Source organism: Pseudoalteromonas sp. SCSIO_11900 (assembly GCF_000576475.1).
GTDB classification, from domain to species: Bacteria; Pseudomonadota; Gammaproteobacteria; order Enterobacterales; family Alteromonadaceae; genus Pseudoalteromonas; species Pseudoalteromonas tetraodonis.
In genome coordinates this window covers 53,275-168,617 of sequence record NZ_KK070025.1, presented here as the reverse complement: position 1 = coordinate 168,617, position 115,343 = coordinate 53,275, and the positions used below count along the sequence as shown (strand labels likewise).

The following is a 115,343-nucleotide window of genomic DNA, read 5'->3' as shown; positions in this document are numbered from 1 at the left end:
CCCTTGGTAAGCTTTTATGTGCTGTTTAAATCATTATTCTTAAAAAATTATTTCTCCATTTTTATATAAATAAAATAAGTAAGGAGAGCAATTAAACACACGCCTTAATGTTATAAAACCAACGCATTAATTGAGTGAACTTGTTATTATCGTAAAATAGGCACGCATATGACAATTAAAACTCTAAAAAGTGAAATTCAACATGTTTAAAAAAACAATCTTAGCTATTGCCTTAGCAGCCACCTCGCTGCCAAGCTTAGCCGACAGTAACAGCGATTTAAAAACCATTATTGATAACCACTGGCAAAACGCCAAAGCTGAAAAAATATTTTTTAGAACCGATCCTGATGGTTGGAAGCCCAACGGTACCCTACCCGATTGGAGCGAGCAAGCCATTGCTAAGCGCCAAGCTTATAACAACAGCGTACTAAAAAGCTTAGCCAGCATTGATCCTAAAACACTCAATAGCGAGCAGCTAATGAACTACCGCTTATTTAAATATGAGCGAGAAACCGAGCAGCAAAGCTACCTTTACCAAGATAAATACTTTCCGGTTAATTTTTTAAGTGGCTGGCATACTTACTTTGCAGAAGCACCGGCTAACATGGCCTTTTTAACTGCTGAGGATTACAATGCATTTTTAGTTAGCCTTGGTGATTACCCGCATTTTAATCAGCAAAACATTAATTTAATGAAGCAAGGCATTCAAACTGGTTTTACCCACTACTGCGAAACGTTTAAAAATTATGGCCAAAGTATTAGCGCCCATATAGTTAAACAACCTGAGAATAGCGCCTTATATGAGCCATTTACCCGTATCCCTAATACATTTAGCGCAGCGCAAAAAGAAACTTACCAAAATAAAGCTAAAGCGTTAATTGCCTCAAAAGTCGTGCCTGCTTATCAGCACTTTTACGACTTTTTTGAAAACGAATACATGCCGCACTGTAGATCGCAGCCGGGTATTGCAAGCATCAAAGGTGGCCTTGATTACTACAAGTACACGGTTAATTACTACACCACCACTAATGCTACTCCTAAACAAATTCATGAACTTGGTCTAAAAGAAGTGGCGCGCATTAAAGCACAAATGCAAGTCATTATTGATAGCGTTGGTTTTGATGGCAGCTACAGTGACTTTTTAGAATTTTTAGCAACCGATGAACAATTTTACGCAACCGATCCCCAAGACTTGCTAGAAAAGACCGCTTTTATAACCCAAAAAATGTATGGCAAACTCCCCACTTACTTTGGCCATTTACCGCGTAACACCTTTACTATAAAAGGCTCAGCGAGTCGCGGTGCGTTTTATATGCCACCTGCTGATAACCGCTCGCCCGGTACTTACTTTTTAGCCTCAACCCCAAAACTGCAACCTTTATATAATTTAGAAGCACTTAGCCTGCACGAAGCCATACCTGGGCATCATTTACAAAACGCCATTGCAATGGAGTTAGACGTTCCTGAGTTTAGACGCACTCTTAGCCACTCGGCTTTTGGCGAAGGCTGGGCACTGTATACAGAGCGTTTAGGCAAAGAAGCAGGCTTTTACCAAAGTCCATACAGTGACTTTGGTCGTTTAGGCTACGAAATGTGGCGTGCTGTGCGCTTAGTGGTTGATACCGGCATTCATGCCTTTGGCTGGAGCCGCCAAAAGGCAATTGATTATTTGGCTGATCATACCGCCTTGCCACAAAGCGCTGTGGAAGATCAAATAGACCGTTATATTTCATGGCCAGGCCAAGCGCTTTCATACAAAATGGGCGAAATTAAAATACGCGAACTGCGTGCAAAAGCCGAAAAAGAACTAGGCGCACAATTTGATATTCGCAGCTTTCACGATACCGTTATTGGTCAAGGCTCATTACCTATGGCGGTACTTGAAGATGTAATTAACGACTGGATAGCACAGCAAAAATCAGCTATTTAAAATAAAGCTAGAACAAATTGAGAGGCGGTATTGTTACCGCCTTTTTTTAAAGCCCTATTAAACACCTTAAAACTAATCTCTGCTCGCTTTTGCTTCGTAAAATAAATGATTTTAAAAACCAGAGCATAAGTATGAAAAAACGTATTCTGTATTGGCTGCAAAATGATTTGCGCATTGACGACAACCCCATACTCAATGATTTATCACAACAACAATGTGAACTTGATATCGTATTTGTGATCAATCCTGCTTGGTTTAAAAGCAATAACTATCAACAAAAACCCTATGGTGTACATAAACAACGCTTTCTAATGCAAAGCCTATACGAGCTACAGGAGTCTGTTTTAGGGCTTGGCCAAACCTTGCATATTTTAGAAGGCGATCCGGTAAGGGTATTAACACAGCGTATTAATGAGCTTGGCATTGATGAAGTAGTTTATAGCGAGCAAATAGGCGTTTATGAGCAACGCCAAATTACCGCGCTTAAATCGAAATGCGCTACTGTGGTATTTAAATCTGTGATGCAAGATACCTTATATCAACAGCAACAACTGCCCTTTGAACTTGCTGATTTACCAACCGGCTTTACCCCTTTTAGAAAAAAAATCGAAGCCACTGGGATCAGTTTATCCGCAGTGCCGTTCTCAGCAAAAAGACTTCCACCGCCTATTATTTTATGTGCTAAACAGCCTATATCAGAGCCGCCAACAGGAAACCCTTTACTCCAAGGTGGACACAAAGCCGGCCTTGCGCATTGTCTACAGTACTTTTCATCAGCTTTACCAAGCAGCTATAAAATCACCCGTAATGAGCTGGATGGCTTTGATAACTCGACTAAATTTAGTAGCTGGCTGGCTTTTGGTTGTATTAGTGCCAAGCAAATTTTTTGTGCAGTAGATGCCTATGAAGCGCAGCATGGGGAAAATGAATCAACATACTGGATCAAGTTTGAATTGCTCTGGCGTGAGTATTTTAAGTGGCATGCAATTAATGTGAAGCATCAGTTATTTACTTTTAAAGGTAAAAAACAAAGCTCGCCACTTACCACTTTTAGCCCGAACCGTTTTGCAAAATGGTGCCAAGGCAGTACCCCATTTCCGCTAGTTAACGCTATTATGAAAGAGCTTAACGCAACGGGCTTTATCACTAACCGTTCACGACAAATTGCAGCCAGCTGTTTGGTCAACGAACTACAACTAGACTGGCGCTATGGCGCTGCTTACTTTGAACAACAACTTATTGATTACGATGTAGCCGCTAATTGGGGCAACTGGCAATATATTGCTGGGGTTGGGGTCGATCCGCGCGGTGGGCGACACTTTAATTTGGCAAAACAAACCCAGCAATACGACCCATACGGTGAATATATTGCCAAATGGCAAGGGAATGAGCACTGCGATGCACAGTTAGATGACTTAGACGCCGCCGACTGGCCTGTGTAATAATAAAACCTCGAACATGATATTGGCTAGCTGACTCTCGTTATAAGCCCAAGGTTAAGTCTTGGGCAAGTGTGCCGCTAGGTTTTTCTACTACGCGGTTAACTTCAACCCCGTTATGCTTAACAATAAAAGTGGGGGTATATTGTAAGTCATGCGCTAGGGCAATACCTGCCTCATCCCGCTTGTCATAATCTACTGTAACAAAGGTTATTTTCGAAAGTTCAACCTGAGACTCATCGAGTAACTTTATTAATCGAGGTACTTCGCGAGCACTGTCATGACACCAGGTACCTAAAAGCACTAACACCTCTTTACCTGCTAATTTTTGCATCAATGTAACGTCTTGCGGTGTAGGCGAAAATGCTTGGTATTGCTTGGCAAATTTATCGTGATCGCTTAATAAACGCTCAGCAGTAACAGCGTCTGAGTGTAGCTTGAGCGTTGCATTCACTGCCAGTGGTAGGGTCAAAATAAAGAGTAAAATTAATTGTTTTAACATAAACCTATACCTAACTAGCTTTTAGCTACTATACCCATAATCGAGCTTAAGTGAATACATTTACTTACTTTTATCCATAAAATTATTCACTTGAGATAAAACAGCTAAGTACTCACGTTTGGCCTCTTTGTTTTGTTCTAATTTATCTAAATCACCGATTAACGTCACTAATTGCGTATGTGAATAACTCGATGTTGTTCTAAACTCGTTTGTCGCCCCCACACCACTGAGTCGTTTTCTTTCATCCATACGATGACTATCTTCATTTTTCTCGAGCCAAATATCGTTAATAAGACGAATATTGCTCTCACTGGTGGTTGTTGCTTTCAATTCCTTTTTTAGTTCGTATTGAGATATTTCGGGATTAAACTGATACACTTTTTTATCTACATTCACCTCATGAGCCTGATCAAGGGCAACCAATTCGTTATTTTTTACAGCGGTACCAATAGTGTAATTTTCTTGTTTATCATAATAATCAGGTGGGATGTCAGAGCGCTTGCCTGCTTCATAATTAAAACGTGTGCTCACCGCTTTATCTTGAGTAACCCCAGTTAATTCTGCTGACTTTTGGTATTCTGTATTTTGACTCAGCTTTGTGGTGCTTGTTGCTATGTAATCACCTTGATCCATTGAAAAAGAGAATTTTGCATCAAAATCAGCTAACTTAGAAATCCCGTCGCCTAGGGAGTTTTTATCACTACTTCCTAGCCCTTGATAACGTGGATCACGGGTGATCATGTTGTCCACTAAATCAGCTACTAGCTCGCGTCCGTTAGTAAACTGCTGTGTAGCAACCGACTCTATTTGACTATAGCGCTCAGCGGCTGATGACATACTGCTAAACGCACTTTTAAAAACAGCGAGCCCTTGTTTCATCACTTCATCACTTTTGTGACCAAACGCCGAACGTGTACTTTTCTCAGAGCTATTGAGCTGGCTATCTTCTAAGCTTTTATCGAGCGCTTTTATGTATTGTTGCATTTGGCTTTTGTCTTGCGCGCCAATGGTTGACATATCAAGCGAAAAATCAATATTGTTTTGTCCGTTTACCGATTCAAACTCGAGTAGTTGCAGCTCAGAATCCTCATCAAGGGTATAACTTAAATTAAGCTCATTATCTATTCCAAGGAGCGCTCCATCAGCATCGGCAGTATTTCCCTCTGACGTTGAAAAATACAAATCAAAACCCGAAAGCTGTTTATTATCAAAATTGCTTAAAAAGCTTAAATCTAAATCAGTTTGGTTTGCGGGTACATAACGACTGTAAGCGCTTTGTTTAGCTTTAAAAAATTCATCTGCCATTTCGCCTACACCAGAAAATACTTGCGTTAATGCCTGATGTTCAGCCTCTGATAGGTCGCCATCTACTTTATAACTTACACTAAATTCGTCGGTGGTTTCGCCGGTTTCTTCATCGTAACCTTGCGCAGAATGAAAAGTGATTTTAATAACATCACTTTCTTTGGTTTTTACCGACAGCTCAAATCCATAGTTATCATCATCCTCATATCGCTCGCGGTTAAAACTTTCCATAAAGGGGTCTAGCGAGCGTTCAACACGCTGCTGACTAGACGCTAAAAAGGTTTTTTGATTGAACCCAAGCTGCCCCAAGTTTGATAAAATATCGCTAGTGTTAGCATAAGCGCCCTGAATATTTTTTACCGAGCTGTTTAAACGCTCAATTAACTGATCACTACGTTCATTTTTTAATAGGCCCTCTTGCTGAGAACTGATAACCGTTCGCAGCGCAACCTCTTCACTGGAGAGTTTATAATTTGAGCCACTGGGTGCGCTGGAAATAGTGAGTAACGAGGATAATTGCTGATTAAGTATTTCATCGACTTGTTGGTCACTAAACTGACTGAGCATTTCATCGGTGATTGTTGCCGTACTTGGCGCTAAGTGAGCTCTCGATTGTAAGCCTGTGGACACATTGATGTGGTTTAAACTATTGACTGATTGGGCAAGCAACGCATTTAGGTTAGCATAATTGCCTTGTAGTTTATTAACCATGATTATCCTTAATCTTCAGTACAATACAAATACGGTATCGGCCAACGAATTAAAAGCTTTAATTCGTTTTTATTATTTAAAAATAAAGTATTTACGCAAAAAACATTCTTTAAAAGTAATTAGCAGGTTTTGGCAAGCAGCGACTTTAATATGTCTGGTACAAATTTTCGCTGCGCGGTAATGGCATAGAAGTGTTCGAAAGCATCGGGTAAACGTTGGTATTCAACTAATAGGCCTTGTTCTATTTCATCCTTTACTACAACTGATGGCAATACCGATAGTGCACCACTATCACGAGCAAGTAATCGCAGCATAGCCATATCATCAGCCTCTGCTTTTATTTTTGGCTGATATTGCCAGCGGGCACACAAAGCATTAAATGAGTCTCTAATGGCGGAGGTTTTACTGGGTAGCACCCATTGTGCACCTGTGTAACCGGTAGGAAATTGACCGCGTGTTTTTTTATCTGCTGGACCCACTATGGCTAATGGCTGACGAGATACCAACTGGCTTTGCCACAGTTGATCGTAGTGCTCAAGTCCGATGGGTTTATTGGTTAAAACTAAATCCAGTTCGTGCTCTGCCAAACCATTTAACAGCCCATCCATACGCCCTGCAGTAAGCGAAAAGCGTACTTCGTCGTTACTCATTAAAGGGTTAATAAATTCCTCGATAAAGTTACGAGAGAGCGTATTAAGCACCCCGATTGATAAATGCTGAGTTTGGGAAATCATCCCTTTATGAATAAAAGACGACAGTTCTTCGCCCTTAGTGAATATATCGTTAGCGTACATTTGCACCCGCTTTCCCATATCGGTTAATGCCAAGGTACGTCCTTTACGTTCAAATAACTCAATATTAATGGTGTGCTCTAGCTGTTTAATTTGAGTTGAGAGCGCTGACTGCGATAAATGCAGCTCTTTAGCGGCTTGGGTTAAGTTACCAATTCGGGCAACAGACCAAAAATAATACAAGTGATGATAGTTCAAACGGCTCATTATAGTTCTCTTTTATAGAACGTTTATATGCATTATATCTATTTTTATTTAGTTATATAGTTTGTCATACTCCAATAACTAAATAAGGAGCACTGAATGAGCGAGTATATTATTTCGTTGTTATTACTAATGATGCCATTAAGCACATTCTTAGCGGCGTGGCTAATTGGCCGACAACCTTGTGCCTCAAATGGCAATGTACTGTTTAAAGTGATGCTATTTAATAGTGTTGCATTTATCAGTGCCGTTGCACTTTATCGTATTTATGCCTTTGGTTTACTGAGTTTCTTATCGCTCTCAGTGACCCGCGCCATTATGCTAGGACTAATCCTGTTCATAACGCTGATATTAATTCGGTTTTGCAAACACTATATGCAAGGTGAGCCACGCGTAAACTACTTTTGGCGATGGCTACTACTTACCATCACTGCCGTATTAATTGTGGTTATGAGCAACCACTTAGCGCTATTTTGGCTAGGCTGGGTGGCGATAAGTTTAGCACTGCACAAGCTATTAATGTTTTATCCTGAGCGCCCTCGTGCGGTACTCGCCGCTCATAAAAAGTTTATTGTGGCACGTGTTGCCGAATCCTTATTACTCGTCGCATTTATTATTTTATCGGTTACTCACAATAGCCTATACATTAGCGATATCACTACTTTTTATCACACCACCACACTACCGCTATCTTTGGCTGAACAACTCGCGGCCTTTTTAATCGCTTTTGCAGCTTTAATCAAATGTGCTCAGTTGCCTATGCATGGCTGGCTAATCAAAGTGGTTGAGGTGCCTACACCCGTCAGTGCCTTATTGCATGCTGGGGTGATAAATTTAGGTGGCTTTTTATTAATTTTATTTGCGCCTTTGTTTATTCAAGCTAGCGCAGCACAATGGTTAATTTTAATTATTGCTGGTTTAACCACAGTGATCAGCGCATTAATAATGACTACCCGAATAAGCGTTAAAGTAAGGCTTGCTTGGTCTACCAGTGCGCAAATGGGATTAATGCTCATAGAATGTGCGCTGGGATTATTTGAACTGGCTCTGCTTCACCTTGTTACTCATTCAACCTATAAAGCCTTTGCATTTTTAAACTCAGGCAACGGTGTAAACGAAGATCTGATTCGCCGCCATATTCCAAAACAATCACCCACGTGCTTTGCTTGGTTAACGGGGGCATTGGTGTCGATTACCCTAGTTAGCGCTGCATGGTTCATTAGCGGCTATCAAGGCGCGGTCAGTGTGTGGCTACTTTTAGCATCAGCTTTAACTATTTTACTGGCCAACCAACATGGCGCTTCTAGCGTGCAAACTTACAGTAAAAAACTGCTAGTCGCACTATTAATTGTTATTAGTTATGTGGTTGCTAAAAATATATTTACTTTAGCACTAGAGCTTGAGCAGTGGCGCGAAGCTGCATTTAGCCTCGCCGATAGCTGGGTAATAGCCCTTATTTTAACGTTAATGATTGCCAGCTACTTTTTACGCTACCAGTCTTGGCGACCACAGGTTAAATCACTTTCCACCCTATTATTTGCAGGTTTGTATTTAGATGAGTGGTTTACGCGGTTAACCCTAAAAATATGGCCGATAAATTTACCTAATAATGGCCACACCGATTTAAAAAATCATGCAGCTGGAATCACCGTTGAGGAATCAAAATGAGCAATCAAACGCATTCAAATCACACGGGTTTATCGTTAAGTGACACTGAAAACAACATACTTAATAAAGTATGCGGTTACATAGCACCAAACTGGCCTTTAGATCAGATGATTGCCGTTAACCCATTTTGGGAAATGCGCCACCTGCCTATTGAAGATGTAAGCGCACGCATTGATACCTTATGTAATGCCAATATGCTAATGCCTAAAGACTTTTATCAGCACAAGTACGACAACGGCATTATTACTGATAACCACTTAGCCGATGCAGCCAAGTTACTTAACAGTGACTTTACGCATGAGCAACTCATACAAACCCTTCACATTGATGTTCCTTTAGTGGATTGGCACAACATTGCAGATTTACTCGACCAGCAGCGCAATAAACATAAAATGGCTTGGCATGATGAAATTACCCATCAATTGAGCCAGTTTTGTGCCGCGCATTATCAGCAGCTTGGCCCAATGCTTCATGGTGATGACACATCACCACAATCACCTTTATATCGCCATTGGTTAACCGTTATACAAGCGGATAAAGGCATTAGTATTGTAATGGATGAAAAGCATTTAAATGGCTACTTTAAACAACTGCCCACTTGCGCTGATGAACTGATTGCACTAACACTCTCAACGCTTAACATAGATAACGACTCGTTAGAGTTATACGCGCACTCATTGCTCTTAGATATTAACGGTTGGGCATCGTGGTTGGCGTATTTGCGATTCCAAGGCCAACTTTACGCTAAACCCAAAGATGACATGAAACAGCTACTGGCCATGCGAATGGCATGGGACTTGGTTATTTGGCAGTATCTGGCAGATCATGATAGTGCTTCATTTAAACAACTACAAAGTCAGTGGCAGCAAGAAAAGTCACTCGTAGTTGAGCGCCTGCATGCACACAAATTAGCACAAAAGCCATTATGGGTGTGGGCAAAAGCACTGGAGCTAAGCTATCAATACCCGCTTAATCATGCACTGCAAAGCGCCACTAAAACCCCAGTGAACAACGCTCAATTACAAGCGGTGTTTTGTATTGATGTACGCTCAGAGGTTATTCGCCGCGCGCTTGAATCGCAAAGTAAAAATATAGAAACCTTCGGCTTTGCCGGTTTTTTTGGATTGCCACTAGAATATCAAGAAAATGGTAGTGCAATTACTCGTCCTCAACTACCAGGGCTACTCAAACCAGCAATACATGCCACACAAACACACAAAGACGCGGCGCTTGAAGCATCTCGTCAAAATAGTGCTACATGGCAAAGTTGGTCAAAATCAGCCCCCTCATCGTTTTCTATGGTTGAATCGGCAGGCTGGCTGTATGCATTTAAATTAATAAAAAATACCTTTTTATCTAAAGGTAAAGCTAAAAAGTGCGCAACCACTAACTGGCAACTAACACAAAACCAGCAACAACTGACCCTAAAAGACAAAACCGACTTAGCTCAAAAAGTGCTTAACACCTTAGGAATAAAAGAGTTTGCGCCGCATGTTATGTTAGTGGGCCACGCCAGCCATACAACTAATAACTTGCACAGCGCTGGCCTAGAATGTGGGGCCTGTGGAGGGCAAAGTGGCGAAGTTAATGTACGCGTGCTAGCAAACTTACTAAACGATACCCAAGTACGCCAAGCGCTTAAAGAGCGAGGGCTAACACTGGCACAGAGCACGCAATTTATTGCCGCTATTCATAACACAACCACGGATGTCATCACCGGTTACGATACCGAGCTTAATGACAACCTAAAAAAATGGCTAACCGTTGCCACGCAAACCGCTCAGCAAGAACGTTTAGTAAATATCGACCCACAGTTAGTTAATAAAACCGCAGATGAAATTAACCATGCTTATCATCAACGTGCCCGCGATTGGTCGCAAGTACGTCCAGAATGGGGGCTTGCTAATAACGCCGCCTTTATTGTTGCACCACGAGCATGGACTCGCAGTGTTAACTTACAAGGACGCTGCTTTTTACATGATTATGAATGGGAAAACGATAACGAATTTGCGGTATTAGAACTGATCATGACCGCCCCCATGATAGTAGCCCATTGGATCAATAGTCAATATAATGCCTCGGTTACCGACAACCATAAATACGGCAGTGGTAATAAAATACTCCACAATGCAGTTGGCGGTAATATTGGATTATTTGAAGGTAATGGCGGTGACCTTCGTATTGGCTTAGCCATGCAATCACTGCACAACGGGGATAAATGGATGCACGAACCGATTCGCCTTAATGTATATATTGCTGCACCGCAATCTGCAATCGCGGCAATTTATAACAAGCATACGATGGTGAAGGAGCTGATTGATAACCATTGGCTCACTCTCATTCGCTGGGGCGATGATAATACTCTCGAGCAGTTCGAAAATGGATATTTCTCAACTATTTCAGCCTCTAATGAACAAATATAAGCTATGCCAAAGATAGTCATTGCCACGAAACATAAAAAAGCACCTTTAGTGGCCCCTGCTCTAGAGCCACTTGGTTTTAAGGTATTCACTACTGATTTATTTGATACCGATACACTTGGGATGTTTAGTCACGAAGTACAACGTCATGGCAGTGCCAACACCGCGGCACTGACAAAAGCTCAGCGCGCATGTGAACTCACAGGCGAGCAATTTGGGCTTGGCAGTGAAGGCAGTTTTGGTGGTGGGCCGTATCCGGGTTTAATGAACTGGGACGAAGAAGTTATTTGTTTTTATGATAAACACAATAACAATGCTATTTATGGATATGCTGGCGGACCATTTTCGCCCAGCAGTTTAACTATAAACAGTGAAACTAGTACTGAATCAATCACTACTGCATGTCAGCGCTATGAAAACCAGCATTGGATACTTGACGACACCCAAACGCTTCATAAAGGGCTTAGCATAGAAGCGCTTATTGCTTTGTATACAGAAAAAACGCCAAGCACAGGTACAATCACGCCTGATCTGAGGGCCATGTATAGCCCGCAACGCCAAGTAATTGTTAGCCAAGCTGCAGAAGATCTTGCAAGGCGACTATCATCAACATGCCCACAGTGCCAAAACCCTAACTTTGTTGCTAAACAAGTTACAAAAGGCTTGCCCTGTGAGCTATGTAATATGCCAACAGAACAAATGAAATCAACTACTTCAGTGTGTGATAGTTGCGGCTTTAGCCACATTGAAACGAATAAAAAACGCGTTGCTGATGCAACGTATTGCCAGTTTTGTAATCCTTAAGAGTTATTATGACATCATTACAACCTACTCAATTATTGAATACTGAAGAGCGTATTAACCAAGCCGTGGCACTATTAAAAGCGGGCGAATGCGTTGCCTTACCCACAGAAACTGTATATGGCCTTGCTGCCGATGCTTGCGCAGAAAATTCCACACGATTTTGGGAGCTCGTGAGGTAATCTTTTTTGATGTTTTTCCACTCGTAAACCAAAAGCACGCTTAATAAAATTAAGCCACCCAACAGCAAAAAACAGAAGAGTTTCCATAAATTATTTTTTATTAGTGCCATCTAATTCTCACAACCCCGCCACAACCTGTTTGGTAGTGTGTTATGTATTTGGGCTCTTAAATGCATTTTATGGCTAGCTTGGTTTTTTTCAAGCAATTTTATTGCAAAATTAAGAAAACACACACAAACAAACACCTTTAATTAATAATAAAGTAACATTAATTAACGACCGGCAAGCTCGATAAAAGCATTATTGTTATTGCTAAGCTAAGGCCTCGTTGTATCCTTGCATTTAATAAACGATATTATTAAGCGACCATTGTAGTTTATTTATTAAATATAATATTAATTTAAAACAATAGCTTTAGTTATAAACTGCAAGCCAAATTAACCCTTGCATCAAGCGCTTTAGTTTAGTCACAATTTTGCAATAATCATCAGTGATAATAGCTGCATTATTAGTCAACCAAGCTTTATAAGACCCTCATGAGCGAATCTATGGTGCAATTAACCTTTGCACTACCGTCATTTGAAGATCCTATGTCTGCGGCAATGAGCCACAGCATGGAATTTGAAACGCTATCGCAGGATGCTAACAGTCAGCATCAAATCACACTGCAATGCGTTTTACCTGAAGCGGCCCATGAAAGTGATATTATTTCACTAAGCGCAACTTTACCAAATGCACGAGCGGCTCAATACTACACAGAAAAAACACTCAATTTATCTGATTTAGAACAAAGGCGAGTCAACCTGACTTTGAGTCAAATAGCACATAGTCATGATTTTGTGATGCAAATGATTTTGCATGGTAAACACGGCACGTTAAAAAATAGTTTGCAGTTTGATATGCATATTAACCAATTTGGTAGTGGTTATACTGCACCTGCAACTTATTTAGCGCCGCCTAAGCCGCATCGGGTACGTCAGTATTTCGCTAATATGGGAACAGCTTTACTTTCGTTTTTTTAGTTATTGGCGCACAATTTTCTATTGATTTTATTACTCAATCAGCAAAGCTCACTTTACCCATAGTGATATCTAAAATACCTTGGTTGTTATTATTTAAGCTTTGACGTTGCCCTGCCAAACATTCATTTGCCAAAATAGCAAACAGCACGGCCTCTTTGGCATCAGGATTTACGCCTAAACTCTCGGTGTTTTTGAACGCCTTAATGTTTGGGCAATGTATTAGTAATTGCTCCATTAATAACGGATTATGAATACCTCCACCACTGGCATACACTACACAGTCTTGAGTATGTTGAGCACAGCCATTTAACGCCTTAGCAATCGTAGTGGCAGAAAGGGCATTTAAAGTCGCTAAAACATCTTCGTGATTTAGTCTTTGTGTCGTTGAATGCATTTGTGCCGCCCGTAAATAAGCTAAATTAAACACCTCAGGTCCGGTTGTTTTAGGCAGTGGTAATTTAAAAAACGCGTTATCGGTAAGCGCAGCAAGAAGCTTTGTATTCACTTTACCAGCTTTGGCAAGTTTAGCTCCCTCATCATAATGCAGCCCTTTAAAATAATGCTGTACATAAGCATCCATAATAGTATTGCCAGGGCCAATGTCAGAGCTAAAGACCGCTCCAGTATCGCCGTTTTTAGGTAAAAATGTTAAATTAGCAATGCCCCCCATGTTGAGTAAAATACGATTTTCATTTGGGCTGGCAAAAAACAAATAATCTCCATACACAGCTAATGGTGCGCCTTCACCACCAGCAGCAATATGCTTTTGCCTAAAGTCACCTACCGTGGTAATGCCTGTAGTAACCGCTATTTGATCACTGTCACCAACTTGTAGCGTGCCATTTTTAAAATCGTGGTGGTTATGTTGGGATTGCGGGCAGTGATAAATAGTTTGCCCGTGACTGGCTATTACATCAATGTCGGCTGGATTTACTTGCCACAGTGCTAAACACTGATTAACCATAGCACCATGGAGTTTACCTACCCACGGATGTAACAAAGTCAGCACTTCTAAATCGCATTCGCGCTTAGCAAACACCTGTTTTATTTTAGTTTTATACTCGTCGTTGTACTCAACCGTGGTGAATTTTAATACCTCTATTTGGGTATGCAAACCCGCTCCGGTTATTTTACATAGCGCCACATCTAAACCATCTAAAGAGGTACCACTCATTAGGCCAATAATTAATCGACTGGACTTTTGAGCGCTGTTATAAAGGGCGGCGATATGAGGATGCATAGTGACTCTGTGTAGGTACTTTTTACTATATTTTAAAAGAGTTTAAAGCAAAGTTATAGCTGTATACACTTTAATTTTAAAAAGATAGGTTCATTGTTTAAACGCCTAAAGCTTGCTAGGTTATTGGTTGATAATAATAAACTTATTTACCATATGATGATTTTACGTGAGTTCAAGCAACACGATACCTTTCAAATAGTAACCATTTTGAACGTTCAGCAAGTAGCACGCTATTTATCCTCTAAAATTCCATTTCCGTATAAGCAGGCAGATGCGAATTGGTGGGTAAACCAGGGAGCAAAATGTGGCATCATTAAAGCCATCGAAGTTGACGGTCTGTGCGTTGGGTGTATTGGTATTACCCTTGGTGAATTTGAGTATAGCCGCAGTGGCGAAAATAGGCTATTGGCTTAGTTAGCAATATTGGGGGCAAGGTATTATCACCCAAGCCATTCTAAAGAAGTGTTTAAAAGTACTAATTTAAACCGTATTTATGCGGCTGTATTTGCTGGTAATGCTGGCTCAATGAAGGCGTTGCTTAAAAGTGGCTTCAATACCGAGGCTATTTTAAAACAAGCAATTTATAAAAATGGTCACTATTTTGATAGCTATATATTTAGCATGCTAAAAACAGAGTAATTATTCTAATTAAATGTTGGCAAAGGTTGAATTAACTCCCTCTCGCCCAAAGCTCGTGTATCAAGGTACAAATTTTATCTGCCTATCCGCGCATTATTGTTGAGCCGTGTATTGTTTTAAAGCTTAAACATTCGGTAATAGGTGGTTTTTTCAGTTTATTTTGGAGATTTTTATGTCTACAACTAGCCGTCAATTTACTTTAGCCTCGCGCCCACATGGCGCCCCTACCAATGAAAACTTTGAATTTAAAAGCAAAGAGCTTCCATCGTTAAAAGAGGGCGAAGTACTGCTGCGTACAATTTACTTATCACTAGACCCCTACATGCGTGGCCGTATGAGCGATGCTAAATCGTATGCCGACCCCGTCGAAATTGGTGATGTAATGGTTGGTGCAACGGTGTGCCAAGTAGAAACATCTAAAAACAATAAATTTAGCGAAGGCGAATGGGTATTAGCGTACACAGGTTGGCAAACTTACGCCATCTCAAATGGCGAAGGCTTAATGTCATTAGGTAAAGAGCCAACAAACCCTTCATACGCATTGGGAATTATGGGTATGCCTGGCTTTACCGCCTACATGGGTTTACTCGATATTGGCGCCCCTAAAGCAGGAGAAACCGTGGTCGTTGCTGCTGCAACAGGGCCTGTCGGTGCAACGGTTGGCCAAATTGCTAAAATTAAAGGCTGTAAAGTCGTAGGGGTTGCCGGTGGCAGCGAAAAATGTGCTCATGCCGTTGAAAAGCTAGGCTTTGATGCCTGTATTGATCACAAAGCCGATAACTTTGCCGAGCAATTAGAAAAAGCATGTGACCAAGGCATTGATGTTTATTATGAAAATGTGGGCGGAAAAGTGTTTGACGCCGTATTACCTTTGCTTAATACCTCAGCGCGTGTGCCTATCTGTGGTTTGGTATCGCAATATAATGCGACCAGCTTGCCTGAGGGCCCAGACCGCATGGGCATGTTAATGGGGCAATTACTAACTAAGCGCATCAAAATGCAAGGCTTTATTATTTTTGATGATTATGGCCACCGCTATGACGAGTTTGCAAACGACATGCAAAAATGGCTACAAGACGGAAAAATTCAATACCGCGAACATCTAGTAGAAGGCATTGAAAACACCATCAGTGCATTTAACGACATGATCAGTGGGAAGAGCTTTGGTAAAACCGTAGTAAAGATTAACAGCCCACTATAATAACATTCAGGCTGTGTTGTAATTCAACACAGCTCAATAAGGAAGAAAATGATTAAACTACACCATTTAAATAAATCTCGCTCTAAACGTATTATTTGGTTACTAGAAGAGCTTGAGGTTGATTACGAAATTGTTGCTTACCAACGTAACACTGAGACTTTTTTAGCCCCTGATGAGCTTAAAAATGTGCATCCACTGGGCAAATCGCCAGTTATAGAAGATGATGGCTTAGTGATCGCCGAGTCTGGCGCTATCACAGATTACCTGATCACTAAATATGGCAAAGGTAAATTTGCCCCAAAAGCAGGCACCCCTGATTACGTTGACTACCAGCAATGGCTACATTTTGCAGAAAGCTCAGCAATTTTACCGCTTTTACTCAAAATGTTTGTGCAAAAAGATGGTGCTAAAACCCAGTTTTTAGAGGGCTATGCTGATGCAGAAACCGCTAAAGTGATTAGCTACTTTAACAGCCGTCTTGAAGGCAAGCGTTATTTAGTGGGCGAGACCCTAACCGGTGCCGATTTTATGATGTCGTTTATTGTTGAAATCGTTAAAAATGCAGGCCAGTTAGAGCACTTTAAAAACCTGCTTAAATACGATGAGCAATTACAATCTCATGAAAAATTTCATACCGCTAACGAGTTAGAAGCCAAGTACGACTAACTTACCTTTCGCTTTGATTGTGGTTTCACAGTCAAAGCGATACCCGCTTTTCTACTCAGGTCTATCAAGATAAATTTGTTTGAAATCATTAAAATGTGCTTCAAAAAGTGCAACTAAGTTTGGATCAAAATGATTACCTGCACCTTTAATTATTTCCGCTTTTGCGTCATCCATACTCCAAGGCTCTTTATAACAACGGCGACAACATAACGCATCAAACACATCAGCAATCGCAGTAATTCGTCCCTCTAAACTGATTTCTTGCTGTTTTTTTGCGTGCGGATAACCGGCTCCATCCCAACGCTCGTGATGATCAATCGCAATGTTTGCAGCCATATCAATAACAGGATTAGCTGTCCCTTTGAGAATTTCCCAGCCCTTAGTGGTATGCTGTTTCATAATTTCCCACTCGTCAGCATCTAATTTAGCCGGCTTGTTTAAAATGAGATCTGGTACACCTACCTTTCCTACATCATGTAATTGCGCAGCTAGGCTAATTTTATCGCAGTACGCTTGATTTTGATTATGCAGCTGCGCGAGTAATTTTGCATATAAGCCAACCCTAATTACGTGAGATCCCGTTTCCTTGGAGCGCGACTCCATGGCACCTCCCATCAGTGAAATAGCCAGCTGCTGGGTTTCTTCAATTGAATTAGCTAATAATAAACTTTCAAATGTGAGAACAACATTGCCCAAAAACAAGTCAACAAGCTGTTGCGCTTCTTTTTTAACCGGTTGCAATGATTGAAATGCGAGTATTGAATCTAGACCTTTTTGTGAATGATGAAAATAAACATAATGATCTTCTGCAATAAAATTCTGCTTGGTTTGTTTCGCCCTTAAAAAGTACTCTTGATGCTTTTTCGGAATACTATCAATACCACTTCCCGTGAACAGATGTATACCTGAGACTTCCCCTTCAATCATTTGCAACTTTTCATCTAACTGACAAATACCAAATACTTTAGGCGCATCAATATATAAATTGGCCGAGCTCATATTCAGTACAAGTTTTAACTCTTCCATGACAACAGAGGTAAACTCTACCAAGTCACCAATTTGGGTAATGGTAGAGATAGCTTTTATTAGTCTTTTTAAATTATAGCGGTGAGTTTGTAGCATACAAATATCGCGGTAGGCTCGTAAAGAGGTATAAAAAATCAATTCAAGATCTTGGCTTTGCAGTTGGCTCTTCGCTTTATAGCCATCAATATCATAATCGCGAATAACACTGCGCTCAGGCGCAACCCCAGGCTGACCTGTTCGCAAAATAATTCGACTATAACCATTTTGTAAGTCTTGGCGAATAAATCGCGCAAGATCTAATCCTGCATGTTCTGTTTCCATTACGACATCTAGTAAAATTAATGCGTAACGTTCTGAGCTTTGTAGTTTCTCTTTCGCCTCAGTTGCACTGTAAACACTGTGTAGTTCAACAGGGCGTTGCTCAAATTCAAAGCGCTTCATTGCAAGTTGAGTTACCTGATGCACCGAGTCATCGTCATCAACAATTAAGATTTTCCATGGCTTAGCATTGCTGTTGGCAACCGCTTTATCTGTCACTACATCATCTTGTAACCACTCCATAAACACACCCTGCTATAAATTAATTCGGTGGCGTTACCGGAAATTGAATGAAAAAATAAACGCCTGTAGATTCTTTTTGCTTTACTGCAATTTGCCCTTTCAGGCGGTGAACTACGAGGTTATAAACAATATTCATCCCCAAGCCACTGCCGCCACCCGCTCTATTTGTGGTGTAAAACGGGTCAAACACTTTTTTCTGAACTTCATCTGTCATGCCTTGACCACTGTCTTGATAATGAATGCAGACAGAGTCTGAGTACTCAATATGAACACTTATCTGCCCTTTTTTTCTACCATTTTGAAAACCGTGAATAATTGAATTCATTACTAAATTAGTAAAAATTTGCGCTAAGGCACCAGGATCAGAATACACTTCTGGCTCAGGCTCCGTTGCACTAATGGTAATATCAACCGGTGTTGCTTTAAGGGTATGATAGAGGCTTTTTAGCACCTCATTAAAATAACTACTTACATACAAATTACGTAATTCTTCGGTTGTTTGATCAACCGCTACACGTTTAAAACTGCTTATTAAATCAGCGGCACGTTGCATGTTTTTTAGCAAAATGTCACAGCTTAAATCAACTTCACTAATAAACTCACTAAACTCTGTTTTACTTAAGGTGCCAGAAGCCACTTTGTTTTTAGTTTCGATTAACATTTCTCGCAAATGAGATGTCGCTGTCACACAAACACCTAACGGTGTATTCACCTCATGTGCCACACCACTGACTAAACTTCCAAGTGAAGACATTTTCTCTGCTTCAACAAGTTCCTGCTGAGTGCGACGAAGCTCTATGGTTTGCTCAAGTAGAGCCTGCTCTGCCTCATGGCGTTTACTCGACATTAAATTAATAGAATCACTTAAACTATCATAACGGCTGCGCTTAGAAACTGTTTGAGAAAAATCCCCAGCTGCAATCGCAGAGCAAACCTGATCAATATCTTTACTGGCTTTAATTAAACGCTCAAAGCTTCTAAACATGGTGCCAAGCTCATCCTTTTGAGTCATATACTTTTGAACATGAATAGATAAATCTCCATTAGCTAGCTGTTCAACAGATTTAATCGCAATATTAATACGCTTGGTTGTTCGGTTAATAAAATACCAAAAGAGTAAAAACACCAGTAACACACTTGCAAAAGCCGCTGCCAATAATGGGCTAAATTGCGCTTGAATAGGCCCAATAATTTCGGTTTCAGAGCGACGCACTATCACTGTCCAATGCCCAGTGGCGACCTTGGCTTTATCAAAATAGAAAACCCCAGAATCAAGAGGATCGTTAGCAGATAATATCTTTCTTGCTTGCCCTTGTGACTTTAACTGTTTGGCTATACTTGCATAATCTGTGTCTAAAATGGCTTTCGTTTTTAGTCCTGAATAATTTAATGTCGTGGCAATCACGTTGTCGCGTTGGCTGAGTAACAAAACATCAATTTTTAGTTGCTGCTTTATGGTTTGTAAAAATTCAGTTATATCAGCAAGTGCTCTATCTACACTTGCCATACCGACAAATTCGCCATTAATAATAATTGGCGAGCTTTGTTCAACCAACATTCTTCCCTCGTAAACATAGGGCTCAGTGATCATAGTCTCGGTATTACCATCACGTAAAAACTGTTGACGTACTCCCTCATAATAAAGACTTGATTCCATATCGACCAAGGGCTCAAGTAACAAACGTTCAGAGTCATTAAAATCACGATGCCAATAAGGTAAAAAACGGCCAGTTTGGTCTACATAAACGCCCTCTTTTAACGGTGGAGCATTAATATAGGCTTGATCTTGATTATCGGCATTAGGCTCATAACCAAACGAAGCCCCTACAAATGAAGGGTTCATTTTAAGCACTGCACGAACAAAATTAATACTTGCCTCTCTATCACCAAACAACCCATTTTGCTGTGCTAAGGCCATAATTTCTGTAGTGCGTACCGCTAATTGCGTTTCTTCATTTACCTTCGCGGCAATCGTATCTGCCGTCTGGCTTAAATTTAGTTTTGCTTGTATAACAGCCTGATTAAGGCTAGTTGAATACCAATAACTCAAGATACTGGCAATAATGAGCATGACGGGCAATGCCAAATACAGCAGCATCTTTCCTTGTAAAGAGTGTATGAGTGGTAGTCGCATAATTTTAGGCTTAAACAAGCAAGCCAACATCCTGAGGATTTGAAGTATTAAGCTTAAAAATTAGACTATAAAAACTTTCTAGGCAAATCAATTGTGTAGAAATTAATGCAAAAGCGAGGTATTAAAATACCCGCTATATAACGGACAAGGTTGTTAAATAGAGTATCGCTTGGAAACAAAAGCGTTATTTATATAATTAATCAGACTCGCTGAGTTGTAGAGCAAGCCATAAAATTCTTATTGTTTAATCGACCAACCGATAACCCACAGCGGGTTCAGTTAATATGTATTTTGGACTAGCAGGGTTAGCTTCTAGTTTTTGTCTGAGCTGCGCTACATGTACCCGCACATATTCAGGCCGGTTTATGTACTGCGCTCCCCAAATATGGCTTAAAATTGCATTGTGAGTGAGTACTTTATCTTTATTTTGAAACAGCAATAATAATATTGCGTACTCTTTTTTAGTCAGTTTTATCTCATTCCCCGAGGTGGTTACTATGTGTTTTTGTGGATCTATTTTTATATTCCCACAGGTAAATGCCACACTCGGCTGACTTTGGGTGCGCAATAACACCCGAATTCTGGCGAGTAACTCATTCGCGCTAAACGGTTTGGTAATGTAGTCATTTGCTCCATTATCAAGCGCGGTTACCTTTTCAACTTCGCCATCTCGCGCTGACAGCACCAAAACAGGTAAGGCACTCCATTGTCGAAACTCAATCAGCCAGTCTTGACCATCCATATCTAACAAGCCTAAGTCTAATAACACAAGATCATAACTTTGCTCACTTAAACGTGCAAAACCATCTAAGCCTTTATCACAAATACTTAGCTCGTAACCACTGGCTTGCAACAAGGTTTTTAAAAAGCTTTGTAAAGGGGGAGAGTCTTCCAATATTAAGATTTTAGTCATTGTCTTTTTCCCAGATCAATTTTGCGTACGCCATCTGTGTCTCGTTGTTAATTGTTAATGTAAATGTACCTTGGTGAAATTTAGCCACCACATCACAAATAATACTGCCCAGCCCAACGCCTTCATCGCTACTTGTTTGCGCTTTAGTGATCACGTTATTAGTGAGAAGTAACTGATAACATACCTTTTGCTGATTGCTACTTTGAGTAAATTCAACGCTCACTTTCCCATCACCATAACGCCATGCATTTTCGAGCATATTAGCTAGCGCAATTTCTAATAAAGTCACATCCCCTGCGCATTTTGACTGAGCGTCTATATTGGTATCTATAACAAAATGAGTGAGTTGCTGCTGTCTGCGAGCTTTGGCTTCACTGAGTAATGCTTGTAAGTTTATTGTTTGCCAACATAGGTTTTCACCCATTTTATTAACTCGGCTTAACTCCATGACTTTATCAAAGTGCTGATTAAGTATTTTACTTTGCTCATAAATATTACTCGCTTGCTCTTTTATCACGCTGTCACTGAGGGTAATTTCATCATCTGCAAGCATGCTGGATGCGCCCATAATAGTTGCCAGTGGTGTGCGTAAATCATGTGATAAACTACGTAAAAGTGCATTTTTAGCGCGTTCTAATTCCGCTTGCACCGAAATAGCAGCCGACTGCTGGCGTAATAACGTTTTTTCATGTACTTGATAAAGCAGCGTAATAGCGGTATCAGCAAAGGCTTTTTGCCCTTGCGTTAACCGTTTAGTAAAATTAAATCCGCCCCAGCTCGGGTTAGCCTCACTAAGTAATATAAATTCACTGTTGCCTCGCGGTGCTGCAGGCATAAATATGCAAGATGCATTTAAATGCTTACCGATCCGCTGTACAAAGTACTTTTTTTGTTCATCCAGCGTATCTAGGCTATTTAGGTCTTTGGCCAGTTCATACAAGGTGCGGCTATTACTGGCATGTAATTGCACATCTCTGACTTTAGTATTGAGCTCCCCTGCTAGCTGGCTAATAACAAGCCCAACAATAAGCATAACCGTGAAGGTTACTAAATATTCAATGTTTTCAATATGAAAAGTAAAATAGGGTAAAACAAAAAACCAGTCAGTACAGGCAACACTCACCAAAGTGGTTAAGGCAGCGACTCGGCGATTGCTTCGCACAGCAACCCATGTAACCCATAACAACTGCAGCATTACAATGTCTGTGGTGGTAAACCAGTTTTTAAAAGGATAAATAACCATAGCCACAATAAATGGCATAGCTACCGCTAAAAAAAATGCTTTACACCTATTTGATTTAGCCTGTAATTGGCTCATTCGTCATTCCTCTACTACTGCCAGACTAGGTTACTGTCTTTTTAACGTTAACTTTATAAAATTTTTATAAAGTTTTTTACTTTATTCATTAAATCTTTATAAAGCTTCATACCCAGCGCTGGCTTTTCCATTGCATTTAGTCATATTCTAACTTACTTAATTTGTGTTGTGTGTATGTCACGTTTTCATATTTAAAAGGCGCTGTAATGATAAATTGGAGAGTGACGTTAAGGCTACTCGCCTTTCCTATAATTTGGATGGCGAGTGTGCAATTAATTTTTGCTGCGCTTTCGCTATTTGTTTTCAAAGATCGTGTAGTTACTAGTTTTATAGCCCCCGGTGCTAGCCTATTTTTTATTGCCTTACTTTTATTAATAAATTTACGTAAGGCCAACTTAGCAAAAGCTAATTTCAGAGATGCCCTTATTTATGCAACCATCACATGGGCTGTAATTGGCATATTAGGTGCAATACCGATTATTTTAGTCACTGATGTAAGCATTGTTGACGGTATTTTTGAATCCATAAGTGGGCTAACCACAACGGGCGCTACAATACTTTCAGATCTTGATGGTATGCCCCCTACCTTTTTACTTTATCGACAATTTTTACAATGGATGGGTGGACTCGGAATTGTGATTTTTGTTGTCGCCATTTTACCTATGCTGAATGTAGGCGGTATGAAACTACTAAAAGCAGAAACCCCAGGGCCCATTAAAGACGAAAAATTAACTCCTCGCGTTGCCAGTACCGCTCATTATTTATGGGGTGTTTACTTAACAATTACCCTACTCTGTACCTTAGCTTATTATGTAGGTGGCATGAGCTTTTATGATGCGATAGCGCATGCTTTTACTACGGTTTCTACAGGAGGGTTTTCAACGCATGATGCCAGTATGTGGTACTACCAAAGTCATTTATTACTATGGATCTCAAATTTATTTATGATCGCTGGGGCTGTAAACTTTGGTTTGCATTTTCGTGTTGCACATAAAAGAAGTATACGTGGTTACTATGACGATGAAGAAACCCGATACTTCATTTACATAATCATGGTATTAACAGCTCTTTTAACTTCATTGCTGTTGTTAAAAGATACCTATACAAATACATTAGAGGCATTTAGCTTTTCTATGTTTCATATAATCTCTTTTATTACCAGTACAGGATTTGGTGCCGCAGGCTACACCGACTGGCCTCCTGTAGCGGGATTTTTGCTTGTTTTTGTAGGTTATTTAGGCGGGTGCGCAGGTTCAACAGCAGGAGGAAATAAAATTATACGTAATATTATTGTTGCCAAAATAATTAATCTAAATATTAAACAAACTATACACCCGCGAGCTATTTTTACCATTAAATACCAAGGTATTTCTGTAACAGAAGATATTCGCCATGCCATTATGGCATTTATGACTTTTGCTGCAGGTTCAAGCCTACTTTTTACTTTATTATTAATGGCTACAGGTCTTGATTTTTGGAGTGCATTTACAGCGGTAGCTGCCTGTGTAAATGTGCTGGGCCCTGGATTTGGTGAAGTTGGTTCAAATTTTCAACCTGTTACAGACACAGGGACACTTATTCTCTCTATCGCTATGATCGTAGGACGATTAGAATACTTTACCGTATTTGCATTATTTACACGTACTTTTTGGCAAAAATAATAAAGGAAAATTATGGCTCACTTTACTGTTATTGGACTAGGACGATTTGGTATCGCCGCAAGTCTTGAGTTAATTCATTTAGGGCATACAGTCACAGGGGTTGATAGCAACCCTAAGCTCGCTGAGAAATATGTCGAGCATTTATCTGAAACCGTTGTTTGCGACTCCACCGATGAAGCCGCACTTAAAGAGCTAGATTTAGCCAATAGCCAAGCCGTTTTAGTTGCCATTGGTGAAGATATGCAATCGAGCATTCTGTGTACGCTTGCATTAAAAAACCTAGCGGTTGAGCAAATATGGGTAAAAGCGAGTACTAAAGCCCATCACACTATTATCTCTAAATTAGGTGTAACACGCATTATTCACCCTGAGGAAGAAATGGGGGTGCGCGTTGCACAAGCGCTTAATTACCCGATGGTGAACGATTATATAGCCTTAGGGAATGGATTGTATGTTGTTGAAGTTCATATAAAACCTAATTTACACGGTGTAACGATTGGCCAACTATTAAAAGATCTTAAAGGCGAAATAGAGCCGTTACTGGTAAAACGTGGCAAACAAACATTTGTAAAACTTGAACACCACTTTAGCCTGAATGAACGTGATAGCTTACTATTAACAGGTAATAGAGCTGAATTAAAACATATTGCGCCAAGGCTGGTATAAACTATGGTTCAGTGGCATCCCCTACAAACTCCAATTGAGCGAAAGCCTAGAGGAAATAAAAAATTAAACGCCGCACCTCCGGTTATATTAAGCACTGGTTTTATTTTTTTAATATTGCTGGGTGCAATATTACTTAAACTTCCTTTTGCTGCAAATATTCCTATTTCTTGGGAACAAAGTTTATTCACGGCAACGTCTGCTGTTACTGTAACCGGGTTGGTTGTTGTGGATACTGGCTCTGCGTTTACCGCCTTTGGGCAAGGTGTTATTGCACTATTGATTCAACTCGGTGGTTTAGGACTGATGACGTTTGCTGTGGTCACACTGATAGCACTTGGTAACAAAGTCGGATTTATGCAAAAAACTATTACTAAAGCGGCTTATAATCAAACCGATACTTCTACTTTGGTCAGCACTGCTAAGTCAGTTTTATTATTTTCACTGCTAGTAGAAAGCCTTGGTATTACCATTTTAACCTTATATTGGGGCCAAGAAATGGGCTGGCTAAAAGCATTTGCGCATGCAGTATTTTATACTATTAGTGCTTTTAATAATGCTGGCTTTGCATTGAGCCCAAACAGTTTAATGGCATATGTGGCCGACCCTGTGGTTAACCTTACTATAACTGGTTTGTTTATAATTGGTGGTTTAGGCTTTACCGTATTAATGGACTTATATAAATCGAAACGTTGGGCAAAACTATGTACTTACAGTAAATTAATGATCCTAAGTACAATTGTTATTAATGTGGTCGCACTACTGCTGATCTATGTTATTGAATACAATAACCCCAATACATTGCAGCCATTAAGTGAACTTGGTAAATGGTTAGCAGCTTGGTTTCAAGCTGTAACACCACGCACCGCAGGGTTTAATACGCTTGCCATAGAAGAATTAAGAAATGCTAGTACTGCTTTGACTATGATGCTTATGTTTATTGGTGGCGGCTCTTTGAGTACCGCAAGTGGCATAAAGGTCGTTACGTTTATTGTTTTAATATTAGCAACCTATAGCTACCTCAGACGTGATAAAGGGATCACTGTGTTACGCCGAGAAATAGACAAAGAATCTGTGTATAAAGCATTAGCTTTAACTATTATTTCTGCAGGAGTTACCTGGCTTGCTATTTTCGTTTTATTGTTAGTCGAAGATGCACCTTTTATTGATATTGCATTCGAAGCGGTATCAGCAATAGGCACTGTTGGCTTATCTCGAGGTTTAACATCCTCGCTATCACCACTGGGAGAGTTTATTATTATGTTTTTAATGTTCATGGGCAGAATAGGTCCGCTTACTATCGCCTATTTTTTAGCAAGTCCACGCACTAAAAAGCTAAGATACCCAAGCGCGCAACTCTCTATTGGTTAACAAACATTAACGCGGGTTAATTAACCCGCATTAAATACCCGCTAACTCTCGCTCAGTAATACACTCACCCGATGCCATTTCAAACTCGCGACACACTAATGGGCGGTTTTCGTAAATAGTACACATTAGCGTGTTACGGTCGAGTGCTTGGCACCAGCCATCATCACCGCGTTTCATAACTTCGCTGCCCCACTTATCGTAATCAATGTACTGAAAAGGCACGCCGGTATCGGTCACTATGCGTACTTCTAATTGGCAGCAACAAGCTTGGCAATTAGCGCAGGTTACGGGCTCTGGCGCTGAGTTTATATTTTTAACGGGAATAACGGTGTGCGGCATAGTGGCTTACTTTTTAGGATAAGCCACTAGGATACAGGAACTACGATCAATTGCACTGCAGTAATGTCGCTTTTATTTCGCTGTAGCGCTGCTGCTCGCACAGTGCAAAACCACTTAGTTGACGTACTTTATTACGCGCAAACAGTGGCACGCTCATTCCCGCTAAAAACCGGCATTGGGTTTCAATGCCCACATTGTGCACGCCTTTAGTTGCCATGTGGGCTAAAAACTCATCGATCTTTTGGCATATAAGCGCTGTATCAATCGCTGCAGGGGTGATTGAATATTCAAGCTTAACCGAATCCCCACGACACACCGAGCAATGTCCACACTGCAGTGGCGCATTCGCATCATCAAAATAACGGGCTAAGTTATAGCTTAAGCAAGATTGCAGCTCAAAAAAGCGCACCAAAGCAGCAATCCGTTTTATTTCCGCTTGCTCTTTATCGGTAAAATAATCGTGTAAATGCTGGGCAAGTACGGGATTATTAATCACCTCGCTATGCACTTTGTACACGTGAGTAATACGTTTGGTTTCAAGCGTGATAAGGTTTTTTTCAGCTAAATAATCAAGCGCGGCTACCACACGTTTACGGTCAACCTGCGCGGCTTGCGTTAGGGAGTCAAAATTAAGTGTACCCCATATTTTTTTAAAGTCGGTATGACTAAATATTTGTGTTAAAAAAGCTTGGCGCTGCTCATCAAACTGACTAAGTAACTCATTTTTATCAACCAAAAATTTATACTTAAAATCGGCATAATAGGCATACTGCGGCGTTATTGCGCCTTGCATTTCAAGCTGTACCAGCAAGGTTTTAAGGGCAAGCTGGCGAATATTACTCTCGCTTGAAAGGCTATATTCTTGCATTTCCCATTGCTGTTGAGCTTGGCGAATATCGTTAATAACATATTCAATACCGCTGAGCTCTGGAGTATCGCCGTAAATAAAGTTTTCTACTGTATTTAAGCCATCTAAATTAGCCAGGGTATAACAATTTGATGGGTTGCCGTCACGCCCTGCGCGGCCAATTTCTTGGCTGTAGTTTTCTATTGATTTAGGTAAATCGTAGTGAATTACAAAGCGTATGTCTGATTTATCAACCCCCATACCAAAGGCAATGGTAGCAACCACTACATTTATTTTGCCTGCCATAAAATCGTCTTGAATTTGCCCGCGTAGGGTGTCTTCAAGCCCTGCATGATACGCCACTGCTTGTAGGCCCTGCGCGCTGAGCATATTAGCCACTTGCTCAGCACTTTGCTGCAGCGTGACATACACAATACCGGGGCCGGTTTGCGCACGGACAATTTTAGTAAGCTCATTGTTTTTATCCGCCGTTTTAACACTTAGCACATTTAAATCTAAATTAGCGCGATAAAACCCCGTTTGCACAATACATTGTGGCTCAATAGCAAAGCGCTCGGCCATATCGCGTTTTACTTTTTTAGTGGCGGTAGCGGTTAATAGTAGCACTAACGGAATATTTAGCTCTTCACGGTAACGAGGTAGTTTTAGGTAATCGGGTCTAAAGTTATGCCCCCATTCAGATATACAATGCGCTTCGTCAACAACCAACATAGAAAGCGCCACTTGGCTTATAAACTCCCTAAAGCGTTCGTTTTTAAAGCGCTCAACCGACACCATTAACACTTTAACTTTACCACTTCGTACGTCGTTCATTACAGTGCTACTTTGCATTTGGTCTTGGCTTGAGTCGAGGCTGGCGGCATAGATGCCTTTGCTATTTAAAAAGCTAATTTGATCTTTCATCAAGGCCAATAACGGCGATACCACCAGCGTTAAATGCGGTAAATGTAACGCGGTGAGTTGATAGCACAACGACTTACCCGATCCTGTAGGAAATATTGCCAGTGATGATTGGCCATTTAGCAATTGCTCTATGGTTTGTTGTTGCCCTGCTCTAAACTGATTAAAACCAAAATGTTGCTCAAGAGACTGAACTAGCGAGGTACTCATAAAAGCGTCCTTTTTATGTCGGTGCCCATAAATGCTGTAAATGCGCAGTAGATGAAATATTTGCATATCAGTATACATTAAATGACGTGATTTATTGCTGACATATCCTTTAATTAGGCGCACACTATAGCCCCATAAAAACGTGCTTTGCCAAAATAATTTTTTGATACCCAAGTCATTTTAAAAATCAACGTACAGAAATTGCTTCGGTATATTATTTTTAAGGGCATTGTCATGGATATAACCATACCAAAAATCGTCATCATCGGCGGTGGCGCTGGTGGGCTGGAGCTAGCAACTCAATTAGGGCACAAATTAGGAAAGAAGCAACACGCAAATATATTACTCATCGATAAAAATCGCACTCATATATGGAAACCGTTATTGCACGAGGTTGCAACTGGCTCTATTGATGCCGATTTAGATGGGGTTGTTTACTCCGCGCATGCTGCCAAACATCACTATAACTTTCAACTTGGTACCTTTTGCAATCTCGATAACAACAATAAAACCATCACCTTAAGCCCATTATTCGATGAATTAGGGCATCAAATTTTACCCAAACGCACCGTTCATTTCGACTACCTAGTTATTGCCATTGGCAGTGTGAGTAACGACTTTAATACGCCAGGCATTAAAGAGCATTGTTTTTACCTCGATTCAAACCAACAAGCAGAGCGCTTTCAACACGCGCTGCTGGATAACTTTACTCGCCTTCATCAAGACGACGACCCACTGCATGCATTAAATGTCGCTATAGTCGGTGGCGGTGCTACCGGCGTAGAGCTCTCGGCTGAGCTGTATCATGTTTCTGATTTACTAAAAATATACGGTTTAACCAATATGTCGGCTAAGCGTTTACATATTCATCTGATTGAAGCGGGTCCCAGGATTCTTCCGGCGCTGTCTGAGCGAATTGCCAGTTCGGCCAAGCGTGAGTTATTAAGATTAGGCGTCACCGTACGAGAAAACACCCAAGTTAAACAAGCAACCGAACATGGCTTTATCACCAATGATGATGAGCAAATAAATGCGGATATTATGGTGTGGGCGGCGGGCGTAAAAGCACCTGACTTTATTAAAGAGCTGGGTATTTTTGAGCTGACTCGTAATAACCAAATAAAAGTAAACGAGTACTTACAAAGCAACCTTGACCCACAAATATATGTGCTCGGTGATTGCTGCGCGTTTACGCAAGATGATGGTACGCAAGTGCCGCCACGCGCACAATCGGCACATCAAATGGCACAATGCGTTGAAAAAAACTTAATCGCCACATTACGTGAGCAGCCCCTTAAAAAATTCGAGTATAACGACCATGGCTCACTGGTTAATTTATCGCGCTACAGCACAGTAGGCAGCTTAATGGGTAACCTAACCAGTAATAGCTTTTTTATTGAAGGTAAAATTGCCCGCTTTATGTATATTTCATTATATAGAATGCATCAGCGCGCTATTCATGGCAGTGCCAAAACCTTTGCTTTGTGGCTCAGCGAAAAAGTGCTGCGTGTTGTGCGTCCTAAAATGAAGCTGCACTAGCCAAAATTAAAGACAGTGGTAATTTAAATTACCACTGTCTTTAATTTTTAATATTAGCTATATAAAGTACACAAAAATTTTAAGGAAACAGCCTATGTCGGATAAAACGCTTATTTTTAATTTTGATGGTACCGGCAGTGAACCCCGAGACGCAGATCAGTTTAGTACAGAGCATTTTAAAGAAGACGCCAGTATTTCTAATATTTTAAAACTACACTTATTGCTCGGTGGTAAACTTGATGATTCTCCCACCACCCCATTTTCCAAACAGTTAAGTTTTTATTACCAAGGCATAGGCACTAAAGGTAGTCGTTTAAAACGAATTTTAAATCAAGCACTCGCCCCACGTTCAGACGATGTAGCCAGCATTTTAAATCAAGCTATTAATGATTTTAAACAGCATTATCAAAGCGGTGATACTGTGTTACTTACCGGTTTTAGCCGAGGCGCTGCATTAGCGCGGCGATTTGCAAAGTGCTTAGAGCCACTCATACATGAAAAGGTGTATTTATGTGTGTTTGATACAGTGGCCTCAATTGGCATGTCAAAAGTGAGTAAAGCCACTTGGGGTGCAGAGCATGTTATTTTTGAAAATCACACCATTGCCAGTAATGTCTCTGAGGCGCTGCACTGTGTAGCGCTTGATGAAAAACGTCGCGCCTTTGAACCGACCTTAATGAACCAGCAAGCTAACATTACCGAGCTGTGGTTTGCAGGAGCCCATTCCGATGTGGGAGGCGGCTACTATCGCGATGGACTTGCCGATATTTGCTTGCGTTATGCACTTGAGTGGCTCATTGCTCAGCCACTGTCAGTTTCATTGCTAACCAGTCATGACATCGATTACGAAAACCTTTTACCTGAGAGTAACTTGGTTGCCCAAGACGATGTGACTGTTATTCCCGATCCCCTGGCGTTAAGTCATCAGCAAAATTACTTTTGGCTAAACCCATTTTTTAAACTTGTTGATAGGCAGTGCTGTGTATTAATTGACGATGAAATCAGCCACGCCGCCCCATTAATACATCACAGTGTTGCACAGCGAATTAATAAACTAACCAGCTATCGTCCCGAATCGTTAAAAAACTTACATTATAAAATGATTTACAGCGACGACAGCACGTTAAACTTTATGGGACTCAGTGCCCATATAATGCTAGGCAACCAAAATATGAGTTTACTTAGCATAAACCAAAGCCAAGATGTGATGGTATATGCCAGTGAAGCCTACAACGCCACCGGCTTAATGCTTGCCCAAGGTGCGACCTACCGTTTTACACCTTATCCTAATCAATATTGGTATGACGATGGTATAAAGTGCTCTCCTTCTGGGTGGCATCGCGATAACGTGCAGCTCGGCGTTAAAGAAATCCCCATGGCATTACTTGAGCCATTTAGACGTTTAGCTACAGCGCAGTGGTTTAGTTTAATCGGCACGATTGGCCAAAGCGATGAACACGCCTTTGAAATTGCCGAAGGCGTTGAAATAACCATTAAAAAATCGGGGGAATTTTGCCCATTTGCTAATGATTTAAGTCGTTTTTATGGTGCGAATGCCGGTAGGATAAAACTTAAAGTAACGCGATTGGGCTGATAATCAGTGCACTTTATACTGCAAAGTGCACTGAGCTAGGGATAGCTGGTGGAGGTTATTGCTTTTTTATTTTATGGCCTTTCACGGCATAAAATAATATGAATAGATAACAAGGTAACAACACCGAGTAGCCTATTTGTAACGAGGTAAAGCCACTCAGTGGCCCCCATAATTAAAAGCGCAGAACCAGTACTAGTAAGTTTACCCAATCCTGATAACGCTAGTGGGAACACCGCAGGCCAAACAATCGCGTTTGCAAAGCCTAAAAAGGCAATCAGCAGTAAAACATCAGGCAAATTAGCGCCGCCTAAAGGCACCAATGACCGCGATATTATTAAACTATACACACCAGAACTGGTTGTCAGAGATTCAACAGCCCCTTCTATAGTTTTATAATTAATTAGCTGGCATGCGCTGCAAGTCCCCCCTTCAGCGCTTAAAGCATTAAAAGCGGCCTAATTTTTGAACGCATAGTCTGTACCACTGAGTTTATTAACAATAAAACGGCACATGTTGTAAATTTTACACTTAGGGTCTGTTGATCTTTCAAGGTTATATAACTCAGTTAACCTCTCTAATACCAATTCGCTTAATTAACTGAGCATTTTGAGGGAGGGAAATCGTGTCGATAGCAAGGCAAAAATTTCGTTATTGAGTTGTTCTAAATGAGACGTTTTTAACGTCTGTTAGCGTCTGTTCTACCCCCTCAAAATGATTAAGTATTATTGCAAATTGGTATAAATATACAGGAGTAAAATATGGCCAAGTCAGCCCAATTGTATAGAATGGCAACCGATGAACATATTTGCCCATTTGGTTTAAAATCTAAAGATTTACTTGAACGTCAAGGCGTTGAAGTAGACGATCATTTACTCACCTCAAGAGCCGATACCGATACCTTCAAACAAAAATACGGTGTAAAAACAACACCACAAACATTTATAGATGATGAGCGTATCGGTGGTTATGATGAACTCAGAGAATACTTTAATAAATCCCCTGCAGGCCAACAAGGCACAACGTATACGCCGGTCATTGCTATTTTCGCGGTTACCTTGTTGCTAAGTTTAGCCTTTTCGTTGAGCGGTGCAGGATTAAGCATGTATACGCTTGAGTTATTTGTTGCGTTAACCATGGCGGTACTTGCCATTCAAAAGCTGCAAGATTTAAACAGTTTTTCGAATTCCTTTATCACTTACGATTTACTCGCCATGAAAGTGATCCCCTATGCCTATGTTTACCCATTTTTAGAAGCTTTTGTTGGCGTGGCCATGATTGCAGCACTTCCAGTTTACTTGGTTGCACCTATCTCTTTGTTTATTGGTAGTGTCGGGGCAATATCCGTGATTAAAGCCGTGTATATAGACAAACGCGAACTTAAATGTGCCTGTGTTGGCGGCGATAGCAATGTACCGCTTGGCTTTATCTCACTAACCGAAAACCTATTTATGATAGCAGCCGGTATTTGGATGCTAGTTAAATAATAAAAAGGCGCGATAGGTTTAAAACCTACCGCGCCCTTCATGTTTTGATAGCGGGCTAAGGGGGAAGCATTCCTGTTTTTATATTTTCTCATTACTCCTCATTTTCTTCTCTGTGTTCAAATAGGGTTTAGTAAATTATTCACAAAGAGGGCAAAGAGACGCTGCGCTAAAAGAGGAGGCTAAAGGCGCTAGGTTGTGTTCGCTGCTCGTCACTCGTAGCCCGAAGCCCAAAGCCCGCCTTATTTCAGCAAACACTTAGCCAACTCGCGACAAAAGCCCTATTTGATCGGTGCTATTTAAGCCGCGATTAAATAGGACTCTTGTCCTGCATGTTTGTTACTGCGTTTAAACGAGCCTTTGCCTTTTTTGGCTTTAACCACTTGCGGTTTAAATACTTTAGAGGTTACCAGTGCTGCCAATGCGTTGTGTTTTATCACGCCGCGCCCAGTGTCTACTGCGGATTTGTTAACCGTTTTTGCTTTGCTTTTTTTCGCCATTTATTTTTTCCTATTAATAAAATGAGTATAACGAGGGATACATACCCCACCATGTTATTGATGGCGATTGTATGCTTAATTTTCAAGCATGCAATCATTTTTAATGCTGTTTTAAATAACCTGAACTTTGGTTAAGAGATTTACTAACGTATTGAATCAAAATTGATATTTATATTTATTTTCTCTAGCCAGAGATTTCCAGTGAAAACAAGGCGAAATTACGCGTCAATAGCTCGCCTATTGCAAGTAAATTCAACGTAGTTAGCGCTGTAAATAGCTGCTTGAGATAGATTTATTATCCAGAGTTCAGGTTAAATATATTTTAGCCATAAAAAAAGCGCCGTTTATAACGGCGCCTATTTAGCTTACAAAATTAAAAACTAAAGCTTACTTTTGCGTAGTAAGTGCGACCATCAAAGCCGTAGGGTACGGCACGTAACGGGTATTTAAATGCCCCATTTGAAATAGCGTTTAATACTTCATCATCGCCTAATTCATCCGGTGTTTCATCAAATACATTGTCTGCACCTACCGATAACGCAAACATATCGTTAATTTGATAACTTACATTTAAATCCACTAATACGGCTGATTCTACCGTACTGGTTGCTTTAAATGAGCCATCTGTTGCAAGTTCAATATGGTCATTACCAAAGTACTTCACATCGGTTTCGCCAAAGTAATTAAAGCGGATCATTGAGCTATACGCGTCACGCTCATAATCAAACGTTAGCGTTGCACGTTCGCCCGGCTGCCCATCAGTTAAAAAACTACTTTGAATATCATCAAGTGCTACATTTTCAGGAATACCCGGTGCTGCATTAACACTGTCAATTTTAGTTTCATTTAAATTACCAGCAAACGTAGCAGAGAAATTACCGCCATATAAATCGGTACGGTAGGACGTAATAATGTCAACACCCTGCGTTGTTGAATTCACTGAGTTTGAAAAGTAGTTCGCTTGTACTGCACCCGTTGCCTGTAGCGCGGCAACTGCATCAGGACTAAATGCCACATCATCAGCCGATAACAAGCTGCCCAGTGTAATACGGTCTTCAATTTCTACACGGTAAAAATCCACAGTTAACGATAAATCGCTCGTTACATCATAAACAAAGCCTGCACTGTAGTTCGTTGATGTTTCAAGCTTTAAGTTATCAACGCCTAATGCAGCTGGAAAGGCAGAGCCTGTTGTTGCTGTAAACGACTGGCTTAACGTGCCGTCAGAACCTAAGTTAGTGGTAAACGCAGTGTAACCGCTTTGCTGTAATGATGGCGCTCTAAAACCTGTTGATAACGCACCACGTACCGCAAAATCATCGTTAAATTCATAACGCGTGGCTACTTTACCAATTATGTCGTCACCCGCATTAGAGAAATCTTCGTAACGAAGTGCTCCGCTAACATTCCACGCATCGGTAACCATGGTTTCTGCGTCAATATAAACGGCGTAGCTATCGCGATCACTTTTATTTGATGCTTCAGGGCGAAGGCCGTTGTAGGCTTGAAAACCACATTGTGCAAATTGATTCGGATCGTTCACTGATGGGTATGAAGTATCTGTGTTAGCAGCGCCACACGCGTATGAGGCTTCTTCACCGGGTACAATTTCATAGTTTTCTTTACGGTATTCAGCACCAATTGACACGTACACAGGCTCACTGCGGCCAATATCAACAATCCCGTTCACATCCGCGTTGAATGTTGTTTGGTCAAACCTAAAGCCACCCGAATACCCCTCAGTTGGTCCTGCATTTGCAGCAATATCGGCATCACTTGCACCTGGGTTATTAAATAAATACTCAGCAGCATAAGAGGCATTTAATGTATTGCGTGATGTAAAGTCGTATTGGTTTTCACCATATACCGCCGATACATCGTAATTCCAATCAGGGTTAATATCGCCTCTAAAACCAATTGAAACAGAGATATCCTGTGCTTCATTGTCTATTTGCGGTAAAAATCCATCGCTATAGACTTGAATTACGTTTTTAGATGCTTCATTAAAGTTACGATAAAAGCCGTTACCTAGTGCAGTACGCTCGGAATAACCACCAAATGAATAAAGCTCACCCTCACTTACTGGCAATGCCATATTGTAAAATACCGAAGTAAATTCACTCTCTGCATTACCTTGTCCCCAACGAACTTCGTCAGATAAAGTACCTGGTGCGACATTAAGCGAACCTCCAGTATCTCGCTCGGCACGATTGGTTTTATCTGCATCGCGGTACTCAAGCGATAAATTAATAAAACCACCTTCGTTGCCTAGTTCAAAACCACGATTTAAACCTGCAGAAATTGTTTCCCCATCGCCTTCTGCCGTTTCACCGTATTGCACATAACCTGTGGTTAAATCTGTTGAGTTATTAAGTGATAAATTGATAACCCCCGCAATCGCATCTGAGCCGTACTGCGCCGCCGCACCATCACGTAAAACCTCAACCCCTTTTAAGGCAATAAGCGGGATCGCATTCATATCAGTCCCCGCAGAGCCACCGCCCACGGTACTAGTTAAACCAAAAATAGATTGATTATGGCGGCGCTTACCGTTGACTAAAACCAGCGTTTGATCTGGCTGTAAACCGCGTAATGTTGCTGGGCGAAATAAATCGGAACCGTCAGAAACTTGTGTACGAGAAAAGTTAAACGATGGCGCTGTCGCTTGCAAGCTTTGCCCAAGCTCGGTAAAGCCGCCTTTGTTTAAATCATCCGCGTCAATTAAATCAATAGGTGATGATGACTCTGTTGCTGTTCGGTTAGAAACTCGCGACCCTAACACAGATATTTGCTCGATATTCTTTTCAGCTTGAGCAGGCGCTTCTTGTGCATTAACCACACTTGGTGCACTGAAAGCAAAAGCAACCGCTACTGCCAAGGTGTTTAAACGATATGTTGACATAATGATGACCCTGTTTTGTGTATTCTTATAATATGTGTGGGGTATATTCCTGCATCCCATTGCTAACATCCTAGCAACATACACAAACAAAAAGAAACAGAAATTTGATAAAATTAGCATAAGAATGCAAATAGCTTTAAAAACAGGAAAATAACACCTATGAAAGCTCAAAATACAACCAAAGTAGCAATTTAATATCACACCACCCAAAGTTAATACAATGTTAACATTGAGATTTTATGCATAATTGACCTCAGTTCTGCATAAGAATTAAAGCCGAGTCGCTTTTATACTCAGCTTTTTAGTCTGAAAAGTATAGGCAATTAATCCAGCCATTAAATTAACCATAAATGAGATGCCGCTGCGGTGCCTTGTGTGGTCTATTTGAGCCATATTTTTCAGCTGGTCGAACACTGTTTCAATGATGAAACGCGTTGATAACATCGCTCTATCTCAAGATGATATTGGCTGACGTTTCATATTACGTCGTTGACCTGTCATAAAATCAATACCTTGCTCAGCAAGTTCCGCTTTTAGGTTTGCAGATACATAACCTTTATCTGCGTATAAACTACCTGTAACATTATCGACCATATCTAATATCGGCTGTCTATCATCAACATTCCCAGCTGTCACTTTTACAGCCAATAAACCCCCTTCATCATTCATGATGAGGTGAAGTTTAAAGCCATAAAACCAGCCCATTGGTGCTATGGTGTTTAGTGTTGCTCGTGACTATTGGGGAGAGTTGCGAGCAAAGTGAGCCGTTACTTACAACAAAACAACGCCATCAATTTTCACTCAATAGTATTAAATCAAACAGTGGCAGCTTATATCATCCGCGTATTGTCGATGCACTTGAAGCCAGCCACGCTAAACTCATCGCCTCTGACAGCTCTATTGGTTCAATAAAGGTGATGAGCGCACAAGAACTCAAAGAAAATATGACATTGGCAAACTCACTGCACAGCCATACAGGTATTATGCTTTTGCCTAAAGGACATATTTTCAATACGAAATCGATTGTTAAGCTACAACAACTCGAAGCCAAAAAGCCAACTCCGTTTAGAATTATGGTTAAAACGGCTAAATGATTGATCTAAAATACTCTTTTATTCGTTATACTAAGCCATAATAGTTACTTTCAAATATATTGCTTGAAGGAGCACACAGTGTCGCGATTTTCTGCCGTTACCGATAATCCCCACGACGGGCGTTTTAACCAAAAAACAGGTATTTTATTAACCAACTTAGGTAGCCCCGATGCCCCCACAGCAAGCGCGTTACGTGTTTACTTACGTGAGTTTTTGTCAGATCCGCGTATTGTAGAAATACCACGTATAGTGTGGATGATAATTCTCCATGGCATCATTTTGCGTATTCGCCCAAAACGCTCAGCTAAATTGTATAAAAGCATATGGACCGAAAATGGCTCGCCACTGACCCACATTACACGCCAACAAAGCATTAAATTAAATGCCTTATTAAAACAGCACGGCTATACCAACACCGAAGTGGTTATGGCGATGCGCTATGGTAATCCATCAATCGAAGCGGGGCTTGAAGAGCTCAGAGATAAAGGCTTAACCCGTATTATTGTGTTACCACTTTACCCACAATATTCAAGTCCAACCACAGGCTCAACATTTGATGCCGTGGCAAATGTATTAAAAAAATGGCGCTGGGTGCCAGAACTACACTTTGTAAATGGGTATCACAAAAACCTAACCTACCTAGAGTCGCTTGCTAACAGCATTAGCGAAGATTTAGAAAAACACGGCATGCCACAAAAAATGGTGTTTTCATATCATGGTATGCCTAAACAGTTTTTAGATAATGGCGACCCCTATTACTGCTTATGCCAACAAACCACGCGTTTAGTGGTAGAAAAGCTAGGCCTAGATAAAGACAAAGTGATCACTACTTTCCAAAGCCGTTTTGGTAAAGCTGAATGGTTAAAACCTTACACAGATGCAACTCTTGAGAGCTTACCTAGCAAAGGAATTAAAGATGTGGCTATTATCAGCCCTGCCTTTAGCGCCGACTGCCTAGAAACACTTGAAGAATTAGAAGGTGAAAACCGAGAGATTTTTGAAGAAGCCGGCGGCGAAAAATACCGTTATATAGCAGCGCTTAACGACCGTGACGATCACATAGACGCCATGTTTGATGTGTTAAAGCCAATGCTTTAAGACAGCAAAGAGCAGCGGTTAGGTTTTAGCTGTCAGCGATCAGCAAGAGATTAGCCAAGTACGGTGTTCGACTGTAGGTGTGAGTTTACCTCGCGCGCACAGTACCAAACCCGTTGCTCGACACCCGTTCCCCGCACCTAACACCTAAAATCTGCTCTTAGCGCTTACGTGTCACCATTAACGTGAGTGCTCCTGCTATTATCCCCCAGCATGCAGAGCCAACTGACCATAATGTTAAATCAGAAGCCGTAACTAAAAAGGTAATAATGGCCGCTTCTGTATATTCAGGACTGTGCAAAGACTGCTGCAAACTATTAGCGATGGTGCCAAACAAAGCAATACCCGCTAACGCCAATACCAGTGCTTGCGGCAAGCTTGCTACAATCGCCACTAGCATTGCAGCACACAGCGCCATAATAATGTAAAACCCCCCACCAGCAATACTCGCCCAATAGCGCTTATCGGGGTTTTTATCGGCCTCTTCGCTCATACAAATAGCAGCCGTAATGGCCGCTAAATTAATTGAATAAGTGCCTAATGGCGCGGTTACTAAATTTATCAACCCGGTCACAGTTAATGACGATGATATTGGCGCTTTATAGTTATGTGCTTTTAAAATAGCGAAACCGGGTAAGTTTTGTGAAGTCATAGTGACTATATACAAAGGAATACTAATACTTATAAATGCCTGCAAACTAAAGCTTGGTGCAATATAAGCAAAGCTGCTTGCCTGCCACTGCACGGTGCTGGTATCGATATTTCCCATATACCAGGCTAAAAATATACCCGCTAACAATACACTTAGCATTGCAAAACGAGCAAAAAAGCGCTTGCCAATAAAGTACACCACCACCATTAAACCAATTACCAATGGCATGTTGTTCATAAAATTAAATACATCAATACCAAATGTGACTAATACCCCCGCTAACATAGCACAGGCCAGTTCACTGGGAATACGGTTCATGATTTTTTCAAACCAACCGGTAATGCCAGACACCAGCACCAATAAGGCTGATAGCATAAATGCGCCTATCGCTTCATGTAAGTTGTAGCCCTGGGCACTTGAGATCAGTAATGCTGCACCGGTGGTCGACCATGCAATTAAAATGGGCACCTTATAATAAAACGACAGCACAATAGAGGTACCGCCCATTACTAGCCCCAGCATTAATATCCAGCTTGCCACAAGTTCAGGTGTACCACCTAAGGTGATCACCACTTGATAAATCAATGCAATAGAACTTGAAAAACCAATAATGACCGCAACAAGTCCTGCCATAATTCGACTAAGTAACTGATCAGTCCCTGCCATAATTCCCTCTTTTAATAGGTGTTTAACGATACAACATACTTTGCCTATTTATACTCTGCAATTAGCCCTTTGAATAATGAAAAATGAGCACGTCACTAAAAAATTTTATTGGTCAGTTTTACTTGTCAAAATCGGTGTGATTTGAAAAACATGCACGTACCCAAAAACATGCCACAGGGTGCGCCATTACTACAAAAAAACCATCCTATTAAACCAAAAAAAATACCTAAAAAAGGTAAAGCAAATACTTACAATAAGTTATAAAAAAGCAATTGCCACTTTATGGTTGCAATTTAAATTTGATCTAATTCTTTTTTAAGATAAAAATTAACAATTACTAGCATGGGTTGGTCAAGGTACGAATGGCAATTTATACAGCTCAATGAGCAACCGTATGTATTCAATAACAGCCGTTGATTGTGGAGCAACAACGTTCGTACATGAACTGGGTCATAACCAAGGTTTAGCGCATTCTCTTAAGCAAGGCGATACAAGCGGTGGCGTATATGTTGATGGCATGGGCCACGGTGTACAAAATGAATTTGCCAGTATTATGGCCTCCCCACATGTGTTTGGTAGTGCAACTCAGTACGATTATTTCTCAAACCCAAATTGAAGCGTAAACGGCATTCCATTTGGTGTGACCAACCAAGCATATGGTATTCGTACTGTAACCGATACAAAAATAAGTATTACTAACTTTAAATAAGTAACGCAAACAGTAACTAAAGTGAGCCTACAGCCTATTTTTTAATTATTTCCCCTTAGAGCGTATTTGCGCTCTTTTTTTATTTAATTTAAACATTAACAAAATTTAATGTTACGTCCACCTTTACAATATTTGGTAATAAGTACACTTACCCCATATAAATAACTAGGAGTAAGCTATGAATAATTCACTAATTAAAAGTACTGTTAAACTCATTTCTTTATCTGCAATTTCACTTGCGTTGTGTGCATGTGGCAGCAGCTCATCAAGTAATAAAACTAATGTCATTTCTAAGGTTAATAACTTTCCAAGCGTTATTATTGGCCAAGTATCTGAAGTCACAAGTAATGCAATTACCATAAACAGCCACACAGTGCCTGCAAGCTCTGCCAAGGTAGAGCTAGATGGCAACAACGCCAGCCTTTCAGACATAAAAGTAGGTATGTACATTGAAGTAGAAACCAACGGCTCGCAAGCAACTGAAATAGAATACGATCCGCTATTAAAAGGCCCAGTGTATATTGATGGCGATACCCTAAGCATTGCAGGCATTACTTTAAATAATGCTCAAAACACAAACTTTAGCCAAGGTGAATTACTTGAAGTAAGCGGATACATCGACTCAACGAATAGCATTGCAGTGACTTACCAAGCAGTAATTAGTAACAGTCAAGAAGAACTTGAATTACTAGGAAATATAAGTAATTTAAACACACAATCTGGCACTTTTAATTTAGGTAACCTACTCATTAACTACCAACAAGCCGAGGTAGAAGGTGCGTTAAATAACGGCCAGTTTGTAGAGGTAGAAGGTGTTTTAAATGAAGGGCATATTATTGCAACAGAGGTAGATGCCGAGCAAAACCTTAATTTTAATGATGACACGCAAACAGAGCTTGAAGGCGTAATCACCTTTGTAAATAACGATGAAACACTAATAACTATCAACTCAAAATGGCAAGTTGCTATTAATGATCAAACTCAATTTGAAGATGGCACAGCCACTAATTTAATCACCGGCCAATGGGTTGAAGTAGACGCTCAGTGGCAACAAAATAACAACCAATTGTTAGCCACAAATATTGAATTTGACAGTAGTAACACCGAGTCTACCGTAACAAATTATACGTTTTCAGTATCAGGGCAGGTGTCGGTTAGCGACAACATCGCTACTATAAATGGCAACAACTTTACGCTTACTAATCAAACACGTTACGAAGATGGCTTAACTGCACAAACTCTAAACGGGCAATGGTTGGAGCTTGAAGGCACTTACAACAACAGCCAAGCTCTTATTACTGAGGCCGAAATTGAAGAAAACACCAGCACGCTACACTTAAAAGGCAATGTTACATTAAATACAAATAACCAAGCTGAAATATGGGGCTACATAAGTGAAGATAGCTCTCTATCGCAATTTACAAACCAATACGTAGAACTTGAGTGCCAGTGGGTAAACACTAACCAAGTAAGAGTCTGCGTACTAGACGATTAAATACAATAAGTTATATTTGACTTTGCAAAGGGCCTGTTTGCCTTTCGCGGTAACATGCCCTACTAAAGTTAAACATGTCCTTAAGTTTATTTGATAAACTAATTTGCATTAAAATAACGTTCAAGCCACAAGAGCCTATTTATGAAATATATTTTATTAAGCGCGACCCTTTTTGTTAGCGCATTTTGCCAAGCAAGTAACCCTGCCATATTTAATAAGCTTAATACAGCTAAAGATCCTTCGGCTCAAAGCATTTTAAATAAAATAGAAACCAAGTATGCCAATCAAGGTGTAATTGTGGAATTTGAACTTGAGTTTGAAAAAGGCATTACAGTTTACGAAGTGACTTTATTTGATGAGCAAAATAAACGCTTTATTGAGTTAATCGTTAACGCACAAGGTAAAGTAATTGAACAAGAATACGAACAGCCAGAACTTGACGAAGAAGACGAAGTAGCCGCAGCCAAGTTAATGAAGCAAAAAAACTACCGCATGCATCAACTGGTAAAATCAATAAGCCCAGCCCCACCATATTACTTATTAGAGTCGCAATTAGAGCAAGATACTGGCATAACCTACCTAGTTGCTACATTTATTACAGAAAAAGGCAGACACAAAAAAGCCATTGATTTAGCCACAGGTAAAAACTTACCTCTGCTGCAATGGGGTAATTAATGAAGCTGCTTTTAGTCGAAGATGATAAACAAAATCGCGAATTTTTATATAAAGCATTTAACGAACAAGGCTACACTGTAGATACTGCAGCCGACGGCCAACAAGCATTGCTTATGGCTACCTGCGAAGAACACGACATAATAATACTTGACCGTATGTTACCAAAACTCGATGGACTACAAGTACTAGCAGCACTTAGAGCAACCGGTAAAAACACTCCCGTACTTATACTTTCAGCACTTGATAAAGTAGATGAAAGAGTTACAGGTTTAAAAGCCGGTGGAGATGATTACCTTACCAAACCTTTTGCGTTTTCTGAGCTTGCAATAAGAGTAGAAAAACTCATAAAACGTCCTTCGCAATCCACGCAAAAAACAACCACCGTAGAATTTGAAAATGTAAGCCTAGATTTTCGCCACTACAAAGCTCAAGTAAATGGGAAACCGCTAAACTTACAACCAAAAGAATTTAAGTTATTACACTTTTTGTTAGAACATCAAAGTAAATTAGTTACTCGTACCTTATTGTTTGAATCAGTGTGGGAATACCATTTTGACCCAGGCACCAACGTAATTGATGTACATATTGCCAGGCTTCGTAAAAAACTTTTACAGCATAACGCCCATGTAAACATTGAAACTATACGAGGTGTAGGCTACCGCTTACAAAAAGCGCACGCCAATGAATAACAAGCATTCATTATGGTGGCAATTTAACCCACGAGTAAGCTCGGTTTGGCGCTTAACCCTCGCCTTTGCGACCATTACCTCTGTGGTATTGGTTTTATGTATTGTGCTTATTTATCAGTTATTACTTGGAGAGCAAACACGCCAAGTAGAAAGGCAGTTAAACGCCGAGCAAGTGCGTATAGAGGGGCTAGCTAATAAATTTGATAAAGCCTCGTTTTTTAAGCAACTTAATGTTTTTAGAAACGAAGGCGATATTTTAATTTTTTGGCAAAACGACGAAACTCAAAGCCAAGGGTTGAGTTTTTTCCCAAGCGATATACCTAAACTACCAAAAACCGTTGAGTTTCCAGTACTCGATACGCAGCGCGGCCAAATACGCTTATTAACCACAGGCATAGTAAAAACAAAACACGGCAAAGTAGTTATTGCTACAGCTACTGAGCATTTAAGTCGCTTAATTACAGAGTTTAAAACCATTGCTACATGGGCGTGTTTACTTAGTTTAGTACTCACATGTGTATTTGGTTATATATTTGCTAGACGACATTTACGCCGCGTAAATTATTTTAATAACGTGGCCGAGCAAGTACAAAAAGGCGATTTATCGGCGCGAGTAGTGCATAAACAAAAAGGTGATGAATTTGTTACTTTAGCCAAGCATATCAATACCATGCTACAAAGCATTGAAGAAAACTTTGCTTTAGTACAAGGGATTACCGACAACATTGCCCACGATTTAAAAAACCCGCTAACCCGCTTGCGTTTACATTTAGAAAAGGAAGCCATTAAGCAGCCAAGCCTAGGCATAGCAATAGAGCAATTAGAAAGCGTATTACATACCTTTGATGCCATGCTAAAGCTAACACGTTTAGAACATGGGCAATTTCCACTAAAATTAGAGCCCGTTAATGGCTTTACTTTAATGAGCGACATAATAGATATTCTTGAACCCACAGCAGAGCAAAACCAGCAGCACATAATACTGCATAAAAACCACGAGCCTATTTTTGAAGGAGACAAAAACTTACTGTTTCAAGCATGTTATAACTTGCTACAAAACGCCATTAAATATGCAGGTAACCACGCTAAAATTACAATAACGCTTTCTAAAAGCAGTATAAAAATTAGCGATAACGGTAAAGGGGTAAATAAACAACAGCTAAGCCAGTTAACCAAACGCTTTTACAGAAGCGACCTTGCAAGGCAAAAAGACGGCTTTGGATTAGGCCTTGCTACTGTAAAAGCTATTTGCGATCGTCACCACTTTACACTTACCCTGCAAAGTGATGAAAACGGATTTAGCAGCACTATTAGTCATTAACAAATGGAGTAAGTTAAAAGCCTAAAAGTGCGCAGCTAATTAATGCACTGCTATTTTTTTATTTAATAGCAGGCATTAACGCTTTGCCATCGCTATCCACTTTACTCATTAGCTTTAAACCCATCACCTTAGCAAGCACAGGGTAAATATCTAAATTATTCACTCGTTCAATGCTCACCCCTTTTTTAAACGCCGGTCCGGTAGCAATAAATGTTGCTGCCATATCATCGGTATAGGCATAGCCATGCGTTCCTAAGTACGGCACTTTCGCACTATTGCTAAATACCGCAGGCGCTGTCGTTTGTACTACAATATCGCCGACACGAGTGCCTTTATTATAGTGATATCCTGCACGCTGCTCCTCTGTTAGTACCGTGTAGCGTCCTTTTGCTGCATGGTGTAAACGGGCTTTATAAGCCTCAACATCTGCATTTTTAGCATCGCTTTTAGTATAAATAAGTAATCGAGGACCGGTATTAACAATCATAAAGTTATCATCTTTAGGTAAGCTGCTCACAACAATGCTCTGCTCAGGCTCAACTTGTGCCATACCATGATCAGACACAATCACCAGATTTACCTCTTGCTCTAACTTACTCAAGCGGGTTTTTAATTGCCCCATCAGCGCATCTAGCTGTTTAACGGCATCACGCGTTTGCACCGCATCGGGGCCATATTCATGCCCCATGCTATCCACTAGCGAAAAATAACTCGCCACAAAACGTGGGCGCTGTGCTTTAGGTAAGCTTAACCATTGAATGATTTGATCAATTCGGTCTTGGTAGTCACCTTGTTTAGAGTAGTGAAAATAATAGTCAGGCGTCATACCATTAAAGCGCGCATCCGACTCAGGCCAAAAGTATACCGCCGATTTAAGCCCATGCATTTTAACTAAATTCCACAGTGGTGTGCCGCGTACCCAGGTACTGTCTTTTTGTCCTTTCCCCATGCTGTAGCACTCATTATTGCGCGCTTTGTCACAAAACTTATTATCTACAATGCCATGGTTAACAGGCAGTAAACCGGTGATCACCGAAATATGATTTGGAAACGTTTTAGTAGGATAAACAGGCTGCATTTTTTGCGCTCTTACGCCTTGCTCACCCATTGCTTTTAAATTAGGCGCACCGTGCTTTTCAATGTAATCCCAACGCAAGCCATCAATAGAGATCATAACAACCGTTTGCTCTTTAGCGGCAAACGCACTATTCACACCCAATAAAAGGCAAAAACACATTACCTTAGTGATCCACAACTTCATTTTAAATACCTAGATGTATGTTAATTTTATAAAAAATAATACTAAAGCAAGTTGTTACTTTATGATACATGTTGATAAATTAAAGCAAACTATTAAAAATAAATAATCGTGCGTTTAATAAGTGCTTAATTCACATAAAAAAGGATTGCCATGATCGACTTTAGTAGCAAAATAACTCCTGCGCGTATGCAGCGTACTACAGCCAATTTACAAATGGCACTTGAGAGCGATCGTGGCCGCATAATAAACAGTGCCGCCATTCGTCGCCTGCAACAAAAAACCCAAGTATTTCCGCTTGAACGCAATGCAGCCGTACGCTCGCGCCTGACTCACTCATTAGAAGTACAACAAGTTGGTCGATTTATTGTGCAACGTATTTTTGCTAACTTAAACTACCAACAGCAAAAAGTATATGGTTTATCGGGTTTAGAACGCCCACTAGAAACTCTAGTAGAAATGGCCTGCCTAATGCACGATATTGGTAACCCGCCGTTTGGTCACTTTGGCGAGGCTGCCATTAATAATTGGTTTAATACCCATTTAGCCAGTATTACACCTGAGCGTTGCCAAATCACAAACAGCAGCATTGGCGTTATTTTTAAACATTTAGCCCAAGATATTTGCAGCTTTGAAGGCAACGCTCAAGGCATACGCATTATTCACTCTTTGCTAAGCCTAAATTTAACCTATAGCCAAACTGCCGCTATTTTAAAGTACACCCGTCCAGCAAGTTTAGCGAAGCAAGATATTCCTCAAAATAAAAACTACATTATGAAAAAAGTGGGATATTACTACAGTGAAAAAAGCTTTATTGAAGCACTGCAAACTGAGCTGAAAATGGAGCCCTATTGCCGTCACCCTGCCAGTTATATTATGGAAGCCGCTGACGATATTTCTTATTGCCTTGCCGACATAGAAGACGCCGTAGAAAAAGACATTATCACCACACAGTTATTATGCGAGCAACTAAAAAAGCAGTATCAAAAAGCATTAATTAACCTTGCTCTTAACGACACTCAACACCAAAGCTTTGTGGACGACGCCATAAACTACGCCATAGAACGGGCGCAAGCACAGCCCTTTAATTTTAATAGTGAATTTTTTATTTATTTGCGTGTATCGTTACTGCACCCATTAGTAAATCATGCTGCTAAACGCTTTATTGAAAACATAGAGCCAATTTATCATGGTGACTTTAACCATGCATTATTAGAAGACCGCAGCTACCTGCATGCAGTAACCCAAGCCCTTAAGCAAGTGGCACTTGAGCATGTATTTTCTCATAAAGAGGTCGAAAAGCTCGAACTGCAAGGCTACCGTATTATTAATGGCCTACTCGATTGCTATAAACCTTTGCTGCTTTTGAGTAGCGATGACTTTAAACGTGCATTGCATGGCGACAACCGCTTATTAATAGAATCGAGACTCGTTAAAAAGCTCTCTAAAAAGCATTTAAGTAGCTATCAGCATGCCATAAATGCGATGCAAGAAGAGCCCGATCATTTTGCCGCCTATGAATTTTATTATCGCTGTCGGTTAATTCAAGACTACATTAGCGGTATGACCGACCAATTTGCTTACGACGAGTACCGAAGCTTAATGGTAATTGACTAGGGTCTGTTGACCTTTCAAGGTTAAATTTGCAGCAGTCTGTTTGGTATTTAGGCAAGGCAGAGCCTATGTGGTGTGGTTGTTCCCCATAAATAGGCGATAACGCAGCATCAATGCCAAACAGGCGCTGCCCTTCGGGTTCTGCCTAGGAGCGATTTACTCTTTGTTGCCTACATGGATGTAGGTAAGGGGCGTGAGCAGGACACGGAAGCTTTGCTCGGTTTTTACTTAGCCCACTAGGTTACAAACCTCGCGCCGCGATTAAACCGCCCCTAGTTTGAACAAATTGTAATCCGCAAAGGTCAACAAACCCTAATTAACGCTAGGCGCTTCTAGATAATTTTTCACTTTACGCTTAAGATTAGGGCATTGATGCTTAACCACTTTTGAGTTTTATGAAACCGTTACTGAGTTGCTTACTTTTTTGTTTTGCTTTGTTTTATAGTGCCAGCAGTGCCGCTTATAACGAAGCTATGTGTATTCTTATAAAACAAGAAATGCAGCAACACAGCAATAATAAAGCCAGCCGTAAATACCGTAATGCTGCGCGAGACTTTGAAAAAAACTGCAGTGTTCCGCAAGCGGCACGCACTTTGCCAGTAGCAAAGCCTAAACCGCAGCCGGTTATTGAACAATCGACCCCGGAGGTTGTAAAACCACAACAAACAGAACCCACTTTACAGCCAACGTTGCCAGACGCTGCAACTGAGCAAAGTGCAACTGCACCCCAAAATAATGTAATCAAACAAAGCGCCACTCAAACTATAGAGCAAGCTAAAAAAAATGCCCCAGTAGCATCAACCACAACAGCACCTGATGAGTCACAAGTCAATGTAACAGCTGCGGCTGCACAAAGCGGCGCTTCTGAAAAAAATGCACAGCCCAGCAAAATACCGGCCAGTGAATTATCAAACACTGAGGAAAATACGCAACCAAAGGTAAAAAAAGCCACCGTTGAGCCTGCACAAACCGCCGTACCTATCACTATAAATACCAGCGAGCAAACAGCCGTTATTGCCTCTTCTATTCCCAAAGGGGCTAATATAATCTCGCTAGTATTACCAAGTGTGGCACTATTGTTAATTGTGGTAATTACGGTTGTAGTATTAATGCGCCTGCGTAATATTAAGCAAAATAAACAAGTGGCTGATACTGGCATACCATTGCAAATGCCCCCAAGTCACGACAATGATCAAACTCACAGTGTTGTTACTGAGCCGATGGTGACTGGCTCTGATCTGCAAAACCCAGCCGTCGAAAGCAAGGGTAAAGAGCCTGATTCTCGTCGAGTTAATACAGTGAAAATAAAGTCGGAGCCTAACACGGCAGAGTTTGAAGCAGCTGCTAAAGCAACCTTAGAGCGGATAAAAAATGCAACAGAGTTTGCCGAGCCACAAGTAAGAGATTTTGACCCCGAAGCCAAACAAAGCAAAATACAGCGTAATCCTATAAATCAGCCAATCAAAAAGGGTCAACATGAAGCGCCTATAAAGCCTTCACACAGCGCACCTGAACCCATTGCACCCCATCAGCCACAAGCTGATTTCCATCCTGCAAAAAAGCAGCGTTCATCATTAAGCTCAACCACTGAACACGACTTTAAAGAGCCAGAAGTACGCACTTTCGATCCCGACGCGCCACTACCTACTAAAAAAACACCGGTAACGGCAGGGCAAGTAAAGGTTGCCCCTGAAGAGCCAAGTACGCGCGATAACTCACCACAAAGCAGCAATCCATTTGCTAATTTATCGCTTGATGAAAGCTGGGATCCAAATTCACCACAAAAACCAAAAATAGAAGAAAAAAAACGCGCGCCTAAATCACAAGCACTCATCGATGCAGAAGAACGCGCAAAAAAAATGCAAACAAAAGAATAACGCGGTAACATAAAAATACTTAAAATAAGTCTGTAAACCGACGGTATAGCCCTTAAGCTTAGATTCAGTTAAAGCCTTTAAAATAGTTTATTTTTTAAGCAGCATTTAAAGCCGCTTTATATCCAAAAAGGGTATATTTAATAAAAGGAGAGACTTATACACATGAATGTTATGTTATCAGCTAAAGTAAGATACCGTATCTATATCGCATCTTTCTTGCTGATGGCTTTTACCAGTCATTACACGCACGCTATTGAAGCAATACAACCCTCAAGCAAAGCGGCTAATCACCATGCTGCTTTAAATATAAGTACAGGCGAATGGCCGCCTTTTTTAAGCGAATCGCTGCCTCACAAAGGCGTGGTTGCGCATTTAATTACCGATATATTTGCACAAGCTAACATTAAAGTTAACTTTACCTTTTTACCGTGGCCGCGTGCTTACCACGACACCATTAATGATAAATACGCAGCCACTGCCGTATGGATGTTTGAACAACAACGTGCTGAGGATTATTTTTACAGTGAGCCAGTGTTAAACGAGCGTTTTGTATTTTTTTATCATAAACAACGCCCTTTTGATTGGCAAAACCTAAACGATTTAAAAGGCTTATTACTCGGTGGTGGGCTTGCTTACAGCTATGGCGAAGAGTTTGATAAAGCACTACAAGCGGGTCTATTTGATATATCGCGAGTAAGTACCACAGAGCAAAACTTTAAACGCTTAGCTATGGGCAGAATAGACGCCTTTGCCGAGGAAAAAAGCGTAGGCTATCACATATTGGCAGGTCAACTACCTACAATAAAAAATGCCATTGTGCATCACCCAAGGCCACTATTAATCAATAAAAGCTTTGTGATGTTCCCTAAAAATAACCCACTCAGTGAACAGCGGCTTGAAATATTTAACCAGCAATTACTTAAATTTAAACAAAGCGGCCGTTATCAAGCCTACTTTGATGCGTTAGATAATGGCGCTTATCAACCCACAAATAGCGCCCTGGCCGACTGACCTGCAGGCGCGGCTTTATGCAGCGCGTTTTATGTTTGGAGCGCGGGTTTCGGGCTACGAGCTACGGGGGGATGGTAAAACCTAACCCCTGTTTTTATATTTTCTTATTACCCCTCATTGTCTTCTCTTTGTGCAAACATGTTTTAAGTGATTTATTCACAAAGAGGGCAAAGAGACGCTGCGCTAACCTTTAACCTTTAACCTTTAACCTTTTTAAATTTTACTTAGGCCTAGGTTATTAAACACAAAAACGCGGGGTAAACCTGCTGCTACGTGGTGATAATTCTTGGTAGCAGCGATTTTATATCGCGTCAGGCCTAGGTCATTAAACTATACCCGCGCCTCGCACCTCACACCTCGTAACCTTTAACCTTTAACCTTTAACCTTTTTAAATTTTACTTAGGCCTAGGTTATCAAACACAAAAACGCGGGGTAAACCCGCTGCTACGTGGTGATAATTCTTGGTAGCAGCGATTTTATATCGCGTCAGTGTTAAACCTAAATATGTATTTACCACCGAGAACACAGAGTTCACAGAGAAATGCTTAAAAAATACCGCAACATCTCCTTGCAGCGCAAAGCGCCTCGAGAACCTCTGTGGTGCAAAATTTTTATAGCAGTAAACGCCCTTCGTATCAGCGGTTTTATATCGGGTCAGGCCTAGGTTATTAAACACAAAAACGCGGGGTAAACCCGCTGCTACGTGGTGATAACTCTTGGTAGCAGCGATTTTATATCGCGTCAGGCCTAGGTCATTGAACTATACCCGCGCCTCGCAGCTCGTAACCTTTAACCTTTAACCCTTAACCTTTAACCTTTAACCTTTAACCTTTAACCTTTAACCTTTAACCTTTAACCTTTAACCTTTAACCTTTAACCTTTAACCTTTTTAAATTTTACTTAGGCCAAGGTCATTAAACACAAAAACGCGGGGTAAACCCGCTGCTACCAGTTTGATGTTCCACTTTCTCATTTACCCCTCATTGTCTTCTCTTTGTGCAAACATGTTTTAAGTAAATTATTCACAAAGAAGGCAAAGAGACGCTGCGCTAAAAGAGTAGACTCTAGGTTCAGGGCTGATATCAGGCTGTTTGTAAAGCTCGTTACTCGCTGCTCGAAGCCCGCGGCCTTTATCAACGTAGGCGTTAAGCTTGCTGACGCGAAAAATACCGCTTTTAAATTAGGTTACTTTTTACGCCATTATTTGCCTCACACAATGAGGCAAATAGCATGCTTAATTGCCTCACCTTAGTGTTATCGTGTTTGAAATAGTAGGGCTTTGAATTATAGATAAAAGCTTTAAACTTTTTAAAATCATTTGGCTATTTTATAACGAGTACTGCGACCACCCGCTGCGGTTTTCTTTATATAATCCAGTGTTTGTAAATCTGATAAGTGGCGCGTCGCCGTAGCACGACTTACCTTAGCCACTTTTTGATACTGACTCGCACTGATGCCCTGCTCAAATTGGCCATCAAGTAATTTATTAAGCACTTTTACTTGCTGTTCATTTAGTCTAGTTTGATCTTTTTTAAACCAATAATTAGTTTTAGCGACAGTTTGCTCAATATTCTTCAGGGTAGATTCAACGGCTTTATTGAGCGTATTTAAAAACCAGGTAATCCACTGTGTAATGCACAAATCACCACGCTGTGTTGCCTCTAAGACCTCGTAATAGCCTTTTCTATCTTCTAAAATTGCCACCGACATCGCATAGAACCGTATCGACTCTTTATGCTCTTGAGCAAGCGCTAAATCTGTAATAAGACGCGTAATACGCCCGTTACCATCTTCAAATGGGTGTAAGGTTACAAACCACAAATGAGCGATTGCAGCACGAATAAAAGGGTCTTCGTGTCGATCATTATAACCTGCATTAAACCAATTAAAAAAAACAGCGAGTTCGTTTTCGATAACATCTCTTGGTGGAGCAGTAAAATGTAATACGGGTTTATCTAATCGCCCTGATACAATTTGCATTGGCTCGTTGCCACGTAATTGACCGCCCGCTATTTGAGTAAATAATCCTTGTTCACCTGCAAACAATAAACGATGCCAATTCAACACACGTTCTAAATCAAGCGGTGTATCGGTGTTATTAATTGCATCCAACATGATCTCTGCAAGATTATCGCTTTGCACTGTGGTTGGATAAGGCTGCTCATCAATGTGGAGTTTTTTAGCTAGTGACGAACGTACCGAAAACGCATTGAGTTTTTCACCTTCAATTGCGCTTGAATGAATAATATTAGCCAATAAAGTATCAAGTGCTTGCTGTTTTTGCTGCGTACTTTGCCCATCCATGCGACCAACCAGCACACCTTGGTTAAAACAAAGCTTTCTCAACAACGGCGCAAGCTGTTTTTCATCCCACGTAAAGTTCGGCCAATCTTGTTGTTGCCATATCCACATAAGCGTGTGCCCTTAAGTTAATTAGCTTTAGTCTATATGATTTATTCGCCTCACACAATGAGGCGAATAATGAGCTTAATTGCCTCATTGTGTTAATTGGTAAGTTGAAATCGTAGAAACCAGTTTTAGCTGTGATTATTTTAAACGCCAATTTCGGTTTCGAGCAGCAAGCGACGAGCAACGAACACAACCTAGCGCCTTTTATCACCGTAGGCGTTAAGCTTGCTGATGCGAAAAGCTACGCTTTAAATAAAAATAGGGCGAGTAAAAATCCTTAAACAGTATTTTTATTAGGTACTTCAGTGATATGCTTTAAACATATATGACAGAAAGGATGTCGCATGATTTTAAAAGATAAAGCTCTATCAACTACAACTTCCTCTAAGATCAAAGCGGGTCAAAAACAAGAGCTAGACGTAGCATTTTACTTACGTCGCGCATTTAAAGACCACCGTCAAGTATTTGTGTTTAATGATGTAAAGTTTAAACACAACGGCGAAAGCGCACAGATAGACCACCTTATTGTTTATACCTACGGGTTTATTCTTATTGAATCAAAAAGTATTACCGGTGAAGTCGCTATAAACCAACATCAAGAGTGGAGTCGCAGCTACCGAGGACAATGGCAAGGAATGCCATCACCAATCAAACAAGTTGAGCTACAACTGGCATTACTAAAAAGTTTGATAATAAACAATGCTCCACACCTACTCCCTAAGATGTTTGGCAAAATACAACAAAACTTTGGTGGTCGTGAATGGCATGGCATTTGTGCAATATCGAGTAATGCCATAATTAATCGAGATAACACACCAAAAGCGCTTGAAGAGCGACTCGTTAAATCAGAGTTTATAGCGGATAAACTTTTAGACATAATGAAGCTACCGGAATCAATACCAAACGCCCTGCACTTTTTTTCGACCAATGTTCGTCCGTGGTTTAGTAAAGAAAGCTTAGCTAGGATCTGTCAGTTTCTTTTAGAGCAAAATATTGCCCCTTCCACACAGTTAAAACCTGATGCAATAGCATCAAGTCTCCACGAAACTAGCCCGATTTATCAAGATGAATCAACAGCTATTGCGCCAATAACTCAAAAGCAACCAAATATTGCCAATGAAATAAATTTACAGTGCAAGCAGTGCAACAATAAAACGACGCTTAAAGCTCGCTCAGGTCGCTACGGCTATTTTGTTACATGTGGGGAGTGCGATACCAATACGCCAATGAAAGCGCCTTGCCCGCAATGTGCCAGCGCCAATACCAAAGTGAGTAAACGCAAAGAGTCTTATTCATTAGTGTGTGGTGATTGTGAAAATACAGCGTTTTTCAAATTTGACTAGTAAATGTCGCGTTGGCGACGGCAACCAAAGAGAAGTAACCGCCGACTTCTCTTTGGAATCTCTCGGCGCCCCGAGGAGCACACTGTTTCCTCAATTTAAATTAATGATATGTACGTAACCAGCGTAGATAGGCCATCCGTGGCCAAGCTACGCTTTTTAACAGCATCCATGCTGTAAATTACTCACCATTAATTCAATTTCGGGTGTGATCACGGGGAATTGTCTTGGCAGCGGTCTTTAATTCAATAGTGAGTTAACGCTTGTTTACATTGCATTTTTTAGTAAACTGAATGCTCGCAAACAGGGAACGATTTAATGCAACAGATTGGTATTTACGAGCAGTTAATTACACAAGTAATTAAGCAAAACTTAAATCGTGACCAATTTTATGTGGGCGAACGCCAACTAGAATCGGCTGAGGCGGCTACGTGGCTTTCGCGCTTTTTAGGTAAACTGGTTGAACATGCCATTGATGCAATCCCTAATTCAAACGAGCGTTTGCAAGAGCAAATTAATCTCGCAAATAGCCTTGTGCTGTGGCTTAAAGATCATATTCGCGATGACGAACTGATCAACGAAAACCTTATCGACAGCCAAGGCCGAATACTCACTGCCCTGTTTAATACTCAAAACCCCATTGCAGCCAATCTTAAAGACTATTCCAGAGATATATTCCCAATCACAGGGCTTACCCAAAGCGAGTTATTTAGCGGTGCTAATGCAGGTATATCGCTCGAAACCGAGCTAAAACGCGAGATTAAATCGTCCGACACTATTTACTGGCTTGTCTCATTTATAAAATGGACGGGGCTGCGCATTTTTAAAAATGAGCTTGAAGCCTTTACTAAAAGCGGTAATAAACTCAAAGTAATTACCACCTCGTACATGGGTGCAACGGATGCTAAAGCGGTTGAGTTTTTAGCAAGCTTGCCAAACACTGAGGTAAAGCTTAGTTACAACAACCAGCAAGAGCGCTTACACGCAAAGTCATACTTGTTTATGCGTAATACGGGGTTTCATACCGGTTATATTGGCTCGTCTAATTTATCGCATTCGGCGCTTACCAGCGGCCTTGAGTGGAACTTAAAAATTACCGCGCAAGAAATCCCGCACATCATAGCCAAAACCAAAAGTACCTTTGAAACCTATTGGCAGTCGCCAGATTTCGAGCTATTTACTGGCAAAACTGAATGTAAAGAAAAGCTCATAAATTCACTTAATGAGCAACGCGGTGTTGGCCAAGCAAGCAGTCAGTTTTATTTTGATATCACGCCAAAAACCCATCAACTCGCTATTTTAGAAAAACTAAGCGTTGAGCGTAGCGTTCATGATCGCTTTAAAAACTTAGTAGTTGCCGCAACCGGCACAGGTAAAACAATAATATCGGCATTTGACTTTAAAGCCGTTTACGATAAAAACCCAAACGCACACTTTTTGTTTGTAGCCCACCGTGAAGAAATACTTAAACAAGCACAAAGCGCTTATCGTGGCGTGCTTAAAAATAACGACTTTGGGGAGCTGTGGGTAGGTAACTATAAGCCACAGCGCTATAACCAATTATTTGCGTCAATCCAAACATTAAACAGCCAAGTTGAATCGCTCAACTTAACAAGTGATTACTACGACTATATTGTAATAGATGAAGTACATCACGTAAGCGCAGCTAGTTATCGCGCTATTTTAAACCACTTTACGCCCACAATATTACTTGGTTTAACTGCTACACCAGAGCGACAAGATGGCGCAAATATACTCGATGACTTTTGCGGTGTAATAGCCGCTGAAATTCGCTTGCCAGAGGCAATAAACCAGCGCCATTTATGCCCGTTTCAATACTTTGGACTAGATGACGATACCGACCTAAGTCAAATAACATGGCGAGGCGGCCGTTACGATATAACCGAATTGAGTAACCTTTATACAGGGGAGAACAGCCGCGCTAACAAAATTATATCCAGCCTTGCTGATATAGTGACTAATGTTCACGATATAAAAGCGTTGGCATTTTGCGTAAGCCAAAAGCACGCAGAGTTTATGGCCTCTAAATTCAACTTAGCAGGTATAAACGCCGATGTGCTTACTAGCAAAAATGCCAATGAGCGTAAACAGAAAAAAGATGCGTTATGCCAGGGTGAAATACAAATACTTTGCGTGGTTGATATTTTTAACGAAGGGATCGATATTCCAGAGGTTGATACCCTGTTATTTTTACGCCCAACGGAAAGCCTAACGCTGTTTTTACAGCAACTAGGCCGTGGCTTGCGCTTACCAGATAATAGCCAAAAGCAATGCTGCACCGTTCTCGACTTTGTAGGCAACGCCCGCCCAGAGTACGACTTTGCCAGTAAATTCCGCGCACTCATTGGTAAAAGTAATCAGCCAATAAAAACCGAAATTGAAAACAACTTCCCGCATTTACCACTGGGTTGCCGTATTGAGCTACACAAGCGCACGCAACAAACAATTTTAAAAAATATTCAGCAAGCCATAAACACTAAACGCCGTTTACAGCAGCTTATAAATAGCTATTCGCAACATACCAATGACGCCCTTACGCTAAGTAACTTTTTACATATAAACCCGCAAGTCACGCTTGAAGATATATACAAACCAAAAGACGGTAGGCTCGGCGGCTGGCACTGGTTAAAAGGTGATGAAATACCCGCAGATCAAGCCGATATTTACGCTGCGTATTACCGCGCTATAAACACCCAATTACTCGGCTGCGACTCGCTCAGTTACTTATGCTTTTTACGTGATTTATGTAAAAACGACTTTAGTTTTACGCCAACAGCGCAAAACCAACAGTACGCGCTTATGGCGCATTACAACTTTTGGGATAACACAGGCACAAGTTTAAGTTTTAAAACGCTTGAGCAAAGCTTACAAGCTCTTAAACACAAAGAGCTACAACAAGAGCTTAACCAAGTAATTGCGCTGTTAATAAACCGCATTCACCAGCAAGAAAGCGATTTAGCGTGCTTACCTAATCATGCAATAAAATTACACAGCCGCTACACGCGCCAACAAATACTCGCCGCGTTTGGGGCGCACTCGTTTGATAAAAAATCGACTGCCCGCGAAGGCGTTTTAGAATTTAAAAACCAAAACCTAGAGCTGTTATTTGTAACACTCAACAAGTGCGAGAAAACCTATTCGCCCACCACGCTATATCACGACTACGCAATCAGCCCCACCCTGTTTCATTGGCAAACGCAAAATAGCGCACGCCCAGAACACGGCCGTGGCCTTAGTTATATTGAGCATCAAAAAACAGGTAAAACCATTCTGTTATTTGTGCGCGAACAAGGCAAAGGCGAAAACGGCCGCACTATGGGGTTTGTAAACTACGGCGAGGTTAAATACCAAAGCCACAACGGCAGCCAGCCAATGAATATAACGTGGGAATTAACCAACCCCATGCCAAGTAAAATGTGGCATGAGGCAGGGAAGTTAGCGGTTGGGTAAAGCAAATATATTAAGCTTTCCCTATTTTCCTAGAATCCATTAAACGCTGCCCTTGAATAGAAATACCCAGTAAATGAGATAACTGTTGTTTTTCTTTATATTCTACAGGGAACATATAAATGTGTTGTATGACCATCTCTTTTAAGATTCTTAAGCAAACTTGGTTATCTTGTAATTCTTTTATACAAGCAGATATATGATCTATATTGACTGTTTTAGTGAACTGCAAATCAATTGCTTGCCTAATAAGGTTAAATGCTGGTGTCCCAACTTTGTATTCCATTTCTCGATACACTTCAAGTGCTTCTTTTGAGCCAATTGAACTAGCTATTTTCCTTGTGACCCCATTAATAATTCCATAAGTAAGATGCAAATATGCATTTTCAGCTTGCTTCTCTATTTCTTTATTTGAAATGTTTGGATGTTCTAAAAGGTGTGTTGAAATAAGCTTTATAATTTCTTTTTTAGCAGTGTCTGAAATTTTAATAAAATATTCAAGGAATCTCAAACCAGCAAAAGCACCTGTTTTAGCAAGATCCTCCATTGATTGACGAGTTAAGGTTGCGTGACGGTTGCGTATGATTTGTCCTGCGACCTCCATCCCTTTGAATGTTTGATTAATCTTTGCGAGGATATCTAATGATTCACCTTCTTCGCTTTCATTCTTTCGTTCTAATTCATCTAATTGATCATTTTGATCATCGCGTTCTTTTTGGATTTCACGCTGCTCGATTATTAATTCTGGAATAGCTTTCATAAAGTCGCTCATAAATGAGAGCTGAGTTTTACTTAATGTTGCTTCATTATGCTCTTCAAAAAGAGAGTCCAAAACAGATTTAATTTCATGTAGTACCCAAGAATCTTTTGTATGATGAGTAATAAAGATTAAAATATTTGCATAGTCTTCTCTATGTAATTTTGAAAGCAATCCTTCTATTTTTGTTTTTGTCTCATCACTATCTCTATAAGATTCAGCAATTTTTTTACCTACAAAAAAATAATAAATATATGGGTATTTAAACCCAAGGTTGATGCCATTATCGTTGAGGATTGAGTGACTAATTAATTTATTAAGTACTTTTTCCTTATCTATAGATAAAAAGCTTTTACAGTAATTCGTAAAAAACAACTCAACCTCAAAAGGGTTTAAGTTATTCTCCTTTTTAAAAATCTCCCATGCAAGCTCTGTTAAAACGTTTAAATACTTATCGAAATCTTGTTTACTTATATGTGCCTTATCAAATGATTGATATATTAACTGTTGGTAACAATGACCATAACTCGTTAGTTCTAAGTTAAGCTGAGCATTTGCCTCAAACATTTGGAGTAACATTAAAATATATATAGGCTTAGGGGGAACAATATTCTTTTTAATAATTCCATTAAGACGTAACTTTAATTCATCACATTTAGTATAAAGTTCTTTCTCATCAATATTTTCTTCAACACCTAATGAGATCCACTTTTGTACTAACTCTTCCCTTTTTTTATTACCCAGCCCTAACAATTCAATACTCTCGTAATCGTCTAAAGCAGGCAAATCACCATAAATATAATTATATGAACTGTGGCATGTAATGTAGACCTTTTGAGTAAGTAAGTTGATATCAGCTAAAAATTTATTTTTATATTTTTGATTTAAACCAATCTCATCAATATTATCTAGAAGTATTATGACTTTCCTACTCGAAGTAAAAGCTAGATAGGTAAGATCTTCATATTGTAAATTTAATTGCTTAGTAATTTCACTTTCTATTGATGCCTTTTTTATAGTTTTAGCATCAATGTAAAGAGGTAAGTACTGTTCTTTAAGGAGTTCTCTATATAGATATTTTAATAAAGACGTTTTACCTTGCTGTTCTTCACCTGAAATTATGTAACTACCCTTTTCTTCAAATAGATATTTAGATGATTTGATATCAACCAAATCATCTTTACTCTCTAACTCTATATCTGGTATTACATAAATATCTTTTAAACTAACTTGATTTACTTTTCTATGGGTTAATACTATTTCAGTATCGACTAACCAATCATTTATAAATTTTGTGCAATTTATTTCAGTAGAATTAACAATACTAGTAACAGCAGGTGTCTTTGGCTCAAAATTTTGAATATGATTTTTTAAACCACTAATCACATCTAGCCATGCTTCGTCCGCATTTTCCCAAGAAGATATTGGCCTAGCATCTTTCGGGAGCCCCTGTATTTTCGAAATTTCAGAATCACTCCAATCTACAGCTCTTATTACAATGGGTATTAGTTGTGCCTCTCTTCTCTCATGCATTTCTAAGGCTGTTTTGACTTCAACACCCATACAATAATCTGAATTCATGAAAGATGCGCTGATTAAAAATAGAATTATATTAGAGGATGTTAAGCTACTTGAAATTTCTTCCTCCCAGTTTTGTCCAGCAACTATTTTCCTATCATTCCACTCATTAATTATACCTGCTCTTCTTAAACCAGACATATGCTCTATTAGTTCTTCTTTGTAAAGCTCATCTTTATGCGCATAACTTATAAAAATTTTTTTATTCATTATTTAATCCCTAATTAAGTCTTCTTAATTATATTAATTTTTTACATCGCTATTCGTGACTACAAAAGAAAGGCCTGCTTTAGCCATAACCACCGCTCTACCAACACACTCCAATTCCCCAGTGATCACACCTGAAAGTTGTAAATTGATGACTAATCACTTGCATGGTGAAATTTTGTTCCCGACAAATTCCAAGCACCTAACAATTTAAGCTAAGCCGTGACTTCGCCATTGGTGGCGAATACACGACGCTTACGTTCACATCAATTTTTAACTTGAGGACACAGTGTGATCCTCGGGTGCGCCGTGGGTAACGAGTGACCGAAGCAAAGCTTCGCAGCACGAGGAAGTGGAAGCATGGGTGCTGACAGGAACCCTGCTTCATGGACGAATTACCTCGTAAAATGTCAAAATATTTCTCAAATGCCGCCCTTTGGTTGCCATCGCCAACGCGACATAACTTCGAATAGAAGTTATAACTCCCTTCATCTAACAAACCTATGTAAAAATCACGACTACAAGCAATACCAACAACACAACTTTTAAAGGCATATTAAGACGCAATAAAGTTAGTTTATCTTCCCTAACGTTAAACTATATTTAGGCGATTTGGCGTAATCATTAAACTCAGGAAGACACCCAAATAACTCTGTAAAGTATGCAAAGCAATCATATTCAAATTTCGCAACTTCACCCATTACGCGTAAATCTTCAGGTTTGTGCGATTTAACATTACAGGTGAAGGGTGCTACAGCCACATATAATTTATTCACTAACTCGTTATAATTTTGGTATTTTAATCGCATGCGATCAGCTCCCCATGTCCGCTTTTGCCTTTGATGGTGTTATCAAATTGCTTAAGCCTTCCAGCAATACCCTTCAAAGAGTTGGTCATACCTACATAAGCAATATCTGTAGTCCATGAAAAATTACTACCCGATATATCTTCATCTGCAACCGCGACAATATAAATGCCAGGGTAGTTAACTTCCTCAGTTACATTTCTATCACACCAACGTACCCAATTAGTAAAACGATTTTCGTACATGATTTTCCTGTCGTCTCTTAAAACTAAAAGCATGAATTAAACGTCTGCCAGTACTTATAAAAACCAATCGACCAACATACTCCAACTCCCCGTGATCACACCTGAAACTGAGTTAATGATGAGTAATTTACAGCATGGATGCTGTACAAAGCGTAGCTTGGCCATGGATGGCCTATCTACGCTGGTTACGTTCACATCATTAACGTAAGTTGAAGATACAGTGTGATCCTCGGGTGCGCCGTGGGATTCCAAAGGGCGGTCGGCGGCAGCCGCCCTTTGGTTGCCATCGCCAACGCGATAAAACCTCGAATAGAGGTTATTAGATCCCTAAAGCTCTCACGCAAAATAGCTATTCAAAAAGCTTCGCTTTTAACGCCAGCAAGCTGCGCGTCTACAAAACGCGAGCAAGCTCATCGCCTACAGGCAATAGCGCGATATAAAATCGCGACTACAAAACCACTTGTTTAAACCGCGCGAACGTTCGCATGCTTTCATCTGCAATCATTACTTCGTAATCTGGGTTTTGAGCAATTAGCTCATATTGCCCATTGGGTAATTTATTAACTTTGCGCAGTAAATACTGCCCTTCCCCGCTTATATCATCTCGCTCTATTGCGACTATTTGGCCACGTAGCGATCCGGCTCTATCGGAAGTTATAAGTTCAAGTAGCAGTAAATCACCATCAAGTATTGGGTGCTTACCGCCATTCATAGAATTACCCGACGCATGCGCTAAAAAGTGTACTTGTGGGTCGAGCTTGCCCGCGCCAAGTGGTGCGTCTAAATATTCAACATCGCTGCTATCACCAGTTTTAAAATGTCCGCAGGCAATTTTAATATTAGGGAAGTACGGCAGTTTTAATGCGTTATCATCTGATTTTAAACTAACGGCAGGTTCAGCAACTTGAGCTAACTCAGGTTGTTTTGCTTGCGGGAAAGCCACTATCTCAGCAGTTGGTTTTGCCTGTTCAAAATGATCTTTATGTCCAAGCCACAATTTTGCGCTGTTTGCTTGCGCTACTTGGTAAGCCCAATTGCTTACAGCGAGAGATTTGTCAGCATCGCAGTGAAAATACGCACTTAGCTCATTGCTAATAATTTGGCTGTTAACAACCAAATTTTGGTTTTGCCAGCGCTCGCGGTGCTGTTGCGCGGCTAAAAAGTCACGTTTATTGTTATTACATGTGCGATGCGCTGCCACAAAATTATGGCCTAAGTCGTTAGCGTAGCGGGAAAACGGTATAAAGTGATCGACTTCAACATCGTTTTTCATTGGCTTTTGGCAATAAAAACAGCTGTTTGATTGCAGATCAATTAAAACAGGTTTTGCTTTGGTGAGTGCATTGCGGTCAAAGCCAAATAAAAAGTCATGCAGTTGGCTTTGCGGGCCAATAAGTGTTTGGTTGTGCTTTATGCTTTGAATTTTTTGTAGCCAAGCATTTTTAGCTAAATACGTTACTAGATCGTAAAAACGCCTAAAACAACTAGCAATGCCTGCATTCAAAGTAATGTATTTAGAGCTTTTAGTGTGCGGATATAAAAAGCACTCTTCTTGCTTGGCAAGTATTTGTAAGCGCCAAAGTGGGCCACTTTTTAATGTGGCCATAGCAGCATTAAAAGTCGACTTGTAAAAACCACTTTGCTTTAGCTGGCGTAAGTTACGAATATTGTTTTGTTGGCATTCAAACAATACGCTAATTACTTTTGATTGCGCACCGGTATTTTGTAAAAGCAATGCACTTTCACCAGTATGCTCTGAGGGAAACGGCATTGCATGATGCCAATACAAAGTGATGAGTTTGTCAGCAAGAGTTGGAAGTTCTATGACCAATTCACTTTGCTCTGACTGAAGTGGCTGTTCAACACATACATCAGCCAGCGCATGCAGCAATGCAAATTTGTAGGTTGCACTAAAATCGCCCTCAACCAGCATGCGTTGAATATACGCAATAAAGTCGAGTTGTTGTTGCATTGCGCTCATCATAAAACAGGCACTGCTTTAATTAGGGCATTAAGCCACACTTCGCTTTCGCGCTCTGGTCGTTGGTCGACCGTTTGCCATTGTTTTAGTATTTTAAGCTCGGTATGGTGGGTAATTAGCGCAGTTAGGCCATCCTCATTTAAATCGGTAAATTCGCGGCCATTGTACACGCGTTCTTGCGTGCCATATTTAAACGACACATACAAAACTCCGTTTGGTTTTAGGGCATTTTGCAGCTTTAAAAACACCTGCGGTAACTCTACTTTTGGAACGTGCAATAAGCTGGCGCAACACCAAATGCCATCGTACTTATTGGTACAATTAAGCTGCTGAAAGGTTTTAACCTCTACGGCTTGTTGTAAGTAATTACTGGCTAACTTTGCAAGCTCGGGACTTGCGTCAAATGCGCTAACAGTAAAATCTTGCTGTTTAAAATACATGGCATCGCGGGCGCTACCGCAGCCTGCATCTAATATATGGCCGTGTTTAGGGATAAGCGGTAAAAACTCAGCGTAAAGCGCCGACATATCAACGTTCAGCGTTGAGTCACTGAAGCTTTGTGCGTTTTGATTGTAGTAATTGAGTGTTTTAGTAGGCACTAAATTCACCGCTCCTTGGTTTATTTATTAATCTGGTATTCATTTATAACTAATCTACAGTATCAACATTTAAAAATATAGAGCTACGGCAATATATACGCCCTAAGCAGTATGTTTTTATTATAAAAAAGCACAGTTTAATGTTATAAAATCATGTTATTTACACTTTTACCTAATAGCTCTATGCTATTGAAAGTATTTAGGTTATAAAAATAAGGTCCATAAAGCGCTCTTCATTGCTCAATAGAAAAAAACTACAACTTTGATTGAGTAATTGATGAATAATTATTGGTATGATTGGCTTTTGTAGCTGAGTATCTACACCATATGGGGTGTGCTGACGGATTCCCTAAATTCATAAATGAATTAGTTTATTTGCAGCTTATTCGCTTTTTGGTTGCCATCGCCAATGCGATAATCAAACTCTTACCTTAGCCCACACTAAAAAAATGGCTGTTATTTACCCTACAGTCTAACGGCTTGATAAACGCTTATTCAAGCCTATAAGCTTACCAGCGTTTAAAAGTTAGTGTCGGCTCTTAAGCCCCCGTATTTGTTTTTACTGAGCTACCAACAACCTAGTCATTTATTGCTGCACTGCGCGCTCTTAATTTATTACAAGCGGGATAAATCTGCCAGCTAGTGTATATACTTAGCTGTAGTCATTTTTTAGAGTAATAAAATGCTTAAAGTCGCTTTTGTTGTATTACTGCTTAGCAGCTGTGACGTATTTGCTTGCTTTAAAACGCTTAAAGTAGGCACAAATGAAAACAACTGGCCACCTTATTTAATTAAGCAGGGTAATACCTTTGTAGGCGCAGAGGTGGATACGGTTAACGCTGTTTTTAAAAATTCGCCTTTTTGTATTGAGTGGGTTTATTTTCCGAGCTTATCGCGGGTTCAGCAAGAGCTAAAAACTGGCCATATTGATATTACCTTTGCGGCAAGTTATACAAAAGCGCGCGCCGAGTACTCCTATTTTACTGATGTTTATCGCGATGAAATTATGCTGCTTTATAAGCATAAAAACGCTAAAAATGTGGTTGATTTGGTCACTCTTTTTGAAAATGGCGCCACGGTTGCGATTAACCGTGGCAGCTATTTTGGCGCTGAGTTTGAAAAAATAAGAAAACACTACCCCAACCAAATAGTACTTACCAGCGAAGCGTATACGCGCTTTGGCATGCTTAACAAAAAGCGCGTTGATTACGTGATTGACGACTCTGTTGTTGCAAAATATTTTGCTAAACGCTACAACACAATTTTACCGGTAAAAACAGCGCCAGCTATTAATGTTAATGGCGTACATTTTATGATGAGTAAAAAAACGATAACGCTTGACGAAGTCGCGGTAATTAATCGCCTGATTAAAAATAACAAGGCTGCAATTAAACGCATTTATAGCCTCGATTAAATTGCGGCTTACCCTTACTGTTTATTTATAACCCAACATTCAAACGTTAAGTCCTTTCGCGCGAGCAAGCTCTAAGCTTACAAGTTTCACAAAGAGAATAAGCAATAGAAAACCTCATACCCACCGCTCGTGAACTTTTACTCTTCCACCTTTAATCTAAATTAGCTTGCTAATTCGGCCATCGCTTTTTGGCTAAACAAGTGCATAGTTACATAATGTTGGTTTTTAATAATCGTCTTCACAATTTCCTGATCTATATTCAAATAATCATGCACAAGCGCATTTCGTAAACCGATTATTTTACGCCATGAAAGCAACTCATTATCAGTTAAAGCACCGAGTTGAGTTAGTTCGCTAAATGTTTGGTAGGCGTTACTGCTTGTCGTATTTTTATACTTTTTAAGCCAATGTTTAGATAAGCTAATACATACTTCTGTCATTAACTGTAGCAAACGCTCTGCGGCACGATAGTCTCTATTATTAAGTTGATCTACTTGGCTTAATTCGTCGAGCTCTTGCATATATTCATCAATATGTCGTGTTACTTCTCTTATATAAAGCGCTATTCCTGTATCAGTCATGGTTACTCGCTATCATCTCAAATTCAAACTGGCTATAAATACGCTGCTGCTCTCTCATCGCTCTAAGGCTATTTTTACCTAAAATTGCCTCCCCGTATTCCACGATATTGAATGCAAGGTAACTGGGGATTAAGTTTATATCAACGATTGAAATAAGCTGTTCGTTTAAACTAAGTTCATTACTGATTTCTAATTCGAGCTCTTTTGGCCTTAGTCGTTTATCAAAAGAGCTAAGGTCAAAATTTTTAAAAGCGATCGCCAGATCAATATCACTATGAGGTTGCGCTGTACCTTTGGCGTGAGAGCCATACAGCCACACCACTTCAATGTCGCTATTTTTCTGCAAGTAATTAACTATTTGTTGAAAAACATTATTGCTCAAAACAAAAAACCATTAGTAAAAACTAAGATAATCATAACTTATCTATTTTATACTGAACACTAAAACCGATAATGCATGCTTATTTGTGGAAGTTGATTTTAAATGATGTATTCACTAAAGAAGCGCTAGATAAAAGACGCTAGGTTGTTTACGCAGACCCGTTACCCAAAGCCCCTGCTTTTTTCATCTCGTTTACCATCATTTATTTCTCTTTGTGCAATTTGCTCTCAAGTGAACTTTCTACAAAGAGAGCGAAGAGGCGCTGCGCTGAAAGAGGAAATAAAAAAGCCAAATATTATTCTGTAGCAGCGATTTTATATCGCGTCAGATTTAGGTCATTAAACATAGAGACGCGGGGTAAACCCGCAGCTACCAGTTTATGTTTTAATTTATTTATTCACCACAGAGGAAAAAGAGGCGCTGCGCTGAATGAGGAAATAAAAAAGCCAAATATTATTCTGTAGCAGCGATTTTATATCGCGTCAGATTTAGGTCATTAAGCATAGAGACGCGGGGTAAACCCGCTGCTACCAGTTTATGTTTTACTTTATTTATTCACCACAGAGGAAGAAGAGGCGCTGCGCTGAAAGAGGAAATAAAAAAGCCAAATATTATTCTGTAGCAGCGATTTTATATCGCGTCAGATTTAGGTCATTAAACATAGAGACGCGGGGTAAACCCGCAGCTACCAGTTTATGTTTTAATTTATTTATTCACCACAGAGGAAAAAGAGGCGCTGCGCTGAATGAGAAAGCCAAAGGCGCTAGGCTGTGTTCGCTACTCGTCGCTCGAAGCCCGCCGCTCGTAACCTTTCATTTCAACCTTTCACTTTTTTCATTTACTTTTTCTCAGCCAAAACAAGCTGCATTTAGTGGGCGTTATTATGTCGGGCAGTAAGCCTAATCTTAAAAAGTAACCCTGAATGAAGTCATAGTCTGGCTGCTTTACACTTAACTTACTAAGTTTTATAACTTCACTGCGAATTTTTGTAGGCGACATAACTCACTCTTTTTTGATATTTTTACCACAATAAAGTCGCACTTAAAAACAATCACGTATGTTAGCGTTTAAATAGGCTAGCCTTTAGTATACTTGACCTGTATAATTTGCCGCCTTATTTACACCTATTGCCTGGTCTATTTTCGCACCTGCTGCGCCCATAACCCTGTCAGTATTTTTCTAGGACACCTTTTTTTGATCTCCACCGCAAATATTACGATGCAGTTTGGCGCAGAGCCGTTGTTTGAAAACATTTCAGCTAAATTTGGCAACGGTAACCGTTATGGTTTAATTGGCGCTAACGGCTGTGGTAAGTCGACCTTTATGAAAATTTTAAGTGGGGCATTGGCACCTACCTCGGGTAATGTGTCGATTACGCCGGGCCTTAAAGTGGGTAACCTAAGCCAAGACCAATTTGCATTTGAGCAATACAGCGTGGTTGATGCGGTAATTATGGGCGACGTTGAGCTTTGGAAAGTAAAGCAAGAGCGCGACCGTATTTACTCTTTGCCTGAAATGAGCGAAGAAGACGGCATGAAAGTGGCCGAGCTTGAAAGCGTTTTTGCTGAAATGGACGGTTACACAGCAGAAAGTCGCGCAGAAGAAATTCTGCTTGATGCGGGTATCGATAAAGAGTTTCATTATGGCTTAATGGCAAACGTAGCCCCAGGTTGGAAATTACGTGTGCTGTTAGCACAGGCGTTATTTGCAAACCCTGATATTTTGCTACTTGATGAGCCTACCAATAACTTAGACATTCATACTATTACGTGGCTTGCGAATGAGCTTAACCAACGTAAATGTACCATGATCATTATTTCCCATGACCGTCACTTTTTAAACTCGGTATGTACCCACATGGCCGATATTGATTACGGTGAGCTGCGTATTTACCCAGGTAACTACGAAAAATACCTTGAAGCTTCAGGCTTACAACGTGAGCAATTACTTGCCGAAAACGCTAAAAAGAGCGCTGAAATAGACGAGCTTCAAGACTTTGTTAACCGTTTTGGGGCTAACGCGTCTAAGGCAAAACAAGCCAGTTCGCGTGCTAAAAAAATGGAAAAAATAAAGCTTGATGACGTTAAAGCATCGAGTCGTATGAGCCCATCACTGAGCTTTGATGAGGGCAAAAAAATGTATCGCCAAGCGCTTGAGCTAACCAAGCTTGGCCATGGATTTGATGGCGAAACGTTATTTACCGGTGGCGATTTACTACTCGAAGCCGGTGCTAAATTGGCGGTTATCGGCGAAAACGGCGTGGGTAAAACCACCTTTTTACGCTGTTTAGTTAACGAGCTTAAAAGCAATGAGGGCGAAGTTAAGTGGTCAGAAAACGCCACGTTTGGTTATTGCCCACAAGACAGCACCAAAGATTTTGATAACGATTTAACCTTATTTGATTGGATGTCGCAATGGCGTACCGCTAAGCACAACGATTTAATGGTACGTGGTATGTTAGGCCGCTTATTGTTTACCGCAGACGATGCAAATAAAAAAGCCCGTAACTGTTCAGGTGGTGAAAAAAACCGTTTGTTATTTGGTAAATTAATGATGCAAGACGTTAACGTACTGATAATGGATGAACCAACTAACCACATGGATATGGAAGCCATTGAAGCGCTAAACAATGCGCTAAAAGACTTCAAAGGCACGCTTATTTTTGTAAGTCACGACCGTGAGTTTGTATCGTCACTGGCAACCCGTATTGTTGATATTAAAGACAAGCAGGTAATTGACTTCCAAGGCACGTTTGATGAATACCTTGCGAGCATAGAAGAGAAAAAAGTAGCTTAAGTGCTAGGTTAAAGGTTGAAGAAATAGCCTAAACCATTTAAAAGCGGGGCTTGTTTAAGCGCCGTTTTTTTGTGCCTGTATTTCGGGATTCGGGGTTCGGGGTTCGGGGTTCGGGGTTCGGGGTTCGGGGTTCGGGGTTCGGGGTTCGGGGTTCGGGGTTCGGGGTTCGGGGTTCGGGGTTCGGGGTTCGGGGTTCGGGGTTCGGGGTTCGGGGTTCGGGGTTCGGGGTTCGCCAAAATTATGCTTAGTATTAATTAAAACGCAATTAGTAATTTATTTATAAAAAAGCAAAGAAAGGCTGTGTTTTTTTGCTCATTTGCACTCATTCTTTGCTCTTTGTGCAAATAACTTTTAAGTGATTTATTTACCACTGAAGGTTATGAGGCGCTGCATTTTACCCGCGTCTCTCAGCCCGTTGCCCGTTGCCCGCAGCTCGTAACTTTCAAATAATATAAAAAAAGGAGCATTGCTGCTCCTTTTTAAATTTTACTTAGGCCTAGGTCATTAAACACAAAAACGCGGGGTAAACCCGCTGCTACGTGGTGATAATTCTTGGTAGCAGCGATTTTATATCGCGTCAGGCCTAGGTTATTAAACACAAAAACGCGGGGTAAACCCGCTGCTACGTGGTGATAATTCTTAGTAGCAGCGATTTTATATCGCGTCAGGCCAAGGTCATTGAGCTATACCCGCGCCTCGCACCTCGCAGCTCGTAACCTTTAACCTTTAACCTTTAAGTAATATAAAAAAAGGAGCATTGCTGCTCCTTTTTAAATTTTACTTAGGTTTATTTAATATCAAACCGGTCGGCGTTCATCACTTTTACCCATGCGGCGACAAAGTCGTGTACAAAACGAGTTTTGTTATCGTCTTGAGCATAAAACTCTGCCAGTGCACGGAGTATTGAGTTTGAACCAAATACTAAATCAACCCGCGTAGCCGTGTACTTAGTTTTACCACTAGCGCGGTCGACTATGTTGTACTCGCCTTTAGCTGCAGGCTCCCAGCGGTTGTTCATGTCGGTTAAATTAACAAAAAAGTCGTTACTGAGTACGCCTACGTTATCGGTAAATACGCCATGTTCACTATTGCCATAGTTAGTACCTAGTACGCGCATACCACCAAGTAATACGCTCATTTCTGGTGCGGTTAAGCCCATTAATTGGCTGCGCTCTAGTAATAGCTCCTCGGCGGATACAGCATAGTCTTTTTTCAGCCAATTTCTAAAACCGTCATGAATGGGTTCTAATGGATCGAATGACTCTGCGTCGGTCATATCATCACTAGCATCGCCACGCCCAGGGGCAAACGGTACGGTTATATCTACTCCTGCCTTTTTAGCCGCTTGCTCAACCGCAGCGGTGCCGCCAAGTACAATTAAATCGGCCATACTAACAGGCTTAGTTAAACTCGCTTGCAGTGTTTCAAGTGCGCTAAGTACTTTAGCTAAACGTGCAGGCTCGTTACCTTGCCAGTTATTTTGCGGAGCAAGGCGAATACGGGCGCCATTTGCACCACCACGGTGATCGGAGCCTCTATAAGTACGTGCGCTATCCCATGCGGTATTAATTAAGTCGGTTTCACTTAATCCACAATTAAGTAGCTTCGCTTTTAAATCGGTTATTTCAGCGTCGCTTAGGGTGTAATTAACTGCAGGAATAGGATCTTGCCAAATTAAATCTTCACTGGGTACATCGGCGCCCAAATAACGTGATTTTGGCCCTAAATCACGGTGGGTTAACTTAAACCATGCGCGGGCAAATACGTCAGTAAAGTACTCAAAATCGTCATTAAAACGCTCAATAATTTTACGGTACGCTGGGTCGAGCTTCATTGCCATGTCGGCATCGGTCATTATTGGGTTTAAACGAATCGATGGGTCTTCCACATCGACGGGTTTATCTTCTTCTTTAATATTAATCGGCTCCCACTGATGAGCACCAGCAGGACTTTTGGTTAGCTCCCACTCGTAATTAAGCAGCAGTTTACAATAACCGTTGTCCCATTTAGTTGGGTAGGTTGTCCATGCGCCTTCAATACCTGAGGTCATGGTATCGCGGCCAATGCCACGGGTTTTATGGTTATTCCAGCCAAGGCCTTGCTCGTGCACATCGGCGGCTTCTGGCTCTGGGCCTAAGTTTTCTTCTTTGCCGTTACCATGCGTTTTACCTACTGTATGGCCACCGACCGTTAGCGCTGCGGTTTCTTCATCGTTCATTGCCATACGTGCAAAGGTTTCGCGCACTTGTTCTGCGGTTTTAAGTGGGTCAGGTTTACCATTTACCCCTTCTGGGTTTACGTAAATTAAACCCATTTGCACTGCCGCTAATGGGTTTTCCATGGTATCGGGTTTATCAACTTGGGTATATCGCTCATCACTTGGCGCAAGCCATTCTTTTTCTGCGCCCCAATAAACGTCTTTTTCTGGATGCCAAATATCTTCACGGCCACCGGCAAAACCAAAGGTTTTTAATCCCATTGATTCGTACGCCATATTACCGGCTAAAATAATTAAATCGGCCCATGAAAGCTTGTTGCCATATTTCTTTTTAATTGGCCATAATAAACGGCGCGCTTTATCTAGGTTGGCATTATCTGGCCACGAATTAAGTGGTGCAAAACGTTGATTACCGGTACCACCACCGCCTCGACCATCAGCTAAACGGTACGAGCCCGCAGAGTGCCATGCCATACGGATCATCAGGCCTCCATAGTGCCCCCAATCAGCTGGCCACCAAGGTTGGCTTTGAGTCATTAAATCTTTTAAATCGGTTTTAAGTGCTTCTAGGTCGAGTGAATTAAACGCGTCGGCGTAATTAAAGTCGCTGTCGTAGGGGCTGGTTTTGCTATCGTGCTGATGAAGAATGTCTAAATTAAGTGAGTTTGGCCACCAATCTGTATTGGTGTTTTCGGTTGTAGTATTACTGCCGTGCATAACCGGGCATTTACCCGCTTTAGAATTATCCATATTGAGCTCCTTTTTAAATATAAGTAAAAACGCCCATGCTTACTGCTTTTGGCATTCACCAATTGGGAGCGCTATTATTTTAATGAATGACGTTTATGGTTTCTGCTTATTCAATATACGTGTAGCTGATTTGATACGCTAGGGAAAAGCAATGCTTTAAAACGATTAATCTCATTTATAAATATGATGATGCTGCCAATGTTTGTGCTTAGCGTAAATAAATATTAAAACTTTTTATAAAATAGATGATCGTTATTAAAAATAGCCACGTAATGTCCGCTGAAGGGTTTGAAAGTGACTTAGGTTTTCTTAAGTGCACAGTGGAATACCCCCCTTCGCCATGAAATTATAGTTATAAAAGGTGTATAAGTTACTTATGCACCTTTATTTCTTTCTAATTTTTATCTATTTGAATTTAGTTAAGTAAAAATTCAGGTAGGCAAACATACAATAGCACCTATCTCCTATTATTCCCTTGATATGTTGATGTAGTTTTTTCCAGCCCACCTTGGGCTGGATTTTTTTTGCCTGTAATAAAAGATTTTGAGTTAATTCCAGCTTCCCTATCCTCACCCTAGTACCAATGATGTGCGCATGTTAAAGTTAACAAAGCGATTAACTAATTTTTTAACTAGGCATATCAATGCGTTTTTATTTTTTACTATTTATTGTATTTAGTGGTGTTTTTTCATCTGCGGTGCAAGCTGCTGATAAAAACACCGCAGCACTCAACGAGCAACAACAGCGTGAATTAGCACAGCTAGAAGCCCCTTTGTACAAACCATTACTTGAACGTTATATTCTCGACGAATTAAAGTCGGTACGCCAAGATCAACAAAAACTGCGTGAAGACGTGACCAAACAAGTTACGCATACACAGTTAGACACCGCCGATCGGGCGCTTACCTACACCACAGATACCATTAATAATGTATTTTTTATTATTACCGCCACCGCGTCTATTTTAGTTTTAGTAGGTTGGAACTCGTTACGTGATGTAAAGAACAAAGTAGAAGATATAGTAAACACCCGAGTGAGTGTTATTACTGATGAATATGAAGATCGCTTGAAAATATTAGAAGAAAAACTGCGAGTACGCTCTGAAGAAATACTCAGTAACCAAGAACGCATATCAATCACTAATGAAGTTCATTCGTTATGGATGCGAGCCAACCTTGAAAGTGATATTGCGAATAAAATTGAAATATTCGATGAAATTTTAAAACGTAAACCAGAAGATGTAGAAGCCATTGCCTACAAAGCGGATGCTTTACTAGAATTAAATGAGACTGAGCAAGCTATTGAGCTTTGTAATCAAGCAATTGATATAGATAGCGACTATGGTTACGCATACTGGCAGCGCGCCTGTGCGTATGCTTTAACGCATGAGCATGCAGATGCTCTAGCCGATATAAAAATGTCGCTTGAATACTCACCCAACTTACGAAACGAGCTACTTCATGAAAGTGCCTTTGCCAGCCTGCATGATAACGATAGCTTTAATGCGATAGTTTCAAACGAAGCCTAAACTTCGTAGCCTACAGGGAGGGTGGTAAAAAGCGTGAGCAGAACGCAAAAGTTTTGCTCAGTTTTTACTTATTATTACAAGGATGTAAGCCAGTAGAATCACTTAGGCGCAGTTATCGACCCCACTAGGTTAGAGCCTCGAGCCGCAATTAAACTGCCTCTAGATTAAACTCATATCAATCTACAAAGGTCAATAGAGCTTAGCGTTTAAAGTACAAATCTATTGCTTTAGTAAGCAGCTCGTCGAGCTGCTCTTCAAAGTCTTCTATGTTGATTTCAAAATGATTTAAATACGCTTTAGCCTGCACTTGAGATAAGTTGCGGTTTTTAACGCTGTATTGCCGCTCATCTTTTTGCTTGTCGTATCGAGGTAAAAATAATAACTGCGCATAATAAGGCGACTTAATATGCTTGTTCGCAAAGCGACAAAAGTCTTCAATGTGGCCTGCGCCCTCAGGGCCTAAACAGCCGGGCTCTACACGATACATTACACGAATTTTTTTCTCGTCACTTAGCTGCATAATTAAGAATTACCTAAAAAATAATACCCTAACCACTTTGCCATCTTTAATTTGATAGCTTGAAATAAGCTCTGAACGTTTATCTATCACGTTCGGATCGTTCGAGCAGGTTTCTGATAGCTCATGGTCAATCACAATGTCACCATGCACAATACGCTTAATAGGTGATGAGTGAAGACACTTTAGCTTTTTAAACATAATGCCATAACGCGCAATTAATTTTTCTTTACCTTTAAATAATAGCTCATTCGGGAAAATATAAAACTCAACATCTTCATCATACATGCGAATAAATTCTTCAATGTTACGTGCGTTGTAAGCATTTACTAATTGCTCAACAACAGCCAGTGACTCGCGCGACTGTTTTGCTTTGGCTTGTTGCCTTGCTGTGAGTGCTTCTTTTGCTTGTGTAACCGCTTGCTCAGCTTGCGCAACAGCTTGTGCTTTATCTACTTTACTTTTAGGCTGCTGAACCGGCTTTGTTGATTCGCTGCCAAGTACTTGAGAGTCATCGGCTTTAACTTTCTCAACAACTGGCTTTTTTGGTGTATTAGCCTCTTGGCTTAATGTATCAAGCGCGTCTTGCTGTTGCGCTGCATTTTTTTGCTGTGTTTGTTTAGTCTCGTTCAGCGATGTTGATTGCTCTATAGCATGACTGTTAAATGTGAAAGCGGCCAATAAACAGGCACAAATAATAAATAAAGATTTCATGGATTTCCTAAGTACGAAGACTAAATACAATTAAAGCGCAACATAGCAAATTTTACCCTCATGAGATAGTTATTATAACGTTATAGCTCGCTACCAATACTGCTCAACCGTGATATGTCCCGGCTCTTTTCGACGATTACGCTTATAATTTTGAGCCAATAATAACTCTGTAGTGTCTTTAACCATTTGCGGATTACCACACAGCATAAATTGGGCGTTATTTGGTGTAGCGTATAACCCCACGTGCTCATATAAAGCGTTGTTTTCAATCACAGTGGTAATTCTGCCTGCTAAGCCTTGTAAAGGCATCTCACGGCTAACAACCGGAATATAGTTCAGTTGACTAGGGTGTGATTTTATTAGTTTGTTAATAAGCTCCTGATAGCTTAAATCGCTATTTTGCCGTACCCCATGCACTAAGTTGATATGTTTGTATTTTTGCCATACCTCACTTTGCTGCAATATAGATAAAAACGGGCCAATGGCGGTGCCGGTGCTAAGCATCCAAAGTTGTTCACTCGCTGGCACTTCGTCAAGGGTAAAAAAACCGCTAGCACGACGCTCCATTAGTACAGTGTCACCTGGGGTAAGTTGTGCTAAATGCGATGACAATTGGCCATCGACTACATTAATTAAATAAAATTCTAAATTTGGATCATCTGGTGCGTTAACATACGAGTAAGCACGAGCAATGCGTTTTTCACCGTCCATAATAGAGAGCTTTGTAAATTGCCCTGCTTTAAACGGTTCTACATCGGCGTTAACCGTTAAGCTAAATAACGATTCATTCCACCATTTAACTGACTTTACTGTGGCATCAATCCAATTAGACATAATTACTCCAGAGTGTAAAACGTGTTTTAGCTATCAGCTATCAGCTATCAGCTATCAGCTATCAGCTATCAGCTATCAGCTATCAGCTATCAGCTATCAGCTATCAGCTATCAGCTATCAGCTATCAGCTATCAGCTATCAGCTATCAGCTATCAGCTATCAGCTATCAGCTATCAGCTATCAGCTATCAGCTATCAGCTATCAGCTAAAACTTTAAAGTGGTTCATTTTAAAAGCAAGTTTTATAACTTTAACATTAGCATTAAGTTATAAATACTGACAGGGAAATAAATGAGAAGGCAGCGAGCTTCGAGTGACGAGCTTCGAGTGGCGAGCTTCGAGTGGCGAGCTGCGAGTGGCGAGCTGCGAGTGGCGAGCTTCGAGTGGCGAGCTTCGAGTGGCGAGCTTGTGTAGACATCAAACTGGTAGCAGCGGGTTTACCCCGCGTTTATTTACTCCATAATTTTTAACCTGACGCGATATAAAATTGCTGCTACAGATCAATATTTAGGTTTTTCTTCCTCTAAAAGCGCAGCGTCTCTTTGTCCTCTTTGTGAATAATGACCTTGCGCGGCATAAAGCTCCGCCTACAGTAAATTCAGAAGTTAACCATATCAGTAGGCGGGAGTTTACCTCGCGCATTTGTGTTTAATATCCTAGACCTGACGCGATATAAAATCGCTGCTACGAAAGGCACTTACTGCTAAAAACAATTTTTCACCACAGAGGGTTCCGAGGCGCTTCGCGCTACACAGAGGTGAATTGGTATTTTTTAAGCATTTCTCTGTGAACTCAGTGTTCTCGGTGGTAAATACATATCTGACACGATCTAAAATCGCTGCTACACCCTGATAGTTGCTTTTTTCCTCTAAAAGCGCAGCGTCTCTTCGCCCTCTTTGTGCAAAATTCACTAAAACTGTTTGAACAAAGAGAAGGCTACGGGTTTCGAGTATCGAGCTGCGAGCTACTGCTAAAACCTTTAACCTTTAACCTTTAACCTTTAACCTTTAACCTTTGACCTTTAACCTAGAACCTGAAGCCTAGGAACATAAAACCCGTAGCTCGAAACCCGTGGCCCGTAGCCCGAAGCTCGGTGCTGGCACCTAAATTCAGGCATAAAAAAAGCCGCATAAAATGCGGCTTTGCGGGTTTAGTCTCACTTCACTTTGGGCGTGTCTCCAAAACTTAGTGAATACGTTACCAAGGAACTGCTGTATTTAACCTGAACTCTGGATAGTAAATCTCTTAACCAAAGTTCAGGTTATTTAAATAGTTAATTAAATTGACTCTAGGGCAATTTTAACCATTTCGTTGAACGTGGTTTGACGCTCATCTGCAGGTGTTGCTTCGCCGGTGATTACATGATCACTAACGGTAAATAATGCCATTGCTTTTGCGCCGTATTCTGCTGCTACGCCGTATAAGCCAGCTGTTTCCATATCAACAGCGAGTACACCTAGTTTGTCTAGATCTTTATAAAACGTGTCGTCTGCTTGATAAAAAGTATCGGTAGTAAATACATTACCTACTTTTGCATCGATACCTAAATCTTTAGCTGCATTTACGCCGTTTAAAAGTAATTCAAAGTTAGCTATTGCAGCAAAGTCAGTACCACGAACGCGGGCACGATTTACGTTTGAATCTGTGCTTGCACCTTGTGCAAAAATCACGTCGCGAATTTTAATATCGCTTCCGATACCACCACAGGTACCTATACGAATAATATTTTTAACGCCAAAACTGACAATAAGCTCACGAGCATAAATTGACATTGAAGGAATGCCCATGCCAGAACCCATAATGCTCACTGGCTTACCTTTGTAAGTTCCAGTAAAACCGTACATGTTACGTACGCCGGTTACTTGCACTGCATCATCTAAAAAGTTTTCAGCAATATATTGTGCGCGTAGCGGATCGCCTGGCATTAATACTGTTTCGGCAAAATCACCTACGTTTGCACTGATATGCGGAGTACTCATCGATTGTTTTCCTTTTGTTTGGCTAAAAGCCCTATTACTTTAAAAATAGCGAGCGTATTTTTAAGTTACTTAACTGTGTTCAGCTTATCAATAAAGCCATCACCATATTCTAACGCTTCAAGGTTAAACCATTGTGCAAGCGTTTGGCCAATATCGGCAAAGCTATTGCGTTCGCCCAGCGGGGTATTTTTCATCCCTGGCTGATAAGCAATAACCGGCACATATTCACGGGTGTGCTCAGACCCTGGAAAGGTCGGGTCACAGCCATGATCGGCGGTGATCATTAATAAATCATCCGACTTTAATTGCGCTAAAATAGTGGGTAAGTAATCATCAAACTCTTTGAGCGCTTTCGCATAGCCAACAGGATTTCGGCGGTGACCAAACTTTTCATCAAAATCAACTAAATTGGTAAAAATCAAACTGTGATCCGGCGCAGTCGCCACCACTTCGCTGGTTTTTTCTAGCAAGTTCATCAACCCTGGCGCTTTATGCTTTTGGGTAATGCCTTGATGCGCATAAATATCTGAAATTTTACCAATACTGATAACTTCGCCACCGTCTTTTGCAAGTACATCAAGCAATGTTGGCGATGGCGGTAATACTGAATAATCACGACGATTACCTGTTCTGGCAAAATCTTGATTATTAGAACCCAAAAATGGCCGCGCAATCACTCGCCCTATATTCATTTCATCAAGCAGCGCCCGTGCGATTTCGCAAACTTGATAAAGCTTCTCTAGGCCGAATGATTCTTCATGCGCGGCTATTTGAAACACACTGTCAGCTGAGGTGTAACAGATTGGTTTACCTGTTTTTACGTGCTCTTCACCTAGCTGCTCTAAAATCGTGGTACCTGAGGCATGGCAATTGCCTAAAATACCCGGAATACCTGTGCGAGCAATAAACTCGTCTACAAATTCTTGTGGGAAACTCGGCTGTGTTTTAGGGAAGTAACCCCAATCAAATAACACTGGCACGCCTGCCATTTCCCAATGACCCGATGGCGTGTCTTTACCGCTTGAAAGCTCTTTTGCGTAACCCCATGCACCTTGTGGTTTATGCCGCTCAGCAACTAAACAGGGTTCTTTACCAGCGGCTTCACATGCATCCACTAACCCTAATTTTGAAAGGTTAGGAAGCGAAAGCTTACTGCCAGTCTCGTCATAATATGCCTTGAGTAAATGTGCGAATGTATTAGCACCAACATCACCAAATTTATCTGCATCGGGTGCTGCGCCAATTCCTAAACTATCCGCCATTAAGATAATTGCTCTTGCCATTGTGACCTCACATCTGTTCTAGGTGGTTACTTTATCTGCTCTTCGAATTTTCCGTACAGGACATAAGTCCTGTTTCATAAAACCTAAACATTATAAATTTGCACTCTTAAGCGAAGCAAAAGAGATTAATCGTGTCTTTTTTGCTATTGTGATCTACCAACAATATATCCTTCTGTGTGGGTGAGAACTTTAGTGACACGAACTATTATAGCTATTGCAGGCGCATCGGCGTCCGGCAAATCTCTATTTAGCCAAACTATTTACAATGAATTGGTAAATGAGCTTGAACCAGGCGCTATCGCCATTATTGAAGAAGATGCTTATTACAAGGATCAATCGCATTTGCCGATGGCACATCGTACGCAAACGAATTACGACCATCCTGATGCATTTGAACACGAATTAATGCTTGAGCATTTAACACAACTTCGTAATGGCCACTCTGTTGAAGTACCAACTTATGATTATGCCCAACATACACGCAGCGATAAAACGCGCCGTGTGGCTTCGGCTAAAATACTCATTGTAGAAGGTATTTTATTACTGAGCGATAAAGCGCTTAATAAAGAATTTGATATCAAGGTGTTTATAGATACGCCATTGGATATTTGTTTAATGCGCCGAATGCAACGCGACATGGAACAAAGAGGCAGAACATTACAATCTGTTGTTGAGCAATATCAAGCAACTGTTAGACCGATGTTTTATCAATTTATTGAGCCTTCAAAGCATAACGCTGACTTAGTTGTGACTCGAGGCGGTATGAATCGCGTTGCGATTGATATTATAAAAAGTAAAATAAAGTACATTTTACAAGAATAACAACGGGAAACGTTTGTATGACAACATTTATGAGCTTAGTAGGCATGCTAGTGCTACTAGGCATCGCTTTTGCGGCCTCAACTGATCGCAAAGCAATAAAACTAAGAACCGTGGGTATCGCATTTTTAATGCAAGTCATTATCGGCGGTTTTGTACTTTTTTTTGAAGCAGGCAAAAATGTATTAGCGAGTATGTCTCGCGCCGTTTCATCGGTTATTGGGTATGCCAACGATGGAATTGGCTTTTTATTTGGCCCATTAGCATCGCAAGATACACTTGGGTTTATTTTTGCCATTCAAGTATTGCCAGTGATTGTGTTTTTCTCAGCACTTGTTGCTGTGCTTTACCACCTTGGCATTATGGATTGGATAATTAAAATTTTAGGCGGTGGTTTACAAAAATTATTGAAAACCTCTCGCACCGAGTCGCTTTCAGCCACCGCAAATATTTTTGTTGGCCAAACTGAAGCGCCACTCATAGTTAAACCGTTTATTGCAACCATGACCAAATCTGAGTTATTTGCCGTAATGGTAGGTGGTTTGGCAACCGTAGCAGGCTCTGTAATGGCTGGTTACGTAATTATTGGTGTAGACCTTAAATATTTAATTGCAGCTAGCTTTATGGCAGCACCGGGTGGTTTCTTAATGGCAAAAATGATAGTGCCAGAGACAGAAACACCTAAAGATGATTTAGCCGATATAGATTTAGGCGACGACAAACCGGTTAATGTTATTGACGCAGCAGCATCAGGCGCAGCAAACGGTATGCACTTAGCATTAAACGTAGGTGCCATGCTTTTAGCATTTGTTGCACTGATTGCGTTATTAAACGGTTTATTAGGCGGTATTGGTGAGTTGTTTGATTACCCTACATTAACGCTACAAGAAATTTTAGGCTACTTGTTTGCCCCTGTTGCATGGTTACTCGGTGTACCGTGGAATGAGGCAATTTTAGCCGGCAGCTTTATTGGTCAAAAGTTAGTAGTAAATGAGTTTGTTGCTTACTTAGACTTTATAAATTATCGCGATACGTTAAGTGCGCATACACAAGCAATTGTTACCTTTGCCTTGTGTGGCTTTGCTAACTTATCATCGATAGCCATTTTACTAGGTGGATTAGGCGGTATGGCGCCTAGTCGGCGAAAGGATATCGCACGCTTAGGGCTCAGAGCAGTGTTAGCAGGATCTATGGCTAACCTTATGAGCGCAGCAATTGCTGGGTTTTTCCTCTCGCTAGCTTAGAAACTTAATGAGACGATCCAACTGTTGCAAAACAATAGGATAGCGCTTTAAGGGGTTAAAGCACTATCTGACTTGAACGATACTTCACCAAGGGCCGCAAGGCCCTTTTATCGTTTTTATAGCCTCTACTTTCTAAATCCTCAGCAATTCATACCTAAAAATTCCCTAGCAAAGCTTTCATTCACGCACTCTTTACGCCATTAAAAAGCCATCATTGCACTTATACCAATCCGCAATAATACTTAATCATTTTGCGGGGCTAAACGTGTCGCTACCTGTGTTAAAAAATTCTCATTTAGAACAACTAAATAGCGAATTTTTTGCCTAGCTATCAACTCGTTTTTCCAGCCTCAAAATAGACCACTTGATTAAGCGAATTGGTATTACTAAAAAATATGAACAACTGTGTAGCTGTAGGAGCATTTACTTATTAGCCCTTTACAAGGCACTTGAGAGTATAAAAGGTAGCGAAGTTAACAAGAATGAAGGCTGTGAAGAGGCAATATAGGCATTATTAAGCGGGAGCTTTTTGAGCTTTTCTATGCTTATGGTCTAAACGCTTAATTTTTTACATAACGTTTAATGTAAGCTTCATAGCCAGACTCAGCCTTAAGCTGCTCAAGTGCTTGATTAAAGCGTTTTACTACCACAGGTGAAGCGGCTTTATTAAAGCCAATATAGTTGCCTTTAAGTTCATCCACATTAATTTGCTTGAGCTTCACCACGTCATCCCTAGAGTACCCAAATGGCTCAGTTTGATGATCAATAGTAAAGTCAGAGCCAATAATTAAATCGATGCGTTTTTTAAAAAACAATCGCATAAATGAGTCAGCTTCACTAAACAGTAGTAAGTTTTTATCGGTAACAAACCCAAGTCGACGCACCAGCATTTCATAAATGTCGCCTCGCACTATGCCCAACGAGTAGTTTTTAGCTTGTGATATATCATTCATCACAATATGGTCGCTGGTTTTTAATTTAAAAAAGTAGGTTTGGCTCGATACCAAAGGTCCCACCCATTCAAAAAGAGGAATACGTTCTTGCGTTTTTGCTAGAGAAATGATGGCTGAGTGTGGGTTATTTTGCACTAACTGGTAAGCACGCTTCCAAGGTAACATAATAAATTCGCACTCTAGTGCGGCACGATCACAAGCGTCTTTCACTATGTCATGATTAATACCCGCTAGCTGTCCAGCTTCATTTTGAAAATTGTAAGGGGCAAAGCTTTCGGTATAAATAACCAATTTAGGCGCATTAGCCTGAATATTATGGCTAAATAGCAACCCTAACGCTAATAATGTAAATTTAAAAATAAACACCCCCTATAATTTAAGTAATAACCTTAACCTAGAAAGCATGGAAAAACTATTAATTTATAGCACTTTTATAATGTTAAAAATAGCAGGTGATTTGAGAATGACTATCGTTAATAATACCAATCCGCAATAATACTCAATCATTTTGCGGGGCTAAACGTGTCGCTATTTGTGTTAAAAAATTCTCATTTAGAATAACTAAATAGCGAATTGTTTGCCTAGCTATCAACCCGTTTTTCCTGCCTCAAAATAGACCGCTTAATTAAGCGAATTGGTATAACCAATCCGCAATAATACTCAATCATTTTGCGGGGCTAAACGTGTCGCTATCTGTGTTAAAAAATTCTCATTTAGAACAACTAAATAGCGAATTGTTTGCCTAGCTATCAACCCGTTTTACCTGCCTCAAAATAGACCGCTTAATTAAGCGAATTGGTATAAATTTACAGATGGTGGGGAGATATCTTAAATTTTAGACACAAAAAAAGCGCCTTAAGCGCTTTTTTTCATTTTACTTAAAAGTAAAATTATAGAGCTGTGATGTTATCAGCTTGAGGACCTTTTTGACCTTGTGAAAGAGTGAACTCTACACGTTGGCCTTCAGCTAAAGTTTTGAAACCTTCGCTTTTGATTGCTGAGAAATGTGCGAAAACGTCTGGACCATTTTCTTGCTCGATGAAACCAAAACCTTTAGACTCGTTGAACCACTTAACTGTACCTGATACGATGTTAGACATAGTATTATTCCTGATATAAAAATTAAATTGTGCCCTAATGGGCGGTGTAGCAAAAAATGAGATGGTACTTAAAAACTTCAGGACGGTACTACAAGTATTACTTATACAACAACGAAATGGAGATTTATAAATTATCATGCTTTCTTTCTAGCTGCGCACTACTATATAGAGTTACAGACTCAAGTCAACCCTTAATGCGATTTAATTTATAAAATAGCTTAAGCAGCCCGCTTTATAAATTAAGTACTTGTTTAAAGAGCTTAAAATTCAAATTCTAGTGCCATTCTAAAGCTATGATTTTTCTCTGACTGGCTGATTTCAGTAATAAAACCGGCTTCCCACTTTAATTGTTTTTGCCCATCAAAGCGATGTAACCCTATAAATCCGGGGCCAATACCGACAAAGTCTTCGCCAAGATAAACCTCAACCGCGGGCTGAAAAGCAGACAAATAGCGGTAGCGATATTGCGCTCTAAATTCGCTTTCCCACTCATTTTGTATATCTTGGCCCCACTCGTACACTAAAAATGCATTCATAGTGAGACTTGCACGACCAAACTCTTTTTCAATCACAAAACCGGTGGTTGCTTCGTATGCGTCGGCGTCATGCTGTTTTTCAAATTCAAATAACGCGCCCCAATCAGCCCATAGCCTGCCCTGCTCTATTAACTGCCAACGAAGTTCTAACTCATACGCTTGCAAGCCAAAGTCACCATTATCATCGCGCTCGCCCACTAAATAGCCTTCCAATGCCATGGTGTCGTTAACTGCGCCGCCTAAGCCAACGCGCTGCGCTAAAATATTACCACTGTCGGTTTGATGTGATACAAGCCGCCACTCTAGCTCGCGCTCAAACGGCAAAACATACGGATGATAAACTTTATCAACCACTATGCCATCAGCATAAGTCAGCTTAGGTATTAATAAACAAAAACCAATTAATACAGTGGCTGCAAATAGGTTTATTGCTTTCATGATTGTTCCTTAGTTATTGATTTAGGAATAAAATAACAAACTGATAAAAATAACACGCTGCTCAGCACATAACTTAAAACACTGGTTAAATTAGGCGTAGCCTCATAACCGATAAGTGCGCGCAAAACCCGTCCAAACTCTGAGTTTTCAGTTAAAATAGCACGTAAATCCCATACGGTTGCCGTTGTTGCTATCAAATCAATTTGGCTCGCCAAATCAAGTGCCACAACCAGTTTTGCCGCACTGTTTAACGCTAACAATACCAATAAAGGAATAAGCCCAAAGCGCTGTTTGATTGCACCCAATAAAAAATACAACAACACACTAAAGCTACTGCATATCCCTAAGCCTAAAAAAGTGCCAATAAATAAGCTTTGTGCTGCTTCGTTGTTTTGCCAAAAGCCAATCAGGTAAATAATGTAATGACTTAAATAAAGAGTCATTACGCTGATAATCGCAATCATAAATGCAGGCGTTGCTTGTTTAATGGCGTAGTACAGCGCACTGATAAACACTAAAACACATAAAGCAATTTGGGTATATTCTAAACCCTGATAGTCGAACAAGGGACTGATTAGCGGAGCACTTTTTACAAATAAAAATGATAGCCCCACACCTAAAACAAGCATCCCCAGTACCTTCACTAAACTTTGCCTGGCAATCACTTGGAGTAAAATAAGTAAAATGGCCACCGGCAATAACTGATTGAGGCTCATCACAAGGCTAGTTATTAGCATCAGAACCCTCCTTTTCGGTCGCTATTACAGCACCACGCGCCGTATTGGGTGAAAACTCGCCAAAAAATTCATAACGCCCAGGAGTTAACGGCCCAATATAAATAACGCTTTTGCGATTAGGGTAAAGTACTTTCTCTCGGTTGAGATCGAAACTGTCGAATTCTTCAGGCGTACTATCTTGATTTTCGATTAACAAGCGTACCTTTTTATTGGCTGGCACCACGATTTCTGCGGGATAAAACAAATGATCTTTAAGTACAATAAGATAGTCTTTACTGGCGGCGTTAAATGATAAAAATACGCAACAATATAAATAGGGGTGAATAAGTCGTTTAATCACATTTAGCTCCTGCAAAAACTACCTGTACTTTTAAGCCGCCCAAATCGCTGTCTGTTAAATTAATTTCAGCGCTATAAATAGCAATAATGTGCTGGACTATTGCCATGCCTAAGCCCGCACCTTGTTCACCCGAAGGATGTTGGTCGCCGCCAACGCGATAAAAACGGTTAAATATCCGTTGTTTTTGATCGTCAGTCATACCTGGACCGCTGTCTTCTATTTGCCAAATACGCTGCCTGTGCATCTGCTTTAGGGTAATTTTTATTTGTCCGTTTGCAGGCGCGTACTTTATAGCATTACTCAGTAGGTTTGAAATCAACGTCACTAAGGTAAACTCATCACCGTTAATAGTAAAGTCATCTCCCTCAAGGCTAATAGTGTGATTTTTAGCCTCTATTTTTTCATATAGTTGGCTAACTACTTCTTGCGTGATCGCTAATAATGACTGTTCTTTAAACTGCTTTTGCCACTGCTCTGGCTGAGTACGCCCTAGTATTAGCATTTGCTCCACAATATTGGTGAGTCGATTAATACCTTGAGTCATGGCTTGTAATTCTTGGTTATCGCCTTGTTGGGCGGCCAAATTATGCACATTGATTTTTAAACTGCTCAGGGGAGTACGTAATTCATGGGCGGCATCTGAGGCAAAAAAACGTTCTCGTAAATAGGCCGTTTCTACGCGTTTAAATAAGTCGTTTAAGCGGCTGATCACTGGTTTTATTTCTTCATCCGTCACCTGCCAATTGATCGCTGTGAAATCATTTGCTTGGCGCAGAGCTAACTGTTTTGATAAACGGGTTAACGGTGCCAGTGCATATTTAACAAAAAAGCTAATAAATAGCGCAAGCAAAGGAACCGCCCATAACATGGGTAACATGGCTGATAAAATCACCGCCTCGGCAAGCTCAAACCGCTTAGCAATCGGCTCGGCAACAATAACGGTGCGTAAAGAAGTAGCAAAAACGAATACCCGCATTCGCTGCCCTGCAATATTAAGCGTTTGAAAACCCGCTTGATACTGGCTCAAATCAAGATTTAATTCGTCAGAACCGCTAAGTAGCTCACCACTTTGCCAAATTTGATACAGTAACTGGGCGCTTTCTTGCATTTTTGGCGCCATAGCGTTTATAGATAGAGGCTGTTGCATCAAGACTCCAGCCACCACTTTTAGCTCACTATCGAGTAATTGCTCACCATGGCTCATACTTTTTTGATAGCCTTTGACTAAAGCTAAAAAGCAAGTTAACACCATCATTGACAGTAAGATAAGTGTTAAACGCTTACGAATTGACATAGCGCATGGTTACCTTTGTAAATTCAAGTTTGTGCAATCTAGGGACGTTTTAATCACGTGAGCTATCTCTTTCCCACGACATAGCCAATACCACGGAGAGTTTTAATAAAATCGCTGGGGAATTTTTTTCGTAGGTGATGAATATGCACCTCAATGGTGTTAGAGCCAACCTCTTCACCCCATTGATAGAGTTTATTTTCTAACTGCTGCTTAGATTGTACGCGACCTTGGTTTTCCAGTAACGCTTTTAGCAGCATGTACTCTTTTCGCGGTAGAGAAAGTAGCTCATCGTTAAGTGTGACACTGTGCGCTGACGTATCCATAGTAACATCACCACATTGTAATAAGCTCGACTGAGCTTGATTTACACGTCGGCTCGCTACGCGCAAACGAGCAAATAATTCGGCTGGTTCAAATGGCTTAGCTAAATAATCATCAGCCCCCATATCAAGCCCTTGCACTTTGTCATCTATGCTACTGCGAGCGGTTAGTATCACCACCGGAATGACTTTTTTTTGTGCTTTTATGTGCTTTAAAATTTGCGAACCATCACCATCAGGTAAGCCTAGGTCAAGTATAACCAACTCTATTTCGCCACTGCCTAAACATTGCAACGCATGCTTAACCGTTGCGCTGTGTTCTACACTGTAGCCTTCTTGGCGCAATGAGCGGCAAAGCCCTTGCGCCACAAGATGATCATCTTCAACTAATAATAAATGCATTGTTTTTTTTGTTATCTCTTTAGTTTTTTATCAACTTTAGCTAATAATTGGCTAATTGCTTGCTGACGATATTTGTCCGCTTTAGCGCGAGTATCACGAATACCGGCCGCTTGTGCAACTAACAAATGGGCTTTGGCTTGCTTATATTCACGTTCGTCGTATAAAAACTCACCATACAAATAATTAGTATCAATGCCCTTTTGATTAAAAGCGAGTGCTTGCTTAAAAAACTTATCAGCGGTGTCATCATCACCAAAGCCAATTGGCCACCCTGGTACTTTACTGTATAAGGTTGCAAGGCTAGCATACGCTGAGCCACCTAAAGCACTGTCGTCTATTTTAAGGGCTTGCTCTAATGATGCCTTTGCATCTTTGGCATAACCCAACGCCCCTAAGCCGCCTTTTGCACCCGCAAAACTTGCCAGCACAATGCCGTTCCATGTATAGCTATTTGCTGAATTATGATAGTTTTCAATAAATTGAGCACTTTGCTCACTCAGTTGAGTAAAGGCTTTGATTTGTGCGTCATCTTTAAGCTCATAATTAGCGACCGCCCACTGCTGTTGAATAGCGAGTAAATCGCTTTGTTCATCTGCAAATACCGGCGATGAAAATACACTAACAATGCTTAAATAAGCTGCTAAAGTAAATTTTTTCATAATAAATCCTCTATTAACCTAAAAAGCTTTTTATTTTAGGGAGTTGTTTAGCAATTGCGTTATCTACAATACGTGGGAAAACGCCATTGATACGTGCAAAAAGTTTCTCAGGAAAACCAATAAATCGTCTGGTTTTATTTGAGTTTAATAACGCAACTAACTCATCAGCCACCAACTGCGGTGAATCCATTTGATTACCAAGCGCTTTGTTCATTGCCCGCGTTTGAGCATCATTAATGTCGGTATCAGTTGCTCTAGGTGCCAAATAAGTAACTCTAACGCCAGTGTCTGAAAGCTCTCGTGATAACGCTTCGCTAAAACCACGCAAACCAAATTTACTGGCACAATAAAGTGTTTGATATGGGTAACCTATGCTGCCAAAAGACGACCCAACATTAACTATGGTGCCTCTATTCGCTTGCAGCTGCTCTAAAAACAGTTGGCATAGTTTCATCGGGACGGCTAAATTAGTGCTCAGTAGATTATCAATTTGTTCACTACTACAACTACTTAAGCTTTGCATAACATTAATGCCTGCATTGTTTATGAGTAATTTAGCACCGCCCAATTTTTTGGCTTTAATTGCCAATGCCAGCATGTTTTCTGCAACGGTTAAATCTCCCACAAAAGTCATACTACCTGGGCACTGGCTACTTAGCGCATTTAGCGCATCGCCATTACGCCCTACTAATAGTAATTGCCAACCTTGTGCGTGCAGTGTTTTGGCAATCGCTTGGCCAATTCCCCCTGTGGCTCCTGTTAAAACACATAAGCCGGTATTCATGCGTGTTGCTCTTGCGCTGATGCTTTAAAGAACGGCTCGTCATCTAAAGCGCGAAAAATATCACCGTACAAACGATAAAAACATTTTGCGCCATGTAAAATAGCTTGCTGATCGGCCTCATTAGTAATTTTGTTCATCAAGTTTTCAAAAAACTTTACGTGCTCTATATCAAGCGCACCATGAGAGGTTAAATAGCTAAATGCTTTTTTAGGTAAACCAACTGCATCAGCAATATTTGAAGCTGCGCCATCAGCCAGTGCAATTGAAGTCCCTTCGAGTACATGAACCATGCCAAAAAAGCTTAATGGATTTTTACGAGCGATACTGTCATAGGCATACGAGACCATCATTTCGGTAGCAAATTGTGGCTTACTATGGCGCACGCTTTCTTTATCAAAACCACACGCGGCAATATCGTTAAGCACCCATTCTTGGTGGCCAATTTCCTCTTCAATGTATTCGGCTACGGCTTCACGTAACCATTCTTGTTCGTCGGTCAAACGGGCACCTAACGACATCATTAATGGCACAGTGTGTTTTACATGATGGTAGGCTTGCGCTAAAAATGACGCATACTCTTCAAGTGATGCTTGGCCTTTAAAAACGCGCTGTATAATTGGCGCAGCTAATAAGTACTCACGCTCGTTTTGAGTTTGTGCTTTTAATGTATTAAAAAAATCAGTCATGAATCACTTATCCAAGTCGGTAAAATTGTTCAAAAATAAGGTCAAATTGCTGGCTAATAGCCTGGCGCTTAGGACGATTATTGGTCGTTAGTAACCCTTGCTGAACACTTAAAGGCTGAGCTAACCGATGCCACTTTTTAACTTGTGCATAATCGGGTAACTGTTGATTTACAAATTTCATATGCTCACTGAGTTGTTGCTCACTCAACTCAGGGATTGCATAAATAATCGCGGTTAAAAAAGGTTTGCCCTCACCAAAAACAACGGCTTGTATAATCGCGCTTTGGCTCAATATTAATGACTCAGGCCATTCAGCACTGACATTACGGCCCATGCTGGTAATAATCAGGTTTTTAAGTCGCCCTTTTATGAAGAGCTTATTGCCATGCTGGGTCACTAAATCGCCTGTTGCATACCAGTTATTTGGGTTATGCGGCGCTTGATTTAAATACCCTAAAAATAGCTCACCCTTTATGTACAACTGGCCTTTTTCGATTTTAATTTGTATGTGCGGTAGTACAGTACCGGCACTCTTTAAATCATCATTTTTGGGCGTATTTAAACTTACGACAGATGCCGCCTCTGATAATCCATACCCCTGATAAACAGGTAAATTAAGCTCTCTGGCGGTGGCAATTAAAGCATCACTCACGAGCGCTCCGCCAACTGCAATAAACTGTAATGACTTTGGCGGCTGCCAACCTTGCTTTGCAAACGCAATTAAACACGTTAATAACTCAGGCACTAAAATAAGGGTGTTAGGTTTTACACTGTCAATTGCGCTAATAAGTTTTTCAGGATTTTTTAACCCTGAGCCAACAAAACCCAATTCGTTTAACGGCATTAAATGTACACAACCGCCACTTAATAATGGTGCATAAATACCTGCAATATTTTCTAGTAATACAGGTAATGGCAGTAAACATAAGTGAGTTGGTTTACTTATACCTATTTGCTCACATAACGATTGTGCAACTTGCATTTGGCTAGGAGTTGATAAACACACACCTTTTGGCTCGCCTGTAGAGCCTGACGTGAAGGTGATTTTTTGCGTGCCCTCAAAGTAACTAATCGGTTCTTTAACGTTGAGCTGATAGATATACAAGGTGTAATGATCAAACAAAGTAATAGACAATGTATGCGTACCCAAAGAAAGCCTTGGCATATCACTTATAAACAACTGTGCACCACACTGTGCCAACACATATTGCGTTTGTTGTTGACTAAAAAAATGGGCAATCGGTATAGCCACTTTATTGGCAACGCTTGTCGCAGCATCAAGTACCAACCATGCAGGTGTGTTATCAAGTTGAAATGCAATTGCATCAGCATCTGAATTTGCAAAAATTTCCGCTACTTTATTTATTTCTTGAAGCAGCTCAGTGCCTGTTAACTGTTGTGTTTGATTCGCAAAATGCGCAACTACCGCCGGCTGAGTCGCTAAGTCATTTAAGCTATTTAACATACTCATACCGCCTCCAGCGCGTTGATTAATGCCGTAATGCCATGTGTATTTTGTTGTTTAATATCAAGTAGCATTAGCGTATTAAGTACTTGTAGATGTGCTTGCTCTAAATTAACAATGCATACTGTAGGCTGGTTCGCGTAGTAACTTCCCCAGCTTTTTGGTTGCTCAACAACACTGCTGTTAGCCAATGCAATTTCATTACACGTTACCCCTAATAAACGCAATAAAGCGCGTACATGTTTGGTGGCACAAAAAACCAAATTAGTAGCACCAATAGCTCTTAAAGCTTCATTAACAATAATAAAATGCGATAACGTGGCTTTTCTGTGTGTTGAATAGAGATTACCTAACTCAAACACTTTACTGCGCTGTGTGCCCATTGGTAAAAACTGCTCAATGGGCGCTGCTAAATATTGTTCAATAAATAAAGGAGAAGTGGCGTTTCTAAGCCCTAAAGTGCAATGCCCTTGCTGAGTTTTATACTGACAGAGTAATGGCATAAATGAAGTTAGGCTGGCATTGTACGCAGCTAAAAAGCCTTGTTTTACTGTATCTTCAAGGCGCTGACGGTGTTCATCACATTCTCTGGCGCTCACACACTGTGTGAACGACTGAAAAAGTGTTGATGATGACTGTTGTTGTTGAGCTAATTGCATAAAAGCATCGCCTGTATTAAATCTATAGGTAGAATTTAATAGGCGAAACTTAAATAAAACTTAAGGTAAATTAATTTTTTAAAAAATTTAATTTAGACTGGCAATAACGGTTTTATTTCGGCCCGTTTCTTTTGCATGATAGAGCGCTTTGTCAGCACATTTGTATACTTGATCAATATCATCACTATGCTGCGGCCATGTAGCAATGCCGATGGAGACATTTATACAACCAACTTTGGCCATCGGTGTATTCGCCACTTCATTACGTAACCGCTCAGCAATAACAAACGCACTATCGCTATTTTCGTTCGGTAATATAAGTAAGAATTCCTCCCCACCAGTTCGCGCGACAATATCATCTTTGCGAGATACCTGCTTGATCACACACGTTAAAGTTTTTAGTACCTCATCGCCCACATCATGGCCAAAAGTGTCATTAACCCGTTTAAAAAAGTCGATATCTATTTCTAGAACCGCAAAGGGGATCTGTTCTTGAATTAATTTATCTAACAATAAATACAAACCTCGCCGATTATGCGCACCAGTTAGCGGATCGGTGAGTGCATCTTGGCGTAATTGACCCATTTTCGACTGCAGTATATTAACTCCTTCTAACATGGCTGCTTTAAGTTGCTGACTTTCAAAATACCAAGATTTAATACTGTTAAGATTCGCTACGTTTTGTTGATCAGTCGATAAATTTGCACTGTCAGCTAGTAACCTAAGGGGCTTAGCAATAAAATGCGCTAACACACCAATCAATACAAAAGTAATTAATACAATTGGTAGCATTCGCTTAAGCACCAGCCCTTGAAAAGTATCTAACGTGGCAAGTGTTGCCACCTCACTACGCTGGGCAACTACGCCCCAATTAGCAAGTTTAACGGGCGAATATCCAGCAAGCATAGACACGCCTTGGCTATTTAAAACCCGGGTGTATCCATCTTCGCTTTGCAAAACACGCTCAATTACTGGGTTATTAATGACTTGTTCGCCAATCCGCTCAGTCTCAGGATGATAAAGTAAGGTTTTATTATCAGCCACCACATAAAAGTATGCCCCGCCATCGTAACTATGCTGTTTTAATAAGGCGTTTAAAATGCTCTGTTGTTCTAAATAAAAGCTACCGCCAATATAGCCGTAGTAGTTACCCATTTCGTCAAATAAAGGATAAGAAAGTACAACAATTAAGTTATTCGCAAGCGATACATAAGGACGACTAACCAATGGACGCTGTAGTTTAAAGGCTTGTTTAGAATGAGGTGAATTAACGGTTTTATTAATAATATTTAATGAAACAGGTGAGGCCGCTTTAACGACACCTTGCATGTTAATTGCTACCGAATTAAAGCTATGTGTTTGGTTTAAAAGGCGGTTGGTTTCAGCTTGGAGTAACTCAGTATTGGTAATGTCTTTAGCAATAATTTTGGCTGAAAACTCAAGTTGCTGCATCGCGGCGGCTAAAAAGTGATCGGTCGCCGAGGCAAGCTTACTAGCAAATACATGGTTACTTTTGAGAGTATCTTCTATTACCCGTTCTTTTTGTACTTGGTAACTAATGTATAAACCACTGAACAAAATAGCGGCTGTAGCAGTGATAGCTAACAACAGAATTAATTGCCTAAGTTTAAAAGTAAATGGTGATCGAAAACGCAACTTATTATCATCCTAAGCAAATAAAAACGACTGCTATGTACTACATATATCCTAAATATAATACAGAAATTAAACTAAGTAGCCTAATTTTTGTTATTTTTGGAATAATAAAATGACATTTATTATATATGTCGGGTTTTGCAGTTAAGCTCAATAATAGTTAAGCTGCATGCACTTTATTTTTATTTAGCCTTGAGGTGTGTGTTGCTAAATAAGTACCTGTTGTCGTCTTCTCTTTTTTTAATCGGATGTTTCATGCCAATAAAATCTTCTTTTGCCGATTCTGCGCTGTCGCTTGAACAGCAACTTGGGCAAAAACTTATGCTCGATTTACGCTATTTTTGTCACCAAGGCAGCAGTGAGCGCTGCAGAACAGCATTAACCGAGTTACCAGATACACTAGCCAAAGCGATTAGCCGTTATGATATTGGCGGGGTTATTTTATTTTCTGAAAACACCCAAAGTATTGAACAAATAATTAGCCTTAATCAGCAACTGCAACAAGCTGCGTCTCAGTCTAAATCAGGCTTACCGCTTTTTATTTCAATTGACCAAGAAGGTGGACGCGTAGCACGACTGCCACGTGATGTGGCCACTTCATTTACCGGTAATATGTCAATTGGCGCCACCTATCCAGAGCATGGCACTTATTTCGCAACTCAAACCGCGAATGTTCTTGCCACGGAGCTCTCAGCATTGGGGATTAATGTAAATTACGCGCCAACCGTTGATGTAAACATGAACCCAGATAATCCGGTAATTAATGTCCGCTCTTTTAGTGAAAACCCAAATGATGTAGCAGTATTAGGTGCCGCACAAGTTAGTGAATTTGAAAAAAATGGCATTATTAGCGCACTAAAGCATTTTCCTGGGCATGGCGACACCAATGTAGATAGTCATACCGGCTTGCCTAAAGTGATGCATTCAAAAGAGGTGATTTACGCACAAGATTTAGCGCCCTTTAAACACATTATTGAGCAGCATAGTCCGGGCATGATAATGACTGCGCATATTCAGTATCCAGAGCTCGATAGCAGTACCTTGACTAATGTTGATGGCAAACAAATGATCAAGCCCGCGACAATGTCGCGTAAAATCATGACCGATATTCTACGTAAAGAACTTAACTATCAAGGTGTGGTGGTAACCGATGCACTTGATATGGCAGGTATTAGTCACTTTTTTAGTCCAACTCAAGCAATTATAAACACCTTTGCCGCTGGGGTTGATATTGCGCTGATGCCAATAGAGATTAGAACGCCAGATGACATTAAAAAGCTCGATGCTCTCATTGAGTCATTAGTCAGTGCGGTTAAATCAGAGCAACTAAACGCACAGGAAATTGCGCATTCAGCACAGCGTATTATCTCACTTAAAAGTAAATTTAAATTAAACGCTTCGCCTGTTCCCATCAAAGCATTAGCCAATGCCAAGCACATTATTGGTAAAAAAGCACATCGCGAATTAGAAGCGTCACTGGCCTTAGCGGCGATCACCCAAATAAAAAATAACAACAACACCTTGCCACTTAAGCTTACTGCTGGCCAACACATTCATATTATTATGCCCGATACGCGTAAATGTATGGCCATACAACAAGCCATAATAGCACTGAGCTCACACGCATTAGTTTATAGCTGTAGCAGTTTACAAGGTTTTGACCCTGTTGATGCTCAGCGTAATATAAACCAAGCTGATATTATTATTGCCGGAAATGCCACGCCTAATCAAAGCGCAGTGGAAATTGGCGGGATGGATGATTTAGCCGATAACCCAGACTTTGCCCTCAATAACGCAGAGCAACCTAAAGCACTTGAATCATTACTTAAAATGGCTAACAAGCAACAAATACCCACCGTGTTTATTAGTTTGCGAGCTCCTTATGATATTGCGCAGTTTGGCGACTCTGCCGATGCAGTATTAGCTTCATATGCTTATAATATTGACGTAGACAAAAACGAGCAAGTATCTGGGCCTGCATTTACAGCACTTGCTAAAGTATTACTCGGTCAAGCCCCTGCTAAAGGCAGCTTACCGGTAACTATTAAACAATCAAAGAGCCACTAATATGAAACTCAATTGTGATTTAGGTGAAAGCTTTGGCGCGTGGAAAATGGGGCTTGATGATCAAGTAATGCCGCATATTGATATGGCAAACATTGCCTGTGGTTTTCATGCGGGCGATCCTAGTGTTATGGCCAATACTCTTAAGCTCGCTAAACAGCATAATGTTATGATTGGCGCTCACCCAAGCTACCCCGATAAACAAGGATTTGGCAGACGCTCAATGAACCTAAGTGTGGCCGAGCTCACTCAGTGTTTACACTACCAAATAGCTGCCCTTGATGGTATGGCAAAGGCACAAGGATTAACCCTTAGCTATGTTAAACCCCACGGTGCGCTTTACAACGACATGATGAAACACCAGCCATTACTTAGTGCTGTGATGGGCGCAGTTGCCAGCTACCCTGCTGACCTAAAATTAATGATACTGGCCACGGCCGATGCTAAACACCACCATACAATGGCACGTCATCTTGGACTAACGCTTGTTTTAGAAGCGTTCGCAGACAGGCTATATACAGATCAAGGGCACCTAGTAGCAAGAAATATAGCAGGCAGTGTGCATGATAAAGCAGCATTATTGGCACAAGTTAAACAGCTTTTAACTAGTAACAGTGTGACTACCCAGTCAGGAAAATCGTTAAAACTTAACGCCGATAGTATTTGTGTGCACGGTGATAACGCCCAAGGTGTTGCGCTTATTGAAGATATTAAGGCACTTTGCAGCGCAAGCGTATAACTTCCTCTAAGCTGTAAACCCCCTTTACAGCTTTTACTTTCTTTTATCACTTTCATTTATTGGTAGTTTTAAATACTGGCTTCGTCGCATCTGACTGTTAATTATCCCTCTCCTACCCTCTAAATAGAGCTGTGATTTAAAACAGGGATAAATAATGAAAACGTTTTTAGCTATGAGTCTTATACTGGGCAGCAGTCAATTAGCTGTTGCCAATACCGATACATTACAACTTCAAGATATCTTTAATCTTGAATATGCCAACCAAATAGACATAACAGAAGACGGTAAAACCGTGTATTTTGTTCGCAACCGCATGGATATTAAAACCGACCGTAAAGTAGGCAATATTTGGTCTGTTGATTACAGCACAGGGCAACTACAACCATTAACTTCTGGTGTATTCGCCAGTAGTCTCTCCTGACGGACAGCGACTTGCTTTCATATCAAACCGAGATGGTAGCAACCAAATATATTAAATGGTTAAAAACAGGGGCTATCGCTAAGGTTAGTAATTTAACTAGCAATCCAAGCTCACTAACTTGGACTCCTGATTCAAACCAGCTGGTATTTAGTATGTTTGTTCCAATGGCGACGTCTGCGCCTGTCAGCTTAACTGGAAAACCAAAAGGTGCCACGTGGGCAGAGCCTGCTAAATATATTGACGATGTTTATTATCGTGCCGATGGAGGGGGTTATACTGAAAAAGGGTTTAGTCAATTATTTACACTTGATGCCAATGGCGGTAATGCTCAACAACTCACCAACGATAATTTTAATAATGGTGGGGGAGTCAGCTTTAGTAAAGACGGTAAAACTTTGTATTTTTCTGCTAATCGCAATGAAAATAATGAATTGAAGCCCACTAACACTGAGCTCTATCAACTCGATTTAAACTCGCTAGCCATTTTCCCTCTAACTGAGCGTAATGGGCCCGATCAACAACCTAAAGTGTCACCCGATGGCAAATACCTTGCCTATACAGGGTATGACGACAAGCGTACTAATTACGAAAACACCCAACTCTATATTCGCGATTTAAAAACAGGGAATACTCACAGCCTAACCACCGATTTTGATAGAAGTGTTGGCCAAATTAAGTGGAGCGCGAACTCAAAAGGGCTTTATTATAGCTATGCCGATGAAGGGCAAACTGCGCTGGCTTATCAACCTCGAAGTGGCAAACGCAAAGTGATTACCGAACAAATAGGCAGTGTTGCGTTTGGTCGCCCTTATTCCGGTGGCGATTTCGATATTAGTGAAAATGGTCATGTTGCATTTACATTGGCCGATACCCAGCGCCCTGCTGATGTAGCCACAATAAAGCGCGGTAAAGCACAGCGCTTAACCGATTTAAATTCTGATGCACTCGCAACCAAGCAACTCGCTGAGGTTGAAGAATTATGGCTTAAATCAAGCCACGATGAGCTGCCAATACAAGGCTGGATTGCTTACCCACCGGGTTTTGATAAATCAAAAAAATACCCACTAGTGCTTGAAATTCATGGTGGCCCTGTCGCTAATTATGGCCCGCACTTTAGTGCCGAAGTACAACTTTTTGCCGCTAAAGGGAACGTGGTTTTATACATGAACCCGCGTGGTAGTGATTCATACGGTAAAGAGTTTGCGCAAACCATTCATCATAATTACCCAAGCAATGACTACGATGATTTAATGACGGGTGTTGATGCACTCGTTGCCAAAGGGTTTATTGATGAATCTAAACTATTTGTAACCGGTGGCTCTGGCGGCGGTGTATTAACTGCTTGGATTGTAGGTCATACAGATCGCTTTGCTGCAGCTGTGGTTGCCAAACCAGTAATTAATTGGATCAGCTTTGTACTCACTGCCGACTTCCTATCCTTTCTTTGCCGATTATTGGTTTCCGGGCAAACCTTGGGATCATATTGAGCATTACATGAAACGCTCACCCATCAGTTATGTTGGCAATGTTAAAACCCCAACCATGTTACTCACGGGTGAGGCAGACTACCGTACGCCTATTTCAGAAACAGAGCAGTTTTATCAAGCCTTAAAATTGCAGGGGGTTGATACCGCGATGGTGCGTATTCCAAACGCTTCACATGGTATAACTGCCCGTCCATCAAATTTAATGACTAAAGTGGCTTACATTCAGTGGTGGTTTGATAAGCATTCGAAATAAAACGTAGAGTTATGAGTAACGAGCTATACAAGCTCGTTGCTCGAAGCTCACAAGTGTAAACCCCCTTTACAGCAATAATGTGAGTAATCCCTTACATACTTTAGCTAAATATCGGACTTAGCTTCAAACTGAGTTGGTAAAAATTCGGTTTATACTAACTCAACCCCTTTGAGTTAGTAAAAATTCGGTTTGAGTCACTGTTTATAAGCCCTCAGTTAGTAAAAAAATGTTTTATAAGTAGCGACAGTTAGTAAAAAATCGGTTTATTACTTTCTAAACCCTAGTTAAAAATCTTTAAATTAAGCGTTTAGATGCTCAAATTGAGGATTAGAAAGGCAAATCTACCCTTAATGATGAAGAGAATGGCTGTTTTTATCATGGTTAGTTAAAACCTGATCTGTATTTTAACTAGCTAGTTAAATCGTGATCTGCTTTCACTATGTTAGTTAAACTCTGATCTATATACGGCAAAAACAGTTAATTTATTGTGCTTACACGTGTCAAAGCGTAATCAACATAAAGTCCTCACAGCCAAGCATAAACATCCTTTAAATTTATTTACACTCTTAACCTGCATTGCATCCCTGAATAACTAGCTAGTAAAATACTGATCTATTAAATTATGCCTTTATGCAGGCATAAAAAAAGGGCCTTGCGGCCCTTAAGTAACACTATCTAGTTGAATTAGAATTGGTTCATGGTGTTAGCTTCACCACCGGCTTTAAGTGCATTCTCGCCAGAGAAGTACTCTTTGTGTGTATCACCAATGTTTGAGCCTGCAAGGTCTTGATGCTTAACTGACGCTTGTTCACGACGGATTTCTTGACGCTGTACGTCACGTACATAAGCCAGCATACCTAAGTCACCAAAGTAACCTTCAGATAGAATATCTGTACTTAGTGCCGCTGTATGGTACGTTGGCAATGTGATTAGGTGATGGAAAATACCTGCTTCACGTGCACCATCGCGTTGGAAGTTTTGTACCAGTAAGTCTGCAGCTGCAGCAAGCTCTGTTGAATCCATTTCTGGAGCCATAAGCGCTTTGTTATCATCAATACTTGGGTAAGCGCTAAGGTCACGACCTGCTTCTTGCCACTCTTGGTATACTTGCTCACGGAACTTAAGCGTCCAGTTGAACGACGGTGAGTTGTTGTATACTAATTTAGCATCTGGAACTTGTTCTTTAACGCGATTTACCAGCTCTGCAATTTGTTTTACGTGTGGTTTTTCTGTTTCAATCCACAGTAAATCAGCGCCTGACTGTAGGCTAGTTACACAATCTAGTACTACACGGTCTTTTTCAGTGCCTTCGCGGAACTGGTATAAACCATTGTCTAGGCGTGTAGGCTTACAAAGCTGGCCATTAAGCTTCATTGCTGTTTCGCCTTCATTCAAGTCATCAACACTGTTTACTGGGGTTGTTTCTAAAAATGCATTGTATTGGCTTGCTAAGTCACCTGGTTTTTTTGAAACCGGTACTTTTTGCGTAAGGCTTGCACCTAGTGAATCGGTACGCGCAACGATAATACCGTTATCAATACCTAGCTCTAAAAACGCGTAACGTACTGCATTAATTTTAGCTAAAAAGTCTTCATGAGGAACGGTCACTTTACCTGCTTGGTGACCACATTGCTTAGCGTCTGATACTTGGTTTTCGATTTGAATAGCACATGCACCCGCTTCAATCATCTTTTTAGCAAGTAGGTAAGTCGCTTCTTCGTTACCAAAACCGGCGTCAATATCAGCAATGATTGGCACAACATGCGTTTCAAAGTTATCAATTTTATTAAGCACTGCTTGAACGTCGCCGCCGTTTGCTTTTGCATCGTCTAGCTCGTTAAATAAATGGTCAAGTTCACGTGCATCCGCTTGCTTTAAGAAGGTGTAGATTTCTTCGATAAGTGCAGGTACTGATGTTTTCTCGTGCATACTTTGATCTGGAAGTGGACCAAACTCAGAGCGAAGCGCTGCAACCATCCAACCACTTAGGTATACGTAACTGCGTTTAGTTGTTTTTTGATGACGCTTGATTGCCATCATCATTTGTTGCGCAGTAAAACCATGCCAACAACCTAAAGACTGTGTGTACTGGCTTGTATCTTTATCGTATGCAGCCATGTCTTCACGCATGATGTCTGCTGTAAATTGTGCAATATCAACACCAGAGCGAAAACGATTTTGTAAACGCATACGTGTTGCGTATTCAGGATTAATTGTTTTCCATGCACTGCCTTGTGATTGGCATAATGTTGCTAGTGTATCTGTTTCGCCTTGATATGTTGTCATAATAAAGTCCTTCGAACGGGTATTAATATTTATTGTTGAGAGAGTGACTACATCACGTTAGCTCTGTAGCGCTTAATTAAACATTAGGCTTATTTTTTAGATTTAGTAAATTTATAGTTTTTATTGCGGCTATACATATAGTGAATGACTAAAAAGCATTCAAAGCCACTTTTTTGCGATATGGTAGGTGTACGCATATAAAAAATTGCACACTGTCGGACCGTTTAAGGATATTAATTATGAGCCACACTCTCACCCATTCAGGACTCAGCGTTGATAAGCAACTTGCTGAATTTGTTAAAAAACAATTATTACCTGGTACCCATCTTGATGAACACCAGTTTTGGAAAAGCTTTGCCCACATAGTGCAAACACTTACACCATTGAACAAATCACTACTGGCTAAGCGTGAACAACTACAAAAGCAAATTGATGACTACCACCTTGCAAATAAAAATGCTGACCAAGCTCAGTATCAAGCGTTTTTAAAAGATATTGGCTACCTAGTTGATGAGCCTGAAAACTTTAGTATTGAAACTCAAAATGTAGAGCCAGAAATAGCGTTGACTGCAGGGCCACAGCTAGTGGTGCCGGTTAGTAATGCACGCTTTGCGCTTAATGCTGCTAATGCACGTTGGGGGTCGTTATACGATGCTTTATATGGAACCGATGTTTTGAGCGAAGACGACGGCGCCGAAAAAGGCAGCCAATACAACCCTGTTCGTGGCTTTAAAGTAATGGCTTACGCAAGGCAGTTTTTAGACAAAGCATTACCGCTTGAAAATGGCTCGCATATTGAAAGTACTAACTATTCTATTGTTGACGGCGCCCTTGCTATTACCCTGCGCGACAGTTCGCACACCATACTTAAAAGCCCTGAGCAACTGATTGGCTATCAAGGTGAAGCACAAAACCCGAGTGTTATTTTACTTAAAAACAATGGATTGCATATTGAGCTGCAAATAGACCATCACCATCCTATTGGTCAAGCAGATAAAGCAGGGCTAAAAGATGTGGTGCTAGAAGCCGCACTAACAACCATTATGGATTGTGAAGACTCGGTTGCCGCGGTAGATGCAGAAGATAAAGTACAAGTTTACAAAAACTGGCTTGGTTTAATGCAAGGCAACTTGGTTGAAACGTTTAGAAAAGGCGACAAAATGGTCGACCGCACGTTACAAGCTGACCGGCAATATACAGGACTTGATGGCCAAAAACTGACCCTCAAAGGGCGCAGTATGATGTTTGTGCGTAACGTGGGACATTTAATGACAAATCCAGCCATTACGGATGTAAGCGGCAATGATGTGTTTGAAGGCATTATGGATGCCATGTTCACCGCAACAGCTGCTTTGCACGATTTAAACACTAAAAACACGATTAAAAATTCAACCGCGCAAAGTATTAATATTGTAAAACCGAAAATGCATGGCCCTGATGAAGTCGCCTTTGCTAATACCTTGTTTGGTATGGTTGAAGAGGCACTGAGCTTGCCTAAAAACACCCTTAAAATGGGTATTATGGATGAAGAACGTCGTACATCAGCCAACTTAAAAGCCTGTATTCATGCAGCAAAAGAGCGTGTTGTGTTTATTAACACTGGCTTTTTAGACCGCACTGGCGATGAAATTCATACCTCAATGCAAGCGGGTGTTGTGCTGCCGAAAGCGGCTATTAAAGCACAGCCTTGGATCAGCGCTTACGAAGATCGCAACGTTGATATTGGCCTAGCCTGTGGCTTAAGCCATAAAGCGCAAATTGGTAAAGGTATGTGGGCAATGCCAGATAAAATGGCGATGATGATGGAGCAAAAAATAGCGCACCCTCAATCTGGCGCAAATACCGCTTGGGTGCCCTCCCCTACTGCCGCCACATTACACGCAATGCATTATCATGATGTTGATGTATTTAGCCTGCAGCAAAGCATTGCCACGCGTCAAATAGCAAGCCTAGAGAGCTTACTTACACCGCCGCTCATGCCAAACCCTGAAACGCTATCAAAAGAAGATATTCAAAGCGAGCTTGAAAACAACGCGCAAGGTATTTTAGGGTACGTAGTACGTTGGATTGACCAAGGAATAGGCTGCTCTAAAGTGCCTGACATTAATCATATTGGTTTAATGGAAGACAGAGCCACCTTACGTATTTCAAGCCAACATATCGCCAACTGGCTACATCATGGTGTATGTAGCAAAGAGCAAGTACAAAAAGTGATGGCAAAAATGGCTAAGGTTGTTGATGGCCAAAATGAACATGACAGCCTTTACATTCCCATGGCAACTAATGAGCAGACATTAGCTAAAAGTATTGCGTATCAAGCTGCTTTAGCACTGGTATTTGAAGGGGTTAGTCAACCGAGCGGTTACACAGAGCCGCTACTACACAGCTACCGCTTAAAATATAAAGCACAGCACTAACTTAAAACTTAACCTAAAAATAAAAAATCAATAAGCTGATTTTTTTATAACGCTAGTGAATAATCACTATTCACTAGCTACGAATTAATTTTTAATAGTCGCGTTGTGATAAACATTTTGTACGTCATCGCAATCTTCAAGCATATTGATAAATTTATCAAAGTTGGCAATGACTTCTTCATCAGTGATTTCAACATGTACTTGTGGAACGAAGGTAATTTCATCAACTTCAAAGTTAATGCCTTCAAATGCTTCTTCTAATGCCTTTTTAGCTTTAAAGTACTCAGTATGCGGTGCAAATACCGACACCTTGCCATCTTCGGCTTCTACATCGGTTACATCAACGTCAGCCATCATCAGGGCTTCTAACACGACTTCATCGTCGTCGCCTGCAAACCCCAAAACAGCAAGGTGATCAAACATATGTGCAACACACCCAGGTGTACCTATTTTTGAATCTGTTTTAGTAAACGGTAAACGCACATCTTTAATTGTGCGGTTTGGGTTATCGGTTAAACAGTCAACAATCACCATACAATTACCCGGGCCGTAGCCTTCGTAACGGGCTGAAGAGTAATCTTCCCCTGCCCCGCCGGCTGCTTTTTCAATTGCTTTTTCGATTACGTGCGCAGGGACTTGGTCTTTTTTGGCTTTTTCAATTAAGCGGCGCAATGTTTGATTTACATCGGGATCAGGTTCACCACTTTTGGCTGCAACGTAAATTTCTTTACCGTACTTTGAATTTACTTTAGTTTTCGCATTGGCTGTTTTTGCCATCGAATTTTTGCGGACTTCAAATGCTCTGCCCATCTTGTGCCTCTATTGAATACGTTCTGTTTTTGATATTTTACCAATTCAAAGCGTATTGGGCTAGTGGTTCAACATGTTATGCCGTGCAAAAGCAGCGGAGGATTAATTTAAATAATACCCAATGCCATTAAATAAATAAAAACGAAGCTCAATTTAACATAATCAGAGTCTGTTAACCTTTGCGGATTGATATTTGTTCAAACTAGGGACAATTTAATCGCGTCGCGAGATTTGTAACCTAGTGGGCTCGATAACTGCTCCTGCGTTATTCTACTGACTTACATCCATGTAAGAATAAGTCAAAACCGAGCAAAGCTTCCGCGTCCTGCTCACGCCCCTTACCTACATCCATGTAGGCAACAAAGAGTTAATTGCCCCTAGGCAGAACCCTCCGGGCAACGCCTGTTTGGCATTGATGCTGCGTTATCGCCTATTTATGGGGAGTAACCACATTATACCCAAATTGCCTTAATATACAGAATTCAGCGTTTCACAGGGACTTAATATCAAGGCGTTCCCTTTGCAATAATGGTCGTCCCTTTTAAAAAGGAACAACGAAGGGAGTAAGTTTCTGTGAAACGCCCTACGGGTTGGTTTAAAAGCTATTTATACTGCGTTATTGATTTTAACAAGGGAATAACCATTATTTTCAATCAATGCCTTGTCAAAATAGCTTTTAATTCCAACTGAAACTCGCAGATTAAGGTAATTTGGGTATAGATAGGCTCTGCCTTGCCTAAATACCAAACAGACTGCTGCAAATTCAACCTTGAAAGGTCAACAGACCCTCACTTTTTCAGCATAATTGTCAATTAATGTTACCAATTCATCAAACGCATGAATGACAAAATCGGCTTGCTCGGCATAGGCAGGGGTTAGGGTTGCATCAGGAGCATATAAACAGGCTCGCATTTTTGCATTATGAGCAGCTTGTATGTCATATAAATAATCACCAACGTAAATAACATTATCAACGGGCATGGACCACTGCCTTGCAATCATTAATAAAGCACTCGGATCGGGTTTGGCCGGAGCTTCAGTTCGAGTGAGTACCATTTCTATTGGCAATGGGTTGTGTTGCAACTTTAGTGTGGCCGCTTTATCAAAATTACGTGTAACAATGGCCATAGGTATGTTTTTAGCTTGTAGCGCTTTAACAGCCTCTAAAACGCCAGGTAGAAGCTTAGCCGATTGTGCATCTAACAACTCATGCTGATGCACTATATTCATTGCTTCTTCACGCATATAGGGGGAAGGTAGTTGTTCTATGTAATCGAGTAAGTCTTGCTCTGCAGGGCAACCTACTTGGGCTTTTATCAATGAAAAGTTTAATTCTGAAGATACTAAAGTTCCGTCTAAATCAAAAATAACACCTTTGATTGCCTCAATTTGCGTTTTCATTTCATTCCTTGCGCTAAATAATTAGCTCAGTATGCTAGGTTTGGCTTAGGTTATCTAAACCTTTAATAAAAAGTATATCAATAAACATATAAAAACAGCTCAGTCCATTGAAATTTAATTATAGTTAGTTTGATAACATAATAGTTTGGGTTTGTATAACTGGTATAGTAAAGACTTTACGATGCAATTAATTAACTCGATCAGCTATAAAGGAAAGTGCGCACCCTCTAAAGGTGCGCAATAATAGTGGTTATTTCGGCTCAAATTTCGCTTCAAGCCAGGTATCGTCTTGGCTAAAGTTTAAGGTTTTGATCTTTCCTCGCCCTTCAACGTTCACCATATTCACTTGTGCAGGCCACAAATCTCGCAGTGCACCATGACTCATTCTAATGCCCTCAATCTTATCGGGAATAGCAGCTTCTTGGTACACCCAAAAAAACTTACCATCCACTTGTGCACCTACATAATTAAGGGGGAGGGGCTCACCGCTCAAGGTTTGTAAGGCAACATGAGATTCAACATACTTGGCAAAGCGTTTTTGGTCACGCTTGTTACTCATAATATCCACTTTGCCTTTAAACAAGTTACTAACAGCATGCTCTGTATCATGTAAATAAAAACGATGCATCACTTCAATATTGTGCGTACGCTGATTAAATAACACCGTTGTAACGGATGATTTTAATTGATGCGCCATACTTGGCGCAGCAATTAAAAAACAAACAATAATAAGCAAAAAGCGCATTATTATTGATCCTCGTCGTTATTTTTTTCGTCTTTTGGCTCGTCTTTTTTCAGCTCTGTTTTGATATCTTGCATAATATCACGGCTTACTTTTGCCTTGCTCTTTTCACGTTTGTAGACTTCAATACGCGAAGGAATAATACGGCGTGGATAGTGGTTATTTTCTACATCAACATCCGCTGTTTCCCAGCCTGGATCAACCGTTACTGAGGTAAGCGGTTTGTTTTTGTCGGTAATAATCAGCTTTTGTACGTTTTTGTGATTACGACGCCAAATTTCTGCAGGAATATAACGTTCCTCTTTAGTGCCATCTTCATACGTTAGCTCTAAAAGAATTGGCATCACTAAGCCACCAAGGTTTGAAAACTCCATCACGTAGTAGTTTTTGTCTTCTTCTAGCGCGCGATCGAGGGTTTTACGCTCCCACGGTTTTAAGCCTTTTAAAAATTTATTGTATGAATTACGTTCTTTATTGGTAACCGTAAAGCGATCGTTTTCGTCATAAAAATCGGTTACATCTGGATTTTGTTCAACCCACGTTTGTTTACCTTCAGCGCGATTACGCTCAACAAATAATGAACTTGGCTTATTTGCTTCAATATCACGTAAACGTTTAAAGTCGATATCTGGATTTTTGGTGTCTAACCGTAATTGATATACTTTATCAAGCGAGATATCAACATGGTCTGTGGTGTAGAACCAACCACGCCAGAACCAATCTAAATCAACACCTGAGGCTTCTTCCATAGTACGGAAAAAATCAGCGGGAGTAGGGCGTTTATACTTCCAGCGCTGAGCGTACTCTTTAAAGGCAAAATCAAATAATTCACGCCCTAAAATCACTTCACGTAAAATATTTAATGCCGCAGCAGGTTTAGTATAGGCATTAGGGCCTAAACGTAGCACGCTGTCTGATTGCGTCATGATAGGCACTTGAGTCTCTGACTTCATGTAAGCAACAATGTCACGTGGTTCAACGCCCCATGGAATGGTTGGATCCCATTCACGCCCAGCAACACCGTCTAAAAAGCTATTTAAACCTTCATCCATCCAAGTCCATTGGCGCTCATCTGAGTTTACAATCATTGGGAAGTAAATATGCCCCACCTCGTGGATAACAACCCCAATTAAAAAGCGCTTTTCTGCTTGAGAGTAAGTGCGTGTACCATCGTCTTGTAAATCTGTACGTGGACCATTAAAGGTGATCATTGGGTATTCCATCCCCCCTACAGGGCCATTAACTGACTGCGCAGTTGGGTATGGGTAATCAAATGAATATTGTGAATACACTTCCATCGTGTGTACAACCGCTTCAGTTGAGTATTTCTTCCATAAGTCGCCACCTTCTTTAGGGAAGAACGACATCGCCATAACGAGTGGCTGTTCATCACCACCTTGCTGGTAACCTTTAGCATCCCACATAAATTTACGTGATGATGCCCAAGCAAAGTCACGAACATTTTCTGCTTTAAAATGCCATGTTTTTGTTTTGTCTGTACCGGCTTTTTCGTTTTCGAGCGCTTCTTCTTCGGTAACAACAAACACAGGGCGTTTTGCTGTTTCAGCTTCTTTTAAACGCTTGCGCTGAGTGCTGGTCAATACCGAGCTTGGGTTATCAAGCTTACCAGTTGCTGATACAATATGATCCGCAGGAACCGTAATTTCAACATCGTAGTCACCAAACTCTAAAGTGAACTCACCACTGCCTAAAAACGGTTTGTTTGTCCATGCTTCGTAATCGGTGTAAGCCGCTAAGCGAGGAAACCACTGTGCAACTAAGAAAATATCGTTACCGTCTTCTTCAAAATGCTCGTAACCTGCACGTGCGCCTACCGCGTCTTCTTCAACGAGGTTAAACGCAAAGTCCATACTAAACTCAACATCCTTACCAGGTTTAAGTGGCGTATTTAAATCAATGCGCATTAAGGTATCAACCACAGTCACGCGCAGCGCTTTACCATCTTCATCTTTAACATTGCTAATGGTGTAACCCAGTTCATTATCGTTCATAAACTGTTGACGACGTAAATCACCTAAGCTTAACTTAGCAGGCTTTGCATCAGGTTCGTTCTGTAGGGTACTTTTAAATGTTTGCGTGGTTTCTGCAATTGAGTCATTTTTAAAAATATTTTGATCAAGCTGAAGCCATAAATACTTTAATGTATGTGGAGAGTTATTTTTATATTCAATTGTTTGACTCCCCGTTAAGCGACGCTTTTGCTCATCGAGTGTTACATCAATATCGTAGTCAACGCGTTGCTGCCAATAATTTTCAGCAGGGGCACCTGCTGCACTGCGGTAAACATTAGGAGTAGGTAAAGCTTCATCTAGTTGACGAAACTTATCAACATAGCTGCCTTTAGTTTGCTCAACAGATGAGGCAAGCACAGTGCTTGCCATTGCCAAAGGCAATACAAACGCGCTCAGTGTAAGTAAATTTTTCTTCATTGTTAATCCTGATCGATTTTAGTAACGCTACTGTGACAAATTTACAGCTTAGCTTCAATAAAATAGCGATAAAATCCTGCTTTTATAGGGTGATATTCCACACCTTTTTGTAAATACAATAAATAGCGTTTTATACAACAAAAAAGAACGGAAATTTCGTCAGAAATTTAATAAAAAACAAAAGCAATTAATACGCTAAACAAAACTGTAAAGGGGGTTTACAAAACACACTGGCTATCAAGATAAAACGAAAAAACACAGCTATTTTCATTAAAAAAGCTAAATAACGCAGTTTTAGGTTGATCTTTACTATGGTTTGTAATTAGAATCGCCCACTTTTTTAATTTGAGAGCATTTTTTTGCGTTTCTCTCAAATATTTTGTTCTAACTAGTAGTGTGGTGAGTTTATGGATTTTTATATCCTAAAAAAGCAGCAAAAGCTAATTGCAATACCAGCAGACGTGCAAAATTGTAAGCAGTATATAAACTCGGGTTATCTGTATATTGATAAAGTCGCTGCTTGTAATGAAACTAATGCACTGCAAGTATTACAAGCTAAAAAAGCCAAAGCATTAAAGTGGCCTTTAACAATCGCGCTCGCTGCTTTGCCCCTTATTTTTATAGCTTGGTATACTTTAACCTAAAGCGATACTTGCATCTTTAATTGCCTTGGGTATATTGGCGACCTTATGATTTTTTAAGAGCGCAAAATGAAAGTTCTTCACACTTCAGACTGGCACCTAGGTCAGCAATTTTATGAACATGATCGCCGTCATGAACACCATGCTTTTTTCTCTTGGCTGTTAACCACCCTCGTTAACCAACAAATCGATTTATTGCTTGTTGCAGGTGATATTTATCATACTGCCACACCGAGTGCTAGCGCCGAAAACCAACTCTATCAATTTATAAAAAACGCCAAAGCCCAGTGCCCACAATTACACGTTGTTATTATTGCGGGTAATCATGACTCCGCTAATCGTATTTTGGCTGCACAGCCCTTATTAGCCCAGTTTGATACTTATGTGGTAGGGCGGTTTGATCCTGCTAAACCCAGTGACGTTGTGATAACGATTAATAACGATGATAAACGCGCTGTGGTACTCGCTATGCCTTTTTTACGCACCAGTGACATAAGCACGCTTAGCCAAACCAAAGATGGCCCTAGTTACGCACAAGGCGTTGCAAAAGCCTATGAACTTGCTCTTGAACATGCGCTAACACTTAACGCTGAAAATACGCCTTTAATTGTTATGGGTCATTTGCATGCAAAAGGCGGTAATATTTCCAATGACTCTGAACGTAATTTGGTCATTGGCGGTGAAGAAGCTATTTCAGCGTCGGTATTTGGTAAACATGCCAATTACGTCGCACTAGGCCATTTACATAAAGCACAACTAGTAGCTAGAAATGAGCAAATACGTTACTGCGGCACGCCTATTCCAATGTCGTTTTCAGAGAGAAAGTATACCCATCAAGTAAATGTGGTTGAATTTAGCGCGCAAAAAAACCAACCGTTAAACACCACTGTAAACCCCCTTTACATTCCGCGCTTAGCAGAAGTGATTGTACTTCCTGAAGGGGAGTGTGTACCTTTAGCGCAGCTGTGTGAGCAAATAAAAGCACTCGATACAGAGCAATACGACATGGCTCCCTACTTACGAGTAAAACTTAAATCAAGTGATATCGATACCACCTTTCGAGAACAAATTGAGCAAGCACTTAAAGGAAAACAAGTTAATTTTTGTGGCATAGAGCGAGTTCGTGACCAGCAAATGAGTAATTCCTCAGAAACGGTATTTGAAGATTTAAGCTTTGTTGAAATGCTCAACCCAATTAGCTTACTCGAACAAGCATTTAATAATGATAAAGATATGGCCGCAGCGACCGTGCCCAATGAATTAAAAGCACTGTTAACCGAGGTAATTGAAGAACTTGAACAGGAGCAACTGCTATGAAAATAACGGCTGTTCGTATTCATAATTTAGCCTCCATTGCCGATGCCGAAATCGACTTTTTAGCCTCACCACTCAAAGACGCAGGCCTCTTTGCCATTACAGGTGACACCGGCGCAGGAAAAAGCACCGTACTCGATGCTATCTGCTTAGCGCTTTATACAAAAACTGCGCGTTTGAAAGGCGATAAAGGTAACCTAATTGATTTTAATGGCGATAACATTAAGCTTAACGATGCCCGCAATTTATTGCGCCGTGGCAAATGGGAAGGGTACGCCGAAGTAGATTTTAGTGGCCAAGACCAACAACTTTATAGAGCACGCTATAGTATTCAACGTACACATAAAAAAGTAACCGGCAAACTTAAAGTGGCCGAACATACTTTACATAGCCTACCCGATGAAACCTTAATTGCTGACAAAAGTGGCAGCTTAAAAGCCATAGAAAATAAAATAGGTTTAACCTTTGAGCAGTTCTCGCGTGCGGTGTTACTAGCACAACATGAGTTTGCCGCCTTTTTAAAAGCCACTGGCGATGAGCGCGCGCAGCTTTTAGAGTGCCTGACTGGCACCGATAAATTTAGTCGAATAGGGCAGCGTATATTTGAGCGCAACAAAGCTATTAAAGATAAATTTGAATTACTAACGGCAAGTTTAGCCAGTTATACGTTATTGTCTGACGATGAGCTGAGTGAAAAACAACAAACGCTGGCTGATTTAAAACAACAAATTGAACACACTAAAACAACTTTAGCAACGACAGAGCAAGGCGTTAATTGGTATAAGCAAGCGCATAGCTTGGAGCTGGCATTAAAAAATGCTCAGCAAAGCGAGCAACAAGCACATGCCGCACTCAATGCTGTTAAAGCGCAAACTGAGCAAGCAAAACAAGCGCAAAGTGCGCTTGAAATTAAAGATAACCGCCAGCGCTGTGAAAGCTTAACAGCGCAAAATAGCCAGTTAAATACACAAATAAAACAATTAAACGAGTTTGATCACAACGCGCTGATCACCGAGCAAGCCAATAACGTTAAAAAACAGCAAAACGAATTAGATACAGCAAAACAACAAAAGCTAACAGCAGAGCCTCTGATTGCAAAAGCGCGAGAGCTCGACAGCCAATTAACAATATATAACCAAACTATAAAAAGTCTGACTCAACAAAGCGCCAAAGAGCAGCAACAATTAAGTGATTTACAACAGCAGCTACAACAAAACAAAAAAAGTGCAGAGCAAGCCACAACGCAAATCGCAGGGCATCAGCACTGGTTAAACGAGCAGAGTCAATTAAAGCCATTGGCAACTGATTGGAACTATTTTCATCATAGCTTTAAGCAGTTTTTTAATACTCATACACAACTAAAAACAACCCAGCAGCAAGCCCAGTCTCATGCAGAGCAACAAACAATACTCACAGCGAAACTTAGCGAGCAAAATAAACAACTCGAACAAGCAGAGCAAACGCTTACAACGCAGCAGCAAAGCCTAAATAAGCTAAACCAGCAGCACGCTCAATTTAATATTGAACAATGCGACAGTAAGCTTAAAAACATTGATTATTTAAAAGATCAGCGCACACACTATAAGCAGTTTAACCAAGAATTAAAACACACGGTGCAACAGCAACGTGATGTGGCAGAAAAGCTCAGCCACAGTGAACACACTAAAACTACGCTGCTTACGCATTTAACCAGCAAAGAGCAGGCACTTAAACACGCAGAGCAAGCACTCAATCAAGCGCGGCTTCGTGCCAGTGAGCATGTTGAGCATTTACGCGCACAACTGGTTCCAAATGAGTCGTGTGCCGTTTGTGGGGCTACAGAGCACCCGTTCGCGAGCAATCAAAGCCAACCTTTTACAAACCTAATAACCGACTTTGAAAATGCATATAATAACGAAAAGCAGCAACACCAAGATGCTCAAGCACAGCTTCATCAACACCAAACACAACACGCTGTTTTGGTGGCAGAGCATGCTCAGTACAGCCAAGCCATTAGTGATGCACAAGCCAAAATGCTGGAAATTAAAAATACCATGCAAGCGGCTAAAACCGAGCTTAATGAGTTAACAGTTGAGCAGCTTGATGAAACTTATAAGCAATTAAGTGAACAAAAAACACAGTATTTTTCGGCGCAAAAACAGCTTAGTAATTTGCAAGAAACTGTTAACCAGCTGCAAAGCACAGTTAAAAAAGAACAAGCGACACAGCAACAATTAAACACACAGCATGTTGAGCTGAGCAATCAGCAATCTCAGCTTAATAACAAATGCGATGAACTAGCAACTCAAAACGAAGCGATTATAAAAGAGCTCAATTTACATTTTGAACACAGTGATTTTTGGCACGCATTGCAAGCAGGATCGTTAACGCTTAGCGATTTAGCTCAGCAGGTAGAACAATATCAGCAAATCCAAGCACAGCTTGAACAAAGTCAAAAACAATGCGACAGCGCCAATGTACAGTTACAACAACTAACACCGCTTATAACCAAAGCAGAGCAGCGAGTTAACACGCTCAATGAAGAATTAACTCAAACACAGCAACAGCACAATAATACGCAGCAACAGCGCTTAGCCTTATTTGATAACCAAACTATTAGCGCTGATGACTACCAAGCTAAACTGTCAGCACAGCTAGAGCACTGCCAAAACCAATTAAGTGCCAGCCAACAAGCACACGACAGTGCCGTAAAACAGCGCGATGAACACGCCATCACGCTTAAAAACCTTGAGCATCGTCTGGCAGATAACCACCAAGAGTTAGTGATGCTTGAAACGCGTTACAACGACTGGTTTAAAGAATTTAACATCCTTCATGGCGATATCAGTCATGAACAAGTCACATTTTTACTAACTATCAGCAACGACGATATTAAAACTCAGTTAAAGCAAGGCGAGCAACTATCGCAAGCAGTCGTTGATGCCAGTGCCGCGTTAAAACAACAGCAACAAGCTAATGAACAACATCAACAAAATAATCAGCCAACGCAAAGCGAAGCACAGCTAATTGAGCAACAAACCCACTTAGATACCCAGCAAACACAATTGCAAAATAGCTTACTCACCATCAATACCGCGATTGAGCAGCACAACCAAAATGCAAAAGCGCTTGAGGGTAAACAAGCTGAACTGAGCCAGCTCAAGCAACAGGTTGACCAATGGCATTTACTTAATAAAGTACTAGGCGATGCCACAGGGAAAACAATGCGCAATTTAGCGCAAACACAAACACTCAAAATATTGCTGCATTATGCTAATAGCCATTTAAAAACCCTTAACAAGCGTTATGAGCTCACTGCAATTGCTGAGTCACTTGATATAGCCATTATCGACCGAGATATGGCCGATGAACAACGCTCGGTCAATACACTATCTGGCGGTGAATCGTTTTTAGTGTCGTTGGCATTAGCACTGGGACTTGCCTCACTATCTTCGAACAAAGTGCAAATTAACTCGTTATTTGTTGACGAGGGCTTTGGAACACTAGATAGTGAAACACTCAGTATTGCCATGGACGCGCTAGATTCATTACAAGCGCAAGGTAGAAAGGTCGGTGTAATTTCACATGTAAGTGAAATGAGCGAACGCGTTGCTACGCAAATTCATGTCGCTAAAAAACCGGGTGGATACTCCACCATAAACGTAATTTAAGGAGATAGCATGCCCACTTTCACAGGCGAAGAAGCACAAGAATATGATAACCGCATTACCCGTTTAGTCCCAGGCTATGAGCTACTTCATCAACTAACCAATGCACAGCTGCAAACCACGTTAAGCGACGATGCACACATTTTAGTGATTGGTGCCGGCACAGGTAAGGAAGTATTAGCATTAGCAAAAATGAATCCTAAATGGCAGTTTACTGCCCAAGACATCTCCAGTGATATGCTCGATATTGCAAAACAACGCTTTGCAGAGCAAGGTATTGATAGCCGTGTCACTATTGAATGTAGCCCAGTTGATAAAGTAAAAGCGAAAGCAGACGCCGTATTATGTTTACTGGTGATGCATTTTGTAGAAGATAACGGCGACAAAAAACAAATTCTTAAAAGCATTAAAGCTAACCTTAAAAAAGGAGCGAATCTTTATATTGCTGATTTAATGCGCCCAGAAACAACATTTGAACGTGAGTCACAATTAAACACCTGTGCTCAATTAGGCCTAACTGAAGCAGGCAAAACTCAAATGGGGCATAACCTCGAAAGAGAGTTTTACCCCCTAGATCGTATGCGCTTTAGTGAACTACTGAATGAATGTGGATTTGGTATTCCAAAGCTTTATTTTAAAGCGCTTGGCTTTAGCGGTTACGTTGTATAAATTTTTGTCAAAAAAAAAGCTAATATCATAATGATATTAGCTTTATTGCTTAACACGAGTTTAAGCGGGGTAAGTGCGCTTTAAAGCCCACTCCCTCTATATTTAGATGCAAACGATGTTTTCAGCTTGCGGGCCTTTTTGACCTTGAGTAACAGTAAACTGTACTTTTTGGCCTTCGGCTAATGTTTTGAAACCGTCGCCAGAGATAGCACTGAAATGTGCGAAAACGTCTGCGCCAGATTCTTGCTCAATAAAACCAAAACCTTTTGCTTCGTTAAACCATTTTACTGAACCAGTAGTTGTATTAGACATAATATGTATCCTAAAAATTAATTAAAGTGTGCCTGAAAAGAGGCGATTGAGCCGAAAAAATAGTTAACTTGAGGATATCGCGTAGGATTATTACTAAAACAACGGGGTACTAACAAATAAAACAAAACTTCTTTCAAACTTATAAGTATTGATGGGTTAACACTAACCCATCAATTAAAACTATTTAGATGCAAACGATGTTTTCAGCTTGCGGGCCTTTTTGACCTTGCGTTACAGTAAACTGTACTTTTTGGCCTTCGGCTAATGTTTTGAAACCGTCGCCAGAGATAGCACTGAAATGTGCGAAAACGTCTGCGCCAGATTCTTGCTCAATAAAACCAAAACCTTTTGCTTC

Annotated in this window: 84 protein-coding genes and 7 pseudogenes; 41 read left to right on the top strand and 50 right to left on the bottom strand. The window is 40.6% G+C overall.

Features of this window, described 5'->3' with window-relative positions; translation table 11 throughout:
• The first annotated feature begins 202 nt into the window (after window positions 1-202).
• Window positions 203-1,930: a DUF885 domain-containing protein gene (locus tag BG00_RS15030; RefSeq protein ID WP_036983699.1), complete on the top strand. Its 1,728-nt coding sequence runs from the start codon at window positions 203-205 to the stop codon at window positions 1,928-1,930.
• A 131-nt stretch (window positions 1,931-2,061) separates the two neighbouring features.
• Entirely contained in the window at window positions 2,062-3,372 is a 1,311-nt protein-coding gene (locus BG00_RS15025) for a DASH family cryptochrome (protein ID WP_036983698.1), read from the top strand.
• 40 nt (window positions 3,373-3,412) lie between these two features.
• On the opposite strand, the gene BG00_RS15020 is transcribed toward BG00_RS15025, so the two are convergent.
• The 3 genes from BG00_RS15020 to BG00_RS15010 form a co-directional block, all read right to left on the bottom strand.
• On the bottom strand, window positions 3,413-3,871 hold the full coding sequence (locus BG00_RS15020) for a TlpA family protein disulfide reductase (RefSeq protein ID WP_036983697.1): 459 nt from the start codon (window positions 3,869-3,871) through the stop codon (window positions 3,413-3,415).
• Window positions 3,872-3,931: 60 nt separating this feature from the next.
• Complete coding sequence (locus BG00_RS15015; protein ID WP_036983696.1) at window positions 3,932-5,887, bottom strand: hypothetical protein; 1,956 nt, start codon at window positions 5,885-5,887, stop codon at window positions 3,932-3,934.
• Window positions 5,888-6,006: 119 nt separating this feature from the next.
• Window positions 6,007-6,885: a LysR family transcriptional regulator gene (locus BG00_RS15010; RefSeq protein ID WP_036983695.1), complete on the bottom strand. Its 879-nt coding sequence runs from the start codon at window positions 6,883-6,885 to the stop codon at window positions 6,007-6,009.
• A 96-nt stretch (window positions 6,886-6,981) separates the two neighbouring features.
• Here BG00_RS15010 and BG00_RS15005 point away from each other — a divergent pair, with 96 nt between their 5' ends.
• The 5 genes from BG00_RS15005 (at window position 6,982) to BG00_RS14990 (ending at window position 12,975) form a co-directional block, all read left to right on the top strand.
• Window positions 6,982-8,550, top strand: a complete 1,569-nt coding sequence (locus BG00_RS15005; protein WP_036983694.1) for an NADH-quinone oxidoreductase subunit L — start codon at window positions 6,982-6,984, stop codon at window positions 8,548-8,550.
• Window positions 8,547-10,973 carry a DUF2309 domain-containing protein gene (locus BG00_RS15000; RefSeq protein WP_036983693.1) on the top strand — a complete coding sequence of 809 codons (2,427 nt, stop codon included), beginning with the start codon at window positions 8,547-8,549 and terminating at the stop codon, window positions 10,971-10,973. The genes BG00_RS15005 and BG00_RS15000 overlap by 4 nt, the downstream gene beginning before the upstream one ends.
• Before the next feature lie 3 nt (window positions 10,974-10,976).
• Entirely contained in the window at window positions 10,977-11,774 is a 798-nt protein-coding gene (locus BG00_RS14995; RefSeq protein WP_036983692.1) for a DUF6671 family protein, read from the top strand.
• Window positions 11,775-11,782: 8 nt separating this feature from the next.
• Entirely contained in the window at window positions 11,783-11,953 is a 171-nt protein-coding gene (locus BG00_RS17720) for a Sua5/YciO/YrdC/YwlC family protein (protein WP_249928772.1), read from the top strand.
• Between the two features lie 536 nt (window positions 11,954-12,489).
• Window positions 12,490-12,975: a hypothetical protein gene (locus BG00_RS14990; RefSeq protein WP_036983691.1), complete on the top strand. Its 486-nt coding sequence runs from the start codon at window positions 12,490-12,492 to the stop codon at window positions 12,973-12,975.
• 34 nt (window positions 12,976-13,009) lie between these two features.
• On the opposite strand, the gene BG00_RS14985 is transcribed toward BG00_RS14990, so the two are convergent.
• Window positions 13,010-14,215 carry an anhydro-N-acetylmuramic acid kinase gene (locus tag BG00_RS14985; RefSeq protein ID WP_036983689.1) on the bottom strand — a complete coding sequence of 402 codons (1,206 nt, stop codon included), beginning with the start codon at window positions 14,213-14,215 and terminating at the stop codon, window positions 13,010-13,012.
• Between the two features lie 153 nt (window positions 14,216-14,368).
• On the opposite strand from BG00_RS14985, the pseudogene BG00_RS14980 reads away from it, so the two are divergent.
• The 3 genes and pseudogenes from BG00_RS14980 (at window position 14,369) to BG00_RS14970 (ending at window position 16,721) form a co-directional block, all read left to right on the top strand.
• Window positions 14,369-14,854, top strand: a pseudogene (locus BG00_RS14980) (GNAT family N-acetyltransferase).
• A gap of 172 nt (window positions 14,855-15,026) precedes the next feature.
• Window positions 15,027-16,055, top strand: a complete 1,029-nt coding sequence (locus BG00_RS14975) for an NADP-dependent oxidoreductase (RefSeq protein ID WP_036983686.1) — start codon at window positions 15,027-15,029, stop codon at window positions 16,053-16,055.
• 48 nt (window positions 16,056-16,103) lie between these two features.
• The gene (locus BG00_RS14970; RefSeq protein WP_036983685.1) at window positions 16,104-16,721 is read left to right on the top strand and encodes a glutathione S-transferase family protein; all 618 of its coding nucleotides are present in this window, start codon (window positions 16,104-16,106) and stop codon (window positions 16,719-16,721) included.
• 51 nt (window positions 16,722-16,772) lie between these two features.
• On the opposite strand, the gene BG00_RS14965 is transcribed toward BG00_RS14970, so the two are convergent.
• The 4 genes from BG00_RS14965 to BG00_RS14950 form a co-directional block, all read right to left on the bottom strand.
• Window positions 16,773-18,308: an HD domain-containing phosphohydrolase gene (locus BG00_RS14965; RefSeq protein ID WP_028834284.1), complete on the bottom strand. Its 1,536-nt coding sequence runs from the start codon at window positions 18,306-18,308 to the stop codon at window positions 16,773-16,775.
• Between the two features lie 19 nt (window positions 18,309-18,327).
• Window positions 18,328-20,442: an ATP-binding protein gene (locus BG00_RS14960; RefSeq protein WP_253861418.1), complete on the bottom strand. Its 2,115-nt coding sequence runs from the start codon at window positions 20,440-20,442 to the stop codon at window positions 18,328-18,330.
• A 244-nt stretch (window positions 20,443-20,686) separates the two neighbouring features.
• Window positions 20,687-21,355: a response regulator gene (locus BG00_RS14955; RefSeq protein WP_036983682.1), complete on the bottom strand. Its 669-nt coding sequence runs from the start codon at window positions 21,353-21,355 to the stop codon at window positions 20,687-20,689.
• Entirely contained in the window at window positions 21,348-22,673 is a 1,326-nt protein-coding gene (locus BG00_RS14950; RefSeq protein WP_036983680.1) for a DUF4118 domain-containing protein, read from the bottom strand. Before BG00_RS14950 ends, BG00_RS14955 begins: the two co-directional genes overlap by 8 nt.
• A gap of 206 nt (window positions 22,674-22,879) precedes the next feature.
• On the opposite strand from BG00_RS14950, the gene BG00_RS14945 reads away from it, so the two are divergent.
• From BG00_RS14945 to BG00_RS14935, 3 genes are read left to right on the top strand one after another with little or no spacing between them, the layout of a single operon-like run.
• The gene (locus BG00_RS14945) at window positions 22,880-24,334 is read left to right on the top strand and encodes a TrkH family potassium uptake protein (RefSeq protein WP_036983677.1); all 1,455 of its coding nucleotides are present in this window, start codon (window positions 22,880-22,882) and stop codon (window positions 24,332-24,334) included.
• Window positions 24,335-24,346: 12 nt separating this feature from the next.
• The gene (locus tag BG00_RS14940) at window positions 24,347-25,000 is read left to right on the top strand and encodes a potassium channel family protein (RefSeq protein ID WP_036983676.1); all 654 of its coding nucleotides are present in this window, start codon (window positions 24,347-24,349) and stop codon (window positions 24,998-25,000) included.
• Between the two features lie 3 nt (window positions 25,001-25,003).
• Complete coding sequence (locus tag BG00_RS14935; protein ID WP_036983675.1) at window positions 25,004-26,368, top strand: TrkH family potassium uptake protein; 1,365 nt, start codon at window positions 25,004-25,006, stop codon at window positions 26,366-26,368.
• A 30-nt stretch (window positions 26,369-26,398) separates the two neighbouring features.
• Here BG00_RS14935 and BG00_RS14930 read toward each other — a convergent pair whose 3' ends face one another.
• Both BG00_RS14930 and BG00_RS14925 read right to left on the bottom strand, forming a co-directional pair.
• The gene (locus BG00_RS14930; protein WP_036983672.1) at window positions 26,399-26,707 is read right to left on the bottom strand and encodes a YkgJ family cysteine cluster protein; all 309 of its coding nucleotides are present in this window, start codon (window positions 26,705-26,707) and stop codon (window positions 26,399-26,401) included.
• 46 nt (window positions 26,708-26,753) lie between these two features.
• Window positions 26,754-28,685, bottom strand: coding sequence for a RecQ family ATP-dependent DNA helicase (locus BG00_RS14925; protein ID WP_036984061.1), 1,932 nt, complete (start codon window positions 28,683-28,685; stop codon window positions 26,754-26,756).
• A 234-nt stretch (window positions 28,686-28,919) separates the two neighbouring features.
• Here BG00_RS14925 and BG00_RS14920 point away from each other — a divergent pair, with 234 nt between their 5' ends.
• Window positions 28,920-30,224 carry an NAD(P)/FAD-dependent oxidoreductase gene (locus BG00_RS14920; RefSeq protein WP_036983670.1) on the top strand — a complete coding sequence of 435 codons (1,305 nt, stop codon included), beginning with the start codon at window positions 28,920-28,922 and terminating at the stop codon, window positions 30,222-30,224.
• A 94-nt stretch (window positions 30,225-30,318) separates the two neighbouring features.
• Complete coding sequence (locus tag BG00_RS14915; RefSeq protein WP_036983668.1) at window positions 30,319-31,818, top strand: phospholipase effector Tle1 domain-containing protein; 1,500 nt, start codon at window positions 30,319-30,321, stop codon at window positions 31,816-31,818.
• Between the two features lie 55 nt (window positions 31,819-31,873).
• Here BG00_RS14915 and BG00_RS17520 read toward each other — a convergent pair.
• Window positions 31,874-32,138, bottom strand: a pseudogene (locus BG00_RS17520) (glucose/galactose MFS transporter); the annotation flags it as partial.
• Between the two features lie 438 nt (window positions 32,139-32,576).
• Between BG00_RS17520 and BG00_RS14905 the strand changes: the two are divergent.
• Complete coding sequence (locus BG00_RS14905) at window positions 32,577-33,302, top strand: MauE/DoxX family redox-associated membrane protein (RefSeq protein WP_036983666.1); 726 nt, start codon at window positions 32,577-32,579, stop codon at window positions 33,300-33,302.
• Window positions 33,303-33,598: 296 nt separating this feature from the next.
• Here BG00_RS14905 and arfA read toward each other — a convergent pair whose 3' ends face one another.
• The 3 genes and pseudogenes from arfA to BG00_RS18440 form a co-directional block, all read right to left on the bottom strand.
• Window positions 33,599-33,799: an alternative ribosome rescue factor ArfA gene (gene arfA, locus BG00_RS14900; protein ID WP_036983665.1), complete on the bottom strand. Its 201-nt coding sequence runs from the start codon at window positions 33,797-33,799 to the stop codon at window positions 33,599-33,601.
• Between the two features lie 373 nt (window positions 33,800-34,172).
• Entirely contained in the window at window positions 34,173-36,701 is a 2,529-nt protein-coding gene (locus BG00_RS14895; protein ID WP_036983663.1) for a TonB-dependent receptor plug domain-containing protein, read from the bottom strand.
• Window positions 36,702-36,971: 270 nt separating this feature from the next.
• Window positions 36,972-37,406, bottom strand: a pseudogene (locus tag BG00_RS18440) (IS982 family transposase); the annotation flags it as partial.
• Here BG00_RS18440 and BG00_RS14885 point away from each other — a divergent pair.
• Both BG00_RS14885 and hemH read left to right on the top strand, forming a co-directional pair.
• Window positions 37,402-37,795: pseudogene (locus tag BG00_RS14885) on the top strand (HD domain-containing phosphohydrolase); the annotation flags it as partial. The pseudogenes BG00_RS18440 and BG00_RS14885 overlap by 5 nt on opposite strands.
• A 78-nt stretch (window positions 37,796-37,873) precedes the next feature.
• Complete coding sequence (gene hemH, locus BG00_RS14880) at window positions 37,874-38,893, top strand: ferrochelatase (RefSeq protein ID WP_036983660.1); 1,020 nt, start codon at window positions 37,874-37,876, stop codon at window positions 38,891-38,893.
• 157 nt (window positions 38,894-39,050) lie between these two features.
• On the opposite strand, the gene BG00_RS14875 is transcribed toward hemH, so the two are convergent.
• Entirely contained in the window at window positions 39,051-40,208 is a 1,158-nt protein-coding gene (locus BG00_RS14875) for a benzoate/H(+) symporter BenE family transporter (protein WP_036983659.1), read from the bottom strand.
• 337 nt (window positions 40,209-40,545) lie between these two features.
• Between BG00_RS14875 and BG00_RS14870 the strand changes: the two are divergent.
• From BG00_RS14870 to BG00_RS14850, 5 genes and pseudogenes are all read left to right on the top strand, one after another.
• A pseudogene (locus BG00_RS14870) lies at window positions 40,546-40,917 on the top strand (M12 family metallo-peptidase); the annotation flags it as partial.
• Between the two features lie 178 nt (window positions 40,918-41,095).
• On the top strand, window positions 41,096-42,412 hold the full coding sequence (locus BG00_RS14865) for a DUF5666 domain-containing protein (protein ID WP_036983658.1): 1,317 nt from the start codon (window positions 41,096-41,098) through the stop codon (window positions 42,410-42,412).
• Window positions 42,413-42,553: 141 nt separating this feature from the next.
• On the top strand, window positions 42,554-43,087 hold the full coding sequence (locus tag BG00_RS14860) for a PepSY domain-containing protein (protein ID WP_036983656.1): 534 nt from the start codon (window positions 42,554-42,556) through the stop codon (window positions 43,085-43,087).
• Window positions 43,087-43,776, top strand: coding sequence for a response regulator transcription factor (locus BG00_RS14855; RefSeq protein WP_036983655.1), 690 nt, complete (start codon window positions 43,087-43,089; stop codon window positions 43,774-43,776). Before BG00_RS14860 ends, BG00_RS14855 begins: the two co-directional genes overlap by 1 nt.
• On the top strand, window positions 43,769-45,097 hold the full coding sequence (locus tag BG00_RS14850; RefSeq protein ID WP_051498255.1) for a HAMP domain-containing sensor histidine kinase: 1,329 nt from the start codon (window positions 43,769-43,771) through the stop codon (window positions 45,095-45,097). The genes BG00_RS14855 and BG00_RS14850 overlap by 8 nt, the downstream gene beginning before the upstream one ends.
• A gap of 39 nt (window positions 45,098-45,136) precedes the next feature.
• On the opposite strand, the pseudogene BG00_RS14845 reads toward BG00_RS14850, so the two are convergent.
• Window positions 45,137-46,358, bottom strand: a pseudogene (locus BG00_RS14845) (alkaline phosphatase family protein).
• A gap of 150 nt (window positions 46,359-46,508) precedes the next feature.
• Here BG00_RS14845 and dgt point away from each other — a divergent pair.
• From dgt to BG00_RS14830, 3 genes are all read left to right on the top strand, one after another.
• Window positions 46,509-47,972: a dGTPase gene (gene dgt, locus BG00_RS14840; protein ID WP_036983653.1), complete on the top strand. Its 1,464-nt coding sequence runs from the start codon at window positions 46,509-46,511 to the stop codon at window positions 47,970-47,972.
• Between the two features lie 392 nt (window positions 47,973-48,364).
• Entirely contained in the window at window positions 48,365-49,846 is a 1,482-nt protein-coding gene (locus tag BG00_RS14835; RefSeq protein ID WP_036983651.1) for a hypothetical protein, read from the top strand.
• Window positions 49,847-50,008: 162 nt separating this feature from the next.
• Window positions 50,009-50,857, top strand: coding sequence for a substrate-binding periplasmic protein (locus tag BG00_RS14830; protein WP_036983649.1), 849 nt, complete (start codon window positions 50,009-50,011; stop codon window positions 50,855-50,857).
• Window positions 50,858-52,172: 1,315 nt separating this feature from the next.
• Here the strand turns inward: BG00_RS14830 and BG00_RS14825 are convergent.
• Complete coding sequence (locus tag BG00_RS14825; protein WP_036983647.1) at window positions 52,173-53,270, bottom strand: Fic family protein; 1,098 nt, start codon at window positions 53,268-53,270, stop codon at window positions 52,173-52,175.
• Between the two features lie 341 nt (window positions 53,271-53,611).
• On the opposite strand from BG00_RS14825, the gene BG00_RS14820 reads away from it, so the two are divergent.
• Together BG00_RS14820 and BG00_RS14815 are read left to right on the top strand one after the other, a co-directional pair.
• Window positions 53,612-54,610, top strand: a complete 999-nt coding sequence (locus tag BG00_RS14820; protein ID WP_036983644.1) for a nuclease-related domain-containing protein — start codon at window positions 53,612-53,614, stop codon at window positions 54,608-54,610.
• A 315-nt stretch (window positions 54,611-54,925) separates the two neighbouring features.
• On the top strand, window positions 54,926-58,078 hold the full coding sequence (locus BG00_RS14815) for a DUF3427 domain-containing protein (protein ID WP_036983643.1): 3,153 nt from the start codon (window positions 54,926-54,928) through the stop codon (window positions 58,076-58,078).
• A gap of 10 nt (window positions 58,079-58,088) precedes the next feature.
• On the opposite strand, the gene BG00_RS14810 is transcribed toward BG00_RS14815, so the two are convergent.
• The 5 genes from BG00_RS14810 to BG00_RS14790 form a co-directional block, all read right to left on the bottom strand.
• Entirely contained in the window at window positions 58,089-60,620 is a 2,532-nt protein-coding gene (locus BG00_RS14810; RefSeq protein ID WP_036983641.1) for a toll/interleukin-1 receptor domain-containing protein, read from the bottom strand.
• A gap of 569 nt (window positions 60,621-61,189) precedes the next feature.
• Window positions 61,190-61,426: a hypothetical protein gene (locus tag BG00_RS14805; RefSeq protein WP_036983640.1), complete on the bottom strand. Its 237-nt coding sequence runs from the start codon at window positions 61,424-61,426 to the stop codon at window positions 61,190-61,192.
• Complete coding sequence (locus BG00_RS14800; RefSeq protein WP_036983639.1) at window positions 61,417-61,668, bottom strand: hypothetical protein; 252 nt, start codon at window positions 61,666-61,668, stop codon at window positions 61,417-61,419. The genes BG00_RS14805 and BG00_RS14800 overlap by 10 nt, the downstream gene beginning before the upstream one ends.
• Before the next feature lie 448 nt (window positions 61,669-62,116).
• The gene (locus BG00_RS14795; RefSeq protein WP_036983638.1) at window positions 62,117-63,652 is read right to left on the bottom strand and encodes a S24 family peptidase; all 1,536 of its coding nucleotides are present in this window, start codon (window positions 63,650-63,652) and stop codon (window positions 62,117-62,119) included.
• The gene (locus BG00_RS14790) at window positions 63,649-64,248 is read right to left on the bottom strand and encodes a class I SAM-dependent methyltransferase (protein ID WP_036984059.1); all 600 of its coding nucleotides are present in this window, start codon (window positions 64,246-64,248) and stop codon (window positions 63,649-63,651) included. Before BG00_RS14790 ends, BG00_RS14795 begins: the two co-directional genes overlap by 4 nt.
• A gap of 682 nt (window positions 64,249-64,930) precedes the next feature.
• Here BG00_RS14790 and BG00_RS14785 point away from each other — a divergent pair.
• Window positions 64,931-65,662 carry a substrate-binding periplasmic protein gene (locus BG00_RS14785; RefSeq protein WP_036983636.1) on the top strand — a complete coding sequence of 244 codons (732 nt, stop codon included), beginning with the start codon at window positions 64,931-64,933 and terminating at the stop codon, window positions 65,660-65,662.
• A 161-nt stretch (window positions 65,663-65,823) separates the two neighbouring features.
• Here BG00_RS14785 and hepT read toward each other — a convergent pair whose 3' ends face one another.
• Together hepT and mntA are read right to left on the bottom strand one after the other, a co-directional pair.
• Window positions 65,824-66,243, bottom strand: a complete 420-nt coding sequence (gene hepT, locus BG00_RS14780; protein WP_036983632.1) for a type VII toxin-antitoxin system HepT family RNase toxin — start codon at window positions 66,241-66,243, stop codon at window positions 65,824-65,826.
• On the bottom strand, window positions 66,236-66,625 hold the full coding sequence (gene mntA, locus BG00_RS14775) for a type VII toxin-antitoxin system MntA family adenylyltransferase antitoxin (protein ID WP_036983630.1): 390 nt from the start codon (window positions 66,623-66,625) through the stop codon (window positions 66,236-66,238). Before mntA ends, hepT begins: the two co-directional genes overlap by 8 nt.
• 1,194 nt (window positions 66,626-67,819) lie before the next feature.
• Here mntA and BG00_RS14765 point away from each other — a divergent pair.
• Window positions 67,820-69,421: an ABC-F family ATPase gene (locus tag BG00_RS14765; protein WP_081762926.1), complete on the top strand. Its 1,602-nt coding sequence runs from the start codon at window positions 67,820-67,822 to the stop codon at window positions 69,419-69,421.
• Window positions 69,422-70,208: 787 nt separating this feature from the next.
• Here BG00_RS14765 and katG read toward each other — a convergent pair.
• Window positions 70,209-72,389, bottom strand: a complete 2,181-nt coding sequence (gene katG / locus BG00_RS14760; protein WP_036983627.1) for a catalase/peroxidase HPI — start codon at window positions 72,387-72,389, stop codon at window positions 70,209-70,211.
• Window positions 72,390-73,032: 643 nt separating this feature from the next.
• Here katG and BG00_RS14755 point away from each other — a divergent pair.
• Window positions 73,033-73,917: a tetratricopeptide repeat protein gene (locus BG00_RS14755; RefSeq protein ID WP_036983625.1), complete on the top strand. Its 885-nt coding sequence runs from the start codon at window positions 73,033-73,035 to the stop codon at window positions 73,915-73,917.
• 199 nt (window positions 73,918-74,116) lie between these two features.
• On the opposite strand, the gene BG00_RS14750 is transcribed toward BG00_RS14755, so the two are convergent.
• The 5 genes from BG00_RS14750 to BG00_RS14725 all read right to left on the bottom strand — a co-directional run bounded on the left by BG00_RS14750 (window position 74,117) and on the right by BG00_RS14725 (window position 79,243).
• Complete coding sequence (locus tag BG00_RS14750; protein WP_036983624.1) at window positions 74,117-74,437, bottom strand: hypothetical protein; 321 nt, start codon at window positions 74,435-74,437, stop codon at window positions 74,117-74,119.
• A gap of 9 nt (window positions 74,438-74,446) precedes the next feature.
• Window positions 74,447-75,148 carry a nuclear transport factor 2 family protein gene (locus BG00_RS14745; protein ID WP_036983623.1) on the bottom strand — a complete coding sequence of 234 codons (702 nt, stop codon included), beginning with the start codon at window positions 75,146-75,148 and terminating at the stop codon, window positions 74,447-74,449.
• Between the two features lie 90 nt (window positions 75,149-75,238).
• Entirely contained in the window at window positions 75,239-75,982 is a 744-nt protein-coding gene (locus BG00_RS14740; RefSeq protein WP_036983620.1) for a ferredoxin--NADP reductase, read from the bottom strand.
• A 1,276-nt stretch (window positions 75,983-77,258) separates the two neighbouring features.
• Complete coding sequence (gene deoD, locus BG00_RS14730) at window positions 77,259-77,960, bottom strand: purine-nucleoside phosphorylase (RefSeq protein ID WP_036955453.1); 702 nt, start codon at window positions 77,958-77,960, stop codon at window positions 77,259-77,261.
• Window positions 77,961-78,025: 65 nt separating this feature from the next.
• Entirely contained in the window at window positions 78,026-79,243 is a 1,218-nt protein-coding gene (locus tag BG00_RS14725) for a phosphopentomutase (protein ID WP_036983619.1), read from the bottom strand.
• Between the two features lie 192 nt (window positions 79,244-79,435).
• Here BG00_RS14725 and udk point away from each other — a divergent pair, with 192 nt between their 5' ends.
• Both udk and BG00_RS14715 read left to right on the top strand, forming a co-directional pair.
• Entirely contained in the window at window positions 79,436-80,065 is a 630-nt protein-coding gene (gene udk, locus BG00_RS14720) for a uridine kinase (RefSeq protein ID WP_008110733.1), read from the top strand.
• Window positions 80,066-80,082: 17 nt separating this feature from the next.
• On the top strand, window positions 80,083-81,306 hold the full coding sequence (locus BG00_RS14715) for a NupC/NupG family nucleoside CNT transporter (RefSeq protein WP_036983618.1): 1,224 nt from the start codon (window positions 80,083-80,085) through the stop codon (window positions 81,304-81,306).
• 560 nt (window positions 81,307-81,866) lie between these two features.
• Here the strand turns inward: BG00_RS14715 and BG00_RS14710 are convergent.
• The 13 genes from BG00_RS14710 to BG00_RS14650 form a co-directional block, all read right to left on the bottom strand.
• Entirely contained in the window at window positions 81,867-82,625 is a 759-nt protein-coding gene (locus BG00_RS14710) for a substrate-binding periplasmic protein (protein ID WP_036983617.1), read from the bottom strand.
• Window positions 82,626-83,149: 524 nt separating this feature from the next.
• Window positions 83,150-83,359: a cold-shock protein gene (locus tag BG00_RS14705; protein ID WP_008467029.1), complete on the bottom strand. Its 210-nt coding sequence runs from the start codon at window positions 83,357-83,359 to the stop codon at window positions 83,150-83,152.
• 260 nt (window positions 83,360-83,619) lie between these two features.
• Window positions 83,620-84,333 carry a hypothetical protein gene (locus tag BG00_RS14700; protein WP_036983616.1) on the bottom strand — a complete coding sequence of 238 codons (714 nt, stop codon included), beginning with the start codon at window positions 84,331-84,333 and terminating at the stop codon, window positions 83,620-83,622.
• Window positions 84,330-85,070 (bottom strand): FTR1 family protein, encoded by a 741-nt coding sequence (locus BG00_RS14695; protein ID WP_036983615.1) that lies wholly within the window; start codon window positions 85,068-85,070, stop codon window positions 84,330-84,332. Before BG00_RS14695 ends, BG00_RS14700 begins: the two co-directional genes overlap by 4 nt.
• The gene (locus BG00_RS14690; RefSeq protein WP_028834667.1) at window positions 85,057-85,410 is read right to left on the bottom strand and encodes a cupredoxin domain-containing protein; all 354 of its coding nucleotides are present in this window, start codon (window positions 85,408-85,410) and stop codon (window positions 85,057-85,059) included. The genes BG00_RS14695 and BG00_RS14690 overlap by 14 nt, the downstream gene beginning before the upstream one ends.
• Window positions 85,403-86,704 carry an ATP-binding protein gene (locus BG00_RS14685; RefSeq protein WP_029609982.1) on the bottom strand — a complete coding sequence of 434 codons (1,302 nt, stop codon included), beginning with the start codon at window positions 86,702-86,704 and terminating at the stop codon, window positions 85,403-85,405. The genes BG00_RS14690 and BG00_RS14685 overlap by 8 nt, the downstream gene beginning before the upstream one ends.
• Window positions 86,705-86,766: 62 nt before the next feature.
• A complete protein-coding gene (locus BG00_RS14680; RefSeq protein WP_013462838.1) occupies window positions 86,767-87,426 on the bottom strand; it encodes a response regulator in 660 nt (219 codons plus the stop codon).
• Between the two features lie 11 nt (window positions 87,427-87,437).
• Window positions 87,438-88,085, bottom strand: a complete 648-nt coding sequence (locus tag BG00_RS14675) for a hypothetical protein (RefSeq protein WP_036983614.1) — start codon at window positions 88,083-88,085, stop codon at window positions 87,438-87,440.
• Between the two features lie 13 nt (window positions 88,086-88,098).
• Window positions 88,099-88,869, bottom strand: a complete 771-nt coding sequence (locus BG00_RS14670) for an SDR family oxidoreductase (RefSeq protein ID WP_013462836.1) — start codon at window positions 88,867-88,869, stop codon at window positions 88,099-88,101.
• Window positions 88,866-89,555 (bottom strand): iron-containing redox enzyme family protein, encoded by a 690-nt coding sequence (locus BG00_RS14665; RefSeq protein WP_016900001.1) that lies wholly within the window; start codon window positions 89,553-89,555, stop codon window positions 88,866-88,868. Before BG00_RS14665 ends, BG00_RS14670 begins: the two co-directional genes overlap by 4 nt.
• A gap of 7 nt (window positions 89,556-89,562) precedes the next feature.
• Complete coding sequence (locus BG00_RS14660; RefSeq protein ID WP_445322883.1) at window positions 89,563-91,020, bottom strand: AMP-binding protein; 1,458 nt, start codon at window positions 91,018-91,020, stop codon at window positions 89,563-89,565.
• 2 nt (window positions 91,021-91,022) lie between these two features.
• A complete protein-coding gene (locus tag BG00_RS14655) occupies window positions 91,023-91,679 on the bottom strand; it encodes a thermostable hemolysin (protein ID WP_036983612.1) in 657 nt (218 codons plus the stop codon).
• 87 nt (window positions 91,680-91,766) lie between these two features.
• A complete protein-coding gene (locus BG00_RS14650; RefSeq protein ID WP_036983610.1) occupies window positions 91,767-93,287 on the bottom strand; it encodes a sensor domain-containing diguanylate cyclase in 1,521 nt (506 codons plus the stop codon).
• A gap of 303 nt (window positions 93,288-93,590) precedes the next feature.
• Here BG00_RS14650 and BG00_RS14645 point away from each other — a divergent pair, with 303 nt between their 5' ends.
• The 3 genes and pseudogenes from BG00_RS14645 to BG00_RS14635 all read left to right on the top strand — a co-directional run bounded on the left by BG00_RS14645 (window position 93,591) and on the right by BG00_RS14635 (window position 98,299).
• Window positions 93,591-95,402, top strand: coding sequence for a glycoside hydrolase family 3 protein (locus tag BG00_RS14645; protein ID WP_036983607.1), 1,812 nt, complete (start codon window positions 93,591-93,593; stop codon window positions 95,400-95,402).
• A gap of 1 nt (window position 95,403) precedes the next feature.
• Window positions 95,404-96,138, top strand: coding sequence for a 5-oxoprolinase subunit PxpA (locus BG00_RS14640; protein WP_036983606.1), 735 nt, complete (start codon window positions 95,404-95,406; stop codon window positions 96,136-96,138).
• 154 nt (window positions 96,139-96,292) lie between these two features.
• Window positions 96,293-98,299 (top strand): annotated as a pseudogene (locus BG00_RS14635) (prolyl oligopeptidase family serine peptidase).
• Between the two features lie 684 nt (window positions 98,300-98,983).
• Here the strand turns inward: BG00_RS14635 and BG00_RS14630 are convergent.
• Window positions 98,984-100,585 (bottom strand): isocitrate lyase, encoded by a 1,602-nt coding sequence (locus BG00_RS14630; RefSeq protein WP_036983605.1) that lies wholly within the window; start codon window positions 100,583-100,585, stop codon window positions 98,984-98,986.
• Window positions 100,586-100,824: 239 nt separating this feature from the next.
• Here BG00_RS14630 and BG00_RS14625 point away from each other — a divergent pair, with 239 nt between their 5' ends.
• Complete coding sequence (locus BG00_RS14625) at window positions 100,825-103,002, top strand: malate synthase G (protein WP_036983604.1); 2,178 nt, start codon at window positions 100,825-100,827, stop codon at window positions 103,000-103,002.
• An 84-nt stretch (window positions 103,003-103,086) separates the two neighbouring features.
• Here BG00_RS14625 and BG00_RS14620 read toward each other — a convergent pair whose 3' ends face one another.
• The 4 genes from BG00_RS14620 to BG00_RS14605 form a co-directional block, all read right to left on the bottom strand.
• Complete coding sequence (locus BG00_RS14620; protein ID WP_036983603.1) at window positions 103,087-103,812, bottom strand: YebC/PmpR family DNA-binding transcriptional regulator; 726 nt, start codon at window positions 103,810-103,812, stop codon at window positions 103,087-103,089.
• Between the two features lie 777 nt (window positions 103,813-104,589).
• Entirely contained in the window at window positions 104,590-105,213 is a 624-nt protein-coding gene (locus BG00_RS14615; RefSeq protein ID WP_036983602.1) for an HAD family hydrolase, read from the bottom strand.
• Between the two features lie 250 nt (window positions 105,214-105,463).
• A complete protein-coding gene (locus BG00_RS14610; RefSeq protein ID WP_036983601.1) occupies window positions 105,464-105,958 on the bottom strand; it encodes a DUF6702 family protein in 495 nt (164 codons plus the stop codon).
• Between the two features lie 2 nt (window positions 105,959-105,960).
• Entirely contained in the window at window positions 105,961-108,405 is a 2,445-nt protein-coding gene (locus tag BG00_RS14605) for a M1 family metallopeptidase (RefSeq protein ID WP_036983600.1), read from the bottom strand.
• A 407-nt stretch (window positions 108,406-108,812) separates the two neighbouring features.
• On the opposite strand from BG00_RS14605, the gene BG00_RS14600 reads away from it, so the two are divergent.
• The 4 genes from BG00_RS14600 (at window position 108,813) to BG00_RS14585 (ending at window position 114,676) form a co-directional block, all read left to right on the top strand.
• Window positions 108,813-109,049 carry a hypothetical protein gene (locus BG00_RS14600; protein WP_036983599.1) on the top strand — a complete coding sequence of 79 codons (237 nt, stop codon included), beginning with the start codon at window positions 108,813-108,815 and terminating at the stop codon, window positions 109,047-109,049.
• Between the two features lie 66 nt (window positions 109,050-109,115).
• Window positions 109,116-110,363: an exonuclease SbcCD subunit D gene (locus tag BG00_RS14595; RefSeq protein WP_036983598.1), complete on the top strand. Its 1,248-nt coding sequence runs from the start codon at window positions 109,116-109,118 to the stop codon at window positions 110,361-110,363.
• Window positions 110,360-114,010: an AAA family ATPase gene (locus BG00_RS14590; protein WP_036983597.1), complete on the top strand. Its 3,651-nt coding sequence runs from the start codon at window positions 110,360-110,362 to the stop codon at window positions 114,008-114,010. Before BG00_RS14595 ends, BG00_RS14590 begins: the two co-directional genes overlap by 4 nt.
• Window positions 114,011-114,019: 9 nt before the next feature.
• A complete protein-coding gene (locus tag BG00_RS14585) occupies window positions 114,020-114,676 on the top strand; it encodes a class I SAM-dependent methyltransferase (RefSeq protein WP_036983596.1) in 657 nt (218 codons plus the stop codon).
• A 102-nt stretch (window positions 114,677-114,778) separates the two neighbouring features.
• Here the strand turns inward: BG00_RS14585 and BG00_RS14580 are convergent, their stop codons facing one another.
• Window positions 114,779-114,988, bottom strand: coding sequence for a cold-shock protein (locus tag BG00_RS14580; protein ID WP_036983594.1), 210 nt, complete (start codon window positions 114,986-114,988; stop codon window positions 114,779-114,781).
• Between the two features lie 184 nt (window positions 114,989-115,172).
• Window positions 115,173-115,343, bottom strand: a 171-nt coding sequence (locus BG00_RS14575; protein WP_036983595.1) for a cold-shock protein, incomplete at its 5' end; no start/stop codon positions are given.

Bases quoted from the DNA above. Each gene is read 5' to 3' on its own strand.
- BG00_RS14745 (WP_036983623.1), bottom strand. From the start codon at position 75,148: ATGAAATCTTTATTTATTATTTGTGCCTGTTTATTGGCCGCTTTCACA.
- BG00_RS14595 (WP_036983598.1), top strand. From the start codon at position 109,116: ATGAAAGTTCTTCACACTTCAGACTGGCACCTAGGTCAGCAATTTTAT.
- BG00_RS14580 (WP_036983594.1), bottom strand. From the start codon at position 114,988: ATGTCTAATACAACTACTGGTTCAGTAAAATGGTTTAACGAAGCAAAA.
- BG00_RS14620 (WP_036983603.1), bottom strand. From the start codon at position 103,812: ATGGGCAGAGCATTTGAAGTCCGCAAAAATTCGATGGCAAAAACAGCC.
- BG00_RS14865 (WP_036983658.1), top strand. From the start codon at position 41,096: ATGAATAATTCACTAATTAAAAGTACTGTTAAACTCATTTCTTTATCT.
- BG00_RS14660 (WP_445322883.1), bottom strand. From the start codon at position 91,020: ATGTTAAATAGCTTAAATGACTTAGCGACTCAGCCGGCGGTAGTTGCG.
- BG00_RS14695 (WP_036983615.1), bottom strand. From the start codon at position 85,070: ATGCTAATAACTAGCCTTGTGATGAGCCTCAATCAGTTATTGCCGGTG.
- BG00_RS14675 (WP_036983614.1), bottom strand. From the start codon at position 88,085: ATGAAAAAATTTACTTTAGCAGCTTATTTAAGCATTGTTAGTGTATTT.
- BG00_RS14850 (WP_051498255.1), top strand. From the start codon at position 43,769: ATGAATAACAAGCATTCATTATGGTGGCAATTTAACCCACGAGTAAGC.
- BG00_RS14970 (WP_036983685.1), top strand. From the start codon at position 16,104: ATGATTAAACTACACCATTTAAATAAATCTCGCTCTAAACGTATTATT.
- BG00_RS15030 (WP_036983699.1), top strand. From the start codon at position 203: ATGTTTAAAAAAACAATCTTAGCTATTGCCTTAGCAGCCACCTCGCTG.
- BG00_RS14685 (WP_029609982.1), bottom strand. From the start codon at position 86,704: ATGTCAATTCGTAAGCGTTTAACACTTATCTTACTGTCAATGATGGTG.
- BG00_RS14705 (WP_008467029.1), bottom strand. From the start codon at position 83,359: ATGTCTAACATCGTATCAGGTACAGTTAAGTGGTTCAACGAGTCTAAA.
- BG00_RS14645 (WP_036983607.1), top strand. From the start codon at position 93,591: ATGCCAATAAAATCTTCTTTTGCCGATTCTGCGCTGTCGCTTGAACAG.
- hepT (WP_036983632.1), bottom strand. From the start codon at position 66,243: ATGACTGATACAGGAATAGCGCTTTATATAAGAGAAGTAACACGACAT.
- BG00_RS15000 (WP_036983693.1), top strand. From the start codon at position 8,547: ATGAGCAATCAAACGCATTCAAATCACACGGGTTTATCGTTAAGTGAC.
- BG00_RS14965 (WP_028834284.1), bottom strand. From the start codon at position 18,308: ATGGAGTGGTTACAAGATGATGTAGTGACAGATAAAGCGGTTGCCAAC.
- BG00_RS14915 (WP_036983668.1), top strand. From the start codon at position 30,319: ATGTCGGATAAAACGCTTATTTTTAATTTTGATGGTACCGGCAGTGAA.
- BG00_RS14610 (WP_036983601.1), bottom strand. From the start codon at position 105,958: ATGCGCTTTTTGCTTATTATTGTTTGTTTTTTAATTGCTGCGCCAAGT.
- BG00_RS14925 (WP_036984061.1), bottom strand. From the start codon at position 28,685: ATGAGTACCTCGCTAGTTCAGTCTCTTGAGCAACATTTTGGTTTTAAT.
- BG00_RS14945 (WP_036983677.1), top strand. From the start codon at position 22,880: ATGATAAATTGGAGAGTGACGTTAAGGCTACTCGCCTTTCCTATAATT.
- BG00_RS17720 (WP_249928772.1), top strand. From the start codon at position 11,783: ATGACATCATTACAACCTACTCAATTATTGAATACTGAAGAGCGTATT.
- BG00_RS14960 (WP_253861418.1), bottom strand. From the start codon at position 20,442: ATGCGACTACCACTCATACACTCTTTACAAGGAAAGATGCTGCTGTAT.
- BG00_RS14795 (WP_036983638.1), bottom strand. From the start codon at position 63,652: ATGATGAGCGCAATGCAACAACAACTCGACTTTATTGCGTATATTCAA.
- BG00_RS14725 (WP_036983619.1), bottom strand. From the start codon at position 79,243: ATGGCAAGAGCAATTATCTTAATGGCGGATAGTTTAGGAATTGGCGCA.
- BG00_RS14615 (WP_036983602.1), bottom strand. From the start codon at position 105,213: ATGAAAACGCAAATTGAGGCAATCAAAGGTGTTATTTTTGATTTAGAC.
- BG00_RS14935 (WP_036983675.1), top strand. From the start codon at position 25,004: ATGGTTCAGTGGCATCCCCTACAAACTCCAATTGAGCGAAAGCCTAGA.
- BG00_RS14930 (WP_036983672.1), bottom strand. From the start codon at position 26,707: ATGCCGCACACCGTTATTCCCGTTAAAAATATAAACTCAGCGCCAGAG.
- BG00_RS14805 (WP_036983640.1), bottom strand. From the start codon at position 61,426: ATGCGATTAAAATACCAAAATTATAACGAGTTAGTGAATAAATTATAT.
- BG00_RS14820 (WP_036983644.1), top strand. From the start codon at position 53,612: ATGATTTTAAAAGATAAAGCTCTATCAACTACAACTTCCTCTAAGATC.
- BG00_RS14600 (WP_036983599.1), top strand. From the start codon at position 108,813: ATGGATTTTTATATCCTAAAAAAGCAGCAAAAGCTAATTGCAATACCA.
- BG00_RS14985 (WP_036983689.1), bottom strand. From the start codon at position 14,215: ATGCATCCTCATATCGCCGCCCTTTATAACAGCGCTCAAAAGTCCAGT.
- BG00_RS15015 (WP_036983696.1), bottom strand. From the start codon at position 5,887: ATGGTTAATAAACTACAAGGCAATTATGCTAACCTAAATGCGTTGCTT.
- BG00_RS14800 (WP_036983639.1), bottom strand. From the start codon at position 61,668: ATGTACGAAAATCGTTTTACTAATTGGGTACGTTGGTGTGATAGAAAT.
- BG00_RS14905 (WP_036983666.1), top strand. From the start codon at position 32,577: ATGGCCAAGTCAGCCCAATTGTATAGAATGGCAACCGATGAACATATT.
- dgt (WP_036983653.1), top strand. From the start codon at position 46,509: ATGATCGACTTTAGTAGCAAAATAACTCCTGCGCGTATGCAGCGTACT.
- BG00_RS14975 (WP_036983686.1), top strand. From the start codon at position 15,027: ATGTCTACAACTAGCCGTCAATTTACTTTAGCCTCGCGCCCACATGGC.
- BG00_RS14655 (WP_036983612.1), bottom strand. From the start codon at position 91,679: ATGCAATTAGCTCAACAACAACAGTCATCATCAACACTTTTTCAGTCG.
- katG (WP_036983627.1), bottom strand. From the start codon at position 72,389: ATGGATAATTCTAAAGCGGGTAAATGCCCGGTTATGCACGGCAGTAAT.
- BG00_RS15020 (WP_036983697.1), bottom strand. From the start codon at position 3,871: ATGTTAAAACAATTAATTTTACTCTTTATTTTGACCCTACCACTGGCA.
- BG00_RS14625 (WP_036983604.1), top strand. From the start codon at position 100,825: ATGAGCCACACTCTCACCCATTCAGGACTCAGCGTTGATAAGCAACTT.
- BG00_RS14665 (WP_016900001.1), bottom strand. From the start codon at position 89,555: ATGACTGATTTTTTTAATACATTAAAAGCACAAACTCAAAACGAGCGT.
- BG00_RS14830 (WP_036983649.1), top strand. From the start codon at position 50,009: ATGAATGTTATGTTATCAGCTAAAGTAAGATACCGTATCTATATCGCA.
- BG00_RS14680 (WP_013462838.1), bottom strand. From the start codon at position 87,426: ATGCATTTATTATTAGTTGAAGATGATCATCTTGTGGCGCAAGGGCTT.
- BG00_RS14895 (WP_036983663.1), bottom strand. From the start codon at position 36,701: ATGTCAACATATCGTTTAAACACCTTGGCAGTAGCGGTTGCTTTTGCT.
- BG00_RS14825 (WP_036983647.1), bottom strand. From the start codon at position 53,270: ATGTGGATATGGCAACAACAAGATTGGCCGAACTTTACGTGGGATGAA.
- BG00_RS14785 (WP_036983636.1), top strand. From the start codon at position 64,931: ATGCTTAAAGTCGCTTTTGTTGTATTACTGCTTAGCAGCTGTGACGTA.
- BG00_RS14740 (WP_036983620.1), bottom strand. From the start codon at position 75,982: ATGTCTAATTGGATTGATGCCACAGTAAAGTCAGTTAAATGGTGGAAT.
- BG00_RS15025 (WP_036983698.1), top strand. From the start codon at position 2,062: ATGAAAAAACGTATTCTGTATTGGCTGCAAAATGATTTGCGCATTGAC.
- BG00_RS14715 (WP_036983618.1), top strand. From the start codon at position 80,083: ATGACAACATTTATGAGCTTAGTAGGCATGCTAGTGCTACTAGGCATC.
- BG00_RS15005 (WP_036983694.1), top strand. From the start codon at position 6,982: ATGAGCGAGTATATTATTTCGTTGTTATTACTAATGATGCCATTAAGC.
- BG00_RS15010 (WP_036983695.1), bottom strand. From the start codon at position 6,885: ATGAGCCGTTTGAACTATCATCACTTGTATTATTTTTGGTCTGTTGCC.
- BG00_RS14940 (WP_036983676.1), top strand. From the start codon at position 24,347: ATGGCTCACTTTACTGTTATTGGACTAGGACGATTTGGTATCGCCGCA.
- BG00_RS14670 (WP_013462836.1), bottom strand. From the start codon at position 88,869: ATGAATACCGGCTTATGTGTTTTAACAGGAGCCACAGGGGGAATTGGC.
- BG00_RS14950 (WP_036983680.1), bottom strand. From the start codon at position 22,673: ATGAGCCAATTACAGGCTAAATCAAATAGGTGTAAAGCATTTTTTTTA.
- BG00_RS14590 (WP_036983597.1), top strand. From the start codon at position 110,360: ATGAAAATAACGGCTGTTCGTATTCATAATTTAGCCTCCATTGCCGAT.
- BG00_RS14700 (WP_036983616.1), bottom strand. From the start codon at position 84,333: ATGAAAGCAATAAACCTATTTGCAGCCACTGTATTAATTGGTTTTTGT.
- BG00_RS14585 (WP_036983596.1), top strand. From the start codon at position 114,020: ATGCCCACTTTCACAGGCGAAGAAGCACAAGAATATGATAACCGCATT.
- BG00_RS14605 (WP_036983600.1), bottom strand. From the start codon at position 108,405: ATGAAGAAAAATTTACTTACACTGAGCGCGTTTGTATTGCCTTTGGCA.
- BG00_RS14855 (WP_036983655.1), top strand. From the start codon at position 43,087: ATGAAGCTGCTTTTAGTCGAAGATGATAAACAAAATCGCGAATTTTTA.
- BG00_RS14990 (WP_036983691.1), top strand. From the start codon at position 12,490: ATGAGCGAATCTATGGTGCAATTAACCTTTGCACTACCGTCATTTGAA.
- BG00_RS14810 (WP_036983641.1), bottom strand. From the start codon at position 60,620: ATGAATAAAAAAATTTTTATAAGTTATGCGCATAAAGATGAGCTTTAC.
- BG00_RS14640 (WP_036983606.1), top strand. From the start codon at position 95,404: ATGAAACTCAATTGTGATTTAGGTGAAAGCTTTGGCGCGTGGAAAATG.
- BG00_RS14995 (WP_036983692.1), top strand. From the start codon at position 10,977: ATGCCAAAGATAGTCATTGCCACGAAACATAAAAAAGCACCTTTAGTG.
- BG00_RS14815 (WP_036983643.1), top strand. From the start codon at position 54,926: ATGCAACAGATTGGTATTTACGAGCAGTTAATTACACAAGTAATTAAG.
- BG00_RS14860 (WP_036983656.1), top strand. From the start codon at position 42,554: ATGAAATATATTTTATTAAGCGCGACCCTTTTTGTTAGCGCATTTTGC.
- BG00_RS14835 (WP_036983651.1), top strand. From the start codon at position 48,365: ATGAAACCGTTACTGAGTTGCTTACTTTTTTGTTTTGCTTTGTTTTAT.
- deoD (WP_036955453.1), bottom strand. From the start codon at position 77,960: ATGAGTACTCCGCATATCAGTGCAAACGTAGGTGATTTTGCCGAAACA.
- BG00_RS14875 (WP_036983659.1), bottom strand. From the start codon at position 40,208: ATGGCAGGGACTGATCAGTTACTTAGTCGAATTATGGCAGGACTTGTT.
- BG00_RS14920 (WP_036983670.1), top strand. From the start codon at position 28,920: ATGGATATAACCATACCAAAAATCGTCATCATCGGCGGTGGCGCTGGT.
- BG00_RS14750 (WP_036983624.1), bottom strand. From the start codon at position 74,437: ATGCAGCTAAGTGACGAGAAAAAAATTCGTGTAATGTATCGTGTAGAG.
- BG00_RS14755 (WP_036983625.1), top strand. From the start codon at position 73,033: ATGCGTTTTTATTTTTTACTATTTATTGTATTTAGTGGTGTTTTTTCA.
- arfA (WP_036983665.1), bottom strand. From the start codon at position 33,799: ATGGCGAAAAAAAGCAAAGCAAAAACGGTTAACAAATCCGCAGTAGAC.
- BG00_RS14630 (WP_036983605.1), bottom strand. From the start codon at position 100,585: ATGACAACATATCAAGGCGAAACAGATACACTAGCAACATTATGCCAA.
- BG00_RS14955 (WP_036983682.1), bottom strand. From the start codon at position 21,355: ATGACTAAAATCTTAATATTGGAAGACTCTCCCCCTTTACAAAGCTTT.